The 115,343-nt window shown below is 59.6% G+C and carries 106 protein-coding genes and 1 tRNA gene (2 of these 107 cut by a window edge); 53 read left to right on the top strand and 54 right to left on the bottom strand.

What is annotated here, in order from left to right; genetic code table 11:
• A protein-coding gene (gene cmoB / locus B3I26_RS08045; protein WP_296256803.1) for a tRNA 5-methoxyuridine(34)/uridine 5-oxyacetic acid(34) synthase CmoB crosses the window boundary here: on the top strand, positions 1-645 show its 3' portion. The gene continues 315 nt to the left of window position 1, outside the view; only the last 645 of its 960 coding nucleotides appear in the window; its start codon lies beyond the left edge, outside the window; the stop codon is at positions 643-645.
• A gap of 139 nt (positions 646-784) precedes the next feature.
• On the opposite strand, the gene pdxJ is transcribed toward cmoB, so the two are convergent.
• The 11 genes from pdxJ to rpoE all read right to left on the bottom strand — a co-directional run bounded on the left by pdxJ (position 785) and on the right by rpoE (position 11,266).
• A complete protein-coding gene (pdxJ, locus tag B3I26_RS08040) occupies positions 785-1,531 on the bottom strand; it encodes a pyridoxine 5'-phosphate synthase (protein ID WP_296256801.1) in 747 nt (248 codons plus the stop codon).
• A gap of 69 nt (positions 1,532-1,600) precedes the next feature.
• Complete coding sequence (gene recO, locus B3I26_RS08035) at positions 1,601-2,290, bottom strand: DNA repair protein RecO (protein WP_296256799.1); 690 nt, start codon at positions 2,288-2,290, stop codon at positions 1,601-1,603.
• Between the two features lie 123 nt (positions 2,291-2,413).
• Positions 2,414-3,316 carry a GTPase Era gene (gene era, locus B3I26_RS08030; RefSeq protein WP_296256797.1) on the bottom strand — a complete coding sequence of 301 codons (903 nt, stop codon included), beginning with the start codon at positions 3,314-3,316 and terminating at the stop codon, positions 2,414-2,416.
• Positions 3,309-3,998 carry a ribonuclease III gene (rnc, locus tag B3I26_RS08025; protein ID WP_296256795.1) on the bottom strand — a complete coding sequence of 230 codons (690 nt, stop codon included), beginning with the start codon at positions 3,996-3,998 and terminating at the stop codon, positions 3,309-3,311. The genes era and rnc overlap by 8 nt, the downstream gene beginning before the upstream one ends.
• Positions 3,995-4,372, bottom strand: a complete 378-nt coding sequence (locus B3I26_RS08020) for a DUF4845 domain-containing protein (RefSeq protein ID WP_296256793.1) — start codon at positions 4,370-4,372, stop codon at positions 3,995-3,997. Before B3I26_RS08020 ends, rnc begins: the two co-directional genes overlap by 4 nt.
• Positions 4,373-4,477: 105 nt before the next feature.
• Complete coding sequence (lepB, locus tag B3I26_RS08015) at positions 4,478-5,332, bottom strand: signal peptidase I (protein WP_296256791.1); 855 nt, start codon at positions 5,330-5,332, stop codon at positions 4,478-4,480.
• Between the two features lie 9 nt (positions 5,333-5,341).
• The gene (gene lepA, locus B3I26_RS08010; RefSeq protein WP_296256790.1) at positions 5,342-7,138 is read right to left on the bottom strand and encodes a translation elongation factor 4; all 1,797 of its coding nucleotides are present in this window, start codon (positions 7,136-7,138) and stop codon (positions 5,342-5,344) included.
• Positions 7,139-7,307: 169 nt separating this feature from the next.
• The gene (locus B3I26_RS08005; protein ID WP_296256829.1) at positions 7,308-8,744 is read right to left on the bottom strand and encodes a DegQ family serine endoprotease; all 1,437 of its coding nucleotides are present in this window, start codon (positions 8,742-8,744) and stop codon (positions 7,308-7,310) included.
• Between the two features lie 315 nt (positions 8,745-9,059).
• Positions 9,060-10,052: a MucB/RseB C-terminal domain-containing protein gene (locus tag B3I26_RS08000; RefSeq protein WP_296256789.1), complete on the bottom strand. Its 993-nt coding sequence runs from the start codon at positions 10,050-10,052 to the stop codon at positions 9,060-9,062.
• 8 nt (positions 10,053-10,060) lie between these two features.
• Complete coding sequence (locus B3I26_RS07995) at positions 10,061-10,651, bottom strand: sigma-E factor negative regulatory protein (RefSeq protein WP_296256788.1); 591 nt, start codon at positions 10,649-10,651, stop codon at positions 10,061-10,063.
• Positions 10,652-10,684: 33 nt separating this feature from the next.
• Positions 10,685-11,266: an RNA polymerase sigma factor RpoE gene (gene rpoE, locus B3I26_RS07990; RefSeq protein ID WP_037014368.1), complete on the bottom strand. Its 582-nt coding sequence runs from the start codon at positions 11,264-11,266 to the stop codon at positions 10,685-10,687.
• A 494-nt stretch (positions 11,267-11,760) separates the two neighbouring features.
• Here rpoE and nadB point away from each other — a divergent pair, with 494 nt between their 5' ends.
• Positions 11,761-13,377 carry an L-aspartate oxidase gene (nadB, locus tag B3I26_RS07985; RefSeq protein WP_296256787.1) on the top strand — a complete coding sequence of 539 codons (1,617 nt, stop codon included), beginning with the start codon at positions 11,761-11,763 and terminating at the stop codon, positions 13,375-13,377.
• Here nadB and B3I26_RS07980 read toward each other — a convergent pair.
• Positions 13,346-13,813, bottom strand: a complete 468-nt coding sequence (locus B3I26_RS07980; RefSeq protein ID WP_296256785.1) for a protein YgfX — start codon at positions 13,811-13,813, stop codon at positions 13,346-13,348. The genes nadB and B3I26_RS07980 overlap by 32 nt on opposite strands.
• Positions 13,797-14,051, bottom strand: a complete 255-nt coding sequence (locus tag B3I26_RS07975; RefSeq protein WP_296256783.1) for a succinate dehydrogenase assembly factor 2 — start codon at positions 14,049-14,051, stop codon at positions 13,797-13,799. The genes B3I26_RS07980 and B3I26_RS07975 overlap by 17 nt, the downstream gene beginning before the upstream one ends.
• A 166-nt stretch (positions 14,052-14,217) precedes the next feature.
• Between B3I26_RS07975 and B3I26_RS07970 the strand changes: the two genes are divergently transcribed.
• Positions 14,218-15,159: a YgfZ/GcvT domain-containing protein gene (locus B3I26_RS07970; protein ID WP_296256780.1), complete on the top strand. Its 942-nt coding sequence runs from the start codon at positions 14,218-14,220 to the stop codon at positions 15,157-15,159.
• Between the two features lie 67 nt (positions 15,160-15,226).
• A complete protein-coding gene (locus B3I26_RS07965) occupies positions 15,227-16,048 on the top strand; it encodes an HDOD domain-containing protein (protein WP_296256777.1) in 822 nt (273 codons plus the stop codon).
• Between the two features lie 45 nt (positions 16,049-16,093).
• Here B3I26_RS07965 and B3I26_RS07960 read toward each other — a convergent pair whose 3' ends face one another.
• Both B3I26_RS07960 and B3I26_RS07955 read right to left on the bottom strand, forming a co-directional pair.
• Positions 16,094-17,509 carry a sensor histidine kinase gene (locus B3I26_RS07960; RefSeq protein WP_296256775.1) on the bottom strand — a complete coding sequence of 472 codons (1,416 nt, stop codon included), beginning with the start codon at positions 17,507-17,509 and terminating at the stop codon, positions 16,094-16,096.
• Entirely contained in the window at positions 17,502-18,173 is a 672-nt protein-coding gene (locus tag B3I26_RS07955) for a response regulator (RefSeq protein ID WP_296256769.1), read from the bottom strand. The genes B3I26_RS07960 and B3I26_RS07955 overlap by 8 nt, the downstream gene beginning before the upstream one ends.
• A 473-nt stretch (positions 18,174-18,646) precedes the next feature.
• Between B3I26_RS07955 and B3I26_RS07950 the strand changes: the two genes are divergently transcribed.
• The 4 genes from B3I26_RS07950 to B3I26_RS07935 all read left to right on the top strand — a co-directional run bounded on the left by B3I26_RS07950 (position 18,647) and on the right by B3I26_RS07935 (position 22,721).
• Positions 18,647-19,630: a Bug family tripartite tricarboxylate transporter substrate binding protein gene (locus tag B3I26_RS07950; RefSeq protein ID WP_296256828.1), complete on the top strand. Its 984-nt coding sequence runs from the start codon at positions 18,647-18,649 to the stop codon at positions 19,628-19,630.
• A gap of 77 nt (positions 19,631-19,707) precedes the next feature.
• Entirely contained in the window at positions 19,708-20,166 is a 459-nt protein-coding gene (locus tag B3I26_RS07945) for a tripartite tricarboxylate transporter TctB family protein (RefSeq protein WP_296256766.1), read from the top strand.
• 1 nt (position 20,167) lies between these two features.
• A complete protein-coding gene (locus tag B3I26_RS07940) occupies positions 20,168-21,682 on the top strand; it encodes a tripartite tricarboxylate transporter permease (RefSeq protein WP_296256764.1) in 1,515 nt (504 codons plus the stop codon).
• Positions 21,675-22,721 (top strand): AbrB family transcriptional regulator, encoded by a 1,047-nt coding sequence (locus B3I26_RS07935; RefSeq protein WP_296256762.1) that lies wholly within the window; start codon positions 21,675-21,677, stop codon positions 22,719-22,721. Before B3I26_RS07940 ends, B3I26_RS07935 begins: the two co-directional genes overlap by 8 nt.
• Before the next feature lie 20 nt (positions 22,722-22,741).
• Here B3I26_RS07935 and ung read toward each other — a convergent pair whose 3' ends face one another.
• A complete protein-coding gene (gene ung / locus B3I26_RS07930) occupies positions 22,742-23,437 on the bottom strand; it encodes a uracil-DNA glycosylase (protein ID WP_296256760.1) in 696 nt (231 codons plus the stop codon).
• Between the two features lie 164 nt (positions 23,438-23,601).
• On the opposite strand from ung, the gene B3I26_RS07925 reads away from it, so the two are divergent.
• Entirely contained in the window at positions 23,602-24,714 is a 1,113-nt protein-coding gene (locus tag B3I26_RS07925) for an enoyl-CoA hydratase/isomerase family protein (RefSeq protein WP_296256759.1), read from the top strand.
• 101 nt (positions 24,715-24,815) lie between these two features.
• On the opposite strand, the gene B3I26_RS07920 is transcribed toward B3I26_RS07925, so the two are convergent.
• Complete coding sequence (locus tag B3I26_RS07920) at positions 24,816-25,367, bottom strand: hypothetical protein (protein WP_296256756.1); 552 nt, start codon at positions 25,365-25,367, stop codon at positions 24,816-24,818.
• Between the two features lie 439 nt (positions 25,368-25,806).
• Here B3I26_RS07920 and B3I26_RS07915 point away from each other — a divergent pair, with 439 nt between their 5' ends.
• The 6 genes from B3I26_RS07915 (at position 25,807) to B3I26_RS07890 (ending at position 31,019) form a co-directional block, all read left to right on the top strand.
• Positions 25,807-27,288, top strand: a complete 1,482-nt coding sequence (locus B3I26_RS07915) for a sensor domain-containing diguanylate cyclase (protein WP_296256753.1) — start codon at positions 25,807-25,809, stop codon at positions 27,286-27,288.
• A complete protein-coding gene (locus B3I26_RS07910) occupies positions 27,285-27,515 on the top strand; it encodes a cysteine-rich CWC family protein (protein WP_296256750.1) in 231 nt (76 codons plus the stop codon). The genes B3I26_RS07915 and B3I26_RS07910 overlap by 4 nt, the downstream gene beginning before the upstream one ends.
• 41 nt (positions 27,516-27,556) lie before the next feature.
• Positions 27,557-28,249 (top strand): pseudouridine synthase, encoded by a 693-nt coding sequence (locus tag B3I26_RS07905; RefSeq protein WP_296256748.1) that lies wholly within the window; start codon positions 27,557-27,559, stop codon positions 28,247-28,249.
• Positions 28,250-28,550: 301 nt separating this feature from the next.
• The gene (locus B3I26_RS07900) at positions 28,551-29,435 is read left to right on the top strand and encodes an alpha/beta fold hydrolase (protein WP_296256746.1); all 885 of its coding nucleotides are present in this window, start codon (positions 28,551-28,553) and stop codon (positions 29,433-29,435) included.
• A 153-nt stretch (positions 29,436-29,588) separates the two neighbouring features.
• Positions 29,589-29,662, top strand: a tRNA-Gly gene (locus tag B3I26_RS07895).
• Between the two features lie 316 nt (positions 29,663-29,978).
• Positions 29,979-31,019 carry a DMT family transporter gene (locus tag B3I26_RS07890; RefSeq protein WP_296256744.1) on the top strand — a complete coding sequence of 347 codons (1,041 nt, stop codon included), beginning with the start codon at positions 29,979-29,981 and terminating at the stop codon, positions 31,017-31,019.
• A gap of 134 nt (positions 31,020-31,153) precedes the next feature.
• Here B3I26_RS07890 and B3I26_RS07885 read toward each other — a convergent pair whose 3' ends face one another.
• The 4 genes from B3I26_RS07885 to B3I26_RS07870 form a co-directional block, all read right to left on the bottom strand.
• On the bottom strand, positions 31,154-31,711 hold the full coding sequence (locus B3I26_RS07885) for a BRO-N domain-containing protein (protein WP_296256743.1): 558 nt from the start codon (positions 31,709-31,711) through the stop codon (positions 31,154-31,156).
• A 735-nt stretch (positions 31,712-32,446) separates the two neighbouring features.
• Positions 32,447-33,493 (bottom strand): YncE family protein, encoded by a 1,047-nt coding sequence (locus tag B3I26_RS07880; protein ID WP_296256741.1) that lies wholly within the window; start codon positions 33,491-33,493, stop codon positions 32,447-32,449.
• Positions 33,494-33,665: 172 nt separating this feature from the next.
• Positions 33,666-33,863: a DUF2188 domain-containing protein gene (locus B3I26_RS07875; RefSeq protein WP_296256739.1), complete on the bottom strand. Its 198-nt coding sequence runs from the start codon at positions 33,861-33,863 to the stop codon at positions 33,666-33,668.
• 90 nt (positions 33,864-33,953) lie between these two features.
• Positions 33,954-34,181, bottom strand: a complete 228-nt coding sequence (locus B3I26_RS07870) for a hypothetical protein (RefSeq protein ID WP_296256831.1) — start codon at positions 34,179-34,181, stop codon at positions 33,954-33,956.
• A gap of 185 nt (positions 34,182-34,366) precedes the next feature.
• Here B3I26_RS07870 and B3I26_RS07865 point away from each other — a divergent pair, with 185 nt between their 5' ends.
• The gene (locus tag B3I26_RS07865; RefSeq protein ID WP_296256737.1) at positions 34,367-35,380 is read left to right on the top strand and encodes a DUF4917 family protein; all 1,014 of its coding nucleotides are present in this window, start codon (positions 34,367-34,369) and stop codon (positions 35,378-35,380) included.
• 329 nt (positions 35,381-35,709) lie between these two features.
• On the opposite strand, the gene B3I26_RS07860 is transcribed toward B3I26_RS07865, so the two are convergent.
• The gene (locus B3I26_RS07860; RefSeq protein ID WP_296256735.1) at positions 35,710-35,940 is read right to left on the bottom strand and encodes a hypothetical protein; all 231 of its coding nucleotides are present in this window, start codon (positions 35,938-35,940) and stop codon (positions 35,710-35,712) included.
• Between the two features lie 249 nt (positions 35,941-36,189).
• On the opposite strand from B3I26_RS07860, the gene B3I26_RS07855 reads away from it, so the two are divergent.
• The gene (locus B3I26_RS07855; RefSeq protein ID WP_296256733.1) at positions 36,190-37,089 is read left to right on the top strand and encodes a DMT family transporter; all 900 of its coding nucleotides are present in this window, start codon (positions 36,190-36,192) and stop codon (positions 37,087-37,089) included.
• Here B3I26_RS07855 and B3I26_RS07850 read toward each other — a convergent pair.
• The 4 genes from B3I26_RS07850 to B3I26_RS07835 form a co-directional block, all read right to left on the bottom strand.
• A complete protein-coding gene (locus B3I26_RS07850) occupies positions 37,086-38,303 on the bottom strand; it encodes a class I SAM-dependent methyltransferase (protein WP_296256731.1) in 1,218 nt (405 codons plus the stop codon). The two genes, B3I26_RS07855 and B3I26_RS07850, sit on opposite strands and share 4 nt — an antisense overlap.
• 106 nt (positions 38,304-38,409) lie before the next feature.
• Positions 38,410-39,027 (bottom strand): TPM domain-containing protein, encoded by a 618-nt coding sequence (locus B3I26_RS07845; RefSeq protein WP_296256729.1) that lies wholly within the window; start codon positions 39,025-39,027, stop codon positions 38,410-38,412.
• Between the two features lie 26 nt (positions 39,028-39,053).
• On the bottom strand, positions 39,054-39,806 hold the full coding sequence (locus B3I26_RS07840; protein WP_296256726.1) for a TPM domain-containing protein: 753 nt from the start codon (positions 39,804-39,806) through the stop codon (positions 39,054-39,056).
• Complete coding sequence (locus B3I26_RS07835) at positions 39,806-40,429, bottom strand: LemA family protein (protein WP_296256723.1); 624 nt, start codon at positions 40,427-40,429, stop codon at positions 39,806-39,808. The genes B3I26_RS07840 and B3I26_RS07835 overlap by 1 nt, the downstream gene beginning before the upstream one ends.
• A 281-nt stretch (positions 40,430-40,710) precedes the next feature.
• Between B3I26_RS07835 and bglX the strand changes: the two genes are divergently transcribed.
• The 5 genes from bglX (at position 40,711) to B3I26_RS07810 (ending at position 48,413) form a co-directional block, all read left to right on the top strand.
• Complete coding sequence (gene bglX, locus B3I26_RS07830) at positions 40,711-43,011, top strand: beta-glucosidase BglX (protein WP_296256721.1); 2,301 nt, start codon at positions 40,711-40,713, stop codon at positions 43,009-43,011.
• A 194-nt stretch (positions 43,012-43,205) separates the two neighbouring features.
• On the top strand, positions 43,206-44,951 hold the full coding sequence (locus B3I26_RS07825; RefSeq protein WP_296256719.1) for a sensor histidine kinase: 1,746 nt from the start codon (positions 43,206-43,208) through the stop codon (positions 44,949-44,951).
• 3 nt (positions 44,952-44,954) lie between these two features.
• Positions 44,955-46,295 (top strand): sigma-54-dependent transcriptional regulator, encoded by a 1,341-nt coding sequence (locus B3I26_RS07820; RefSeq protein ID WP_296256717.1) that lies wholly within the window; start codon positions 44,955-44,957, stop codon positions 46,293-46,295.
• A 245-nt stretch (positions 46,296-46,540) separates the two neighbouring features.
• Positions 46,541-47,863: an MFS transporter gene (locus tag B3I26_RS07815; protein ID WP_296256715.1), complete on the top strand. Its 1,323-nt coding sequence runs from the start codon at positions 46,541-46,543 to the stop codon at positions 47,861-47,863.
• A 241-nt stretch (positions 47,864-48,104) separates the two neighbouring features.
• Positions 48,105-48,413: a hypothetical protein gene (locus tag B3I26_RS07810; protein WP_313482289.1), complete on the top strand. Its 309-nt coding sequence runs from the start codon at positions 48,105-48,107 to the stop codon at positions 48,411-48,413.
• A gap of 197 nt (positions 48,414-48,610) precedes the next feature.
• Here the strand turns inward: B3I26_RS07810 and B3I26_RS07805 are convergent, their stop codons facing one another.
• On the bottom strand, positions 48,611-48,835 hold the full coding sequence (locus B3I26_RS07805) for a hypothetical protein (protein WP_296256710.1): 225 nt from the start codon (positions 48,833-48,835) through the stop codon (positions 48,611-48,613).
• Between B3I26_RS07805 and B3I26_RS07800 the strand changes: the two genes are divergently transcribed.
• On the top strand, positions 48,834-49,157 hold the full coding sequence (locus B3I26_RS07800; RefSeq protein ID WP_296256708.1) for a hypothetical protein: 324 nt from the start codon (positions 48,834-48,836) through the stop codon (positions 49,155-49,157). The two genes, B3I26_RS07805 and B3I26_RS07800, sit on opposite strands and share 2 nt — an antisense overlap.
• Before the next feature lie 263 nt (positions 49,158-49,420).
• On the top strand, positions 49,421-50,044 hold the full coding sequence (locus B3I26_RS07795; RefSeq protein WP_296256706.1) for a flavin reductase family protein: 624 nt from the start codon (positions 49,421-49,423) through the stop codon (positions 50,042-50,044).
• Here the strand turns inward: B3I26_RS07795 and B3I26_RS07790 are convergent, their stop codons facing one another.
• Positions 50,045-50,284, bottom strand: coding sequence for a hypothetical protein (locus tag B3I26_RS07790; protein WP_296256705.1), 240 nt, complete (start codon positions 50,282-50,284; stop codon positions 50,045-50,047).
• Between the two features lie 104 nt (positions 50,285-50,388).
• Positions 50,389-50,715, bottom strand: coding sequence for an antibiotic biosynthesis monooxygenase family protein (locus tag B3I26_RS07785; protein WP_296256703.1), 327 nt, complete (start codon positions 50,713-50,715; stop codon positions 50,389-50,391).
• A gap of 371 nt (positions 50,716-51,086) precedes the next feature.
• Between B3I26_RS07785 and B3I26_RS07780 the strand changes: the two genes are divergently transcribed.
• Positions 51,087-52,025: an AraC family transcriptional regulator gene (locus tag B3I26_RS07780; RefSeq protein WP_296256826.1), complete on the top strand. Its 939-nt coding sequence runs from the start codon at positions 51,087-51,089 to the stop codon at positions 52,023-52,025.
• On the opposite strand, the gene B3I26_RS07775 is transcribed toward B3I26_RS07780, so the two are convergent.
• On the bottom strand, positions 52,026-53,486 hold the full coding sequence (locus B3I26_RS07775; protein WP_296256702.1) for an aldehyde dehydrogenase family protein: 1,461 nt from the start codon (positions 53,484-53,486) through the stop codon (positions 52,026-52,028).
• On the bottom strand, positions 53,483-55,120 hold the full coding sequence (locus tag B3I26_RS07770) for a 5-guanidino-2-oxopentanoate decarboxylase (protein WP_296256700.1): 1,638 nt from the start codon (positions 55,118-55,120) through the stop codon (positions 53,483-53,485). Before B3I26_RS07770 ends, B3I26_RS07775 begins: the two co-directional genes overlap by 4 nt.
• 180 nt (positions 55,121-55,300) lie before the next feature.
• Here B3I26_RS07770 and B3I26_RS07765 point away from each other — a divergent pair, with 180 nt between their 5' ends.
• The gene (locus B3I26_RS07765) at positions 55,301-56,188 is read left to right on the top strand and encodes a LysR substrate-binding domain-containing protein (protein WP_296256699.1); all 888 of its coding nucleotides are present in this window, start codon (positions 55,301-55,303) and stop codon (positions 56,186-56,188) included.
• Between the two features lie 453 nt (positions 56,189-56,641).
• A complete protein-coding gene (locus B3I26_RS07760; RefSeq protein ID WP_296256697.1) occupies positions 56,642-58,150 on the top strand; it encodes an MDR family MFS transporter in 1,509 nt (502 codons plus the stop codon).
• A 98-nt stretch (positions 58,151-58,248) separates the two neighbouring features.
• On the opposite strand, the gene B3I26_RS07755 is transcribed toward B3I26_RS07760, so the two are convergent.
• Together B3I26_RS07755 and B3I26_RS07750 are read right to left on the bottom strand one after the other, a co-directional pair.
• Positions 58,249-59,109 carry a cache domain-containing protein gene (locus B3I26_RS07755; protein WP_296256696.1) on the bottom strand — a complete coding sequence of 287 codons (861 nt, stop codon included), beginning with the start codon at positions 59,107-59,109 and terminating at the stop codon, positions 58,249-58,251.
• 276 nt (positions 59,110-59,385) lie between these two features.
• Entirely contained in the window at positions 59,386-60,048 is a 663-nt protein-coding gene (locus B3I26_RS07750) for a TetR family transcriptional regulator (protein ID WP_296256694.1), read from the bottom strand.
• 254 nt (positions 60,049-60,302) lie between these two features.
• Between B3I26_RS07750 and B3I26_RS07745 the strand changes: the two genes are divergently transcribed.
• Genes B3I26_RS07745 through B3I26_RS07735 form a run of 3 tightly spaced genes read left to right on the top strand, consistent with a single transcriptional unit; the run spans position 60,303 to position 66,064 of the window.
• Positions 60,303-61,463 carry an efflux RND transporter periplasmic adaptor subunit gene (locus B3I26_RS07745; protein WP_296256692.1) on the top strand — a complete coding sequence of 387 codons (1,161 nt, stop codon included), beginning with the start codon at positions 60,303-60,305 and terminating at the stop codon, positions 61,461-61,463.
• Between the two features lie 3 nt (positions 61,464-61,466).
• Positions 61,467-64,601 carry an efflux RND transporter permease subunit gene (locus B3I26_RS07740; RefSeq protein WP_296256691.1) on the top strand — a complete coding sequence of 1,045 codons (3,135 nt, stop codon included), beginning with the start codon at positions 61,467-61,469 and terminating at the stop codon, positions 64,599-64,601.
• Positions 64,598-66,064, top strand: coding sequence for an AdeC/AdeK/OprM family multidrug efflux complex outer membrane factor (locus B3I26_RS07735; protein ID WP_296256689.1), 1,467 nt, complete (start codon positions 64,598-64,600; stop codon positions 66,062-66,064). Before B3I26_RS07740 ends, B3I26_RS07735 begins: the two co-directional genes overlap by 4 nt.
• A 156-nt stretch (positions 66,065-66,220) precedes the next feature.
• Here B3I26_RS07735 and pcaD read toward each other — a convergent pair whose 3' ends face one another.
• From pcaD to B3I26_RS07700, 7 genes are all read right to left on the bottom strand, one after another.
• The gene (gene pcaD, locus B3I26_RS07730) at positions 66,221-67,009 is read right to left on the bottom strand and encodes a 3-oxoadipate enol-lactonase (protein WP_296256688.1); all 789 of its coding nucleotides are present in this window, start codon (positions 67,007-67,009) and stop codon (positions 66,221-66,223) included.
• An 81-nt stretch (positions 67,010-67,090) separates the two neighbouring features.
• Entirely contained in the window at positions 67,091-68,380 is a 1,290-nt protein-coding gene (locus tag B3I26_RS07725) for an MFS family transporter (RefSeq protein WP_296256686.1), read from the bottom strand.
• Between the two features lie 176 nt (positions 68,381-68,556).
• A complete protein-coding gene (gene pcaF, locus B3I26_RS07720) occupies positions 68,557-69,759 on the bottom strand; it encodes a 3-oxoadipyl-CoA thiolase (RefSeq protein ID WP_296256685.1) in 1,203 nt (400 codons plus the stop codon).
• The gene (locus B3I26_RS07715) at positions 69,756-70,535 is read right to left on the bottom strand and encodes a CoA-transferase subunit beta (protein WP_409521957.1); all 780 of its coding nucleotides are present in this window, start codon (positions 70,533-70,535) and stop codon (positions 69,756-69,758) included. The genes pcaF and B3I26_RS07715 overlap by 4 nt, the downstream gene beginning before the upstream one ends.
• Complete coding sequence (locus B3I26_RS07710; RefSeq protein ID WP_296256684.1) at positions 70,535-71,392, bottom strand: CoA transferase subunit A; 858 nt, start codon at positions 71,390-71,392, stop codon at positions 70,535-70,537. Before B3I26_RS07710 ends, B3I26_RS07715 begins: the two co-directional genes overlap by 1 nt.
• A 148-nt stretch (positions 71,393-71,540) precedes the next feature.
• Positions 71,541-72,383 carry a pca regulon transcriptional regulator PcaR gene (gene pcaR / locus B3I26_RS07705; RefSeq protein WP_296256683.1) on the bottom strand — a complete coding sequence of 281 codons (843 nt, stop codon included), beginning with the start codon at positions 72,381-72,383 and terminating at the stop codon, positions 71,541-71,543.
• A gap of 31 nt (positions 72,384-72,414) precedes the next feature.
• Positions 72,415-72,786 (bottom strand): hypothetical protein, encoded by a 372-nt coding sequence (locus B3I26_RS07700; protein ID WP_296256682.1) that lies wholly within the window; start codon positions 72,784-72,786, stop codon positions 72,415-72,417.
• Positions 72,787-73,202: 416 nt separating this feature from the next.
• Between B3I26_RS07700 and B3I26_RS07695 the strand changes: the two genes are divergently transcribed.
• On the top strand, positions 73,203-73,400 hold the full coding sequence (locus B3I26_RS07695) for a hypothetical protein (RefSeq protein WP_296256681.1): 198 nt from the start codon (positions 73,203-73,205) through the stop codon (positions 73,398-73,400).
• Between the two features lie 230 nt (positions 73,401-73,630).
• Positions 73,631-75,103 (top strand): inorganic phosphate transporter, encoded by a 1,473-nt coding sequence (locus B3I26_RS07690; RefSeq protein WP_296256680.1) that lies wholly within the window; start codon positions 73,631-73,633, stop codon positions 75,101-75,103.
• A 129-nt stretch (positions 75,104-75,232) separates the two neighbouring features.
• Here the strand turns inward: B3I26_RS07690 and B3I26_RS07685 are convergent, their stop codons facing one another.
• Entirely contained in the window at positions 75,233-76,723 is a 1,491-nt protein-coding gene (locus tag B3I26_RS07685; RefSeq protein ID WP_296256679.1) for a helicase HerA-like domain-containing protein, read from the bottom strand.
• Between the two features lie 289 nt (positions 76,724-77,012).
• On the opposite strand from B3I26_RS07685, the gene B3I26_RS07680 reads away from it, so the two are divergent.
• Complete coding sequence (locus B3I26_RS07680) at positions 77,013-78,008, top strand: lysylphosphatidylglycerol synthase transmembrane domain-containing protein (RefSeq protein WP_296256678.1); 996 nt, start codon at positions 77,013-77,015, stop codon at positions 78,006-78,008.
• Here B3I26_RS07680 and B3I26_RS07675 read toward each other — a convergent pair.
• Positions 77,985-78,170, bottom strand: a complete 186-nt coding sequence (locus B3I26_RS07675; protein ID WP_296256677.1) for a hypothetical protein — start codon at positions 78,168-78,170, stop codon at positions 77,985-77,987. The genes B3I26_RS07680 and B3I26_RS07675 overlap by 24 nt on opposite strands.
• 130 nt (positions 78,171-78,300) lie before the next feature.
• Positions 78,301-79,152: a formyltetrahydrofolate deformylase gene (gene purU / locus B3I26_RS07670; RefSeq protein WP_296256676.1), complete on the bottom strand. Its 852-nt coding sequence runs from the start codon at positions 79,150-79,152 to the stop codon at positions 78,301-78,303.
• A gap of 348 nt (positions 79,153-79,500) precedes the next feature.
• On the opposite strand from purU, the gene mvaT reads away from it, so the two are divergent.
• Entirely contained in the window at positions 79,501-79,881 is a 381-nt protein-coding gene (gene mvaT, locus B3I26_RS07665; protein ID WP_296256675.1) for a histone-like nucleoid-structuring protein MvaT, read from the top strand.
• Between the two features lie 103 nt (positions 79,882-79,984).
• Here the strand turns inward: mvaT and sbcB are convergent, their stop codons facing one another.
• A complete protein-coding gene (sbcB, locus tag B3I26_RS07660; RefSeq protein WP_296256674.1) occupies positions 79,985-81,415 on the bottom strand; it encodes an exodeoxyribonuclease I in 1,431 nt (476 codons plus the stop codon).
• Between the two features lie 183 nt (positions 81,416-81,598).
• On the opposite strand from sbcB, the gene B3I26_RS07655 reads away from it, so the two are divergent.
• The 6 genes from B3I26_RS07655 to B3I26_RS07630 all read left to right on the top strand — a co-directional run bounded on the left by B3I26_RS07655 (position 81,599) and on the right by B3I26_RS07630 (position 88,889).
• The gene (locus tag B3I26_RS07655) at positions 81,599-82,336 is read left to right on the top strand and encodes an RDD family protein (RefSeq protein WP_296256671.1); all 738 of its coding nucleotides are present in this window, start codon (positions 81,599-81,601) and stop codon (positions 82,334-82,336) included.
• A 13-nt stretch (positions 82,337-82,349) separates the two neighbouring features.
• The gene (locus B3I26_RS07650; protein WP_296256669.1) at positions 82,350-83,330 is read left to right on the top strand and encodes a stage II sporulation protein M; all 981 of its coding nucleotides are present in this window, start codon (positions 82,350-82,352) and stop codon (positions 83,328-83,330) included.
• Positions 83,317-84,909: a DUF4129 domain-containing protein gene (locus tag B3I26_RS07645; RefSeq protein WP_296256668.1), complete on the top strand. Its 1,593-nt coding sequence runs from the start codon at positions 83,317-83,319 to the stop codon at positions 84,907-84,909. The genes B3I26_RS07650 and B3I26_RS07645 overlap by 14 nt, the downstream gene beginning before the upstream one ends.
• On the top strand, positions 84,906-86,123 hold the full coding sequence (locus B3I26_RS07640) for a DUF4350 domain-containing protein (protein WP_296256664.1): 1,218 nt from the start codon (positions 84,906-84,908) through the stop codon (positions 86,121-86,123). Before B3I26_RS07645 ends, B3I26_RS07640 begins: the two co-directional genes overlap by 4 nt.
• A 322-nt stretch (positions 86,124-86,445) precedes the next feature.
• Positions 86,446-87,537: an AAA family ATPase gene (locus B3I26_RS07635; RefSeq protein WP_409521956.1), complete on the top strand. Its 1,092-nt coding sequence runs from the start codon at positions 86,446-86,448 to the stop codon at positions 87,535-87,537.
• Positions 87,534-88,889 carry a DUF58 domain-containing protein gene (locus tag B3I26_RS07630; protein ID WP_296256659.1) on the top strand — a complete coding sequence of 452 codons (1,356 nt, stop codon included), beginning with the start codon at positions 87,534-87,536 and terminating at the stop codon, positions 88,887-88,889. Before B3I26_RS07635 ends, B3I26_RS07630 begins: the two co-directional genes overlap by 4 nt.
• A gap of 14 nt (positions 88,890-88,903) precedes the next feature.
• Here the strand turns inward: B3I26_RS07630 and B3I26_RS07625 are convergent, their stop codons facing one another.
• Together B3I26_RS07625 and B3I26_RS07620 are read right to left on the bottom strand one after the other, a co-directional pair.
• On the bottom strand, positions 88,904-89,263 hold the full coding sequence (locus B3I26_RS07625; RefSeq protein WP_296256657.1) for a PilZ domain-containing protein: 360 nt from the start codon (positions 89,261-89,263) through the stop codon (positions 88,904-88,906).
• A gap of 338 nt (positions 89,264-89,601) precedes the next feature.
• Positions 89,602-89,976, bottom strand: a complete 375-nt coding sequence (locus B3I26_RS07620) for a tetratricopeptide repeat protein (protein WP_296256654.1) — start codon at positions 89,974-89,976, stop codon at positions 89,602-89,604.
• Positions 89,977-90,163: 187 nt separating this feature from the next.
• Here B3I26_RS07620 and pyk point away from each other — a divergent pair, with 187 nt between their 5' ends.
• The gene (pyk, locus tag B3I26_RS07615; RefSeq protein ID WP_133749690.1) at positions 90,164-91,615 is read left to right on the top strand and encodes a pyruvate kinase; all 1,452 of its coding nucleotides are present in this window, start codon (positions 90,164-90,166) and stop codon (positions 91,613-91,615) included.
• Between the two features lie 69 nt (positions 91,616-91,684).
• Here pyk and B3I26_RS07610 read toward each other — a convergent pair whose 3' ends face one another.
• Positions 91,685-92,614, bottom strand: coding sequence for an iron-sulfur-binding ferredoxin reductase (locus B3I26_RS07610; RefSeq protein ID WP_296256650.1), 930 nt, complete (start codon positions 92,612-92,614; stop codon positions 91,685-91,687).
• Positions 92,607-93,728 (bottom strand): GGDEF domain-containing protein, encoded by a 1,122-nt coding sequence (locus tag B3I26_RS07605; protein WP_296256822.1) that lies wholly within the window; start codon positions 93,726-93,728, stop codon positions 92,607-92,609. The genes B3I26_RS07610 and B3I26_RS07605 overlap by 8 nt, the downstream gene beginning before the upstream one ends.
• A gap of 671 nt (positions 93,729-94,399) precedes the next feature.
• Here B3I26_RS07605 and B3I26_RS07600 point away from each other — a divergent pair.
• From B3I26_RS07600 to B3I26_RS07585, 4 genes are all read left to right on the top strand, one after another.
• Positions 94,400-95,314 (top strand): hypothetical protein, encoded by a 915-nt coding sequence (locus tag B3I26_RS07600; protein ID WP_296256648.1) that lies wholly within the window; start codon positions 94,400-94,402, stop codon positions 95,312-95,314.
• Between the two features lie 97 nt (positions 95,315-95,411).
• Complete coding sequence (locus tag B3I26_RS07595; RefSeq protein ID WP_296256646.1) at positions 95,412-98,027, top strand: hypothetical protein; 2,616 nt, start codon at positions 95,412-95,414, stop codon at positions 98,025-98,027.
• 89 nt (positions 98,028-98,116) lie between these two features.
• Positions 98,117-100,576, top strand: a complete 2,460-nt coding sequence (locus B3I26_RS07590) for an RHS repeat-associated core domain-containing protein (RefSeq protein ID WP_296256644.1) — start codon at positions 98,117-98,119, stop codon at positions 100,574-100,576.
• 247 nt (positions 100,577-100,823) lie between these two features.
• Positions 100,824-102,347 (top strand): fumarate hydratase, encoded by a 1,524-nt coding sequence (locus B3I26_RS07585; protein WP_296256643.1) that lies wholly within the window; start codon positions 100,824-100,826, stop codon positions 102,345-102,347.
• A 147-nt stretch (positions 102,348-102,494) separates the two neighbouring features.
• Here the strand turns inward: B3I26_RS07585 and B3I26_RS07580 are convergent, their stop codons facing one another.
• Positions 102,495-103,652, bottom strand: coding sequence for a phospholipase D-like domain-containing protein (locus tag B3I26_RS07580; protein ID WP_296256641.1), 1,158 nt, complete (start codon positions 103,650-103,652; stop codon positions 102,495-102,497).
• Between the two features lies 1 nt (position 103,653).
• Complete coding sequence (locus B3I26_RS07575; RefSeq protein WP_296256639.1) at positions 103,654-104,235, bottom strand: YceI family protein; 582 nt, start codon at positions 104,233-104,235, stop codon at positions 103,654-103,656.
• 211 nt (positions 104,236-104,446) lie between these two features.
• On the opposite strand from B3I26_RS07575, the gene olsB reads away from it, so the two are divergent.
• Both olsB and B3I26_RS07565 read left to right on the top strand, forming a co-directional pair.
• Positions 104,447-105,202, top strand: a complete 756-nt coding sequence (gene olsB / locus B3I26_RS07570; RefSeq protein ID WP_296256637.1) for an L-ornithine N(alpha)-acyltransferase — start codon at positions 104,447-104,449, stop codon at positions 105,200-105,202.
• Positions 105,202-105,990 carry a lysophospholipid acyltransferase family protein gene (locus B3I26_RS07565; RefSeq protein ID WP_296256820.1) on the top strand — a complete coding sequence of 263 codons (789 nt, stop codon included), beginning with the start codon at positions 105,202-105,204 and terminating at the stop codon, positions 105,988-105,990. The genes olsB and B3I26_RS07565 overlap by 1 nt, the downstream gene beginning before the upstream one ends.
• On the opposite strand, the gene B3I26_RS07560 is transcribed toward B3I26_RS07565, so the two are convergent.
• Positions 105,951-106,547: an ACP phosphodiesterase gene (locus B3I26_RS07560; RefSeq protein ID WP_296256634.1), complete on the bottom strand. Its 597-nt coding sequence runs from the start codon at positions 106,545-106,547 to the stop codon at positions 105,951-105,953. The two genes, B3I26_RS07565 and B3I26_RS07560, sit on opposite strands and share 40 nt — an antisense overlap.
• Positions 106,548-106,810: 263 nt before the next feature.
• Between B3I26_RS07560 and B3I26_RS07555 the strand changes: the two genes are divergently transcribed.
• From B3I26_RS07555 to B3I26_RS07545, 3 genes are all read left to right on the top strand, one after another.
• Positions 106,811-107,113 carry an ArsR/SmtB family transcription factor gene (locus B3I26_RS07555; RefSeq protein ID WP_296256632.1) on the top strand — a complete coding sequence of 101 codons (303 nt, stop codon included), beginning with the start codon at positions 106,811-106,813 and terminating at the stop codon, positions 107,111-107,113.
• 22 nt (positions 107,114-107,135) lie between these two features.
• Positions 107,136-108,302: an MFS transporter gene (locus tag B3I26_RS07550; protein WP_296256631.1), complete on the top strand. Its 1,167-nt coding sequence runs from the start codon at positions 107,136-107,138 to the stop codon at positions 108,300-108,302.
• A gap of 79 nt (positions 108,303-108,381) precedes the next feature.
• Positions 108,382-109,434, top strand: a complete 1,053-nt coding sequence (locus B3I26_RS07545) for an alkene reductase (RefSeq protein WP_296256629.1) — start codon at positions 108,382-108,384, stop codon at positions 109,432-109,434.
• A 147-nt stretch (positions 109,435-109,581) separates the two neighbouring features.
• On the opposite strand, the gene B3I26_RS07540 is transcribed toward B3I26_RS07545, so the two are convergent.
• The 3 genes from B3I26_RS07540 to B3I26_RS07530 all read right to left on the bottom strand — a co-directional run bounded on the left by B3I26_RS07540 (position 109,582) and on the right by B3I26_RS07530 (position 112,600).
• Positions 109,582-110,439 (bottom strand): ATPase, encoded by an 858-nt coding sequence (locus tag B3I26_RS07540; protein ID WP_296256627.1) that lies wholly within the window; start codon positions 110,437-110,439, stop codon positions 109,582-109,584.
• Positions 110,440-110,520: 81 nt separating this feature from the next.
• Positions 110,521-111,519: an NAD-dependent epimerase/dehydratase family protein gene (locus tag B3I26_RS07535; RefSeq protein WP_296256623.1), complete on the bottom strand. Its 999-nt coding sequence runs from the start codon at positions 111,517-111,519 to the stop codon at positions 110,521-110,523.
• A gap of 181 nt (positions 111,520-111,700) precedes the next feature.
• Positions 111,701-112,600 carry a LysR family transcriptional regulator ArgP gene (locus B3I26_RS07530; RefSeq protein WP_296256621.1) on the bottom strand — a complete coding sequence of 300 codons (900 nt, stop codon included), beginning with the start codon at positions 112,598-112,600 and terminating at the stop codon, positions 111,701-111,703.
• Positions 112,601-112,707: 107 nt separating this feature from the next.
• Here B3I26_RS07530 and B3I26_RS07525 point away from each other — a divergent pair, with 107 nt between their 5' ends.
• From B3I26_RS07525 to B3I26_RS07515, 3 genes are all read left to right on the top strand, one after another.
• Positions 112,708-113,310: a LysE/ArgO family amino acid transporter gene (locus B3I26_RS07525; RefSeq protein WP_296256619.1), complete on the top strand. Its 603-nt coding sequence runs from the start codon at positions 112,708-112,710 to the stop codon at positions 113,308-113,310.
• A 333-nt stretch (positions 113,311-113,643) separates the two neighbouring features.
• Positions 113,644-114,240 (top strand): superoxide dismutase, encoded by a 597-nt coding sequence (locus tag B3I26_RS07520; RefSeq protein WP_296256617.1) that lies wholly within the window; start codon positions 113,644-113,646, stop codon positions 114,238-114,240.
• A gap of 297 nt (positions 114,241-114,537) precedes the next feature.
• Positions 114,538-115,343 carry the 5' portion of a putative bifunctional diguanylate cyclase/phosphodiesterase gene (locus B3I26_RS07515; RefSeq protein WP_296256615.1) on the top strand. It continues 1,246 nt past the right edge of the window, so 806 of the gene's 2,052 nt are visible here — the first part of the coding sequence; the start codon lies at positions 114,538-114,540; its stop codon lies off the right edge, out of view.

Below are 115,343 nucleotides of genomic sequence, written 5' to 3'. Positions count from 1 at the left end.
TGGAAATGGTCGCGGGTGTCACCGCATCTGGACCTGGCGGGCAAGCGGGTGCTGGATGTGGGATGCGGTAACGGTTATTACCAATGGCGCATGCTCGGTGCCGGGGCCGACAGCGTAATCGGCGTGGACCCGAACTGGCTGTTCTTCTGCCAGTTCCAGGCGATGCAGCGTTATCTGCCTGATCTGCCTGCGTGGCATCTGCCGTTCGCCCTGGAGGACCTGCCTGCGCGGCTTGAAGGTTTCGACACGGTGTTCTCCATGGGCGTGCTGTATCACCGCAAGTCACCCATCGATCACTTGCTGGCGCTCAAGGACTGTCTGGTCAGAGGCGGGGAATTGGTCCTGGAGACGATGGTGGTCGAGGGCGATGTGCATCAGGTGCTGGTCCCTGAAGATCGTTATTCACAGATGCGCAATGTCTGGTTCCTGCCGTCGGTACCTGCGCTGGAACGGTGGCTGCGCCGCGCCGGGTTTGTCGACGTGCGCTGCGTGGATGTCAGTACCACCACGGTTGAAGAACAACGCGGGACTGAGTGGATGAAGTATCAGTCGCTGAGCGACTTCCTCGATCCGAGTGATCACAGTAAAACCGTGGAAGGCCTGCCTGCGCCAAGGCGTGCGGTCATTGTGGGACGCAAGCCTTAAACACGCGCAACCCGTGCAGCCGTCCGGCTTGCGGCGACGTCTTTATCACGGCCGCCGCCGGCGAGCCGGATGGCTAAAAGGACATAGAGGGCATAAGAAGCCATGCGTTTATGCGATGGCCTCACAGCAATGACGTCGCTCAGGCGTTGGCAGCAGCGGCCAGAATCAACGCCTTCATTTGCGCAACGGCCGACTTGAACCCCACAAACAAGGCATGTGCCACCAGCGCATGGCCGATGTTCAGCTCGTTGATGCCCTTGATCGCCGCGACCGCCTCAACGTTATGGTAATGCAGGCCATGACCGGCGTTGACGATCAGGCCCTGGCCCAGACCGAACGCCACACCATCGGCAATCCGCTTGAGTTCTTGCGCCACGTCGGTCGGGGTTTGGGCATCGGCATAACGGCCTGTGTGCAGCTCGATGGTAGGAGCACCCACGCGTGCCGACGCCTCGATCTGACGCTCGTCGGCATCGATAAACAGCGACACCTCACTGCCGATAGCCGATAGCCGCTCGACCGCTGCCTTGATCCGCGCTTGCTGGCCGGCTACGTCGAGGCCGCCTTCGGTGGTCAGCTCCTGTCGGGTTTCAGGGACCAGGCAGATGTGCGCCGGACGAATGCGCTCGGCAAAGGTCATCATCTCTTCAGTGACGCCCATTTCGAAGTTCATGCGCGTTTGCAGCACATCCTTGAGCAACAGGACGTCACGCTCCTGAATGTGCCGGCGATCTTCACGCAGGTGCACGGTAATCCCGTCGGCACCGGCTTCTTCAGCATCCAGAGCGGCCTTTACCGGGTCGGGATAACGGGTGCCACGGGCCTGGCGCAACGTCGCCACATGGTCAATGTTCACACCGAGCAGAATGCGGGGGCTGTGGGTCACGTTGTTCTCCTGAAAAATTTGATCTGAACAGACGGTGTACGTCTGCGCTGACTGACAACCAGGCCTTCATCAAGGCTTGCGAAACAATTCCCGACTCACCAACGGACGGCCGCCCAAATGCACGGCCAGCGCCTGACGCATCAGACGCTTGGCTGCCGACAAGGCGCCCGGCGCGCTCCAGTCCGCCTCAGACATCGCCAACAGCTCGGCACCCTGAAACAGACCGGGCTGCAACAAATACACACGCTCAAGCCCGGCATCTACTTGCAGGCGATACATGCCATCTGCGGCCAGGGGGTCGCCGTTAACGTCTGCTTCGAGGGCAAAACCGTAACCCAGGTCATCCAGCAGACGCCACTCGAAAGAACGCAACAGCGGTTCCAGCGCGCGCCCTTCAGCCAGCGCCATCAAGGTCGCGGCGTAATGCTCGAACACGCCGGGATGCGGATCTTCGGCGGGCAACAGGCGAATCAACAACTCATTGAGGTACAGGCCGCTGAACAGCGCCTCGCCTTCGAGCCAGGCCGCCAGACCTGCGCTCTCCATCCGCCCAACGTTCTTCAACTCGCTCTTGCCGCGAAATTCGACTTCCAGTGGCACAAACGGCCGCGCCAGCGAGCCCGCTTTGCCCCGGGCACTGCGCAGCACCGCTCGCAAGCGGCCCTGGGGCGTAATGAAGTCGACCAGCGCGCTGTTCTCGCGGTATGCCCGGGAGTGCAGGACATAGGCAAGTTGGCCAAGTGGAGGGGTTGGGGACATGGGTTTCTCGATAACCGACGTGACGTGAACACGGCCCCAGACTATGCCCTGTAACAGCACGGTCGCCGTACTGCTACAGGGGGTCGGCACGGCATCATGGGAGTGATGCGCGGCCCCTGCGTCTTACAAGTCGCCGTAACCCAACGAGCGCAGGGCACGCTCATCGTCGGACCAGCCGCCTTTGACCTTGACCCACAGATTGAGCATTACTTTGGAATCGAACAGCACTTCCATGTCACGACGGGCATCGGAACCGATACGCTTGATGCGCTCGCCCTTGTCGCCAATGATGATTTTCTTCTGGCCATCACGCTCGACCAGGATCAGCGCGTGAATGTGCAGGGTCTTGCCCTGCTGCTTGAATTCTTCGATTTCTACCGTGATCTGGTACGGCAGCTCGGCGCCCAACTGACGCATGATCTTCTCACGCACCAGTTCAGCGGCCAGGAAGCGACTGCTACGGTCGGTGATCTGGTCTTCCGGGAAGAAGTGGTCATTTTCTGGCAGGTGCTCGGCGATCACTTTTTCCAGCGCCTCGAGGTTATGGCCCTGCTGCGCGGAAATCGGAATGATCTGCGCGTTCGGCAGCTGCTCCTGCAACCAGGACAAATGCGGCATCAGCTCAGCCTTGTCTTCGATACGGTCGGTCTTGTTGAGCGCGACGATCAAGGGGCCGGTCACATACTGAACGCGCTCCAGCACCATCTGGTCCTCGTCGGTCCACTTGGTGCGGTCCACGACAAAGATCACCACATCGACGTCCTTCAATGCCGCTGAAGCAGTCTTGTTCATGTAGCGGTTCAGTGCTTTGTCACTGTTCTTGTGCATGCCGGGGGTATCAACATAAATCGCCTGCACGTCGCCCTCGGTCTTGATACCCAGCATGTTGTGCCGCGTGGTCTGGGGTTTGCGCGAGGTAATCGCCAGCTTTTGCCCAAGGATGTGGTTCAACAGCGTTGACTTGCCCACGTTTGGCCGGCCAACGATGGCGACATAGCCACAGCGTGTTGCAGTTGAATCAGTCATTGCCATTCTCCACACCCAGGGCGATGAGGGCTGCGGCCGCGGCTACCTGTTCGGCAATGCGACGGCTAACACCTTGTCCCCGGCTTTTCTCGTTCAATAAGGTGATCTCGCATTCGACGAAAAACGTTCGGCAATGCGGTTCGCCCTGGATGTCCACCACTTCGTAACGCGGCAACTCACAGGCGCGAGACTGGAGGAATTCCTGCAGTCGGGTCTTCGGGTCCTTGTTGGTGTCGACCAGCGTCAGGCTATCGAACTCGGTGGTCAGCCAAGCCAGGACACGATCACGCGCAGCCTCCATGCCGGCATCCAGGTAAATCGCCCCGATCAACGCTTCCAGAGCATCGGCCAGAATCGACTCGCGACGGAAACCGCCGCTCTTCAACTCGCCAGAGCCCAGGCGCAGGTATTCACCCAGATCGAAACCACGGGCCAGCAGGGCCAGGGTCTCGCCTTTCACCAGCCGTGCGCGCAAGCGCGACAACTGACCTTCGCGCGCCTGAGGAAAGCGTTCGAACAGCGCCTCACCGGCGACGAAATTAAGAATGGCATCACCGAGGAATTCCAGACGCTCGTTGTTGCGCCCGGCGAAACTGCGGTGGGTCAACGCCAGGACCATCAGTTCCTGGTCCTTGAAGGTATAGCCGAGCTGACGCTCCAGGCGACTCAATGACACGCTCACGGTTTACCTACGCTGAATTCGCGGTCGAACTTGACCACCAGATCGAGGTTCTGAATCAGGGATTCACGCTGTTCATATTTCAAATGGGCGAGGAACCTGTTGTTCTCCGTCGTCACACTTAACGCCTTGTTCAAATCCACATCCCGGATGTTATTGACCTGCATGCCTTTAGCTACATAGTCATGGAACTCGCTACTGTTGCTGATATCGGCGGTCCGGTCGGTACCGGCGGCCTCGATGATCTTCTTCAGCGACATGTAGTCGAGGTAATGCGGCACCACTTTGGCTGCGGTACTCGCCACAAATGCAACGACAGCCAGTGCTACCAGCCATCCAATGAGCGACAAGCCCTTTTGCGAACCGGCAGATGTCATGTGTGCCCTCAAGAATAGTCGTTCCCTGCTGCGTGCAAGGTCAGGCTTGCAGCTTAGTGCGCCGAAATGACATACGGCGCTGTGTCAGACAGCGCCGCATCGGCGTTACTTGATCAATCCAACTCGCGAGAAGTTGGGCAGATGGCTCAGCTTCGGCTCCGGCCAGCTCATCCAAACGGCGAAGGCCTTACCGACGATGTTTCTGTCGGGGACCATGCCCAGCTCGTCCTTGGGAATATTGGGGTCGTCCCAGTAACGGCTGTCGTTGGAATTGTCGCGGTTGTCACCCATCATGAAGTAATGAGCGGCCGGGACTGTCCACTCGTGATCGGGCGGCGCGCGATAGCGGCTCATTTCCTGGCGAATCTGGTGCTCGACTTCTCCCAGCTTCTCGTCGTACAGCTGGGCGCTGCCCAATGTACCTGGCTCAGAACCGATCAGTTGCTTGGCAACCAATTGTCCGTTGACGAACAGCTGCTTATCGTTGGTGTAGCGAATCACGTCGCCTGGCAGACCAATGACGCGCTTGATGTAGTTGACGCTGGGATCGCTTGGGTAGCGGAACACCATCACATCGCCGCGTTGCGGATCGCTCACCGGGATGACCTTGTAATCCAGCACCGGCAGGCGAATGCCGTAGGAGAACTTGTTGACCAGGATGAAATCGCCCACATCCAGCGTCGGTTTCATGGAACCCGATGGAATCTGGAACGGCTCGACCAGAAACGAGCGCAGCACCAGCACAATGAACAGTACCGGAAAGAACGATTTGCCGTACTCAACCAGCAACGGCTCCTTGTTCAGTTGCTCTACGACAGCGACATCCGGCTGGCTCACGCTGCCCTGATAGTTCGCTATCGCGGTCCGCCGACGGGGCGCCAGTATGATCAGATCGAACAGGGCCAGCAGACCGCAAACAAATACGGCAATGACCAACAACAGCGGGAAATTTAGTGACATAGGGCCTGACTATTCCAACCTGAGCACTGCAAGGAAGGCTTCCTGTGGAATTTCCACGTTGCCGACCTGCTTCATGCGTTTCTTACCGGCCTTCTGCTTTTCAAGCAGCTTGCGTTTACGGCTGACGTCGCCACCGTAACACTTGGCCAGTACGTTCTTTCTAAGGGCCTTGACGGTTGTACGCGCGATAATCTGACCGCCGATGGCAGCCTGGATTGCCACGTCGAACATCTGACGAGGAATCAGTTCTTTCATCTTTTCAGTCAACGCGCGGCCTTTATAAGCCGCGTTGTCTCGGTGCACGATCAGCGCCAGGGCATCGACCTTGTCCCCGTTGATCAGCACGTCCAGCTTCACCAGATTCGCCGACTGGTAACGGTCGAAGTGATAGTCCAGCGACGCATAACCGCGACTCGTGGACTTCAGACGATCGAAGAAGTCCAGGACCACTTCGTTCATCGGCAAATCGTAGGTCACCTGGACCTGAGTACCGAGGAACAGCATGTCGTGCTGGATACCGCGTTTCTCGATGCACAGTGTAATGACGTTGCCCAGGTGCTCCTGAGGCACAAGGATGTTTGCCCGAACGATCGGTTCGCGCATGTCCTCGATGGTCGAGAGGTCTGGCAGCTTCGACGGGTTGTCGACGTAAATGGTTTCACCGGTCTTGAGCAGCAGCTCGAAGATTACGGTTGGCGCAGTGGTGATCAGGTCAAGATCATACTCGCGCTCGAGGCGCTCCTGAATGATCTCCATGTGCAGCATGCCGAGAAAGCCACAACGGAAGCCGAAGCCCAATGCATCGGAGCTCTCCGGGGTGTACTGCAGCGATGAGTCATTAAGGGTGAGTTTCTGCAACGCCTCGCGGAAATCCTCGAAGTCGTCCGAGCTTACCGGGAACAGACCGGCGTAGACCTGCGGCTGAATGCGCTTGAAGCCGGGCAGCACTTCCACGTCCGGCGTCGAGCTCAGGGTCAGGGTGTCACCGACCGGCGCACCGTGAATATCCTTGATGCCGGCGATGATAAAGCCCACTTCGCCCGCTTTCAGATCCGCTGTCGCGCTGTGCTTGGGGTTGAAGACGCCCACGCTGTCCACCAGGTGGATCTTGCCTGTGGACTTGACGAGAATCTTGTCACCCTTCTTCACTCGACCATGACGTACGCGCACCAGGGAAACAACGCCCAGGTAGTTGTCGAACCAGGAATCGATGATGAGCGCTTGCAGCGGGTCTTCGATATTGCCGGTCGGCGCAGGAATGGTCTGAACGAGACGCTCCAGCACCTCATCAACGCCCATGCCGCTCTTGGCGCTGCAGGCCACGGCGTCGGTGGCGTCAATACCGATAATCTTCTCGATCTCCTCCTTGACGCGATCCGGGTCGGCTTGCGGCAAGTCCATCTTGTTCAGGACCGGCATGACTTCCAGCCCCTGCTCAATAGCGGTGTAGCAGTTGGCGACGGACTGCGCCTCCACGCCCTGACCGGCATCGACCACCAGCAATGCACCTTCACAGGCGGCCAGCGAACGGCTGACCTCATAGGTGAAGTCAACATGCCCTGGGGTATCGATGAAGTTGAGCTGGTAGGTGATACCGTCCTTCGCCTTGTAATAAAGGGTGACGCTGTGGGCCTTGATCGTGATCCCGCGCTCGCGCTCCAGGTCCATGGAGTCAAGCACCTGAGCTTCCATTTCACGTTCGGTCAACCCGCCGCACATTTGAATGAAACGGTCGGCCAGCGTCGACTTGCCATGGTCAATGTGGGCGATGATGGAGAAATTGCGGATATGACTCAAATCACTCACGGATCAACACTCGAAAAAGGTTGCAGGCAGAGTGCCCGCCAAAAAATAGCCGGGAATTGTACCTGAAGGAAGGCTGACGCGTCACGTTCGCACGCGCGCACGAATCGCCAGCCGTCCTGCGGATATAAAAAAGGAGCGGCCTGGCCGCTCCTTTTTCCCGTCTGGCTGATTATTCCGCCAGCTTGAAGGTAATGAACGTCGCGCGTCCCTGACGCAGAACCCGCATCGACACCGAGCGATCCTTCGGCAAGGCCTTGGCCACGTCCGTGAACATCTTGGCCGACGTGATCGGCTGGTTGTTCAGGTGAGTGATGACATCGCCGCTTTGCAAGCCGATCAATGATGCAGGACCTTCCTGCACATCCTTGATAATCACGCCACCCTTGAGATCCAGCGACTTCATCTGCTCGGCGGTCAGGTCAGCGACCGAAACACCCAGTCGATTAATGTTGCGCTCGACACCGGTATCGGCCGCGCCCATTTCCTCGCCTTCAGCGGGCAACGCGCCAACCGTCACGGTCAACTTCTGACGCTTGCCATCGCGGATCACTTCCAGCTCTGCCTTGCTGCCATCCTTGAGGTTGCCGATCAAGTGCGGCAGATCAGCGGACATGATGATAGGCGTGCCGTTAGCGCTCAGAATCACATCACCCACCTGCAAACCGCCCTTGGCCGCCGGACCATCGTCCAGTACCTGCGCCACCAGGGCACCGGCCGGCTTGTCCAGACCGAACGACTCGGCCAGGTCCTTGTTCACTTCCTGGATCACCACGCCCAGCCAACCACGATTGACCTTGCCATTCGCCTTGAGCTGATTGGCAACATCCATCGCTACATCGATCGGGATAGCGAACGAGAGCCCCATAAAACCGCCGGAGCGGGTGAAGATCTGCGAGTTGATACCCACGACTTCGCCGGCCATGTTGAACAACGGCCCACCTGAGTTGCCCGGATTAATGGCAACGTCGGTCTGAATGAAGGGTACATAGGTATCGTTGGGCAAGCTGCGCCCCTTGGCACTGACAATGCCTTTGGTCACCGAGTGATCGAAGCCAAAAGGCGACCCGATGGCCAGCACCCACTCACCGACTTTAAGTTTGTCGGAGTTGCCGAGTTTGACGGTAGGCAGGTCCTTGCCGTCGATTTTCAGCACGGCCACGTCAGTGCGAGGATCGGTGCCGATCAACTTGGCCTTCATTTCACTGCGATCGGAAAGTCGCACGAGAATCTCGTCCGCGCCGTCGATCACGTGATTATTGGTCAGGATAAAACCGTCAGCAGAAATGATGAAACCCGAACCCAGCGATTGAGCTTCACGCTGACGATCCCCCTTGCCCGCACCCGATCCCGGAGCACGAGAACCCGGCGGCATGCTGCGCTCCAGGAATTCGCGCAGCATCGGAGGCAGACCTTCAAGGTCGGGCATCTGCCCTTGAGCTACCGAGCGATTCGGCAGCTTCTGGCGCGTACTGATGTTGACCACAGCGGGCGACGCCTGCTCCACCAGTGACGTAAAGTCTGGCAAGGCTTCGGCCTGCGTGGTCAGGACTTGACCGAGCATCAGCACGGCGGCCATCCAGGACAGATAAGTTTTCAAGCGTGGTATCGACATACGGCTCCCGTTCACAACGAGCATGGTTAAGCGGTACGAACCCATGGGTTCGAAGAGCATCTACACCTCGCAGTCGCTCAGTGCAGCGCTCTGGGCCTGTTTTACGCTTTCTCAGCTTTTTTGAAGCTGAAACAACAAAAGGCCAGAGCTACGAAGCTGTGACCTATAGAAAAAAAAGAGGGTATTTGCAACCTGCAAAGCTGACCAAACATTTCAGCGTCTCGATCAAAGCCTGTATTTACTAGGCCGGCGGGTTGAAATATCCACCATGAAACCTTTTTCACAGTGGACATTCACCAGTGCATCAGATCATTTACTGCCTGTCGTCGCAGATGCCTTGTCAGCGGCCGCGGGTACCGTCGCGTCGTCGCGCATAGACAGTGCAATACGCTCGGCAGTCCCGATCGGGATTTCCCCAACGACAGTTACCATGGCGTCGCCCTTCGGAGTCGTCAGACGACGGGAAACGGCCACCGTTGGACCTAACTGAGTACGAATATCGGTCACTGCTGCGCCGCTCACAGGCTCAATGAACACCGAGAAGCGGGCCAGGCCATCGTCATACATGAGGCTGGTCACCAGACTCTTGGAATCCGGGTCCTTGCGAGCGGCCGCACTGCTAAGTTCAAAACCTGCAGGCAACCAGTCCGAACGCCAGGCCACGTGTTGCTTGGCAGGTTCCGTCTTGCCTTTGACCACCTGCACCGGTTTGCAGTCGGCGCTGGGCTGCAGCATCTGATCAGTCAGCGGATTGGCAGTGTTGAGGTCCGTAAACTGGAAACGCTCAAGCAATTGCCCCTTGTCGCTCAACAGCAGCGATTTCAGAGGTAGGCCGGTTTGTTTATCCAGATGCAGCTCAATCCCGTAACGGTGCTGATCGCGTGGCGTGAGGGTGACCACTGTCGCCGGACGACCTGCGACGCGGGAATTGCCCGCAACCTTCATGTCATACCAGGCAGAGAGTCTGGCAGCGTCGAAGGCATGTGTAGGAGAATCGGGGATGTTCGACACGCCCGCCTCAAGAGTGCCACTGACGCATTGGGTTGCCCCATCGACACGCAGCACTTCCTGAGCGGAGCCATCAAGTTGAAGCAAGTACTCACGAACCTTGCCATCAATAACGCGATGCGAGATTCGATGAGTAGAAAAACTTCCATTGCGCTCGTATACGAACGTGCCTTGGAAACTTTGCTGCTGCTCTGCCTGCGCAAGACGTTTCAACTGGTCTTGCGCATCATCGGCATGAGCTGGGAGAGCCAGCCATCCACCAAGCAGAAGCGGCACTAGAGGGATGGCGCGCATGGTCCTCCTTAACGGTTTTCCAGGCTGGCAGCGCGGGCATAAGGCAGTGCACTTTCAGTCCCTTTCAACGCGGCTTGCTGAGCGTGTTGACGCAGATAACCTGGCAGACGCTGATCGTGCCACCCAGCCTGGTTCTGTAGCACGCCGCTAGCCATTGGGCCCGGTGCTTGCTCGCCTTCGGTGTAGCCTGCCAGCACCGCAGGACCTTTAACCTGAGGCATTGCCACGTTGGCGGGTTGGGCGGTTTGCTGAGCCAGCTCGGCACCGGCGATCTCGTCCTGGTTATACAGACGAACACCAGCCAGGACTGCAACAGTCACCGAGGCAGCTACGGCTAGACGCCCCAGCGTGCGCCAAGGACCACGACCGGCCTTTAGCGGACTGACTTCATCGGCGATCGCAGCAGCCACAGCGGCCGAGATATCCAGATGGGGCATCAGCAATTCTTTATGCATTGCAGCACGCGCGATTTGATAGCGCGACCATGTGGCACGTGTATCCGCATCGTCGATGGCGCTGAGCACACGACGTAATTCCAATTCGTCCGCTTCGTTATCCATCACCGCGGACAGCGATTCCTGCAGGGCTTCACGACTCATGGCGGTTCCTCTCATATGGCTATCGCCGCTGTCTCAGGTTTCCTGCAACAAGGGTTGCAAGGCTTTATCGATGGCTTCCCGAGCGCGAAAAATGCGAGAGCGCACGGTACCAACCGGACATTGCATAACGCTCGCAATGTCTTCGTAACTCAGACCGTCAAACTCACGCAAAGTTAGAGCTGTACGCAAATCTTCCGGCAGTAGCTGGATGGTCCGATGGACGGTGCCTTCGATCTCATCCCTTAACAATGCACGTTCCGGCGACTCGATGTCCTTGAGGCCATGATCGCCGTCGTAGAACTCCGCGTCTTCAGACCTGACATCGCTGTCCGGCGGCCGCCGACCTCGCGACACCAGATAGTTTTTCGCCGTGTTGATGGCGATGCGGTACAGCCACGTATAAAACGCACTGTCGCCGCGGAAGTTCCCCAGCGCACGGTAAGCCTTGATAAAAGCCTCTTGCGCAACATCTTGGGCTTCGTGGGTGTCGTGGACAAATCTCACGATCAACCCAAGAATCTTGTGCTGATATTTCACCACTAGCAGATCAAAGGCTCGCTTGTCGCCGCGCTGTACGCGTTCGACCAGTTGCTGATCCTCTTCCTGGGTTAGCATGAACACTCCTCATAGAGCTCAAGGGAGTGCCGCAGAGGCTGCTTCACAGGCTTGCAAACATAGACTCGGGCTTTTCGCAAAAGTTCTCCCCCCTTCAAGCAAGTTTCCGGCGAACATCGGTAAGCCCGCACGAAAAACGCAGCTCGAACCAGGTCGGCTGCGTGAATAATCTTGTCGTCGAAAGCGCTTGCATGGATGGTAAACCCGCGCATAACGCCGACGCTGTCCCTTTATCGGCAACCCTCTATTGAACGTGTGGGTTTATGAAAAGTTCCCACATTTCGCTGGAGAGCGTAAGACACACACCGCACGGTTTGTAGGATCCAACTCAACATCTCTTCGACACTGAATTGGCCAGCCAAACGGTATGCACGATGTCGCGAGGTAGCGCACAATCCGCTCCCGCTGTGATTCACAATTGCCATAAATCCCGGCCATTGTGCCGTTACCACTCCTTACATACTAGTGGCCATATGGAAGCCGAGATAACAAGAATGAGCCGACACATCCAGCACGACGTTTTAGTAATCGGCAGCGGCGCGGCCGGATTGAGCCTGGCGCTGACGTTACCCGGTCATTTGCGCATCGCGGTTCTGAGCAAGGGCGACCTGTCCAACGGTTCGACCTTCTGGGCACAAGGCGGAGTTGCAGCGGTGCTGGACGACGCTGATACCGTTCAATCCCACGTCGAAGACACGCTCAACGCCGGTGGTGGCCTGTGCAATGAAGCAGCGGTGCGTTTCACCGTCGAGCACAGCCGGGAAGCGATTAAATGGCTGATTGACCTGGGCGTGCCGTTCACTCGCGATGACCGCTCGACCACCGAAGACGGCGGTTTTGAGTTTCACCTGACCCGCGAAGGCGGTCACAGTCACCGCCGCATCATCCATGCAGCCGATGCGACCGGCGCCGCGATTTTCCGCACGCTGCTCACCCAGGCCACGGCTCGGGCCAATATAGAACTGTTCGAACAACGGGTAGCAGTCGACCTGATCACCGAACGCCGGCTGGGCCTTGACGGCGAGCGCTGCCTCGGCGCCTACGTGCTGGATCGCACCACGGGTACAGTCGACACCCACAGCGCGCGCTTCACCATCCTGGCTTCAGGCGGCGCGGCCAAGGTGTACCTCTACACCAGCAACCCTGACGGTGCGTGCGGCGACGGCATCGCCATGGCGTGGCGCTCGGGCTGTCGGGTCGCAAATCTGGAATTCAACCAGTTTCACCCCACCTGCCTCTATCACCCGCAGGCCAAGAGCTTTCTGGTCACCGAAGCACTGCGTGGTGAAGGCGCTTACTTGAAGCTGCCTAATGGCGAACGTTTCATGCAGCACTTCGATGAGCGTGCCGAACTCGCTCCACGGGACATCGTAGCGCGGGCGATCGATCATGAAATGAAACGCCTGGGCATCGATTGCGTTTATCTGGACATCAGCCATAAGCCGGAAGATTTCGTCAAACACCACTTTCCAACGGTGTATGAACGCTGCCTTGAGTTCGGCATCGACATCACCCGCCAGCCGATCCCGGTAGTGCCTGCCGCGCATTACACCTGTGGCGGCATCGTCGTCGATCATCACGGACGCAGCGACGTGCCGGGGCTGTACGCCATTGGCGAGACCAGCTTCACCGGCCTGCATGGCGCGAACCGCATGGCCAGCAATTCGCTGCTCGAATGCTTCGTTTATGCACGCTCGGCGGCCGCCGATATCGTCGCGCAGCTGCCGCAGATCACTCAACCCACAGACCTGCCGTTCTGGGACGCCAGCCAGGTGACCGACTCGGACGAAGACGTGATCATCGCGCATAACTGGGACGAACTGCGGCGCTTCATGTGGGATTATGTCGGGATCGTGCGCACCAACAAACGGCTGCAACGCGCGCAGCATCGCGTACGGCTGTTGCTGGACGAGATCGACGAGTTCTACAGCAACTACAAGGTCAGCCGCGATCTGATCGAGCTGCGCAACCTGGCCCAGGTGGCCGAGCTGATGATCGCCTCGGCCATGGCGCGCAAGGAAAGCCGGGGGCTGCATTACACCCTGGATTATCCGGATATGCTGCCTGAGGCCGTTGACACTATTCTGGTGCCGCCCACCTACGTCGACTGAATTTCAGACGCAACCGCAAACGCCGGTGCAAATCGGGGGTCATGGCATCGCTCGGGATGCAAATGCTCCTGGCCCAATACCGATTAAACCAAGTGCCGCCAGCCGGCCGGAATCTGAGCACCACGACGCGCGGTAAGGCGATGCTGTCGGGGCTCAGTCGTACCGGCTGCCAGCCTTCGTGTGGGTTCCACAATGCCCAGCCCTGGCCGTCTCGTCGCAGGCCGGTGTAAGCCCGATCGTCGCTCAACAGGATCGAGCGCGGCAGATTGCGCAAGCCATGAAGCAGGCACGCAAAGGCGCCGGCCGACTTGGCCCATAGGGGTATTTCAAGGAGAACAAGCGATATCAGAGCCAGCGCCTGCGCGCCGACGTATGCCGCCAGCAGGCCTCGGGAGGGCTGCCAGCGGCATTCGAAACGATCATTTCGGCTGGACACGGTCCAGAATCATGCGAACCATGCGTTGGAGCTCGGGATCTTCCGATTCTCCGCGCTGCATGAACCAGACGAACATGTCCTGGTCTTCGCAGGTCAGCAGGCGAACGTAGAGCGCGCGGTCAACGTCGTTGAGCGAGGGGTAGACCTCTTTGACAAACGGCACCAGCAAGACATCCAGCTCGAGCATGCCGCGACGGCTGTGCCAAAAGAGGCGGTTGAGTTCAATTTCTTCGACCATGGAGCGCTCCTCGAATTTGGCGGCGAGTATACAGGGGCAGCGTCATCGGGCGAACCCGCACTTAGTCGCAGGCTTTTGCACACGCTCATTATCGAGACTTGGATATACCCATAAACCAGGCTGGGCACTATGATGGTGCCCCAGACTTTTACCCCTGCGATGACTCATGGCCGATTCAGCTTTCTTTTGCCCCCTCTCCCACGAAGGTGTGCTCGCCGTTCGCGGCGCAGACGCCAGCAAATTCCTGCAAGGCCAACTGACCTGCCATATGGATTATCTGAGCGAGGCCAAAGCCACGCTCGGTGCCCGTTGCACACAGAAAGGCCGCATGCAGTCCAGCTTCCGCATTCTCCTGGAAGGTGACGGCGCGGTGCTGGCGATGGCCCACGAGCTGATCGAGCCGCAGCTGCTGGACCTGAAAAAGTACGCCGTCTTCTCCAAGTCCAAACTGACCGACGAAAGCGCTACCTGGGCCCGCTTTGGACTGAACGATGCCGACAGCGCCCTGGCGAACCTGGGTCTGGACCTTGCTCAGGATACCGATGCAGTCGTGCGCGCCAACGATCTGATCGCCATCCGCATCTCTCCCGCTCGCGCCGAGCTGTGGGTTCGTGCCGATCAGGCCGCAGATGTGCAAAGCCGTCTGGCCGCGCAGTTGCCTCAGGGCTCACTGAACGACTGGCTGCTGGGGCAGATTCGCGCCGGGATCGGTCAGGTATTCGCCCAGACACGCGAAGAATTCATTCCACAGATGATCAATTTGCAGGCCGTAGGTGGCGTCAGCTTCAAAAAAGGCTGCTACACCGGTCAGGAAATCGTTGCGCGGATGCAGTATCTGGGCAAACTCAAGCGCCGCCAGTATCGCCTGTCGCTGGAAGGCAGCGAAGTGCCGGAGCCAGGCGCGGCCCTGTTCTCTGCGGTCCACGCCAGCGCAGTGGGCAACGTCGTGGTGGCAGCGCGTGGCGACTCCGGTATCGAGTTACTGGCAGTGCTGCAAGCCGATGCGGTCGAGAACGGCAACATCCATTTGGGCACAGCCGATGGCCCGGCCTTGAAAGTGCTCGAACTGCCCTACACTTTGGATGCCAAACTCGAGACACAGCGTTGAGTCGCAGCTGTCTGCGTCCTGCCCCCGTATCGCCGGGGTGTCGCAATGCACTATCCAGAGATTCGATATGAGCAGCATGGCTGATGAGGTGCAGAGGGACCTGATCAAGGCGATCGACAAGGACGCCCTGTTTCTGCCTACGCTCCCCGAAGTAGCGATGAAAATTCGTCTGGCTGCCGAAGACTCTGAAATCAGTATCCTTGCGCTGAGCAAGGTCATTGGCAGTGATACCGCACTGTCCGCACGCTTGATCAAGGTGGTCAACAGCCCGCTGTTGCGACCTAATTTCGAGGTCAGCGACGTCCTGACCGCGGTGCGTCGCCTCGGCGTGAATTACACCTGCAACCTCGCGATAGGGCTGGTGGTGGAGCAGATGTTCCACGCCAAATCCTATGTGATCGAAAACAAGATGCGCGATATCTGGAAGCTCAGCCTGCAAGTGGCCGGCGTGAGCAACCTACTGAGCTACCGACGCAGCCACCTCAAGGCTGACAAGGCAACGCTGGCGGGGTTGATTCATCTCATTGGGGTGCTGCCGATCCTGACCTACGCCGAGGACAACTTCGAATTGCTGGCTGACGCCGTGAGCCTTAATCATGTGATCGAGCGCATTCACCCGATCATTGGCGAACGCTTGCTGCGTTCATGGGATTTCCCGGACGCCCTGGCAATCGTGCCACGTCAGTTTCAGGATTTCAGCCGGGTTTCCCAGCAAGCCGATTACGTGGATCTGGTCCAGGTCGCGACCGTGCACGTGCATGAAGTCACGGGCCGGCCTTACCCAAACCTCGACGTACTGGGCATGCCCGCCGCGGCACAATTGGGATTGAACATGGCCAGCGGCGAGCTGATCGGGCAGATGAATGATGCGATGACGCTGTTGTACTGAGCGCCTCATACCCAATGACGTGCTGTGTGATCGATAGGAGTGTGTCTACCGCACCTCGCCCTCCGGCGCTGCAAACGTTACCCTCACCTTCAAGCCCCGCTGCGCACCATCGTGCAAAGTGATCTGCGCCAGATGCGCACGGCAGATTTCGCCGACGATGGCCAACCCCAGCCCCGCCCCCGCACCTTGCTGATGGCGCCGGTAAAACCGCTCGAATACGCGGTCGCGCTCATGCAGCGGGATGCCTGGGCCATCATCCTCGACCTCCAGTACACAGGGTGAGTGCACCCGCAGTACAACATTGCCGCCCGGCGGTGTATGCGCCAAGGCATTATCCACAAGGTTGCTGAGCAGTTCATTGAGCAGTGTCGGCTCGCCGCGCATCCACACCGGCGCGTCCGCTTCCAGCGCCAACGCAACGCCCCGCGCATGCGCCAACGGCGCCATGGCCATGCCCAGCTCCCGGGCCAGCTGACTCAGATCCAGCGACTGCGCACCGCCCTCGGCAATCGCCCGGGCGCCGTTTTCGATGCGCGCCAGCGAAAGCAGCTGGTTGGCCAGATGGGTTAGCTTGTCGGTGCCCGATGCCGCGCTTTCCAGGGTGCTGCGCCATCCGGCCGGGTCCTGGCTGCGCAGCCCCAGCTCGACCCGAGCCTTCAACGCCGCAAGAGGGGTGCGCAGTTCGTGGGCCGCATCGGCGATGAACTGGGCCTGTCGCTCGAACTGCATGCGCAACCGTCCCGTAAAATGGTTCAGCGAACTCACCAGAGGACGCAACTCGTGCTGCACCTCTACCAGGGGTAACGAACGCAGGTCATCGGGCTGACGCTCTTCCACCGCCGTGCGCAGACGATCCAGCGGGCGCAGCGCGGCGCTGACGGTGAACCACACCAGCAATAATGCACCACTGCCAAGCATCCCCAACCGCAGCAGGGTATCGGCCATCAGGCTGCGGGCCATGTTCACCCGTTGCTCTTCGGTTTCGGCCACGCGAATTTCGGCAACGCCGTTCATGTTCGGCTCACTGACGGCTTTGAGCAGACTCACCACGCGCACATCCTGGCCCTGATAACGGGCGCTGTAGAATTTGGCCAGTGCCGGGTAGTCATCGGTGCGCGGGGTTCCCAGCGGCGGCGCGGGCAGGTTTTCGTAGCCGGAGATCAGCTTCTGATGGATATCGTTGACCTGGTAGTAAATCCGTCCGGCGCTGTCGTAAGCAAAGGTATCCAGGGCGACGTAGGGCACATCGGCGCTAAGCGTGCCGTCACGCTCGGACAGCCCCGCGGCGATGGTCCGGGCCGAGGCCAGCAGGGTGCGATCGTAAGCGATATCTGCGGCTTCCCGACCGTTCCAGTAAGCACTCATGCCGCTGGCGATCATCAACACCACCAGCAGCAAGCCCAGGTTCCACAGCAGCCGCCAGCGCAGGCTGTTTTCCGCTGACGGGAACGGGTTAAGCATCCCGGCTTTCCAGCAGGTAACCCAGCCCCCGGAATGTCACGATGGCGATGGGGTGCCCATCGAGCTTTTTGCGCAGGCGATGCACGTAGATTTCGATGGCGTCGGCGCTGGCCTCCTCGTCCAGACCGAAAACCTGCGCGGCCAGTTGTTCCTTGCTCATCACCCGGCCCGGGCGGGCGATGAGGGCTTCGAGCACCGACTGCTCGCGAGACGTCAGGGTCAGTGCCTCGTCCCCCAGGGTGAAGCGTCGCGTGTCCAGATCGTAGATCAACACCCCGCATCGTTGCTGACGTTCGCCGCCCAGCACACTGCGACGCAACAGCGCCTTGACCCGCGCCTCCAGCTCGGACAATTCGAAAGGCTTTGCCAGGTAGTCGTCGGCCCCCAGGTTCAGGCCGTGCACGCGATCCTTGACGTCGCTGCGCGCAGTGAGCATCAACACTGGCGTGTTCTTGCCCCGAGCGCGCAGCCTGGCCAACACATCGAAACCGTCCATCCGCGGCAGACCGACATCGAGAATCGCCACGGCATATTCTTCGCTGCCCAGCGCCAGGTCAGCGGCCACACCATCATGCAGAACATCCACGGTCAACCCGCTGCCCTTGAGCGCAAGCGCGACACTTTCAGCCAGCTGCAGGTGATCTTCGACAAGCAGGACACGCATCGGCTTCTCCCGACTGGAGCATTTGGTGGAGGCGGAGTTTACAGGCGCAACGTTGGCTGTGAAGGCTCAAACCGTCGAAAATCCGGCATCGGCGTTCGAAAGTCTTCACCTGAAAGCTTCATGAAAGGTCGTTGAAAGGTTAATGAAAGCTTCGCTGATTAGGATCCTGCCACGACTCGTTACAAATGCGCCCTGTGCGCATGCGTATCGTCCAAGGTCGTGACGAAAAACGCCTCGATGCGTTTTCAACAATAAAAACAATATCGGAGTCACCGGTGATGCCATCACTGCATATCCCGGCCATAGCGCCGTCTGAACCCCGTCCTGTTTTGAGTACACTTCGCCACGCCGCGCTGTGCATCGTCACGTCCCGTTTTCCCGTGATTGACATGATCGCCCCAGGCTCGCAATGCCGTGGAACGACAGTCTGATCGCTAACCCGAACGCATCCAGAACAACAACTCCTTCGGAGACTGACCATGAACCTATCGTTGCGCCGTATCTGCGTCGCTGCCAGCTGCATGCTGGTAGCCACTCAATTGTGGGCCGAGCCCAACCGCCCTGAATGCATCGCGCCAGCCTCGCCGGGTGGTGGCTTCGACCTGACCTGCAAACTGGCGCAAAGCGCGCTGGTTAACGAAAAGCTGCTGAGCAAACCGATGCGTGTGACGTACATGCCGGGCGGCGTGGGCGCGGTGGCGTACAACGCAGTGGTGGCGCAACGTCCTGCCGATGCGGGCACGCTGGTTGCCTGGTCCAGCGGTTCGCTGCTCAACCTGGCCCAAGGCAAGTTCGGTCGTTTCGACGAAAACGCCGTGCGTTGGCTGGCCGCAGTAGGCACCAGCTACGGCGCCATCGCGGTCAAGGCCGACTCGCCCTACAAGAACCTCGATGACCTGGTCAAAGCGCTGAAAGCCGACCCGAGCAAAGTCGTCATCGGCTCAGGCGGCACCGTCGGCAGCCAGGACTGGATGCAGACCGCGCTGATCGCCAAGGCCGCCGGTATCAATCCGCGCGACCTGCGTTACGTAGCCCTCGAAGGCGGCGGTGAAATCGCTACGGCCCTGCTCGGTGGCCACATTCAGGTGGGCTCTACCGATATTTCCGACTCCATGCCACACATCCTCAGCGGCGACATGCGCTTGCTGGCGGTGTTCTCCGACGAGCGTCTGGACGAGCCGGAAATGAAACACATCCCGACGGCCAAGGAACAAGGCTACGACATCGTCTGGCCGGTGGTGCGCGGCTTCTACCTGGGGCCGAAGGTCAGCGACGACGATTACAACTGGTGGAAAGCCTCGTTCGACAAGCTGCTGGCGTCCGATGACTTCGCCAAGCTGCGAGACCAGCGCGAGTTGTTCCCGTTCGCGATGACCGGCCCGGAGCTGGACGCCTACGTGAAGAAACAGGTCGCCGATTACAAGATGCTGGCCAAGGAATTCGGCCTGATTCAGTAAATGCCTGGTTTGACTGGCTCTCACTGACCGACTAGGGCTTACGCCGCCTTCTTCGCGGCGTAACCCAGGAGCTTTCCATGGTCTTGCAACGACTTTTCGCTTTTGTGCTGCTGTTGGCCTGCATCGGTCTTGCGCTGATGGCGTGGCCTTATCAGGCGCCGTTTTCCTACGAACCTGTTGGCCCACGTGCCTTTCCGCTGCTGATGCTGGCGCTCATGGGTATTTCTCTGCTGTACATGATGTTTCGGCCGACGCCGATCAAACATTCCGAAGACGAACCGCCGCTGGACCGTCCAACGCTGATCAAGATTGGCATCTGCACCCTGTTGTTGCTGGTGTTCGCCGGCCTCTTCGAGCCGCTAGGCTTCGTGCTCAGCAGCATCCTGATCGGCATCCCCATGGCCCGGCTGTATGGCGGCCGGTGGCTGCCGAGCATCGTCATTACCCTCGTGATGAGCATCCTGCTGTACGTGCTCTTCGACAAAGTGATGGATGTGCCCCTGCCCCTTGGCCTGCTCGACGTTCTGGAGAACTGATATGGACACTCTCGGCTATCTCGGCCAGGGCTTCGGCGTCGCACTGACCCCGTACAACCTGGTCACCGCCCTTTCCGGTACCTTGATCGGCACCATCGTCGGCCTGCTGCCGGGGCTGGGCCCGATCAACGGCGTGGCCCTGCTGATCCCGATCGCGTTCGCCCTCGGCCTGCCGCCGGAATCGGCGCTTATCCTGTTGGCGGCGGTGTATCTGGGCTGCGAATACGGCGGACGCATCAGCTCGATCCTGCTCAACATCCCTGGCGAGGCGTCCACCGTGATGACCGCGCTGGACGGCTACCCGATGGCCCGTCAGGGCTTGGCAGGCGTGGCGTTGTCACTGTCGGCATGGAGCTCGTTCATCGGCGCGTTCATCGCCACCTGCGGCATGGTGATGTTTGCCCCGCTGCTGGCCAAGTGGGCGATTGCCTTCGGGCCGGCGGAATATTTCGTGCTGATGGTTTTCGCGATTGTGTGCCTGGGCGGCATGGCCGGCGATCGACCGCTCAAGACGTTCGTCGCGGCACTCATTGGCCTGTTCCTGTCCAGCATCGGTATCGATGCCAACAGCGGCGTGTATCGCTTCACCGGCGACAACATTCATCTGGCCGACGGCATTCAGTTCGTCGTGCTGGTACTGGGCCTGTTCTCCATCAGCGAGATCCTGCTGTTGCTGGAGAAGACCCATCGCGGCCAGGAAGCGGTCAAGGCCACCGGGCGCATGATGTTCAACTTCAAGGAAGCCAGTTCGGTGTTCCTGCTCAACATCCGCTGCGGCCTGATGGGTTTCATCATGGGCGTGTTGCCTGGTGCGGGTGCGACGCTGGCCAGCGCCGTGACCTACATGACCGAGAAACGTATCGCCGGTGCCAGCGGCAAATTCGGACAGGGCGACATGCGCGGCCTGGCGGCCCCGGAAACCGCTATCGGCGCGACTGCCTGCGGGGCTCTGGTGCCAATGCTGACGCTGGGCGTACCGGGCTCAGGCACCACGGCGGTGATGATCGGCGCGTTGTCGCTGTACAACATCACCCCCGGCCCGCTGCTATTTCAGCAGCAGCCGGATATCGTCTGGGGCCTGATTGCCTCATTGTTCATCGCCAACATCATGCTGGTGATCCTCAATATCCCGATGATCCGCATCTTCACCCGCATTCTGGCCGTGCCGAACTGGGCACTGGTGCCGGTGATCGCAATCATCACCGGGATCGGCGTCTACGCAGTTCACGCCACCACCTTCGACCTGTTCCTGATGGTGGGCATTGGCATCTTCGGCTACATCCTGCGCAAGCTGGACTTTCCGCTGTCGCCCATCCTGCTGGGCTTCATCCTTGGCGGACTGATGGAGCAAAACCTGCGCCGCGCGCTGTCGATTTCCAACGGCTCGATGGACATTCTCTGGTCCAGCCCGATCACCCTCGGCGTTTGGGTGGTGACCGCGTGCATGTTGGTGCTGCCGCTGATTCGTATCTGGCGCAAACGTTCGGTTCAGCGTCGCGCACTGGCCGATGTCTGATCGGCCCTTCAAGACATGGTGGGGAACACCGCTGGTCGGCCTGTCGGGGGGTTACCTCGCCAGCCAGGTCGGCTGGCCCCTGCCCTGGATGGTCGGCTCGTTGCTGGCGATCATCCTGGTCCGCTGCCTGACCCCATGGCAACTGGCTGAAATCCCCGGCGGTCGCAAATGCGGCCAATGGGTGGTCGGCATCGGGATCGGCCTGCACTTCACCCCCATCGTCATCGAGCAAGTGCTTTCGCATTTCGGTCTGATTTTCTTCGGTGCACTGGTGACCAGCGTCTCCAGCGTGGTCGGGGTGTGGCTGATGCTGCGCACCGGGGAAGACCGCGCAACGGCGTTCTTTTCCAGCATGCCGGGTGGGTCAGGCGAAATGGTCAACCTTGGCGCGCGCAATGGCGCCATTCTCAGCAACGTCGCGGCGGGCCAGAGCCTGCGCGTGCTGGCGGTGGTGCTGTGCGTTCCGGCGATTTTCAAATATCTGATGGGCAGTGGCGGCCCGCCCGTGAATGACGCGGTCGTCAATGGGTCGTGGTTGATGCTGCTCTTTCCACTCGGCGCTGGGGTCGCGTGGGGCTGGCAACGACTCAAGCAACCCAACCCCTGGCTGTTCGGCCCTTTGCTGGTCAGCGCCGTGGTCAGCATCGGTTTCGACTTGCACATCGGTTTGCCTGACGGCGGCAGCCAGATGGGGCAATGGCTGATCGGCAGCGGGCTGGGGTGTCATTTCAACCGCACCTTCTTCCGCCGCGCGCCTTCCTTTATAGGGCGTACCCTGCTGGGCACGGTGTTGACCATGAGCATCGCCGCGCTCTGCGCATTGGCTCTGAGCGCGGCGACCCACCTGGACCTGCGCTCCCTAACGCTGGGCATGATGCCCGGCGGCATCGCCGAGATGAGCCTCACCGCAGAAGTGCTGCAACTGTCGGTACCGCTGGTCACGGCGATGCAGGTCATGAGGCTGCTGTTTGTATTGTTCCTGGCCGAGCCGTTGTTTCGCTACTGGAATCGGCAGCCTTGCGGGAGTTCAAATCTTTAGCAGCAGTCGCCAGGCGCGTTTCACACCTGCGCAGGCAACCGCCAATCAATAGGCGTCAAACCGTTTTGCTGCAGATACTTGTTGGCCAGGCTGAAATGCCCGCAACCCAGAAAGCCTTTATAGGCCGACAGCGGTGAGGGGTGCACGGAGGTCAGGATCAGGTGTTTGGAGGCGTCGATCAGCTTTTTCTTGCTCTGGGCGTGGGAGCCCCACAGCAGGAACACCAGGTGCGGCTGATGCGCGCTGACGATTTCGATGATCCTGTCGGTGAAGTGCTGCCAACCCTTACCTGCGTGAGAGGCCGCATTGGCCCGTTCGACGGTCAGGGTGGTGTTGAGCATCAGCACGCCCTGATCGGCCCACGACTGCAGGTAGCCATGATTCGGGATATCAATATTCAGGTCGCGCTTGAGCTCTTTATAAATGTTGACCAGCGACGGCGGCGCCGGGATGCCTGGCTGCACCGAAAAGCATAGGCCGTGGGCCTGGTTCGGGCCGTGGTAAGGGTCCTGGCCGAGGATGACCACTTTCACGTTGTCCAGTGGCGTCGAATTCAGCGCATTGAAGATCAGCGGGCCCGGCGGATAGATCTGCTTGCCTGCGGCGTGCTGCTGGCGCAGGAACTCACGCAGTTCACCCATGTAGGGCTTTTCAAACTCCTCGCGAAGGGCCTGTTTCCAACTGGGCTCAAGTTTGATGCGGTCGTCGTCAGTCATGGTCATATCCGAGAAAACAATGCGCGGACTTTAGGGGCTGTGGCCGATTATTTCCAGCGCAGCGCCACATGGGTTTCCTACACTGCTGGGCACAGCCGATTGCAACTTCCCGGCATCCAGGGCACTCACAGCCCTGATGCATGCCTGTCCTACGCGAGGTAACGATGAACCTGCAATTCGAAGAACTCACAGGAACCGACGGCGCTCGCCTGGGGATTGCCACGCTGGACGCGGAAAAATCCTTGAATGCGTTATCCCTGCCGATGGTCGTGGCGCTACAGGATCGCCTCGAGGCTTGGGCCAGTGATCCTCAGGTCGTTTGCGTGCTGCTGCGTGGCAATGGCGAGAAAGCCTTCTGCGCAGGTGGCGACGTGCGCGCGCTGGTAGAAGCCGGGCGAGACAAGCCTGGGACGGTGCCGCCGCTGGCCGCGCAGTTCTTCGCCGCCGAATACCGCCTGGACTACACCCTGCACACATTCCCCAAGCCGCTGATCTGCTGGGGCCACGGTTACGTGTTCGGCGGAGGCATGGGGCTATTGCAGGCAGCCAGCACTCGCGTGGTCACACCGAGCAGTCGGCTAGCGATGCCTGAAATCAGTATCGGCCTGTACCCGGACGTCGGCGCCAGTTGGTTTCTTTCGCGCCTGCCGGGCAAACTGGGGCTGTTCCTGGGGTTGACCGGGTCGCACGTCAACGGCCGGGACGCGCTGGATCTGGGCCTGGCCGATCAATTCCTGCGCGACGACCAGCAGGAAGAGCTGATCGACCGTCTGCTGCAACTCAACTGGCAGGAACAGACCGCCGCTCAGCTCATAAGCCTGTTCAAGGCGTTGCAACAGGAAGCGCTTGAGCACCTGCCTCAAGCCCAATGGTTGCCCCGTCGGCAGCAGATCGATGAACTGCTGGACGTTGCAGATGGGGCCTGTGCGTGGAATGCCCTCAAACACCAGCTTCATTCGCAGGACCCATTGCTGGCCAAGGCGGCAAAAACCCTGACTGAAGGTTGCCCGATGACCGCGTTGTTGGTCTGGGAGCAACTCGCGCGGGCGCGGCGCATGTCATTGGCCCAAGCGTTGCAGATGGAATACAGCATGAGCCTAAACTGCTGCCGGCATCCTGAGTTCAGCGAAGGCGTGCGGGCGCGGCTCATCGATAAGGATCACACCCCGCATTGGCACTGGCCGGACATCGCGGCAATCCCACTCGCTGTGGTGGATGCGCACTTCGAGAAGGCGTGGGAAGGACGGCACCCGTTGGCGGATTTATCCGAATACTGAAATGAACAGCGCCAGGCTCGAGATTCAAGCTGCAAGGCGGGCAGCACGAGATTCCTATCGAGCCTGGCGCAGGCTACTCCCTCCCGGTCTACCCTGGCGCCTTAGCGATTCCCGCCGCCCGGCCCACCATGACCGCCCCGACCGAAGTTGCCGTCCTCGCGGTGGTTGCCACCTGACGGCCTTCCCGGTATCGGACCACCACCCCCACCTCCATGGTTGCCATTCCAGCCGGCACCAGGGCCGCCCCCGCCTCCGCCGCCGGGACGAGGCCCTTGGCCTGGGGGAGGTGGCCGATAGCCCGAACCGCCCCCACTGTGGTAGCCGCCCCCTCCACCATTCCACTGGCCACCACCATAACCGGGGCGGCCGCCGTAGCCTGGGCCCGGGCCGTAGTTACGAGGCGGTGGCGCGTAATACCGGGGCGGTGAGTAGTAACGCGGCGCCGGGTAGTAGCCCGGCGAGGAGTAATAACGTGGCGAGGAGTAATAAACCGAGGATCCGTAGACCGCCGCCGGGGCGTAGGGGCGGTAGCCGTCATCCACGTAGCCGCCACTGTAAACAGGCTGCGTATAGGTCTCTTGCTCGTAGTAGCCTCCATAGCAACCCGCTAGGGACAACGTCATCAGAACGGAAAGCAAGCTTCGTCGATACATGGCGGCCTCCTGGACCGCGATAGAGCTCGAACCAGCGGCGCTGGTCGGCGTTCCCGCAACTGCCGAGAACATGACATCAGACTGCAGGATCCCCACTCAGTGCCCTAACTTACGCCTAAGCCGCCGGACGGCACGCTTGATCGGTGGACGCTACCGGCATTGGTAAACCTCAGCATTGACGCCGGCGGCGCAGCACAACACCCCGCCATCGATGCCTTCAAGGGGCGTCGTTCGCTGCAACAAACACCCCATCGCTGATCAGCGGAGCTAGGCAAGGTAGCGCCCATCAGGCGCACGTTTGTCAATGAGACCTTCGGCGCAGACGCTCGCGGTCATGTGTTGACCGGTCAGCCGCAAACTGAAGACGCCGATAGCGCAATCGGGTGGCCTCAGGCTAGCATGTCCCGCTTAATGGATTATCTATTCAAGCGGACTGGTCATGCCCCCTCGTTCCACGCTCCACTCACAACGCTCCTTGCTGTTGACGTTGGTGATTCTCCTCGGGAGCGGCTTTCTTGCGACATCCATGCTCAGCTACTTCGCCTCGCGCGATGCCATTCGCGACAGCATCGTCAACACCGAACTGCCGCTAACATCCGATACGGTGTATTCGGAGATCCAGAAAGACCTGGTTCGCCCTGTGCTGATTTCCTCGATGATGGCCCGCGACACCTTCGTGCGCGACTGGGTGGTGGCTGGCGAGAGCGATCCGCAGCAGATGACCCGCTACCTCAACGAGGTAATGAATCACTACGAGACCTACACCTCGTTTTTCGTTTCCGACCGCAGCCTCACCTATTACCAGGCCAAAGGCGTGCTGAAGCACATCCGGCCCGACGAGGCCCGCGACACTTGGTATTACCGCGTGCGCGACATGGCCGCTCCGTACGAAATCAACGTCGACGTTGACCTGGCGAACAAAGACAGCCTGACGTTCTTCATCAACTACAAGGTCTTCGATTACAACGACAACTTCATCGGCGCCACAGGCGTCGGGCTGACCGTGGACGCGGTGATCAAACTGATCGACCGCTATCAGGAACGCTACCAACGCAGCGTGTATTTCGTCGACGCATCCGGTCGACTGGTACTGACCGGTGCCAACGGCGGCCCACAAGGCGCGAAGATTGGCCAGGTGTTGCGTGAGCTGCCCGAGTTGAAGAACCTGCAGGCGCAAATGCCAAAACCGCAAAGTGGCAGCTATCAATATGAGGTGTTAAGCGACGCGCACTTTCTTAACGTGCGCTACATCCCGGAATTGAACTGGTACCTGTTCGTCGACAAGCGCGAAGACGGTGCCCTGAGCGAGATTCGTCAGTCGCTGTACGTCAATCTGTCGATCTGCCTGGCGGTAATGGTGTTGGTATTGGTGCTGCTTAATCGGGTGGTCCGTCGCTTCCAGCTGCGCATCGAAACCCAGGCGATGGTCGACAGCCTGACTGGCCTGCCTAACCGCCGCGGCTTTGACCGGATCGCGATAAATGCCATTGCCGAGTCTCGTCGCGACCACAAGGCGTTGTCGGCGATACTCCTGGACCTGGATCACTTCAAGCGACTCAACGATACCCACGGCCATCTCGCGGGCGATGAAGTGCTCACCGGCTTTGCAGAAGACGTCAGGCGGTGCCTGCGCGACAGCGACATCATTTGCCGGTGGGGCGGCGAGGAGTTCATCATCGTGCTTCAGGACACCAATAGCAGCGGTGCCCGACGCGTCGCCGAGAAAATTCGCCTGCTGGCCGAGCAACACACCTACGTGTTTACCGGTGTTGCCTTGCAGGTCACCGTCAGCCTGGGGCTGACTCAGCTGCACTCCGGCGATACCCTTCAAAGCATGATCGCTCGCGCCGACCGGGCGCTTTACAGCGCCAAGCAGAGCGGCCGCAATCGAGTGTGTATGGAAATGGCAGAACTGGCATGACCTCCTCAGCGAACCTCGACATCTGCCCTGTCTGCGGCCAGGGCAACCGCTGCACCCTGGCCGATCCACGGACGGTCGACCGGCCGTGCTGGTGCTTCAGTCAAACCGTTGATCCGGCGATACTCGCCGGGTTGCCCGAAGCGTTGCGCAACAAGGCCTGTCTGTGCCCACGATGTGCGGGGTTAGCCGAGAAGGACGAACCGACTCAACATGCGCCTGCGCCGTAACCTGGCGCTGCGCTGCCTATTCACTCACACGCCGACCCGTCATGCGCCTCGACCGCTTTCTCAGCAACCTGCCCCGCTTCAGCCGCAAGGAGGTGCGTCTCGTACTGCTCGCAGGCCGCGTGCGCGTTGATGGGCAGACGATCAAGGACCCGCTGCATGACGTCCGCGAATTCAGTCATATCACGCTTGACGACCAAACCCTGCAAACCGCTAAACCGGCCCGTTATCTCATGCTGCACAAACCGCCCGGCTGCGTCAGCGCCACCACCGACCCGCAACATCCCACGGTCCTCGACCTGCTCGACGAACCCGATAAGCACGAACTGCATATCGCCGGACGCCTGGACTTCAACACCTCGGGCCTGATGATCATCACCAACGACGGCCAATGGTCGCGACGCTTGACCCAGCCGACGACCAAGCTGGCGAAGGTCTACTACGTCGAAACCGAGCAGGAAATCGGCGCGCACTACCTCGAGAAGTTCGCCCAGGGCTTCTACTTCGCCTTCGAAGACCTCACCACCCTGCCAGCCCAGTTGACCCTGCTCGACAGCCATCACGCGCGCCTGAGCATCGTCGAAGGCCGTTACCATCAGGTCAAACGCATGTTCGGTTTCTTCAACAATAAAGTGCTTGGCCTGCACCGCGAACACATGGGCCCGTTGGCGCTGGATCCCGCGCTTGAGCCGGGTCAGTACCGCCCACTGACGCCTGAGGAAATCGGGCTCATCTGACATCGCCAGACCGCTCGGCAGATCTGTTCCGGGATGCACCAGCAACAATTGCGAGTTTACCCGTCACCTGCTTGAATCCACACAGCGATCCGCAATAGCCCGAGCAGTCACCGCAACTCAACGAATCCCTGACCACCTCTTCGGGGCGTGAAGCACACACTGGGTGAGCCGTCCGCCATAACAATACCGGTCAGCCAGAATGTCCGGGACCGACACGAATCCTCTTCAAGGCATTGCCTACCTGTCACGAAACATGTGCAACGTGAGTACGCACACCTGTTTAACGTCAGGAGACATGGGTATGAGGCCAGAAATTGCGGTGCTTGATATACAGGGTCAATTTCGCGTTTACACGGAGTTCTATCGCGCAGAGGCCGCGGCCAAGACCATCATTATGGTCAACGGCTCAATGGCCACCACTGCATCTTTCGCCCAGACCCTTCGCAACCTGCATCCGCGCTTTAACGTGGTGCTCTACGATCAGCCCTATGCGGGTAAATCCAAGCCCCACAACCCCCATCGAACACCGCTGAGCAAGGACGTCGAAGGCCAGATCCTGCTGGAGCTGGTCGACCACTTCCACGCCGAACACCTGCTGTCGTTTTCCTGGGGTGGCGCCGCTGCCCTGGTCGCACTGGCGCACCGCCCGAAACGGATCGAAAAAGCCGTGATCAGCTCGTTCTCCCCGGTCATCAATGAACACATGCATGATTACCTCATCCGCGGTCAGCAACATTTCGGGGCTTTTGATCGCAACGAAGTGGGGACGCTGGTCAACACCACCCTCGGTAAACACCTGCCTTCGCTGTTCAAGCGTTTCAATTACAAACACCTCAGCTCCCTGGCGCCCCACGAATATGCGCAAATGCACCACCACATCACTCACGTGCTGGACGCTGACACACAAAACCAGCTCAAAGCCGCCAAACGCATCAACGTGCCCGTGCTGTTCATCAACGGCGAGTGGGACGACTACACCGCCGCGCACGACGCCCGGCTGTTCAGCAACCACATCCGCGACTGCCACTTCACCACCATCAAAAGCGCCGGGCACTTTCTGGACATGGAACACAGGAACGCCTGCCTGGACTCCCGCAACGCCTTAAGAAACTTCCTCTCCCCAGTGCCAGAACCCGACCGAACGAGCCACCTGCAGGTACAAACGCAACCTGCATTTGCAACATGATTGGGGGATTCTGGGCAGCGGATTCATTCGGCGGTGGCATTCGACAAATGAAATCCGGGTCTGCCTATCACGCACGGATTGGCTTGCTCCACATTTAAAGCTTCAATTCGCCGTGCGCTTCTGGTACAAAGTCAGCCGCTGAAAGCGTCAAAAGCGGGTGTCGTATAATGGCATTACTCCAGCTTCCCAAGCTGATAACGAGGGTTCGATTCCCTTCACCCGCTCCAGTTTTTTCAATGCCTTCAAGTGGCACCTCTTGTTAGAGGTAGCTGTTTCTCGCTGCCCCCCCCCCTCTTTTTACTTCCTTAACCGCTCAGCTCAGCTCAGCTCAGCTCAGCTCCCAGACCCGCGCGCTCGTGCAGTCAATGCACGTCTGTCCATAACCGCTGAAAGAGCCTAATAATGCAATGCGAGCGCGTGGAAGCGCTTTGTCAGCCCCATGCCGGAAGACGTAAGCGTGCGGCCGATCCACTTTGGCAAGCAAAGCAGGTCGTGCGCCTCAGGGTATGATGGCCCCTCACGATACCTGGATCGGAGTCAGTGATGAACCTGAGCATTTTGTATGCATTGGCCGCCGCTGCGTTATTCGGTGCCAGCACACCGCTTGCCAAGCTGCTCGGGGTCGACGTTTCGCCTGTGTTACTAGCAGGCCTTCTCTACCTTGGCAGCGGTCTGGGTCTGACAATCGTTCGTCTTGTTCGTGACCGTGGCTGGAAACAGGTCGGTCTGGCGCCATCCGAATGGCCTTGGCTGCTCGGTGCAATCGCGTTCGGGGGAGTGCTCGGGCCCGTTGCGCTGATGTTCGGATTAACCAGAACGTCCGGCGCAACGGCGTCTTTGATGCTCAACCTAGAAGCAGTGCTGACTGCGTTATTGGCTTGGGTTGTGTTCAAGGAAAACGCTGATCGGCGTATCGTCTGCGGCATGGTGGCGATTATCGCGGGCGGCGTGGTTTTAGCCTGGCCTGTGGAAAGCATGCAGATTGATGACTGGTTAGGGCCATTAGCGGTCTGCGCGGCGTGTCTGTGCTGGGCCATAGATAACAATCTGACACGCAAGGTTTCTGCCACGGACGCGCTCTTTTTGGCAGGGTTCAAAGGTTTGGTAGCCGGGCTGGTGAATTGTTCGTTAGCCCTGTTGCTGGGATCTCGGTTGTCTGATTTATCAGTGCTCGCCCCGACGCTAACGCTTGGTTTTCTAGGGTATGGCGTCAGTCTGGTGCTCTTTGTCCTGGCCCTGCGTAGCCTTGGTTCAGCGCGCACCGGGGCGTACTTTTCGACTGCGCCGTTCTTGGGTGCAGCCATCGCAATCTTAGCGATGGGCGAGGCTGTGACAGTTTCTTTTTGGGCAGCCGCCGTCTTGATGGGAGTGGGAGTATGGCTTCACCTTACCGAGAGCCACGCGCATGAGCATCAGCACGTAACTTTAAAGCATGACCATCGCCACGTTCACGACGAGCATCATCAGCACGAACATTCTTTCGAATGGAGCGGGACAGGTGCACACAGCCATGTTCATGAGCACGCGCAGATCCGACATAGTCATCCCCACTTTCCGGATATCCACCACAGGCATACCCATTAGGGTAAGCGTTCGCTGCACACGCATCGCCTAGTCAGGTCTGTTTATGTCGAGCGGGCGCCCTCTCTTATATAGGAAGGCTTATTAGCTGGACGGCCACCTTTCAGCAAAGCCGTAACCAATAACGGTCAACCCCTTTACCCGCTCCAGTTACCTCTCTCATGACGGCCTCGCCCCGTTCCAAAAAGCTCGCGCCAGTCTCCCTTTAGTAACATCACGAATCGGCAATACAACCCGTCGATCCGACGAGCTTGAGGCTCCATCAGCAGCTCAGGCATGTCGTTGAGCCGGACCCAATAGTTACTTTGCCATTCCAGCAGGCTGACCGCGCTGCCCGCCCAGTTCATCGTTCTAAGGTTTGGCAGGTGGGGTTCGGACGTGTTGTGCAACGTCGGTATTACGACATGCGTGATCCAGTGTCGCAGCGCTCGATTTTCAGGGACGTAGTGGTGGACCAGCAGAGTGAAGAGCCCGGACTCGCTGATGAGCAGCTGTTTGCTGCACTGGCCGTTGGCGTCGAGCCAGGCTGTGCGGCGCTGGTCTGCGTCGAGTTTCCAGGTGGCGCGTTCGTCGAGGGGTTTGCCCATGAGGCGGGCGATGTCCTGGAGGCAGAACCAGGCTTGGTTCTCCAGCAGGAGGGCGCGTAGCTGGCGTTGGTGGCGGGTGAAGATGATCGGTTCGAAGCAGTCTGTCATCGCCTTATTGCCCCTTGCTCGGGTAGGCGATGGCTGTGGGTCTTTTGAGGAACACAATGCCTGCATCAGTGCAGCTCCTTACGTTGGAGCTACCATCCTGCGTCTCTGAAGAGTTTAGGGTGGCAGCTGTGCGAAGGTTAGCGAACCGGCCATACCACCCGGCAGACCCGTAGGTCTCCGACGCACAGCTGCCATTGAACCTGCTTCAAATGGTAGGTTTGAAACAAGTTGTCTGCAGTGCGGCATGGGTCGGATCGCTAAATCCGGTCGCTGATATCAGCGACGGTGCGAAGCCTAGCGTCGGTTTTTTATGCAGACAACCCGGAACCGGACTGTCGAGAACGATCAAGACCGATCCTATTTAAAGCCACGAACAGTCCTACGCCCCTCACAGCCGCTGCGCCAAAACAGCTGCTATTTACGCGGGTCTCACGGGCATCCCGGCTGGTTCGGGGGGTCCAATGTGCAGTTGATGTCCGGCCCGATTCGCTCAGGCCGGTAAGGGCCGGGCTGCGAATAAGCGCTGCAGCCGGCAAGGCATAGCAGAGGTGCGATGACGATGGTTTTCAAGTCCGTTCTTCTCCCTGGCTGGACATCCGGCGAGGCACACCATGACTGAAAGAGAGCATTTTGACCGGCCAGGCAGGGTCCTGTGAATCTGAACCGGACCATGGCCATCTCCTCACACGCGTTATTGCCGGTCACCCGCATGACCGGCAAATGCCATACCCACGCTCAACGTTGAAAGTACGCCAGGATTTCGCAGCCCTGCCCAACCGGTACATGGCCAAGAGTTTTTCGGTTGAGGATGTCGATCACGCTGATGGTGGCGTCATTTTCGTTGGCAACCAGCAAATAATCCTGGGCGGGGCTGAAGCAACCGTCTAACGGCTTGTCACCCAGTTCGGCGTTGAACAGCCATTTCAGGTTTTCATCGTAAAAGCTCACCACCGGCTCGAAATCGCCGAGCACCGCCAGTAATCGGCCATCGGGGCTGAAGCGCACAACCTGCCCCTGGCGTCGGTGTCCGGGAAGTTCGACGGTGCGCAGCACGCGGCGCTGCTCGGTGTCCACTGCGTAGATCACCGGGCGGTCTGCGGCCGAGGCGATGACCCAAGGGTGCAGCGGCGAAGCGTCGATGCCATTCACAGGGCCGGGCATCGTTAAAGTGGCCGCCAACTGGCCGGTTCCGTTATGCACATCAATGGCGTAGAGCTGGCCATCTTCCTCGCTTTCGGCCCACAACTGGTCGGCATGCGGGAGCGGAGTGAGCCTGTGGATATTCGACGACGGCACCTCAATATGGCCGACCACCTTATCCTGATCAGGATCGATGACGAGGATGGTCGAGCTGTCTTCACAGCATAGGTAGACGCGGCCATCGCGGCCCAGACGTCCGGTGTGCGGAGACACATAGGGCAGCGTGTCGATAAATCCAGTCAGCGTGCGGGTGTCGAGGTCGATCACCGCGACCTGGTGATTCGGATTGGGGTTGTCGCCGTGGATGCCGTCGCCATAAATCGGTACGTATGCCTTGCGCTGTTTTTCAAGCACCAGCAGTTCGTGCGGGCGGGTTGGCAAACCGGTGATTGCCGCACGCACGGACAGGTCACCTGGGTCCAGGAACAGCACTTGCTGACCTTGCTTGTCGACTGCAATGATTTCCTGCGTAGCGGTGTGTTGGAGATTCATTGAGGTGATCCTTTTCAAGGTCGTAAAAGGGCTGAATGTATTGATAGAGAGCCTTCGCAGGGCAGAGTTCCTATGGATTTCCCGGGGCAAAAACCGGCTCCAGGCGCAAGGCCCAGCAGTGAGCAGCTGAATTTGGGGGGGGTGTTGCACAGAAGGATTTTCAGGGTCTGCGTGCTTTCGGACCTTGCGAAAGCCCGGATGCAATCCAGGCCTTCGCTGCTGCAAAGGTCAGGCGCTGCAGGCGCGCCATTGAGTCAGGTACTCAGTTGGCAGCCTGTTGGCCCTTGATCGGCGCACGTTCTTTATAGGCTGGCAGCGAAGCGGCGAACGCCATCGCCTCCTCCCTTGTACGAAATGATGCGAGCCGGTCCCGCGGGTTGCAAACCCGCCATGGACCGTTGTTGACGTTGATGACGTCATAACCGTTGAGATGGGTTTTACTGAGCGTCGCAGTGTGCATGGGATACCTCCCCTCTCTTTCAGAGAGTGTGTGGGATTTCCTCTGGTGACCTTGTCCCCGACAAAGGTCGGGTCACTATCCATTGAACAGTCAGGGTTTCAGAGGCAGCTCTTCGTCTGCCGGGTACAGACTCTTTCCGTCATCCGGGTGTTTCCAGGTTTGTGGCGGCGGGGTTTCGCTTTCAACGTGGGCCGTGTGTTCGACCCGTTCAAACTCATGGGCCTGGCGCTCTGCTTCGCTGCCGCGCGTGGTTTCCATAGGGTTTGGCTTTGGGCCGGGGCTGTGCGCGGCGGGGGTATTCACTGGATCGGTTGTCATATTCACCTCTCAGCGAACCGGGTTGTGGGTTCATAAATCAGAGGTGGGGCTGTCCCACGGGTTCGAACCATCTGCCGGACGGTGGATCAAGGCATGTGTCGTTGACAAGCCAGGCCTGTGTTCCTATAAGTCCACTCCGTTCTGGCCGTGGTCAGTACCTGCTCACCTGAAAGCGAAGCGAGACGATGGAATTCACCGATTTTGATGCCGAACTTGCCGACTGGAACCAGTTGCAGACAACTCACCCATGCTCCGGGTTGCTGTTGGGTAATGGCGCGAGTCTCGCTGTCTGGAAGAACTTTGCCTATGACTCGCTGTTCGAACTGGCGCAAACCACTCGCAACAAGCCGCTAAGCCCAACCGAGCTTGCGCTGTTTAAGTCGATGGAAACCGAAAACTTCGAACCGGTGCTCACTGGCCTGAAGATCGCGATGCGCGTCAATGCGGCGCTGACCATCAGCTCGTCATCGCCACGCAATCGCTATTTCGCGATCAAGGAAGCGTTGATTCACGGCATTCGCTCGGCGCACATTCCCTGGCGCTTGATGGAGGCGTCGAGCATTGCCCATATCAGCAAAGCACTGAGTCAATATGCAACGGTCTACTCGACCAACTATGACCTGCTTGCCTACTGGGCGGTGATGCACGGCGCCCAGCCTTTCGACGACCTGTTTGACGAAGACGCTGAGTTCAATCTGCACCGGACCGACAGTCATGCAACCCGCATTCTGTATCTGCACGGCGGCATGCATCTGGTGAAGAATTTCGACGGCACGGCGCGCAAGCTGCAGTCATCGGAGAGCACCCTGCTGGGCAGCTTTGCCGTCAATGCGCTGGATGATGTGCCGCTGTTCGTCTGCGAAGGACGCAGCGAGGACAAGATGAAGATTATCCGCGGCTCGGACTACCTGTCGTTCTGCCACGCTCAACTGGCGCAACACCAGGGCGCCCTGTGTGTCTTCGGCCACGGGCTGGGTAAACAGGACCGGCATATCTTGGACGCCGTGCTTCAGGCCCGGCCCAAAACCCTGACGATCTCGGTGCTGCCGCGTAGCGAAGCCTTCATTCAGCACAGGAAGCGCCATTACAGCGCGCTGTTCGAGGGGCAAAACATTGAGCTTAAGTTCTTCGACGCCACGACCCATCCGCTGGGAAGTCGTGAATTGTCGGTGCCAGTGGCGCGGTTGAAGGAGGTTTAGCACAAGAAAGGTTGGGATACAGAGCACGTTTTCAGCGGCGCTCGTATTCCCCGCCTCTGCATGCCAGCGCAACGTGCTTGGGTACCAGCGCCGCTCCGCTGCTGCCCGCGGTAATGGTTCGGCGCGTGAATCCAAGCTCGGCAGCAGCACTCGACAATGACAGGTTGTTTTTCGCCATCCAGTGCTTGAATCCCGGGTCGGCGTCACTTCACCCGATTGCTCCAGTGCCAACCGATGCAGCGTCGATGCGGCCACCTCCAGCTATGCACAGCTGGCCCTGCAAGGCCGGTAACTGGAAGGCCTACAACTGCCAGTCTTATATCGCCCTCTCACTCGTTACTTTGCGCCAAACTACCCGCCGCAACTGTATTGCCATGTGCATGTTTGTTGACGCTGGTTGCGGGCGAATCAGGCGATAGCGGCATGCTGCTCAGAGAGGCCAGCCGCTCGTTGCCAGTGGCGCTGATGACGCTCGCTGACCATTGACCGACCAGGATCGCCATCCAGGCGACGAAGAACACCACGACACCCTGCAACGCCCATTTTTCGATGACCGACACGACAGTTCTCCTGGCTGGATTCGATGGCAGCAATTTGACCTTCAAACTGTTGCAGGAAGATGGCATTCAATTTCTGCATCAGCATCCATTGCCAAAAGGCCAGCCGCGGATGAGCCTTCAGAAATGTAGTTTTCCCCCTGAAAACAAAGTGTATGGCTGATTCCGTCGGCAGCTGTTAAGGGGAATGTCCAGCAATCTGTGGCTGAATGAACACCCTCTCCTCCCTATGACCACAAGGCAAGACTCAGTATGTCCTCCCGCGAAAACACTGGCATGGCCCTGGGATTGCTCGGGGTCGTGATCTTCAGTCTGACCCTGCCCATGACCCGCATCGTCGTTCAGGAAATCCACCCACTGCTCAACGGCTTGGGCCGGGCATTGTTCGCGGCGATTCCAGCGGCAGCGCTGTTACTGTGGCGTCGCGAGAAATGGCCGACCCGCGCGCAATTCAAGGCGCTGATGGTGGTGGCATTGGGCGTGATCGTCGGTTTTCCGGTGCTCTCTGCGTGGGCGATGAAAACCTTGCCTGCGTCCCACGGTGCTCTGGTCAACGGCCTGCAACCTTTGCTCGTAGCGATTTACGCCGCATGGCTGTCCCACGAGCGGCCGTCCAGAGCGTTCTGGATATGCGCGGCGATGGGCAGCGTTTTGGTGCTGAGCTACGCACTGATCAGCGGCGCCGGCAATTTGCAGGCCGGTGATCTGTTGATGGTCGGCGCCGTGGCCGTGGGTGGGCTGGGCTATGCCGAAGGCGGCAGACTGGCGAAACAGATGGGCGGCTGGCAGGTGATCTGCTGGGCGTTGGTGATTTCGGTGCCGGTGCTGATCCTTCCAGTCGTTTATCTGGCCTCTGAGCATCAGGGGCCGATCTCGGCGGGCGCCTGGTGGGCATTCGGATACGTGTCGCTGTTTTCGCAGTTTCTCGGCTTTTTCGCCTGGTACGCAGGGCTGGCCATGGGCGGCATCGCGCGGGTCAGTCAGATCCAGCTGGTGCAGCTGTTCTTCACCATGGCCTTTTCGGCAGTGTTCTTTGGCGAGCACATCGACCCGATCACCTGGATCTTTGCCGCAGGCGTCGTGGTGACGCTGGCCATCGGACGCAAGACCGCAGTACTCGCACCCACGCCGGGCGCGGCGACTCGGGTTTAGCCGAGAAGACCATCCGCCCGGAGCAACGTTTCCAGACAGTGCTCCTGGACGTTGTAGAAGGTTTTGAGCTCCTGAATCCTTGCCAACAGCTCGGCAGGGTCGACTGGCGTTGCTCGCTTCACTGCCAGAATCATTTTGTTCTTGTTGGTGTGTTCCAGCGAGATGAACTCGAACACCTTGGTCTCGTAGCCGCAGGCTTCCAGCAATAGGGCACGCAGGGCATCGGTGACCATTTCCGCCTGCTGGCCCATGTGCAAACCGTATTGCAGCATCGGCTTGAGCAGCGTCGGGCTCTGGATCTGCAAACGAATCTGTTTGTGGCAGCAGGGCGAACACATGATGATCGACGCACCGGAGCGAATGCCGGTGTGGATGGCGTAGTCGGTGGCGATATCACAGGCGTGAAGCGCGATCATCACGTCCAGCTCGCTGGGCGCCACCGAGCGCACATCGCCGCATTTGAACACCAGCCCCGGATGCTCCAGGCGGCCCGCTGCGTTGTTGCAAAGGGTGACCATGTCCTCGCGCAATTCAACGCCGGTGACATTGCCTTCGGCCTGCAAGGTATTGCGCAGGTAGTCGTGAATGGCGAAAGTCAAATAGCCCTTGCCTGAGCCAAAGTCAGCCACCGTGACCGGCTTGTCGAGCTTGATCGGCGACGTCGCCAGGGCGTGGGAAAACACTTCGATGAATTTATTGATCTGCTTCCACTTGCGCGACATGGCCGGGATCAACTCGTGCTGCTTGGTGGTTACGCCCAGATCAGTGAGAAACGGCCGGCTCAGCTCCAGATAGCGCTTCTTCTCACGGTCATGTCCGGTCGACGGTGCTTCACGGTTCTGCTGGGGTTTATTGCTAAACAGCGTGCTTTTGCCCTTCTTGCTGAACTCCAGTTGCACCTCGTCGGTGAGCGACAGCAGGTGGGCATTCTTGAAGGCGTCGGGGAGCAAGGTGCCGATCAACTCATGCGCCTGGGCGACGGGATGATTCTTGGTGATGTCGCGGGTTTTGTAACGGTAAACGAAGGACAGGCACGGCTGACCCTTGATCGTCGCGAGCTTGATGATGACCCGCTGCAGGTCCGCTTCGCTGCCAGCGTACTTGGCCAGCACCAACTTGATCAGCGAGTTCTGCGTCAGGCAGGTGTCGAGCAGGCTCAGGAACCGGGCGCGGTGATCTTGCGCTGACAGGGCAGTGGGTGCGGTGACGGACATCGGGTGAAGCCTCGGAAGCAGAAAATGCGAGGCGGTATTTTAGGCGGGTTTCAGGCAACGTGGTGGACATAATGATGCCCACCACTGGGCCGCGGATCGGATTGCTCTATTCCAGCACCACCAAACGATTGGGCAATTCATTGCGCGCCTGGGTCACAGGCACTTGATCGCTCAATACTTCGCCGCAAGACTGGATACAGCCCAAAAACCCTTCCAAAATCTTGCCTTCGCTGACGCGTTGGGTGAACACATCGACCATTGATCGCCACACCATGTCGTCCACCCGGCGAGCGATGCCATCGTCGACGATGATTTCGACGTAACGCTCAGCCTCGCTGACAAAGATCAACACCCCGATGCCATTGACCGTCGAATGCAGGTTCTGCTCCAGAAACTGCCGTCGCGCCAGGCTTCCCGCCCGCCAATGTCGCACCGATGCTGGCACCATACGGCTGCCGATGCCTGGCAACCGACACAACAACGCCACCACGATGAAGGTCGCGATCTGGGTCAGCAGCAGTTCGTTGGCATTAAGCCAGCCAGGATAGAAATTGATCAGCCCTGGCAGCAACAGCGCCACCAGCCCGGCCCAGATCAGCGGCGCGTAAGTGTAATCGTCGGCGCTGGCCGCCAGCACGGTCACAAGCTCGGCGTCGGTGTTGCGCTCGACGTTTTCAATGGCCTGAGCGACCTGCTGCTGTTCGTCATCGGTGAGTAATGCCATGCGTTACATCCTTATTAAGCTATCGACTACCAACCGCCGGAAGCACCGCCGCCGCCAAAACTGCCACCACCCCCGCTCATGCCGCCCGAACGGGAACCGCCAGAGCCAAAACCACCTGAGCCTCCGAAGCCCCCGAAACCGCCAGGCCCCATGGGACCAATGCCTCCACCTCGGCGCACGCTGATGTAGGCGGCGATCACGAATAGCACAAAAAACAGCAGGCTCATTCGCCAGTCAGTTACATCGTCGCCTCCCGACGCCCCGACCACGGGCTCGGCCAACGGGTCACCGCCGAGCACTTGCACGATGGCTTCGGTGCCTTTGTTGATGCCACCTGCGAAATCGCCCTGTTTGAAGGCCGGAATGATGATCTGGTTGACGATCACCGAGGACTGCGCGTCAGTGAGGCGATCTTCCAGGCCGTAACCGACTTCGATACGCACCTTGCGCTCGTCCTTGGCGACGATCAGCAATGCGCCGTTATCCTTGCCCTTCTGACCGATCGCCCAAAAGCGACCCAACTGGTAGCCATAGTCCTCGATGGTGCTGCCTTGCAGATCAGGCACCGTGACCACCACCACCTGCTCGGTGGTCAACTCCTCATGAGCCCGGAGCATCTGCGACAGACGCTCCCGGCTCGGGTTGTCGAGCATGCCGGCGGTGTCCACCACCCGTCCATTCAACGCCGGGAAATCCAGCTGCGCCAAGGCCATTTGCGCAAACGCAGCCACCCACATCGCGACAAACGCGACCAGCAGACCCCGCCGCGCGCCGGCCATCAGAATTTCACTTCCGGCGCCTTATCGGCGCCTGGGGCGGTGGCTTCGAAGTTAGGGCGAATCGGCAGATCGCTGTACATCACCGTATGCCACAGGCGGCCGGGGAAGGTACGGATCTCGGTGTTGTATTTCTCCACCGCGGCGATGAAGTCACGCCGAGCGACCGCAATCCGGTTTTCGGTGCCCTCGAGCTGCGACTGCAATGAAAGGAAATTCTGGTTGGACTTCAAGTCGGGGTAGCGCTCCGACACCACCATCAAACGGCTCAAGGCGCCAGTAAGCTGACCTTGCGCGTCCTGGAACTGCTTGAGCTTTGCAGCATCGTTCAAGGTGCTGGCATCGACCTGGATCGATGTTGCCTTGGCCCGCGCCTCAATGACTGCGGTCAGGGTTGCCTGCTCCTGCTTGGCGTAGCCCTTGACGGTTTCTACCAGGTTGGGAATCAGGTCAGCCCGACGCTGATACTGGTTCTGCACCTGGGCCCACGCCGCCTTGACCTGCTCGTCGTAGGTGGGAATGTTGTTGATGCCGCAGCCGGACAGCAACATGCTTACCAGCATTAGCAGCGTCAGTGACAACTTGTAACCACTGCCCCGAATGTGCCCGTATCGCTCTATTTGCATCGCCTGCGCACTCCTTTGTGTTGTTTATCGGTCTTCTCGTCAGACATGACTTTAGCCAAATCCGACGATCCCCGGCATAATCTCGGCCCATTACGTCGCCAGGCTCTGGATTGCCCAGCCGCAATCGGATAAAACTCGCTGCGCTACTGATGCCTGGATGCGTCGGGAGTTCAGCGACTTCCTCGTCCTGATGACAATAAAAACCAAAGGTCCACACCAAAAACAAAGGCCGCCCGGCATTTTCGTGCGAGTTGCCGGCCAACGCCTTGAGAAAATCATTCATGAATAAGTTGTGTTTGCTGAGTCTCGTCATCGGTCTGGCCAGCCAGTCCGCCTGGGCTGAAACCGTTACCAGCCCTGCCAGTAATGCCACCACGCTGCACGCCAAGAATGCATTCATCTCCAACCTGATGGAGCAAATGACCCTCGATGAAAAGATCGGCCAACTGCGCCTGATCAGCATCGGGCCGGAAATGCCAAAGTCGCAAATCGTCAAGGAAATCGCCGCAGGCAGAATCGGCGGTACCTTCAACTCCGTCCTGCTGCCTGACAACCGCGCCATGCAGGACGCCGCTGTCGCCCACAGCCGCACGAAGATCCCGATGTTCTTCGCCTACGACGTGGTCCACGGCCAACGCACCATTTTTCCGATAAGCCTGGGGCTGGCATCGACCTGGGACATGGACGCCGTTACCCGCGCGGGCCGGGTCTCGGCGATCGAAGCCGCGGCCGATGGTGTGGACATGACCTTTGCGCCGATGGTCGACATCACCCGTGACGCCCGCTGGGGACGTAGCTCGGAAGGTTTCGGCGAAGACACCTATCTGGTCTCGCAGCTGTCGGCCACCATGACGCGCGCGTTCCAGGGCACCAGCACCCAGGCACCAAACAGCATCATGGCTGCGGTCAAACACTTTGCGCTGTACGGGGCCGTCGAAGGCGGCCGGGACTACAACACCGTCGACATGAGCCCGGTACGCATGCAGCAGGACTATCTGCCGCCGTACCGTGCCGCCGTCGATGCCGGCGCCGGTGGCGTGATGGTGGCGCTGAATTCGATCAACGGCGTGCCTTCGACTTCCAACGCCTGGCTGCTGCAGGACGTGCTGCGCAAGGACTGGGGCTTCAAGGGCGTCACGGTCAGCGACCATGGCGCGATAAAGGAGTTGATCGACCACGGCGTCGCCAAGGATTTCCGCGAAGCGGCGAAGCTGGCGATCAAGGCCGGCATCGACCTGAGCATGAATGACAAAGCGTACGGCGAAGAACTCCCCGCGCTGGTCAAAAGCGGCGAAGTCTCCGTCAAGGAAGTCGACAATGCCGTACGTGAAGTGCTCGGCGCCAAGTGGGACATGGGCCTGTTCGCTAACCCTTACCTGCGCATCGGTGCGGCCGTGGACGATCCTGCCGACCGCGATGCCGAAAATCGCCTGCACCGTACCGAGGCCCGGGATGTTGCACGACGCAGCATGGTGCTGCTGAAGAACGACAACGGCACTCTGCCGCTGAAAAAGCAGGGCACCATCGCGGTGATCGGTCCATTGGCGAAGAGCTCTCTGGACATGCTTGGCAGTTGGTCCGGGGCTGGTCTGGCGCGTCAGACCGTCAGCGCCTACGACGGGCTGGCGAACGCGGTCGGCGACAAAGCGAAAATCCTGTACGCCCCTGGCTCCAACATCACCGATAACCAGCAAGCCATCGCTTATCTGGACAAGATGGATGACCAACTGCACATCGATGGTCGTCCTGAACAGGAAATGATCGACGAAGCGGTCAAGGTCGCCCAACAGTCGGACGTCGTCGTTGCGGTTGTCGGTGAATCGCGCAACATGTCCCATGAAGCGGCAAGCCGGGTTGATCTGGTGCTGCCAGGCCGCCAACGCGACTTGATCAAGGCGCTCAAGGCCACCGGCAAGCCCTTGGTCATCGTACTGATGAATGGCCGCCCCCTGGCGCTGGGCGAGGAAAACAAACAGGCCGATGCCATGCTTGAAAGCTGGTTCCTGGGCACCGAGGGCGGCAACGCACTGGCTGACGTGCTGTTCGGTGACTACAACCCGTCGGGCAAGCTGCCGATGACCTTTCCACGTTCGGTGGGTCAGGTGCCTGCGTACTACAACCACCTGAATACCGGCCGCCCGTATCGTCCTAACGATTCGAACTACACCTCGAACTACTTCGAAGAGCCGACCAGCCCCTTGTTTCCTTTCGGCTATGGCCTGAGCTACACGCAATTCAGCGTCTCGGACATCGTGCTATCAATCAACAAGATGACCCGCAAGGACAAGCTAACCGCCACCGTTCAGGTCAAGAACACCGGCGACGTCGCTGGGGAAACCGTGGTTCAGCTGTATCTACGTGACGTCGCGGCTTCGCTGAGCCGCCCGGTAAAAGAACTGAAGAACTTCCAGAAAATCATGTTGAAACCGGGCGAAGAAAAGGCCGTGAGCTTTACCGTGACCGAAGAAGACTTGAAGTTTTTCAACCCGTCGCTCAAGTACGCCGCAGAAGACGGTGAATTCAAGCTGATGATTGGCCTGGATTCCGAGGACGTGAAAGAGACGACGTTCACACTTTTATAAAGACCGCTGCAGCGGTCCGGCATGCGGTGGCGGTGGCGGTGGCATGAACATCGCCACCGTCAGCCGGCCGGGCTGCTACAGTTCGTGTGCGACGCAACCGTTCATGGATAACAACAATATTGTGAGCACCCGCCCGGTCCTGGGTGACTCGCGAACGCGCCGATAACGTCGCCGCAACATCACAGGCCTACCGCATGCCCCGCTCTGCCCGTCTTCCTTTATATGTTCTGCTGATCCTTGCCGGGGCGATCATCGCCGCAATGCTGGCAATCCATCAGGCTCAACGCCATTCGCTGGAAGACGATGCTGCGCGGGCGCAGGACCAACTGTCGCTATACGCAAACACCCTGCAGACCCTCATTGAGCGCTATCGCGCCCTGCCCGCCGTGCTCGCGCTGGACCCACAACTGCGCGAGGCACTCAAGGGTCCGGTCAGTTCGCAGATCACGCAGGTCCTCAACCTGAAACTGGAGCAGATCAACGGCGCCGCACAGTCCTCGACCCTGGAGCTGCTTGATCGCAACGGGCTGGCGATCGGCGCGAGCAACTGGCGCCTGCCGAGCAGCTATGTCGGGCACAATTACGGCTTTCGCCCTTACTTCACCCAAACCAAAGCCAATGGCGTCGGGCGTTTCTATGCCGTTGGCGTGACCAGCGGCATTCCCGGTTACTTCCTGTCAAATGCTGTGCACGACGACGCCGGGCAATTCATGGGTGCGATGGTGGTCAAGCTGGAGTTTCCCGAGCTTGAACATACCTGGGCGCAAGGGGACGACCTGCTGCTGGTCAGCGACGCCAAAGGCATCGTGTTTATTGCCAATCAACCAGGCTGGCGATATCGCGCGCTGCGGCCCCTCAGCGAACAGGACCTTGCGGAGTTGAGCAGCACCCGCCAATACGACAAACAGTCGCTGACGCCCTTGACGCAACAGCCCCTGCGCGCCTTCAACGACAACAGCCATTTGAGTCAGGTGAATGCGCCCGACGGTACCGATGAATACCTCTGGCAGTCGTTGCCCCTGCCAGCGGAAGACTGGACGTTACATTTGTTGCGCAAACCCCAGCCCGCCAGGGAAGACCTGCGCAATGCCGCCCTGGCCGCGGCAGGCATCTGGCTGACGTTAGTGTTTCTCGGCCTGTTTCTCTATCAACGCTGGCGTCTGGCGCGTCTGCGCCAGCGCAGCCGCGAGGAGCTGGAGCAACTGGTGGAAGCGCGCACTCGTGATCTGCAGACCGCCCAGGAAGGCCTGGTGCAATCCACCAAACTGGCGGCGCTGGGTCAAATGTCGGCCGCGCTGGCGCATGAAATCAATCAGCCGCTGACCGCGCAACGCACGCAACTGGCGACGCTGCGCCTGTTGCTCGATCACGGCCGAGTCGATGATGCGCACCAGGCCCTGGCCCTGCTCGACCAGCAACTGACCCGCATGGCCGCGCTCACCGGCCACCTGAAGACCTTCGCCCGCAAAAGCCCCAGCGGCCTGCGCGAACGCCTGGATCTGGCCTGTGTCGTCGATCAGGCGTTATTGCTGCTGGACGCCCGGCTACGCGTAGAGCGGGTCAGTTGCGTACTCGACCTGACCCGACCGGCATGGGTGCGCGGTGATGCCATTCGCCTGGAACAGGTGCTGATCAACCTGCTGCGCAATGCCCTGGATGCCATGAGCGATAAACCGCTCAAGCGCCTGGAAATCCGCATCGAAGAACACGCAGGCCTTTGGCGTCTGTCGGTCACGGACAGCGGCGGCGGGATTGCGCAGACGCATTTGGCAAATGTCTTCGATCCGTTCTTTACGACCAAACCGGTAGGCGACGGCCTGGGGTTGGGCCTGGCAGTGTCCTACGCCATCATTCACGAACTGGGCGGTCGCCTGAGCGCGGACAATCTCGACAACGGCGCACAGTTCTTCTTTTCCCTGCCCCAGGCTACGGAGGCCTGATCCATGTTGAATTCGGTGATCGTGGTCGATGACGAAGCCCCCATCCGCGAGGCCGTGGAGCAGTGGCTGTCATTGTCTGGCTTTGTCGTGCAACTGCACAGCCGCGCCGAGGATTGCCTGTCGACACTGCCGGCGCATTTTGCAGGGGTGGTTCTCACCGATGTGCGCATGCCCGGAATGAGCGGCCTGGAGCTGCTCGCCGAGCTGCACACCCGCGATGCCGATCTGCCGGTCATTCTGCTCACTGGCCATGGCGATGTGCCAATGGCAGTCGAAGCCATGCGTGACGGTGCCTACGATTTTCTGGAAAAACCCTTCACCCCGGAAACGCTGCTCGGCAGCCTGCGCCGCGCGCTGGAAAAGCGTGCGCTGGTTCTGGAGAATCGCCGCCTGCACCAACAGACCGATGCCCGCGCTCGTCTCGACGCCACGCTGCTGGGCCTGTCGCCTGCAATGCAAACCCTGCGGCGGCAGGTGCTGGATCTGGCGCAGTTGCCGGTCAATGTATTGATTCGCGGCGAAACCGGCAGTGGTAAGGAAATGGTCGCCCGCTGCCTGCATGACTTCGGTCCCCGCGCGACGAAGCCATTTGTGGCAGTCAATTGCGCAGCGATTCCCGAACAATTGTTCGAGGCCGAGCTTTTCGGTCATGAAAGTGGCGCATTCACTGGCGCGCAGGGCAAACGCATCGGCAAACTGGAGTTCGCCGACGGCGGCACGCTGTTTCTCGACGAGATCGAAAGCATGCCGCTGGCCCAGCAAGTGAAGCTGCTGCGCGTGATACAGGAACGGCGCCTGGAGCGGTTGGGGTCAAACCAGAGCATCGAGGTCGACTTACGGATCATCGCCGCTACCAAACCGGACCTGCTGGACGAAGCGCGCGCCGGGCGCTTTCGGGAGGACCTGGCGTATCGCCTGAATATCGCCGAATTGCGCCTTGCGCCGTTACGAGAGCGCCGCGAAGACATCCCGTTATTGTTTACGCACTTCTCGCGCCAGGCTGCAGAGCGCCTGGGCCGTGCTGCGCCGAGGCTCAGTGGCGGGCAGTTGGGCCTACTGCTGAGCCAGGACTGGCCGGGCAACGTGCGCGAGCTGGCCAATGCGGCAGAACGTCAGGTGCTGGGGCTGGTGAATCCTGTCTCGGTCGAGGCACCCGCGGGCCAGTCGCTGGTGGCGCAGCAGGAAGCGTTCGAGGCCCATTGCCTGCGTTCGGCGTTGAGTCGGCATAAAGGCGACATCAAGTCAGTGCTTGAGGAACTGCAGCTGCCACGTCGCACCCTCAACGAGAAAATGCAGCGTCATGGGTTGATGCGGGAGGATTTCCTCGCAGACCACGACGTGTAGCCTCCCGACTTGCCCGCGGTTGGGACAGGCAGGCCCTTATTGCCTGGCAAGCCGGCCGGTTACAGCCGCGTGCAATAGGCGGATTTCCGCTGATGGCCTGTGACTTGTAAGCGGTTTTTCGCTCACCCAATAACGCGAAACCCCTCTAAACCGGGCATCTCAAGGCTTGGCACAGCTCCTGCTATCACTGTCGGCAGACCGCATCGCATCGGTCCCTCTAACAACAACGACTTGCAGGAAAACCAATGGCTATCCCCAACTCTGTGTCAAACGGATCGGCTGCCGCGCCCGTCGCCGAAAAAACCACCGGAAGTCGCCTGAAATCCATTTTCAGCGGATCGGTCGGCAACATGGTCGAGTGGTATGACTGGTACGTCTACGCCGCCTTCTCCCTCTACTTCGCCAAAGTCTTCTTCCCCAAGGGCGACACCACCGCCCAACTGCTCAACACTGCTGCGATCTTCGCTGTGGGCTTTCTGATGCGCCCGATCGGCGGCTGGCTGATGGGCTTGTACGCAGACCGCAAAGGCCGCAAGGCTGCACTGATGGCCTCCGTGCTGTTGATGTGCTTTGGCTCACTGATCATCGCTTTGACTCCGGGCTATGAAACCATCGGTGTCGGCGCGCCGATCATGCTGGTGCTGGCGCGCCTGCTGCAAGGTTTGTCGGTCGGTGGCGAATACGGTACCTCCGCTACCTACCTCAGCGAAATGGCGACCAAAAAAAGTCGCGGCTTTTACTCCAGCTTTCAGTACGTGACCCTGATTTCCGGCCAGCTCATTGCACTGGGCGTGCTGATCGTGCTGCAACAAACGCTCACCACCGAGCAATTGAATGAATGGGGCTGGCGCATCCCGTTCGCCATCGGCGCGCTGTGCGCGGTGGTCGCGCTGTTCCTGCGTCGAGGTATGGAAGAAACCGAATCCTTCACCAAAAAGAAGGAAGCGCCCAAAGAAAGCCTGATGCGTACCTTGATGCGTCATCCCAAGGAGCTGATGACGGTAGTGGGCCTGACCATGGGCGGCACCCTGGCCTTCTACACCTACACCACCTACATGCAGAAATACCTGGTGAACACCGTAGGTATGAGCATCACCGACTCCACCACCATTTCTGCGGCCACGCTGTTCCTGTTCATGGTGCTGCAGCCCGTGGTCGGCGCACTGTCGGACAAGGTAGGGCGACGTCCAATCCTGATTGCCTTCGGGGTGCTGGGTACGCTGTGCACCGTGCCGATCCTGACCACGCTGCACACCATCCAGAGTTGGTGGGGCGCGTTTTTCCTGATCATGGCCGCGCTCATCATCGTCAGTGGCTACACCTCGATCAACGCCGTGGTAAAGGCCGAACTGTTCCCGACTGAAATCCGCGCCCTGGGCGTCGGCCTTCCTTACGCCCTGACCGTTTCGATCTTCGGTGGCACCGCCGAATACATTGCGCTGTGGTTTAAGAGCATTGGCATGGAGACCGGTTACTACTGGTACGTCACGGCCTGCATTGCCTGTTCACTGCTGGTGTATGTGTTCATGAAGGACACGAGCAAGCATTCACGGATCGAAACCGACTGATCATTCGCCTGCGGACCGGCGCTCCAGTGGAAACAAGGGCAATCATGCGAGTGGTTGCCCTTTTTTCGCCGGGATGGCAGCTAAGTGGCTTAATCAGCGCAGGCTGTTCTCACTATCAATTTCAGCGATGATCGCTACTAATGCGATTAACTTTTTAATAAGCAAGCGCCGAGTAAAGTTAACTCCATATCGAGTCACCCACACATTAAATTGATCTGGAGTCACTGTCATGAAAGCCAATATCCACACTAACAAACTCATTTTCGGCCTTGCTTTCTCTATCCTGGCAACTAGCGCTTTCGCGCTTCCCGTCATGGATACGCACCACTATACCCATGCACCCGTAGTTGCCGAAAACGGTTCTTCGCACACCAACATCGGTCGCCTTGCCAGTGATGGTGCAAACCACGTAGGCGCCAACCGTGTTGCCGCCGATGGTTCTGATCACGTTGGTGCCAACCGCGTTGCCGCCGACGGTGCGGACCATGTTGGTGCAAATCGACTCGCCGCCGATGGCGCTGATCACGTAGGTGCAAATCGTCAGAGCTGATACCCTCACCGCTCTCTGTTCCCGCCCGGCTTATGCCGGGCTTAGTTTTTCCAGTTTCAACATAGCGCCACAAGGCCCGGTTGCAGTGGGCTCGCAGGTCACTGGCGGTCGCGCCCCATGGCGTCGTGAATCAGGCCATGCCTAACGAGGCAACCTTCTTAAGCACTTCATAGGTCGCAAACCAGAAACTTCGATCATTAAATATAAAAATTGTCAAGGGGAAAATCTGTCCGTTTTGCCATAAATCGCCCCATTGCAGAACAAAAACCGCTGGAGCGCTTTAAAACCGGGCGCTGCGGGCAACTATCATTTTTAGCGATGATCGTTAGTAATGCTGTTAACTTCTCCTTAATCCCTATACGCGTAGACTTAGCTTCATAGCCAAGCGAAAAACTATTGAACTTCTGTGGAGCTACCATCATGAAAACTTCGAATCTTGTATTTGCGTTTAGTCTGTCGATTCTGGCGTCGAGCGCATTTGCTCTGCCTGTTTCTGATACTCACTCGGTATTGACTGGCACCGTAATCGCCGAGGGTGGTTCTTCTCACACTAACGCCTCGCACACCGGTACTTACCGCCAGGCTTCCGATGGCGCCGACCACATCGGTGCCAACCGCCTTGCTGCCGACGGCGCTGATCGCGTAGGCAACAATCGCCAGGCTGCCGACGGTGCCGACCACATCGGTGCCAACCGCCTTGCTGCCGATGGTGCTGATCGCGTAGGCAACAACCGCGTTAGCTGATCACCGCTTTACACGTTCCACCTCCTGAACTCCCTTTGTAGCCCGACTGATGTCGGGCTTTTTTTTGCCTTTGTCCAGGAGCGGCCATTTTGCAAGCATGAACGCTGACCCTCCCCTGCTTCGCAGGCCCCTGAGCTGCCTTTTCAAAGCAACAACTGCGCAAGGTCTGGCATCCCGATTCAATGCCTAGCACTATGACGAGCTGCATTTCGACAGGCATGGTGTTCCTTGGCCCTGTCGACTCAACTGCTCAGGAAGCCGCCATGTCAGACGATATTCATTTCTACGAACCCTCCAAAGGCCACGGCCTGCCCCACGATCCGTTCAACGCTATCGTCGGCCCTCGCCCCATCGGCTGGATTTCATCCCACGATGCTCAAGGCAAACTTAACCTTGCCCCCTACAGCTTCTTTAACGCGTTCAATTACATTCCGCCGATCATTGGCTTCTGCAGCGTGGGGCGCAAAGACAGCCTGAACAACATCGAGCAGACTGGCGAGTTCGTCTGGAACCTCGCCACACGCCCCCTCGCCGAACAAATGAACCTGAGCTGCGCCGCAGTGGCGCCAGACGTCAATGAGTTCGAGCTGGCCAACCTCACCGCAGAACCTTCACGCATCGTCTCGGTGCCCAGAGTGAAAGAAACGCCCGTGGCATTCGAATGCAAAGTGACCCAGATCGTCCAATTGCAGCGTGCCGACAAGGAAGTCGTACCGAGTTGGTTGATTCTGGGAGAAGTGGTGGCGATTCATATCGCCAAGCGGCTGCTTAAAGAGGGCATCTACGACACCGCAGCCGGTGAGCCGATCCTGCGTGGTGGCGGCCCGGCTGATTATTTCCAGCTGAGCCCCGAATCGCTGTTCAAAATGTACCGGCCAAAAGCCTGATCAATCCTGAGCAAACATCAGTTCGCCTTCAGGGGTCACGTCCATCAGCCGCTCCAGTTCATCCACAGCGGCTTGATCCGCAGCCATCGCGGTCTTGAATGTCCGATCCTGCAGCACTCGATGAAACGCGGGCGCGCCAGTGGCGCCCAGGCCTTTGACCGCGATTGCCGCGCCATAACCTTCATCACCGCGCACGGCAGCGGAAACGGCTTCGTGGTGTTGGAATTCTTTGCGTGCCATGTAGAGAACGTCCTGCCTTGAAGGGAAAGGCGAGGATTTTAAACCCGAGAAAGCGATCAGGCGCTGGATTTTTTGGCCCGTCAGCCGCACACGCTAGACGACGTCTACTGGGCAGTCCGGGCCTGGGCCGTGGTCACATTGGCGAATGTTCGAAAATCCAGGCTGCTCACCAACCTTTCAGCCACCAACTCGGCAAAGATTCCAAGCTCCGGTGAGGTGAACCAGTCATTCATCGCCGACGCATCCACCCACATCCCGCTGACCAACCAAACGCTCTCCTCGGTCATGGACTTGTGCAAGGCAAAGTTCAGGCTTCCAGGGGCGTTGGAAGCCGTCTCGACCAGGGTGTTCAAGCGTGCACCCAGCAGGGCACTGTTTCCTGCACTGGCGCGAAGGGAAACCAGGTGGGTCACGACACAAGGGTTGTGCATGATAGGGGCTCCTTTTGATCGGCCGCCCACGAAAAGAGATTGCGGCCAGGCGTGCAGATTAGGGGCCAGGACGTTACGCCCGATAGCCGGATACTGCCCGGTTATTGCCTGATGCTGCGCGAGTACGGCGCGACGGCAACTTGGACCCGCCGGACCTTCGATCGCGCAAACGGGACTTTCGAGCAATCGGGCCCTTCACTGGACACGCTGGGTCGGCGCCGGAGTGATCCTGCGGCAGAATCAGGCAATCATTCGATAGGATTCGCCTAACGCTCGCACTTGCACAAAAATAAGCTATGTCGCACTCAAGCCATGTGCACCAACGCTCGCCAGAGGAGTTCCTCATGTTGCCACCCGCCTCGGCTGCCGCCATGCCGGACGCCTTGCCAGAGACGCTGCCGCCCCCCGCGCTCAGCGCGCACATGGAGCAACAGCGCGCGGAACTGGCGACGTTGATTCGCCGCCACGCCCCCAGCGATGGCACCTTCCAGACCGGGATCAAATCGTTGTTCATGGTGCGCCATGATCGCCCGCTGCAGTCGGTGCCGGGCCTGGTACAGCCTGCGCTGTGCATCATGGCCCAGGGCCGAAAGGATGTGACGCTGGGCGGCGAGCTGCTCACCTACGATCCACTGAATTATCTGGTGGTGTCGGTTGCGCTGCCGATCAGCGGCAAGGTCATCTATGCCACGCCCGAAGATCCACACCTGGCCATGCGCCTTGATATCGACCCAGCCGACATTAATGCCCTGATCGCACAAGCCGGTCCCATGAGCGTGCCTACGCATCCCAGTGGTCGTGGCATGTATGTCGAGCGAATCGAATCGCAGTTGCTGGATGCGGTGCTCCGACTCATCCGCCTGCTCGACAGCCCGAAAGACATCCCCATGCTCGCGCCACTGATCACACGTGAAATTCTCTACCGGCTGCTGCGCGGGAGCGAAGGTTATCGGCTATACGAAATTGCGATCGCCAACTGTCAGACGCATCGTGTGACACAAGCGATCAAGTGGCTGAACGAGCACTTCCAGCAACCGTTACGCATTGAAGACCTGGCCCGGCAAGCAAACCTGAGCGTGTCCACCTTGCACCACCGTTTCAAGGCCGTGACCGCCATGAGTCCGTTGCAATACCAGAAACAGCTCCGGTTGCAAGAGGCCCGTCGCCTGATGCTGGCGGACGGCCTGGAAGCGTCGGCAGCCGGTTACCGGGTGGGCTACGAGAGCCCGTCCCAGTTCAGCCGTGAATACAGTCGCCTGTTCGGCGCGCCACCGTTGCGTGACCTGGCGCGCCTGCGCAAAGCGCTCTGATCAAAGCGCGCGCACCACATGCTTTACTTCCTGAAACGCCTGCATGCCCCAAGGCCCCAGCTCGCGCCCAAGACTGCTCTGCTTGTAGCCACCCCAGGCGGTCTGCGGGAAGATCACCTGCGGGGCATTGATCCAGACCAACCCTGCCTGCAACCCATTGGCGACGCGATCGGCCGTTTCGCTGCTGCCGCTGACCACGCTGGCCACCAGCCCAAAGCGCGTGTCGTTGGCCAGGGCCACGGCCTCGGCTTCGCTGCCGAATGCGCGCACACATAGCACCGGGCCGAAGATCTCCTCCTGCCATAGCGCGCTGTCCAAAGGCACTTCAGTGAATACCGCAGGCTCAAGAAAATAGCCACGAGCCTGCGCCGCCGGGCGTACACCCCCGCAAAGCAGCCGCGCACCGGCCCTCTTCCCGGCCTCGATATGCTCGATCACCCGCTGATAGTGCGCCTGATTGACCAACGGCCCCATCTCGGCGCCCTCCTGCAAAGGCCCGCCCACCCTGATCGACTGCGCCTTGACCACAAGGCGTTGCAGGAAACGCTCCAACAACTCCTGCGCCACCAGCACGCGACTGGTGGCCGAACACATCTGCCCGGCGTTGAAGTAGCCGCCGCCAATGGCCAGTTCTACCGCCAGGTCCAGGTCGGCATCGGCCATCACCAGCAACGAAGACTTGCCGCCCAGCTCAAGGCTCACGCCTTTCACGGTTTGTGCTGCACGCTGCATGACCTGCACACCCACCGCGTTGCTGCCGGTGAAGGACACCTTGGCAATACCGGGGTGCGCCGACATTGGCGCGCCGACGGCCAGGCCGGTACCACAGACCACGTTGAAAACGCCCCTTGGCAGGCCGCTGTCGGCAATGACCTGCGCTAACTCAAGCTCGGCCAAGGGCGTGACTTCCGAGGGTTTGAGCAGCACGCAGCACCCTGCAGCCAGCGCTGGCGCGACTTTCCACGCGGTGGTGACCATCGGGAAGTTCCACGGCACGATCAGCCCGACAATCCCGCAAGGCTCACGGCGCAGGTGGGCACTGAACGCCTCGCTCGGCACCACGACCGCCTGGTTTTGTTGGCCGTCCGACGTTTCAGCCAGATCGGCGTAGTAGTTGAAAGTGGCGATCACATCGTCAACATCGATGGCCGCCTCGAATCCGGGTTTGCCATTGTTGTTCGACTGCAGCGTCATTAGCCGTTCGCGACGCGCCGCCACCCCGTTGGCGATCCTGCGCAGCATTATGGCCCGTGCCGCACCGGTGGCTTTCGACCAGGCACCAAACGCAGACTGCGCAGCGTGTACCGCTTGGTCCACTGCGAGAGCATCGCCGCCCGTGATGACCGCCAACCGTTCTTCGGTGGACGGATTGATCACTGTCAACGGCTCACCACCGGCGCGCCATTGTCCGTCGATGTACAGACCCGCCAAAACCGGACTCACCCCAGTCGTTTCACTCATGATGCTTTCAACCCTTTCATCCAGCCACGCTGGTCGATTTCAATGACACTTGGCCCTTGCCGTCCCTTTGTCGCATTCAGGGCCGTTTTCAATGCCTCGATGCCGCTGACCGCTTCAGCCGCACAGCCCAGCGCCTTGGCGACACCGATGAAGTCCGGGGTATGAATGTCCACGCCGACGGGCTCGATCGCGCGGTTGACCATGTATTTTTTTATCTCTTCATATCCTTGGTTGTTCCACAGCAGGACAACGATCGGCGTGCGTGCTTCCACGCCGCTGGCCAGTTCCGAGAGGGTGAACTGCAGTCCGCCATCACCGATCAGACACGCCACGGGAAGACCCTGACCGGCATCCTGACTGCCTAGCCAGGCGCCAACTGCGGCCGGCAAGGCATACCCAAGAGTGCCGTAGCCGGTGGAAGAGTTGAACCAGCGCCGCGGCTGGTCCCTATTCAGCGTCAGGTTGCCGGTGTAAACCGGCTGGGTCGAGTCGCCGACGATGACAAGCTCGGGAAGCACGTCCAACACCGTCTGCAGGAAAAGCGTCTGTGCGCGTGTAGGCTCATCCCATGAGGCATCCAGTGTGGCTTTCAGCGCAGCAACGCGTTTGTGCCCCCAATCGCTCCCACGTTGAGCCAACGGGTGCTCGCTCAATGCGGCCAGCAGGGCTTGCGCCGCCATCTGCGCGTCAGACACCAGCGCCACTTTCGGCGGAAAATTGCGCACCGTCTGGTCCGGGTCGATGTCGATGCGCAGCAGCGTACCGGGGATCTTGAAGTGGCCCTGGAAGGTGATGTCGTAATCGGTTTCCGCCAGTTCGGTGCCGATCGCCAGGACGACATCGGCGCTTTCGATGATCTCCCGCGTCGGGTCAAGGGACTGCGTCGAGCCGATCAAGAGCGGGTGGCTGGAGGGCAGCATGCCTTTGGCGTTGATGGTCAGCGCGACCGGCGCGTCGAGTTTTGCAGCCAGTTGCGTCAGCGCCGCAGCGGCATCGATGGCGCCGCCTCCGGCAAGTATCAACGGACGCCTGGCATTGGCGAGCAGGCTGGCCATGTGTTCGATCGCAGCCGGGGCAGGACCGGCGCGGGTCACCGACACGGGCTCACTGGCGAGCAGTTCGTCGGCGTTTTCAATCAGTACGTCCAGCGGGATTTCGATGTGTACCGGGCGCGGACGGCCGGCCCGGAACAATGCGAAGGCGCGCGCCAACACCGCCGGTAGCTCGGCCGCCGACATCAAGGTATGGGAAAACGCGGCAACGCCTGCGACCAATGCCCCTTGCGCCGGTAATTCGTGCAACTTGCCGCGACCGCCGCCCAGCTGGCTGCGCGACTGAACGCTGGAAATCACCAGCATCGGAATCGAGTCGGCGTAAGCCTGGCCCATCGCAGTGGTGATGTTGGTCATGCCGGGGCCGGTAATGATGAAGCACACTCCAGGCTTGCCGCTGGTGCGTGCGTAGCCATCGGCCATGAACCCGGCGCCCTGTTCGTGGCGAGGGGTCACGTGCTGGATCGAGGAGCCGGCAAGCCCGCGGTACAGTTCAACCGTATGCACACCGGGAATGCCGAACACCCTCTGGACCTCATACCCCTCAAGTAACTTGACCAATACTTCGCCGCACGTTGCCATGTCTGGACCTTATTCACGCTTGAAATGGTTTTCCAGGCGCCTGCACCCGTTATGCCAGGCGCCTGCACCCGTTATGCCAGGCGCGCTGTATGGCAATCATTGAAACCGTCGGGAGATATCGGTGACAACGCAAAAAATGTCATGCTTAGCCATGTCCTCTGCTCATGCCTGCGACCCTTTATGAAACGTCTGCCCCCTCTGTCGGCGCTGCACACTTTCCTGATCACGGCGCGCTGCTGCAACTTCACACGGGCGGCGCAGACGCTTCACATTACCCAAGGCGCGGTCAGCCGACAGATTTCAGGGCTGGAAAGCCATCTGGGTCACCGCCTGTTCTACCGAGAGGCCCGGGGGTTGAGCCTGACGCCTCAAGGGCGCGAACTCTTTCCGCGTATCGAGCAGGTCTTTGGCTTGATCGAGGAAGCGGTGGAGCAGCTTGAAACCGGGCAACAGACCTTGCAGCTCAAGGCTCCGACCTGTATCACGCGCTGGCTGCTGCCGCGTCTGCTGCAATGGCAGAAAGAACGCCCCGACGTCCCCGTGGAATTGACCACCACCATCGCTCACGAGGTGGATTTTCGTCGCGAGCGATTCGACGCCGCAGTCGTCTACGGAGGCCACCCCGAAGGCTCTCATGAAGTTCATCGCCTGTTCGATGAACAGCTGACACCCGTGTGCGCACCCTCGCTGCTGGGCGGCTCGCAGACACTGGAGCGGCCGAGCGATCTGGAGCAGCACATGCTGCTGCACCCCACCCTGGATGAGCAGGATTGGGCTCACTGGCTCAGAGCGGCCGGCACGCGGCTGAGTAACATGGGCAAGGGACAGCACTTCGACACCATGGATCTGGCGATGACCGTTGCCTCCCAAGGCTCTGGCATGGCTATGGGCGACTGGTCGCTGATCGGCGAGGACCTGAGCGCCGGGCGTCTGATTACGCCCTTCGATCTTAGGGTGAAGACAGGCGCCGCGTATTACTTCGTCTATCCAGATCGTGCGACATCGACGCCACAGGTGCGCGAACTGCTCGATTGGCTGCTGGCACAGGCGGCCACGCGCAACCTGTAGCTGCTGCCGACTCGACCATCGGTGAATTGTCGCCACATCCCGCTTATCGATAAAAACATTCAATCTCGATTGATAGGGCGCTACCGGAATACCGACCTACACTCACTCTGTCCGTCAGAAAAAGCATTTCTTACCCGGATCGAGGTACGTGTCATGAAAACCACAATAAAAAGACAATGCGTTTATGCAGTCGCTGTCCTCGCTGTTCTTAGCATTTACGCAATGGGCGCTTACAGAATCGAAGAACTTCGCCAGTCTCCGCAAATGGCGGTGGTCTGCACCTTCGGCCATTGCTTGCCGACGGGCGCCAGTTTCAGCGCGTTACGATGACTGTTAATGGGTCGGAGTGAATCGATTAAGCTTGCTATCGGTTAGCGTGCTAACGGAATAGACTGCACACCTTATCCCCAGCAACGGCTGGTCGGATCATTCTGTCAGTTCGAGTCCTTGTTCGTGACCAGCCTTAATCAGCCCCGCCCGGACATCCGCAGCATTCTTTTTGCGCTGATGATGGCCGTGTTCCTAAGTGCCCTGGACCAGACCATCGTCGCGGTCTCGATGCCTGCTATCTCCGCCCAGTTCCAGGATTTCGACCTGCTGGCATGGATCATTTCTGCTTACATGGTGGCCTTGACCGTCGCCGTCCCGATCTACGGCAAGCTGGGCGATCTCTATGGCCGCCGACGCCTGATGCTGTTCGGACTGGGCTTGTTCACCTTGGCCTCGTTGTTCTGCGCCATGGCACAAAGCATGGAGCAACTGGTGCTGGCGCGACTGCTTCAGGGCATCGGGGCTGGCGGTATGGTGTCGGTCAGTCAGGCAATCATCGGCGATATCGTGCCCCCGCGTGAACGCGGGCGCTACCAGGGTTATTTCAGCGGCATGTATGCAGCCGCCAGCGTGGCCGGGCCGGTCCTCGGCGGCTTCATGACCGAGTACCTGTCGTGGCGCTGGGTCTTCATCATCAACCTGCCCTTGGGCCTGGTGGCCTGGTGGGTCGCCCGCCAAACGCTGATCGGCCTGCCGGTGCCGCAGCGCAAACCGATCATCGATTACCTGGGCACACTGCTGATGATCGTTGGCCTCACCGCTTTGTTGCTGGGCGTTACCGAAGTCGGTCAGGGCCACAGCTGGCGGGACGGACACGTGCTGGCTCAATTGGGCGTGGCGTTGCTATCGCTGGTGATTTTCGTGCTTTACGAGCGCCGCGCTCGCGAACCGCTGCTGCCCATGCACCTGTTCGCCAACCGCAGCGCGGTGTTGTGCTGGTGCACGATTTTCTTCACCAGCTTTCAGGCGATCTCACTGATCGTGCTGCTGCCACTGCGCTTCCAGACCGTGACCGGCGGCGGCGCAGACAGCGCGGCGCTGCATCTAATGCCTTTAGCGATCGGCATGCCCATAGGCGCGTACTTCGGCGGCCGACGCACCTCCCTCACAGGTCGCTACAAACCGATCATCCTGGCCGGCGCACTGTTGATGCCACTGGCCATTCTCGGGCTTGCCTTAACCCCACCACAGTCGTTGGTCCTTACCGGACTGTTTATGGTGCTCACGGGCATCGCCAGCGGCCTGCAATTCCCGACTTCACTGGTGGGCACGCAGAACTCGGTCCAGATGAAAGACATGGGCGTGGCGACCAGCACCACCAACCTGTTCCGCTCGCTCGGCGGAGCGGTAGGCGTAGCCAGCATGTCGGCCCTGCTGCTAGCCATGCTCGCCGGTTCAGGAGTTGGCCAGTCCGATAGCAACCCGGTGAGTGCCGGCAGCAGCTCCGGAAACCTGCTAATGGACAGCCTGCACGCGGTGAGCGGCCCGGCGCTGGAGTTGCTGCGTGGCCAGTTGTCGATAACCTTCGAGCACTTATTGATGACCAGCGCCGCCGTTTCGCTGGTTGGTCTGGTTGCGGCGCTGGCGATGCCCAACCATCTGCTGCGTGGGCGCGATGACAAGGATCGGTGACCGGCCTCACCCTTTCCAGCCGTTCGGCTTGCGGGTGGGGACGAAACATCGACCGCCCCCGCGGTCAAGCCGGTCTACATCAGCGAGGCGGCAAGGCGTCAGCCGCTGTAATACCCCACTGCCACTAGAAAATGCCCGACTTTGCGCATGTACGCGTGCTTGTGCTCAACCTTGCCGGTCACCGGGTTGCGCCAGCGGTATTCATATTCGCCTTGCGGCTGCTTTTTGACCATCTCCAGCATCGGGATTCCCACCGGTTTGCCTTCGGGGTCCTTGACCTTGCTGAAATCGGTGTCAACCATGCGCAGGTTAGTGCCATGAGCGACGTAGCGTTGACTGCCGATATCGACGACGAATACATACAGATCATCCTGCAGGAATCCGCCTTTGAGGTTGTTGATCGCCTCGAGAGTGCCCTGCTCGTCCTGCTGCAGCGCATTCGCCGCCTTGTCCAGTAAAGCCCTTGCCTGGTCAGGCGTTGCTCGTGGCAGATAGTAGCCCACGGCGAGGATGCGATCGCCCACGCGCTGGAAATACACGCGCTTGCGCTCGATTTTGCCATCTTGCCAGTTCTGCCAGCGGTATTCGGCCTGTTGAATACCGGCGGTTTCCGGGGTCTGCAATGCGCTCTTGAAGGCTTGCTGCAGAGTCGGATCAAGTACCGCAGAGATATCGCGCCCTATCAGCGCTGCCGATGGTCCGCCACTGGCGAGCATCACCCCATGGGTGTCGGTGACAAAGACATAGCGCTCGCCATCGACGAACTCACCCTGACGGCTGAATTCAGCCAGCGCCTTGTCGCCCACTTGCCGGTAATGGTCGACGGCCTTTTCCAGGAGACCTTTGGCAGCTGCTGCTTCTTGAGCCTCGTCAGCGCCCAGTACCTGACCTGCACAGACGCAGGCAAGGACCGCGAACAGCAGGTGTTTCCACGTTCCACACTTCGAAACGACCGGCATCGTACATACCTCTTCTTGTTGGTTTGCGAGCAAGCTTAGTCGGGAGATAGCAAAGGGGAAGTTTTCGGGCGCCAAATGGGAGATATGGACGGAAGGATGGGCATCAGCCTGCCGCGTTCCTGAAAACGCAAAAGGATTTGAGTAAAGGCTAAGTAAACCACCTGTTCAAGCGGTAATAACAAATGTATAGATGCAGGCCAAGCGCCGCACGGTTATAGTGGCGCGCTTAAAGCGCAAACAGATATAGCCTACGTTGGATACGGCATTGTCCGACGATCAATGGCAATCGGCGGTCAGCGTGGGGGCTGGATCGCGCAAAGCGGGGCTGTAGCGCAGCATGTCCAGAACGGTATCAACCAGGCGCCCGGCGTCACTGGACAGCTGAAAGCTCTCCGGCACCAGCAGCCACTGACCAAGAATGCCATGCACATAAGCATGTAGACACACGGCGCCCCGCCGTGGGTTGAGATCGGCGGGTAGTTGTCCTTGGCGCACCGCGTTGCTCAGGCCCAGAGCTATGCGTTCATTGGCATCGAGCCAGACGAATTGACGCTGACGGCGCATGTCACACATTTCATCGGTGAATTCGAATTTATGGAAAAGAATTTCATTGATGCGGCGGGTTTTCGGGTCCGTGGCAACTCGCTGAAACAAATGGATCAGAAGCTTTCGGATCCATCCCAAAGGGTCTGTTTCCTCGGCGCTTTCACTGGCGCGAGCCATTTCTTCCAGCGGCTCGTGCAGGCTGTCGAGCATCGCCTGCACCAGATCGGCCTTATTGCAGAAGTGCCAATAAATGGCTCCGCGTGTCACTCCTGCCAGCGCCGCGATGTCCGCCAGCGTCGTGCGCGATACGCCGCGATCGTAGAATGCTTGCTCGGCGGCTTCGAGAATCTGCCTGCGTGTTTCCTGAGCTTCTTCTTTGGTGCGACGAACCATGGCAGTAAAACCTCAATGAAAATGCGTCAGGCTTGCCAGTCGACTGGCCCTGAACAGCATGCCGGGCGGCCTTTGTATTGCCTTGTCCCGGACCTGCAATCGATGCCCTCGGTGCGTTCGCGTGTCGCAGCCGTGGGTGTTTACAAACAACCGTGAACGTAAGTATATTCATTAGCTTGCTACTTATCCAGCCGGAAACCGTTTAAGCCCTTTTACAACTTCTCATGAGCTCAGCTCCTGACCCGAGGATCTTCATGCAATTCAAGCCAGCTGTTACCGTACTGGTCACTGCCGTCGCCCTGGCATCGCTGCTCAGCGGATGCAGTAAAAAGGAAGAAGCGGCCGCTGCACCACCGCCCCCTCAGGTCGGCGTCGTTACTCTGAAAACCCAGGCCTATACCTTGACCTCCGAACTTCCGGGCCGAACCACTGCATTCCGCATCGCCGAAGTGCGTCCACAAGTCAACGGCATCATTCTCAAGCGTCTGTTCACCGAAGGTGCCGACGTCAAAGCTGGTCAGCAGCTGTATCAGATCGACCCGTCGCTGTATCAAGCCACCCTGGACAGCGCCAAGGCGACCTTCCAGTCGTCCAACTCGCTGGCAGGGCGCTATAAGCAACTGATCAACGAACAGGCGGTCAGCCGTCAGGAATACGACACCGCAGTGGGCAGCGCCCGTGAGGCACAGGCCGCGGTGCAGACTGCCGAAATCAACCTGCGCTACACCAAGGTGTATGCACCGATTTCCGGTCGTATTGGCCGCTCTTCGGTCACGGAAGGCGCACTGGTCAGCAGCGCCCAGGCCGATGCGATGGCGACGATCCAGCAACTCGACCCAATCTACGTTGACGTGACCCAGTCGTCGTCAGACCTGCTTAAGTTGCGTCGCGAACTGGAAAGCGGCCAGTTGCAGAAGGCCGGCGAGAATGCTGCCAAGGTTCAGTTGGTGCTTGAAGACGGCAGTGTCTACGGGAATGACGGCAAGCTGGAGTTCTCCGAAGTGTCGGTCGATCAGACCACAGGCTCGGTGACCCTGCGCGCAGTGTTCCAGAACCCTGATCACACGCTGCTGCCGGGCATGTTCGTCCACGCTCGCCTACAGACCGGCGTTGCCGCCAATGCGATCCTGGTGCCACAACAGGGTGTTACCCGCGACCTGAAAGGTATCCCTAGCGCGCTCGTGGTGAACAAGGACAACAAGGTCGAGACCCGTACGCTGGTGGCCAATCGCACTATCGGCAGCGACTGGCTGGTCGAGAAAGGCCTCAGTGCTGGCGATCGCGTGATCACCGAAGGCCTGCAGTATGTGAAACCAGGTGCAGAGGTGAAAGTCACCGAAGCGACCAACGTCAAGGCAGCTAACCCGGCCCCTGCCCCGGCAACTGATGAAGCCGCAGGCAGCAAAGGGGAGTAATTCATGTCGAAATTTTTTATCGACCGGCCTATTTTCGCGTGGGTAATCGCCCTCGTGATCATGCTGGTGGGGACGCTCTCGATCCTCAAACTGCCGATCAACCAATACCCGGCGATCGCGCCACCGGCCATCGCGATTCAGGTCACCTACCCAGGTGCGAACGCGCAGACCGTGCAGGACACCGTGGTTCAGGTGATCGAGCAGCAACTCAACGGTATCGATAACCTGCGTTATGTCGCCTCTGAGAGTAACTCCGACGGCAGCATGACCATCACCGCGACATTCAACCAGGGTACCAACCCGGACATCGCACAGGTTCAGGTCCAGAACAAGCTGAACCTGGCGACCCCGCTGCTGCCGCAAGAAGTGCAGCAACAGGGTATTCGGGTAACCAAGGCGGTGAAGAACTTCCTGATGGTGGTCGGCCTGGTGTCCGAAGATGGCAGCATGGGCAAGGAAGACTTGTCTAACTACATCGTGTCGAACATGCAGGATCCGATCTCGCGTACGGCAGGTGTAGGTGACTTTCAGGTGTTCGGTGCTCAGTACGCGATGCGTATCTGGCTGGACCCGGCCAAGCTGAACAACTTCCAGCTGACGCCAGTCGACGTCAAATCTGCGATCACCGCGCAGAACGTTCAAGTCTCGTCCGGCCAGATCGGCGGCCTGCCCGCGCTCAAGGGCCAGCAGTTGAACGCCACCATCATCGGCAAGACCCGTCTGCAGACCGCCGAGCAGTTCGGCAATATTTTGCTGAAGGTCAACCAGGACGGCTCGCAGGTCCGGCTCAAGGATGTTGCAGAGGTCGGTCTGGGCGGTGAGAACTACAGCATTGACGCCCAGTTCAACGGCAAGCCTGCTTCGGGCCTGGCGATCAAACTGGCCACCGGCGCCAACGCCCTGGACACGGCCAAAGCGATCCGCGCCACCATCTCGCAGTTGGAACCCTTCTTTCCGCCTGGCATGAAAGTGGTGTTCCCGTACGACACCACACCAGTGGTTCAAGAGTCGATCTCAGGTGTTGTTCATACCCTGGGCGAAGCGATTGTGCTGGTGTTCCTGGTCATGTACCTGTTCCTGCAGAACTTCCGCGCCACCATCATCACCACGATGACGGTACCGGTTGTATTGCTGGGCACGTTCGGCATCCTCGCCGCAGCCGGCTTCACCATCAACACGCTGACCATGTTCGGCATGATTCTGGCCATCGGCCTGCTGGTGGACGATGCCATCGTAGTGGTGGAAAACGTCGAGCGGGTGATGGCCGAGGAGAAACTCTCGCCTCGGGAAGCTACGATCAAGTCCATGGAGCAGATCCAGGGAGCGCTGGTCGGCATCGCCTTGGTGCTGTCGGCGGTTCTCTTGCCGATGGCCTTCTTCGGCGGTTCTACCGGGGTGATCTACCGGCAGTTCTCCATCACCATCGTTTCGGCCATGGCGCTTTCGGTACTGGTCGCCCTGATCTTTACTCCTGCACTGTGCTCTACCCTGCTCAAGCCTATTGACGATGAGAAGCACGGGCAGCCTAAACGCGGATTCTTTGGCTGGTTCAACCGCACCTTCGACCGTAGCGTAGTCAGCTACGAGCGCGGAGTCGGCAACATGATCAAGCACAAGATCCCGGCCTATCTGGTCTACCTGCTGATCATCTGCGGCACGATCTGGATGTTCACCCGGATTCCGAGTGCGTTCCTGCCTGAAGAAGACCAGGGCGTGATCTTCGCGCAGGTTCAAACCCCTCCCGGCTCCTCGGCCGAACGTACGCAGACTGTGATCGACAACATGCGTAAATACCTGCTGGAGGAGGAATCCAGCGCAGTGAACTCGGTATTTACCGTCAACGGCTTCAACTTCGCTGGCCGCGGGCAGAGTTCCGGTCTTGCGTTCATCATGCTCAAGCCGTGGGAGGATCGCGATTCGTCCAATAGCGTGTTCGGACTGGCCAGTCGCGCCCAGAAGCATTTCTTTGGCTTCCGCGACGCGATGACCTTCGCGGTCGTGCCGCCAGCGGTACTGGAACTGGGTAACGCCACCGGCTTCGACGTCTACCTGCAGGATCAGGGCGGCGTGGGTCACGCCAAACTGATGGAAGCCCGTAACCAGCTGCTTGGCATGGCGGCACAAAGCAAAATCCTGGCGGGCGTGCGCCCTAACGGCCTGAGCGATGAACCGCAGTACCAACTGGTCATCGACGATGAACGTGCGCAAGCATTGGGCGTCAGCCTGTCGGACATCAACACCACCCTGTCCATCGCGATGGGCGGCAATTACGTCAACGACTTCATCGATCGCGGCCGGGTCAAGAAGGTTTACGTGCAGGGCGAAGCCAATGCGCGGATGCAACCGGAAGACCTGAAGAAGTGGTACGTGCGTAACACCGCAGGCGAGATGGTGCCATTTGCATCCTTCGCCAGTGGAGAATGGGTGTTCGGCTCGCCGAAGCTTTCGCGTTACAACGGTGTGCCGGCCGAAGAAGTATTGGGTACGCCAGCGCCGGGCTACAGTACCGGTCAGGCCATGGCCGAGATCGAGCAACTGGCCAAGAAACTGCCAGCGGGCATCGGTATTTCCTGGACCGGCCTGTCGTACGAGGAACGCTTGTCCGGCTCGCAGGCACCGGCACTGTATGCATTGTCGGTGTTGGTAGTATTCCTTTGCCTCGCCGCGCTGTATGAGAGCTGGTCCATTCCAATCGCAGTCTTGCTGGTCATCCCGTTGGGTGTGATCGGCGCGTTGATGGCGACGAGTCTGCGCGGTCTGTCCAACGACGTGTTCTTCCAGGTGGGCCTCTTGGTGACGGTGGGCCTGGCGGCGAAAAACGCCATTCTGATCGTCGAGTTTGCCAAGGAGCTGCACGAACAAGGCAAGGGTTTGGTCGAGGCGACGATCGAGGCGTGCCGCATGCGTCTTCGTCCGATCGTGATGACTTCCATGGCGTTCATCCTCGGTGTGGTCCCGTTGGCCATCTCGTCGGGCGCCGGTGCAGGTAGTCAGCATTCGATCGGTACCGGCGTGATCGGCGGTATGATCACTGCGGTGATCCTGGCAATCTTCTGGGTACCGCTGTTCTTCGTTTCGATATCCGCGCTGTTCAAGAGCAAACAGAAACACATCCCACACGATGAGGCTGGCCAATGAGCAAGTCCCTGATCTCTCTGGCAGTTACCGCGTTCGTCCTTAGCGGCTGCTCGTTGATCCCTGATTACAAGCAGCCCGCCGCACCGGTAGCGGCCCAGTATCCGCAAGGGCCGGCGTATTCGCCGGCCGATGCGCCGAACCAGGCTGCCGTCGAACAAGGCTGGCGTCAGTTCTTCCGTGACCCGGCGCTGCAGCAGTTGATCCAGACGTCGCTGAGCAATAACCGCGACCTGCGGGTCGCGGCGCTGAACATCGATGCGTACCGGGCCCAGTACCGTATTCAGCGGGCAGACCTGTTCCCGGCCGTTGCTGCCGATGCTACCGGTACCCGTCAACGGGTGCCGGGCGACCTGTCGCAGACCGGTCAGGCAAACATCACCAGCCAGTACTCGGTGGGTCTGGGTGTCAGCGCCTATGAGCTGGACCTGTTCGGCCGCGTGCGCAGCCTGAGCGAGCAAGCGCTGGAAACCTACTTCGCCGGCGAAGAGGCCCGTCGCAGCACGCAGATCAGCCTGGTGGCCAACGTCGCCAACGCTTATTTGACGTGGGAGGCGGACAAGGAGCTGCTCAAGCTGACTCAGGACACCCTCGGTGCTTTCGAGGAAAGCTTGCGCCTGACCTCACGCAGTAACGAAGTCGGTGTCGCCTCGGCGCTGGATCTGGCGCAGTCACGCACGTCGGTAGAAAGCGCCCGCGTCAAGCTGGCGCAATACCAGCGTCTGGTCGCGCAGGATGAAAACAACCTGGTCCTGCTGTTGGGCACCGGGCTGCCAGCCAATCTGCCGGCCTCGCAACCGTTGAGCGCTGACCTGCTCAACGAGATGCCTGCCGGTCTGCCGTCCGAGCTGCTGCAACGTCGTCCGGATATCCTCCAGGCCGAGCACAATCTGAAGGCAGCCAATGCCAACATTGGTGCCGCGCGCGCGGCATTCTTCCCGAGCATCAGGCTGACCGCCAGTGCCGGCACGGCCAGTGGTGACTTGAGCGGCCTGTTCAAGGGCGGTTCAGGCACCTGGTTGTTCGAGCCGCAAATCAGCTTGCCAATCTTCAACGCCGGCAGTCTGCGTGCGAGCCTGGACTATTCGAAAATCCAGAAGGACATCGGCGTCGCCAACTACGAGAAGGCGATTCAGACGGGCTTCCAGGAAGTCTCCGACGGTCTGGCTTCACGCAAGACCTTCACCGATCAGCTCAAGGCACAGAACGATTTCGTTAACGCCAACCAGGATTACTACCGCCTGGCCGAGCGTCGCTATCGTATCGGTATCGACAGCAACCTGACCTTCCTCGACGCGCAGCGTCAGTTGTTCAGCGCACAGCAGTCGTTGATTAACGACCGTCTTTCGCAGTTGAGCAGTGAGGTGAATCTGTATCGGGCGCTGGGTGGCGGCTGGTACGAGCAAACTCCTCAGGGTCAGAAAACGCCGACTTCAGGGGATGTGCCGCCGATGCGGATGTTCTGATTTAGCGTTGCAAAAAAACCCACCATACGGTGGGTTTTTTTTGGGGCGTCAGTTGAGGCACTTGTCTACCCGTTGTTTGCGTTGGCGCTTCCACGCCATCCGACATAACCGATCGTTACCCCATTTCAACGCCACCACGCTCAGCAATCCAGCATCTCAGCTTAACAAGAACTCCCTGACCCGCAGGGCAAACGTTTCACCCAATTCAACGGCGGACAAATGCGCGGCGTAATACTCAGAAAGCTCCGGACCATGAATATGATTCTGCAGATAGTGGGCATCCTCAACGGTCGTAACCAAGTCGCGGCTGCCACAGATGATCAAGGTATTCACCGCAATCGAACTCACCTGCTTGCTGAAATCCGCGTCACGCACGGCAGCGCAGCACGCCGTATAGCCCACCGGTGAAGTCGCGGCCAATACATCGGTAACCGCCTTGACCTTATCGGCATGATCCCGAGCAAACTCTGGCGTAAACCAACGCCCTACGGCGCCAGCCTGCAACTCGCGCATGGCCTGCTCACCGCCCCGCTCCACCGCTTCGATCCGCGGTCCCCACATCTCAGCGTCGCCAATCTTCGCTGCGGTATTGCACAACACCAGCTTATGCAAACGCTCGCTGGCGTGAATGCCCAGCCACTGGCCGATCAGGCCGCCCATCGACAGCCCGCAGAAATGCGCCCGCTCAACCTTTAATGCATCGAGCAACGCCAACACATCACGCCCCAACCGCTCAATCGTGTAAGGGCCCTGAGTGACCAGCGACTTGCCGTGACCACGGGTGTCGTAACGCACGACACGGAACGAGTTGCTCAACAAAGCGATCTGCGGGTCCCACATATGCAGATCAGTACCCAGGGAATTGGACAGAACGAGGACCTTGTTATCTTCAGAGCCCTCGATCTCGTAATGCAGTTCACCGTCTTCAAGTTGTACGAATGGCATGGCAGCTCCTTTATCGAGCATGTGCGGGAAGGTCATCGAAGAACATGGAGGATGCGCGCCAGGTACTGGCGCGCGCGCAGATCAATGATCTTCGTGCAGGTATTCCGGCTTCTTCGGCAGGCGCAGGCTGAAGAGAAAGGCGATGGCCATCATACCCGTCACGTACCAGTAGAAGATGTTCTCCGAGCCCATGTTCTTGAAACTCAGGGCGACGAATTCTGCCGAGCCGCCGAAGATGGCGTTGGCCACGGCATATGCCAGCCCCACGCCCAGTGCACGGACATGCACCGGAAACATCTCGGCCTTCACCAAACCACTGATCGAGGTGTAGAAGCTGACGATTGCCAGCGCCAGGGTGATGAGAATAAAGGCAACGACCGGGCTGGTCGTGGTTTTAAGGGTCATCAGCAATGGCACGGTGCAGAGGGTCCCCAGGGCACCGAACCACAGCATCAAGGCGCGGCGTCCGATCTTGTCTGCCAGCATGCCGAAAATGGGCTGCATGCACATATAAAGGAACAGTGCCCCGGTCATGATGTAGCTGGCGACCTTGGCGTCCATGTGCACGGTGTTCACCAGGTATTTCTGCATGTACGTGGTGAAGGTGTAGAAAATCAGCGAGCCACCGGCGGTGTAGCCCAGCACGGTGATGAACGCGCCTTTGTGGTCACGAAACAACGCGGCCATGCTGCCGGCGTCCTTGTCCTGACGGACCTCGGCAGTGGTGGTTTCCTTGAGCGAGCGACGCAGTAGCAGCGAGATCACCGCGGCGATGGCGCCCACCACGAACGGGATGCGCCAACCGTAGGCTTTCAGCTCATCGGCATTTAGGAATTGCTGCAGGATGACCACGGTCAGCACCGCCAGCAATTGACCACCGATCAGTGTTACGTACTGAAAGGACGCAAAGAAACCACGTTGCCCCCGCAACGCGACTTCGCTCATGTAAGTGGCCGTGGTGCCGTATTCGCCGCCCACCGACAGGCCCTGGAAAAGACGCGCGATCAACAACAGGAATGGCGCCCAGGCCCCAATGGCCGCATAAGTCGGCAAGCAGGCAATGACCAGCGAGCCGCCGCACATCATCAGCACCGAGATCATCATCGAATTTTTGCGACCGTGCTTGTCAGCCACCCGGCCAAACAGCCAGCCCCCGATCGGGCGCATGAGAAAGCCCGCAGCGAATACGCCGGCGGTGTTGAGCAGTTGCACGGTAGGGTCATCGGATGGGAAGAAAGCCGGTGCGAAGTAGATCGCGCAGAAGGCATAGACGTAGAAGTCGAACCATTCCACGAGGTTGCCGGAAGAGGCACCCACAATCGCAAAGATCCGCTTGCTTCTTTCTTCTCCGGTGTAGTGAGTCGTTGTCATTATTTTTCCCCATTTTTTATAAAGACCAGCCACCAAGGGTGAAGTCTACGACATAACCTGAAACAGTTACCAAGCAGTAACACTGAGCCATCGCAAGCACAACCACCCAAGCCGTCAGTTGCCCGTTGTGTAAAGGCAAGCGATGACTCGGGGGGGTTGGTTCAGGCGTATGTCGTCTACCGTTCCATTGCCAGGGCAAGGCCCTGCCCTACCCCGACGCACATGCTTACCAACCCTTTGCTACCGCCGGTTTTTTCCAGGTGATGCAGGGCGGTCAGCACCAACCGCGCCCCACTCATGCCCAACGGGTGGCCAAGGGAAATAGCGCCGCCGTTCGGGTTGACCTTGGGTGAGTCATCGGCAATACCCAGCTCGCGCATGACGGCAAGACCTTGGCTGGCGAAGGCTTCGTTGAGCTCGATGACATCGAAGTCCGATACCGCCATGCCTAGACGCTTGACCAGTTTGCGCACGGCCGGCACGGGGCCGATGCCCATCACACGCGGCTCAACACCGGCACTGGCCATGCCCAGAACTCGCGCCCGAGGGGTCAGTCCATGCCGGGCGACCGCTTCGGCCGAGGCCAGAATCAATGCCACGGCACCGTCGTTCAGACCCGCCGCATTGCCAGCTGTGACCGTTTTGCCAGGGCCATTTACAGGCTTGAGTTTACTCAGCGCTTCAAGAGTCGTGTCGGCGCGAGGATGCTCGTCCTTATCGACGATGATGTCCCCCTTGCTGTGAGCGATGCGCACCGGCACGATTTCTTGCGCAAAAAAGCCGCTGGCCTGGGCCGCGGCAGTGCGCTGCTGACTGCGCAGGGCGAAGGCGTCTTGATCCGCGCGGGAGACCTTGAAGTCTTCAGCGACGTTGTCGCCGGTTTGCGGCATGGTTTCCACGCCGTACCGGTCTTCCATTTGCGGATTGACGAAGCGCCAGCCCAGCGTGGTGTCTTCAAGCCTCTGACCGCGCCCGAACGCCGTGTCAGCCTTGCCCATGACGAAGGGCGCGCGGGACATGGACTCAACGCCGCCGGCAATCGCCAACTCCATCTCACCCGAAGCAATGGCCCTGAAGGCGGTGCCCACGGCATCAAGCCCTGATGCGCAAAGGCGATTCAACGTCACCCCCGGCACGGTTTCCGGCAACCCGGCCAACAATGCAGCCATGCGCGCCACATTACGATTGTCTTCCCCGGCCTGGTTGGCGCAACCGAGGAACACCTCGTCGACCTCCTGCCAGCTCACCGACGGGTTGCGCGCCATAAGCGCCTTGATCGGCAGTGCCGCCAGATCATCGGCGCGAACCGTCGCCAGCGCGCCGCCGAAACGACCAATAGGGGTGCGGATCGCGTCGCAGATAAATACGTCACGCATCATGCTTCTCCCGGCGCCTGACCGTGAGCGGCAGCGGTACGCGCTTCCAGATCACGCAAGGCAGACAGTTCGTAGTCGCTGGGCTTCTCTGATACGACCACGTTATCGGCAAAGCGCAGCGCCCAGCCGGTGGCGGCGATCACATGTTCACGGGTGACGCCTGGGTGCAGTGCGGTCACGATGAATTCGTGAGTGCCCGCCTCCGGCTCCATGATGCACAGGTCGGTGATGATGCCCACGGGGCCGGCCCCGGGCAGGCCCAAGCGTTTGCGCGAATCTCCACCTTCGCCGTGTCCGACCGAGGTGACGAAATCCAGCTTATTGACGAAGGCGCGGGAAGACTGTTTCAGAATGATCAGGACTTGCTTGGCCGACCCTGCAATCTCTGGCGCCCCTCCTGCACCCGGCAGGCGCACCTTGGGGTGGTGATAATCACCCACCACGGTGGTGTTGATATTGCCGAAGCGGTCGACCTGGGCCGCACCGAGAAAGCCGACATCGACTCGGCCGCCCTGCAGCCAGTAACGAAAGATCTCGCTGGTGGACACCACCGTGTCAGCCGTTTCCGCCAGTTCGCCGTCGCCGATGGACAACGGCAGAACGTCCGGTTTGGCGCCGATCGGCCCGGACTCGTAGATCAGCACGACGTCAGGTGATGAGGTCAGGCGAGCGAGATTCGCGGCCTTGGACGGCAAGCCGATACCGACGAAGCACACCGACCCGTTCTTCAAGCGGCGGGCAGCGGCCACGGTCATCATTTCACTGGTGGTGTACGTCATTATTTTGCCTCCGAAGCGCGGGCCAGCTTGCTCTGGAACTCACCGAAATCACGGGTGCCGTGGATGTATTCATCGATCCAGGCGGTAAACGCCTCACGATCACGGCCGATGGGGTCCCACGCCTGATAGAAACGGTTGTCACGTTCGTAGTAGCCATGGGCGTAGGACGGATGCGCGCCCCCCGGTACGACACAGACTGCGCTCAACGCCCAGGTTGGCAGGACGCAGGCATTCATCGGCGCACTGAGGTCGTCGACGACTTCTTCAACGGTCACGATGCAGCGTTTGGCAGACAGCGCTGCCTCTTTCTGCACCCCGAGAATGCCCCATAGCAGCACGTTGCCCTTGCGGTCGGCTTTCTGCGCATGGATCACCGTTACATCCGGGCGCACCGCAGGCACCGCCGCTAACACCTCGCCGGTGAATGGACAGGTAACGGATTTGATCAACGGATTGACCTTGGGCAAATCGGAACCGGCGTAAGCACGCAACACCGCAAATGGCAGGCCCGAAGCGCCAGCGACATAAGCGTTGGCCAAGTCTGCGTGGCTGTGCTCTTCGATTTCAATCGGCTGGGGCCATTGTTTTTCGACGGCATCACGCAGGCGATGCAAAGAGCCGACACCAGGATTACCGCCCCACGAGAAAATCAGTTTTTTTGCACAGCCCGCACCGATCAGTTGGTCGTACACCAGGTCCGGTGTCATGCGCACAAGCGTGAGGTCCTTCTTTCTCTGTCGGATGATCTCGTGACCAGCCGCTGTCGGAATCAGGTGGGTGAAGCCTTCAAGAGCAACGACGTCGCCATCGTTGACCCATTGCTTCACGGCGTCGTGCAGGGTAAGAATTTCAGCCATTGGGGTGCTCCAGGTTCCACGTCTCGATCAGTGAGCGGCACGTAGATCTGCGCCGAATTGAAAACGAGGTTATGCCTGAGCGTGGATCGGGACAATCCGATAATCGACTATGTGTTCGATAATCGAACGAAGAGTTTAGGCGGGAAAATCAAGTAAACAGCTGCGTACTTAAATCCCGGCTGGCGTCGAGCATGATGGGCAAAAATTTCTGTTCAAGTTCATTGCGGGTCACACGCGCTGCGCTGGTGCTGACATTCAACGCCGCCAACACCTGCCCCGATGCGTCGTAGACGGGCACGGCAATCGAGCGAAGCCCCTGCTCCAACTCCTGATCGACGACGCACCAACCCTGCTGCCGGACCTGCTGGACACACTCATGCAGCGCTTCGACGGTGCGCAATGTGCGGCTGGTCTTGGGCTGCAGGTCCACGTGATCCAGGTATTCCTGCAACGAAACGTCGTCCAGCGCCGCGAGAAGAATCCGCCCCATCGACGTGCAATACGCTGGCAGCCGACCACCCACCGCCAGGTCCACGGAAATCAGCCGCTGAGTGGTGGCTGAGCGAGCGATATAAAGGATGTCGTCGCCTTCCAGGGTGGCCATGTTGCAGGCCTCGTGCAACTGATTGCTCATGCGGTCCAGGTAAGGCTGGGAGGAGACCGCCAGGGGAGTTGAAGACAGATACGCGTGGCCAAGCGTGAGCACTTTGGGGAGCAATGAATAGGTCCGGCCGTCTGTGGTGGCATAACCGAGTTTGATCAAGGTATGCAGACACCGCCGAACAGCGGCACGCGGTATCTCGGTACGGTGGCTGATTTGCGCGATGGTCAGATGACGCTTGCGCTCCTGAAAGGCCTGGATCACTGCCAGACCGCGTGCCAGCGATGTCATGAAGTCCGGGTCGCCAGTCAGCGCCTGAATCCGCTTGGCTGGGGAGGCCACGATGGGAGGAGCCAGGGAAGCGAATGAATTGCGCAGTTGGTCGTTCATGGTGACACCGTTCGTCGTGGCCATGCGGGCCTTATGGAACGCCACTCTCGCCTCTTTTAAATACATCGGCAAGGACGTTTTGGGCGATTATCGAACCGATGGCCGATAATCGCAATTGACCCACCGCCTCGTTACTTATACCTTTCACACGCCACCATGTGGCTTCTTGGAAATACTGGTCAGGTACCCACTGAGAAGTCCCAGGCACGGCCTTGCTACCCGCAAGGCCGTTTTTATCTTTGCCCTCTTCTGCTTGTTGTAAGAATCTGGATACGTAATCGGTATAGCTCCCCTCGATATGAGCAGAAAATACGCCGCCAGAATTTTGGCCTTGCGGATGCACCTTTGATAAACAAAGTATCGACATAATTTTGCCCGTACAAACTTCGGAACCTTCGTACAAGAAAACAGTATTCCTCCTGACTTATTCAATTGCTTCTCTTTCACAGTTGACTCTGATCATCTTCTTGGAGATAGTACCGGGCAATTGACGCGCTATAACGCCAAGGCGTTGGTGATGTCCCGGCTCGGTCGAGCAGGGATCCATCCAAAACGCCGCTTGCACTACCCGAGTGCATCACCCGGCGCCAGGCAGGCCAGAAGCCCGGTCAATTCGCCAACAACCTGACAACCAGAAAATAGAATGTTGCTACGACAGCTTTGTCGTTCTGGTGCGCGTAGCCGCAAGTGGCACGAGTGTTCAGTAGTTCGTCGAAGACTCCTCGCAAACGTTTTGCGTAGCAGATCAGTCAATGACGCCCGACACTTTCAGACACTGCGTTATCGCCAGAACCAAACTTGACACCTTTAGGTAATAACGTGACCAAAGATGAACTGCGCGCCGAACTAGAGCGCCAGGAACAACGTTACAAGGAAGTATACGGCGGCGAAGTGACGACCTACGCCGCTCAACCGGAGCCGGAACGAAAGCCTTGGCGAAAACGCGCCAGCCTGCTCGATCAGGCGTTCAAGCAAGAACTGCAGAAAATGGAAGACGAACTTAAAGAGGAACCTTGAATCAGCTTCTGGGCCCGGAGTCTGTAGCGCGGCCTGCAGCAGATTCGCCTTGATCGGTTTAAGCTATCGTTGAAGTGAAAGGCCTGTGCATCTTGCTTCCTGACAGGAAGTCAACGGGGCAGTTCGACAGAATTTTCGTTGCAGGTTGCTACCAATTAGCGGCTTGCCTATCGATTAGTTTTTTTTCTGTCATAATCCCGCCCCCTTAATACCGGGTCAGAAAACCTTCCATGATCGATTTATTCAGCGGACTGGATGCTTGGGTGATTGTGAGCTTGCTGCTCGCCCTGGCTTTTGTCCTCACCTTCGAGTTCATCAACGGCTTTCATGACACCGCCAATGCGGTGGCGACAGTCATTTATACCAAGGCCATGCCGCCACATTTGGCCGTGTTCTTCTCGGGTATTTTCAATTTCCTCGGGGTGCTGCTCGGTGGCGTCGGGGTGGCTTACGCCATCGTTCACCTGCTGCCGGTCGAATTACTGATCAACGTCAACACCGGCCACGGTCTGGCCATGGTGTTCTCGTTGCTGGCGGCCGCGATCACCTGGAACCTGGGAACGTGGTATTTCGGGATCCCGGCCTCAAGCTCACACACCCTGATCGGCTCGATCCTGGGCGTGGGTCTGGCCAATTCCGTGATCAACCATATTCCGCTGGCTGAAGGCGTCAACTGGCAGAAAGCGATCGATATCGGCGCCTCGCTGGTGTTTTCTCCGCTGATGGGTTTCGTTGTCGCAGGACTCGGTTTGTGGGCCCTGAAGACCTGGCGCCCATTGTCGAAGATGCACAATACCCCTGAGCAGCGCCGCAACCTGAAAGACAAGAAGCACCCGCCGTTCTGGAATCGTCTGGTGCTGGTGATCTCGGCCATGGCAGTCAGCTTCGTGCATGGCTCCAACGACGGCCAGAAAGGCATTGGCCTGATCATGCTGGTGCTGATCGGCATCGTGCCGGCGCAATTCGTCCTGGACCTGAGCACCACGACGTATCAGATAGAACGCACCCGCGACGCGACCTTGCACCTGAGCCAGTTCTATCAGCGCAACAGCGCCACGCTGGGCGAATACCTGGCCCTGGGCAAATCCACCACCGGTGATCTGCCTGAGCGCTTGCGCTGCGACCCTGAACAGACCGAGCCGACCATTGACGCCCTGCTCAACAACCTCAAGGGTGTGACCGATTACCGCAGCCTCGCCCCTGAACACCGCATTGAAGTGCGCCGTTACCTGCTGTGCCTGGACGACACGGCGCGCAAGGTCGGCAAACTCCCGGCGCTCGACGTTCGCGAGAAGTCCGATCTGGAAAAACTACGCAAGGACCTGACGACTACCACTGAATACGCTCCGTTCTGGGTGATCTTCGCGGTGGCGCTGGCACTGGGTGTCGGTACCATGGTGGGCTGGAAACGCGTGGTTCTGACCATCGGCGAGAAGATCGGCAAGCAAGGCATGACCTACGCTCAGGGAATGTCCGCACAAATCACCACCGCGAGCGCCATCGCGCTGGCTAACGTGTTCAGCCTGCCGGTTTCAACCACCCACATTCTGTCTTCGGGCGTGGCCGGGACCATGGTGGCGAACAAAAGCGGCCTGCAAGGCGGCACGGTGCGTAATATATTGCTGGCCTGGGTGCTGACCCTGCCAGCCACGGTCGCGCTGTCGGCAGCTCTGTTCTGGCTGGCGTCAAAAGCACTGGCCTGATTGCGTCAGCGACGCTGACCTGAAAAAGCCCATTCACTGAATGGGCTTTTTTTCATACCAAATACCAGTGGCGGCGGCGCGAGGTAGTGGCAGCGGCTTTCTGTTGGTTATTAGCGCAGGCGCGGCACCTCAACGCCGCTTCTTGTTCTTGCCCAACAACGATCCCATCAACCCGCGCACCAGCTCACGTCCGAGCTGATTTGCCGCCTGACGCACCGCACTTTTGACCGCCTGCCCGGCAAGGCCGCCCAGCAATCCGCCGGCCATATCCGCGAAACCGCCCTGCGGTCTGTCTTCGGCAGCACCAGCTGGCGCAGCATCAAGGGCTGCGCCCTTGCGCGCGAGGAGCATTTCGTAGGCTGACTCACGATCAATCGGTTTGTCATAGCGCCCGGCCAATGGCGACTGAGCAATCAATGTTGCTCGCTCGGCTTCGGTCAATGGTCCGATCCTCGACTGCGCAGGCGCCACCAACACCCGCTTGACCCTCTCAGGCGTGCCTTTGTCCTGCAAGGTGCCGACTAACGCCTCGCCGATGCCCAACCCGGTCAATGCAGCCAGTGCATCGAATTCGGGATTGGGTCTAAAACCATCCGCCACAGCTTTCAGTGATTTCTGCTCCGTGCTGGTGAATGCTCGCAAACCATGCTGAATTCGCAGCCCTAACTGGGCCAGGATGCTGTCTGGCAGGTCCCCAGGCGACTGCGTGACGAAATACACGCCCACACCCTTTGAACGGATCAGCCGCACGACTTGTTCAAGACGATCGCGCAACGCCTTGGGCGTATCCGAGAAAAGCAGGTGCGCCTCGTCAAAAAACAGCGCGAGTAGCGGCTTATCGGCGTCCCCGCGCTCCGGCAGGTGTTCGAACAACTCCGCCAGTAGCCACAGCAGGAATGTCGCATAGACCTTCGGCGCCTCATGCACCAAGCGACTGGCATCGAGCAAATGAACACGTCCACGCCCATCATTTGCCGGCTGCAGAATATCCTCCAATTGCAACGCAGGCTCGCCAAACAAGGCTTCGGCGCCCTGCTGTTCCAGCACGGCCAGGCGCCGAAGCAGGGCCTGACTGGAACCGGTGGTCATGAGCGCACTGTCCTCGCCCAGCACCTGCGGGTTTTCGCGCAGGTAGTTGAGCAGCGCCTTGAGGTCCTTGATATCCAGCAGCAGTAGCCCCTCCCGGTCAGCGACCTTGAACGCGGCATACAGCGCCGACTGTTGGCTGTCAGTCAGCTCAAGCAGACTTCCCAGCAACAGCGGCCCCATTTCCGACAAGGTCGTGCGCAGCGGATGTCCCGTCCTCCCATTCACGTCCCACAACGTGACCGGATAAGCCTTTGGTTTGTAATTCAACCAAGGCATGCCGGCAATGCGTTCGGCGATCTTGCCTTGGGGATTGCCGGCCGCGCCGAGACCGCAGAGATCGCCCTTGACGTCCGCCGCGAACACCGCGACGCCGGCATCACTGAACATCTCCGCCAGGTGCTGCAGGGTCACGGTCTTGCCGGTACCCGTCGCGCCTGCAATCAGGCCGTGCCGATTGGTCATCCGCAATGCCTGACCAACCGGTTCGCCCTCGAGGCCCGCACCTATAAGAATTTGTTGAGAATCCGACATGTGTTCACCTACAGATCGCATGGGTTGTTCGCAGGAAGACCAAGGCGATAAACCCATCACTGCCTGCATCGAATATTGCCAACCCGGGTCGGCCCCTTCACTCTACCCCATGCCATGGCTACGTTGGCCCGCTGATCACTGTTCGAGATCGAACATCCCTTGTTGAGGGTGGTCAATCGAGGACGAAAAAATTGAAGGACCCAACCAAGGTGCCTATCGTCTCCGTTTACACACTTATTCGCACCACTCGCACGCCCGGTCGCTACCTGCTGATCACAAAGGCTGATGTGTGAAGCGACTCGTATGGCTGGCAATTGTGCTGCTGCTCGCCCTGTTGATCCCGCTGTTCATGGGCGGCATGGATATGTTGCATCGCCTGCGCAATTTCCCGCTGCCGCTGTTTCTGGCCATGTTCGGCATGGTGCTGGTGGGCTGGTGCGCAAACACCATGCGCCTGCGCTTGCTCTTGGGGGAAAGCGCCAGCGGGCTAGGCATGTGCAAGAGTCTGGGAGTGGTCATGGCGACCGAGTTTGCCTACAGCGCAACGCCCGGTGGCGGCGGCGCACCTTTGACCCTGGTGGCTCTGTTGTCCCGTTGCGGCATTGGACCGGCGAAAAGCACTGCGGCCTTCGCTACCGACCAGCTCAATGACCTGATGTTTTTTTTACTCGCGTTGATCGGCATCCTGATTTATGCAGTGTTTCATAAACTCAGTGAAAATCTGGAGTGGATGCTTATCGCCAGCGCCCTGCTCATCGGCGCCGGGCTATGCAGTTGCGCAGGATTCGCGCGCTATCACCGCCGAATCATCCTGTTCAATGGCAGGCTGCTCAAACGCTTGAACCGCAAGCACAGCACGCAAATCCGTTGGGCACGCAAGCTGTTGCACTTTCGCGATGCCCTGGCTGAAACCTGGAAAATGCCCCATCGAACCCTGCTCAAGGTGTTTGCGCTGACCTGCGTCCATTGGAGTCTGCGCTACAGCGTGCTGTACCTGGCGCTGCTGGGGCTGGGCGTGGACATTGACTGGGCCTGGACGTTTTTGGTGCAGATGCTGTCGCTGAGCGCCGGACAGTTCAGTCTGTCGCCCGGTGGCGCGGGCGCAGCCGAACTGACGTCGGCGGCCCTGCTGGCGCCGATGGTGGGTAAATCGACCGCAGCTGCGGCGATTCTGATCTGGCGAATCGTGACGTACTACTTCTACCTGGTGGCCGGCGGCCCGGTGTTTCTGCTGATGGTGGGCAAGCCGCTGCTGATCAAGCTACTGCGAATCAAGACCGCTTGACGCATCTTCATCGACGGGCTTGACCTGCTCCCACAACTGCGACGCACCCTCAAACTCGGTGCCATCGTCGGGCGACAAGGCGTCGGGATCGTAGCGACTCAGGCACCCCTCGCCGAGGGTCGGCGGGGCTTTGGAAGTGGCCTTGTCCAATGGATTGCTCATGATCAAAACCTCGGTGCCTGCAGGCAGGTTCTACTTCCAGTGACCTGGGGCATCCCGGCTGGCGATGGCTTCTTTCAAATCGCTACCGCCGACCAGCCGGATTGCTACGAGCAGTGCCCAGGCTCGACGCTTAGTCAAACACTACCGTCTTGTTATCGTGCACCAGCACCCGATCTTCCAGGTGCGCACGCAAACCGCGGGCCAGGACCATCTTCTCGACGTCACGGCCGAAGCGCACCATGTTCTCGATGCTGTCGCGATGACTGACGCGCACCACGTCCTGCTCGATGATCGGACCGGCATCCAGCTCTTCGGTCACGTAGTGACACGTTGCACCGATCAGTTTGACACCGCGCAACGATGCCTGGTGATACGGCTTGGCGCCAACGAAAGATGGCAGGAAGCTGTGGTGGATGTTGATGACCTGATGCGCATATTCGCGGCACAACTGCGGCGGCAGAATCTGCATGTAGCGCGCCAGCACCACGACGTCGGCTTCATGCTGTTTGACCAGACGCGACACCTCGGCAAATGCCGGCTCCTTGTTAGAAGGGTCCACCGGAACATGATAGTAAGGAATGTTGTGCCACTCGACCATGTTGCGCAGGTCCTGGTGATTGGAAATCACGCAGGCGATCTCGCAATCCAGCTCATCGCTGTGCCAGCGATGCAATAGATCCGCCAGGCAATGCGACTCACGACTGGCCATGAGCACGACGCGCTTCTTTTGATCGGAATCAGTTATGCGCCAATCCATCGAGAACTCTTCGGCAATGGGCGCGAACGCTGCGCGAAAACCGTCCAGATCAAAAGGCAAGGTGTCGGCGCGCATTTCATGGCGCATGAAAAACCAGCCGCTGAGGTTGTCAGAGTGATGACTCGCTTCGGTAATCCAGCCGTTGTAAGACGCCAGAAAGTTACTGACTTTGGCAACGATGCCGACACGGTCCGGGCAAGCAATCACCAGACGAAAAGTGCGCATGGGGGGAACTCCAGAACTTCGCAAAGGCGGCTATTCTAGCGATTACCCGGCAACTGTGCAGTACCCGGCGCACACTGATTTCAGGGACGGGGGAAAATGCCGCTCCGATGACGGCATCGCCTAACGGCGCCGCGCTGCTCAGCCTGGTGAAACAGGCCGCCAATAAACGTACTAAATAGACGCGATATTTGTATGCGCCGCTGATAAGAAACTTGTTTGAGGGACTGCGCATGTCCGTCGCTATTTCAAAATGAGACGCATAAAACACTGCTTAAATGTTTACTTGGGCGGACACTCTGACTATTATTGCGGCACTACGCCCTGCCCATTACGACACAGGTATCCCTCATGTCCCTGATCAACGAATACCGCGCTACAGAAGAAGCCATCAAAGAACTGCAAGCCCGTCTGCAAAACCTGCAACAAGACGACAAACTGCAAAAGGAACTTGAGTTTGAAGGCAAACTGCGCACGCTGATGGGTGAATACCAGAAATCCCTGCGCGACATCATCGCGCTGCTGGATCCAGATTCCAAACTGAAGGCTCCACGCGGTGGTGCTGCAGTCAAAACTACCGGTACCAAGCGCGCGCGCAAGGTCAAGCAGTACAAGAACCCGCATAACGGTGAAATCATCGAAACCAAAGGTGGCAACCACAAGACGTTGAAAGAGTGGAAAGCCAAGTGGGGCGGTGACGACGTGGAAAGCTGGGCGACCCTGCTGGGCTAATAGCTCAGGTATTGCTACAGCCGTTGTACAGTGATGTGCGACTCAGAAAAACGCCAGCAACCGCTGGCGTTTTTTATTGATTCCAGATGCTGGACTATCGCTCTTATAATCCTAGCCGTTGCTGCAATTGCAGAGAATAATCCTGCCATTGGGAGAGCACTTTGAGCTGCTCAGGGGTTGCAGTCAGCGACAGCGCTATCAACGCCTTGGTAAAGGCGCTGAGGGTGTTCGGCGCCCCTGCGTGCGGGTCTGTCAGGCGCTGTTGGCAGAAACTCAACCAGCGCTGTTGTTCGGTCACACTCAGGGTTTCGGCAAAGTTACGCGCGCGATAACGAAACAACAGTTCAGGAAGACGTGGGTCATCGAATGGCCACACCTGGCTGGCTAACTGTCGCGGCTCGGCCATTCGCACCTGTTCACAAAGACGGCGATCGCGATCGTTGATAAATCCATCATACAACTGCTGTTCAGGGTCTTTGCTGGCGGCGAATTCATCCTGGGTATAAACCTCTTTCAACTTTTGCTGCCAGATCGCCTGCCCTTCATTCATACGCATCACGCGCTCTTTGTAGACCGGCAGATCCAACTGCAGGCGCTGAAGATCTTGCTCGCGCAACACGCTCAACGGCGCGACTACCGGACATTTATTTATGTGCAGTAGTTTGAGTGGAACCGGCAATTGCCCGTCCAGCAAATCCTCGCGCCGGGTATATAAACGTTGGCGTAACGTCTGGGCGTCGTCGTCCAGCAAAGGGCTGTGGTCATGAAACAGGTCACACACAATCAGCGCATTGCGGTTGGTCGGATGCCAGGCCAGCGGTAATACCACACTCAAATAACGACGCGCTGCAGAAAAGCGTCCAGATATATGCACCAGCGGCTGCAGTAGACGAATCTGCTCCTGGACCTTGTGTTTATTGCGCAGCTGAAAAAGATAGTCGTAGAGCTTGGGTTGTTTATCGCGCACCAGCCGACCCAGTGCAATGGTTGCACGAACATCGGAAAGCGCATCGTGCGCCTGGCCATGCTCAATGCCATTGGCTGCTGTCAGCCGTTCGAGCTTGAGCGTCACGCGGCCATCTTCTTCAGGCCAGACGATGCCTTCAGGGCGCAGCGCGTAGGCGGTACGTACGACATCGATCAGATCCCAGCGACTGTTGCCGCCCTGCCACTCTCGTCCGTAGGGGTCGAAAAAGTTGCGGTAAAGGCTGTAGCGGGTCATTTCGTCATCGAATCGCAGCGTGTTGTAGCCAGCGCCACAGGTGCCGGGCGTTGACAGCTCGGAGTGCACGCGGGTCATGAAATCTGCTTCGCACAGGCCTTTTTCCGCCAGCCGCGCAGGGGTGATGCCGGTCACCAGACACGCCGCGGGATGCGGCAGGATGTCATCGCTGGGTTGGCAATACAGATTGACGGGATCGGCGATCTCGTTGAGCTGATCGTCGGTGCGAATCCCGGCCACCTGCAGCGGCCGATCGTTTCGCGGATTGATCCCGGTGGTTTCGTAGTCGTACCAGAAGATGCTGGAAGTCACAGGCTGATCCTGAACAAAAGACCGGCGCAGTCTACCAGATGGGGCGCTGCGCCCCGCGCGCCGGGGTCTGGTCTGAAACTGTTTAAAGACGTTTCCTGCATCACCCTTGCCCATCATCCGGTTGCTTAGCACTGCTGCGCTGGCTAGCATCAGGCTTTATTTTCTGGCGTACCCCTCCCGACAATGTCCTTCTCGCAAGCTTGGCCAAGGAACACTGCGCAGCCTGCCCCGCTGGACACCCGTATCCGCATGGAAACCCCGGAAGGTATCGATCTGGTGTTGCGCCCGGCAGGGCTGTTATCGCGGTCGCTGGCATTTACCATTGATCTGCTGATTCGCGGCGCCATGCTGATCGCGCTGTTTTTCCTGCTCAAGGCCTTGGGCGAGTTCGGCACCGGGCTTTTTGTGCTGGCACTGTTTCTCGTCAACTGGTGGTACATGGTGTTGTTCGAAGTGCTGCACCAGGGCCGCACGCCCGGCAAGCAGATCCTGGGGTTGCGCGTGGTCCATGACGACGGTACGCCGGTGGGCTGGTCAGCGTCGTTGCTGCGCAATCTGCTGCGTTTCGTCGACATGCTGCCTTTTGGCTATACCGTGGGCGCGTTCGCGTGTTTACAGCATCCATTATTCAAGCGCCTGGGAGATCTGGCCGCTGGCACGCTAGTGATCTATCGCGATACCCCCATGCCGCGTCCCGTGCTGCCGCAGGTGCCTGGCGTCGTCGCGCCTCTGGTGCTGACAATCGAAGAGCAGCGCGCCGTGTTGTCATTCGCCGAGCGCCAGGAAGCGCTTGCTCCGGCGCGGGCCCAGGAACTGGCGGGGATCCTCATCGCCCCACTACAGATGCCAACGCACATGCCCGCCGAACACGCAGTGGACCATTTGAACGGGATCGCCCGTGGGCTGGCAGGTTCAGCATGAAGCGGCGAACGATATGAAGCAGAGCCAGTTCGAGCAGCGGCATCAAGAGTCATGGCAACGATTCGCCGAGCGCTTGGAGGCACTGGAGCGTAGTCGACGCAAGACCGAGGCGGGCGCCGGTTTTGCCGAGCACTATCGACAGATCTGTCAGCACCTGGCGTTGGCCCAGGAGCGAGGTTACAGCAGCTATCTGGTCGAGCCACTGCAGCAACTGGCAATGCGCGGTCATCAACAGCTGTATCGCCATCGCAGCCAGTTCGTAGCGCAGCTGCTGGGCTTCGTGCTGGCGGATTTTCCTCGGCTGGTGCGCGCCGAATGGCGACTGGTGGCGCTTGCTGGCGCGTTGTTCTTCGGCAGCCTGATCGTCATGGGGCTATTGGTCTACGGCTATCCAGACCTGATCTACAGCATTGTCAGCCCCGCTCAGGTGGCTGAGATGGAAAGCATGTACGACCCCGCCGCCAGGCGCATCGGTCAGGCGGCGGAGCGGGCGTCGAGCACCGACTGGCTCATGTTCGGCTATTACATCATGCACAACGTCGGCATCGCCTTTCAGACCTTCGCCAGCGGGCTGCTGCTGGGGCTGGGCAGCCTGTTTTTTCTGTTGTTCAACGGTCTGATGATCGGCGCGGTAGCAGGCCATCTGAGCGACGTTGGCTTTGGCGAAACCTTCTGGCCTTTCGTGGTCGGCCACGGCGCCTTCGAGCTGACTGCCATTGCCCTGGCTGGGGCCGCCGGCCTGAAGCTTGGCTGGGCATTGCTGGCCCCTGGCTCGCTACGTCGCGGCGAGGCGTTGCGGGTCGCGGCCAAGACCAGCGTGCGGTTGATGGGTGGGGTGATGCTGTTGCTACTGATCGCGGCCTTTATAGAGGCCTATTGGTCATCCATGACCTGGCCCCACGCCACTACCAAATATCTGGTAGGCGCCGCTTTGTGGGCATCGGTCGCCGCTTACCTGATCTTCGCCGGACGCACCGCCCATGCGCCTGACTGAAGCCTGCGTGGCGATCCGCCCGCGCAATCCCTGGGAGGCGGTTGACCTCGGCGTTTTGCTCGCGCGCCAGCACCGAGGCCTGTTGATGACCAGTTGGGCGATCGTCACGCTGCCTATCTTCGCGCTGCTTACTACGGCGCTTTGGGATCATCCCTCCGTGGTCGTGCTTGTATTCTGGTGGCTAAAACCGGCCTACGAAAGACTGTCTTTGCTGATTCTGTCCAAGGCGCTGTTCGGCGCGCCTCCTTCGCTCGGCCAGGCGCTGAAGGCCTGGCCCGGCGCGCTAAGGCCGCAATTGCTCGCCAGCCTGACCTGGCGCCGGTTCAGCCTCAGTCGCAGCTTCAACCTGCCTGTTCAGCAACTGGAAGGCCTGGACGGCATACCGCAAGCGCAACGCATCGCCTTGCTGGGTCAAAAGAACCCATGGGTAGCGCGCGGCCTGACCTCGATGGGGAGCACATTGGAGATGTGTTTCTGGATCGGCCTGGTGCTGCTGTTTTACGCGTTCATTCCACAGCAGGTCGAGCTGGACTGGTCATGGCGCAGCCTGCTGGAGATCGAAGGCGGCTGGAAATGGCTCGAGCATCTGACCAACGCTTTCTATGCGCTGATCCTGATCGTATGGGGGCCGATCTACGTGTCCTGCGGGTTCGCGCTGTACCTTAACCGCCGTACGACTTTGGAAGGCTGGGACATCGAGCTGGCGTTCCGCCGCTTGCGGCAGCGGGTGGTCGGCAGTGCTTACGCCCTGTTACTGGCCGCCTGCATTGGCTTTGGTTTTCTGCCGTCCAGCACGATGGCGCAGGACACCGTCGACGAGCCAAGTTACAGCTGCCCCCTGCCGCCGCTGGACCTGCCGCAAACCGAGGATCAACTCGCAGCTCCCGATACGCCCAGGCTGCTGAGTCAGCCCCTGACCAGCGAGGCCTCGCAAAACGCAATCAAGGCAGTGTTGAACAGTCCGCCGTTCAAAAATCCGAAGTCGGTATCCGGATGGCGTCTGCCTGATCGCAAGCACGGCGCAGGGACCGGCGATACACCTCACTGGCTCGCCAGACTGGTCACGGGCTTGCTCTATGCCGGCAATACGTTGTCTACCGTTTTCCAAGCGCTGCTCTGGACCTGCATTGCCCTGGCCGCAGCGTGGATCCTTTGGCGCTACCGGGCCTGGTTCGGCACGTTCGTCAATCAGGGCAAGCCTGAATCAAGCGTCCGGCTGACTGCTCCCCGGCAACTGTTCGGCCTGCAGGTGGATACCGAGAGCCTGCCGGACGATGTCGCCAGCGCCGCAGAAACGCTCTGGGCGCAATCGCCACGAGAGGCGCTAAGCCTGCTGTACCGCGCCTTGCTCAATCGCTTGCTCACCGATTACCAACTGCCGCTGAAAAACGCCGATACCGAAGGTCAGGTACTGGCGCGCGTTGCAGCACTCGATCAACCGTCTTTGCACGACTACAGCCAGGAACTCACCGGCCACTGGCTGAACCTGGCTTACGGTCATCAAATGCCTACTCGCGATGTGCAGAAAACCCTGTGTGAACGCTGGCGGCAACTGTTCACCAACGGACGCACGACATGAGCCGCCGCCTATGGGTCATGCTGGTGGCGCTGGTACTCATCGGGATAGGGGGCGCCAGCGTACCCTGGCTCAAGCGCCTGGAGCATTATCAGGAGGTGGTTGACCAAGGGCCTTCGCCAGCGGTGCGCGCCGATCCCTATCTGGCGGCCGAAACGTTCCTTCGCCAACGCGGCGTATCGGTCGAGGTCACTCAAGCACTCGGCACGCTGCCCGATACCCGACAGCAAGCGCAGACCCTGATGCTGCTGGATAACCGAGAAAAGATGACCCCAGCCGAGGTGAAGCGCCTGCTGAACTGGGCCCATGGTGGGGGCCGGCTGCTGTTCGTCGCCGAACGATTATGGGATGAGGACAAAGGACGCAGCGGCGATCTGTTGCTCGATCAGTTGCAGCTACGTCAGTTCATGACCGGCGACTTGCGCGAACAGGACCGACGCCGTGAACGCGCGCAGATCAAGCCAGTGATTCCCTTGAGCACGCCGGATATCGACGCACCCCAGCCTCCTTGGCCGGAACTGACCCGACTGTACGTGCAGAACGAGACCGATCCGGCGTACATAAGCTTCGACCCGGACTTTCACCTGGATGATCCGCAGGATCATGCGCAGTCATGGGCCAACAGCGCCGATGCCACGCACATGTTGCAGATGGTCTATGGAAATGGACTGATCACGGTGATTACCGACGCCGATTTGTGGAAAACCCGCGCTATCGGCAAGTACGACAACGCCTGGCTGCTGTGGTACCTAAGTCAGGACAGCGCGGTGACGCTTGTGCTGCGTACGAACCACGACGACTTGCTCAGCCTGCTGTGGAAGTATTTTCCCCAGGCCTTGCTGGCGCTGGCACTGTGTATCGCTGCCGGGCTTTGGCACCACGGCGTGCGAAACGGGCCGCTGCAACCGGAACCGTCCCTTGCTCGCCGCCAGCTAGCCGAGCACCTGCGCGCCAGTGCGGACTTCATGCTCCGCCGCGGTGGTCAACACGCCTTGCTGCGCTTGCTGCAACGGGACATTTTGCGGCGAGCCCGACAGCGTCACCCCGGGTTTGAAGCGCTACCGGTCACCGAACAGTGGCAAATACTGGCGCGCATCACCCGCGAACCGACCAGCCGCATCGGGCAGGCGTTGCGACCGCGTCTTGAAAAGCGTCTCTCCAGTACCGAATTCACCCGTCAGGTTGCCTACCTGCAAACGATCAGGAATGCCCTATGATCTGGACGCTTTGATAGCGCAGTATCGCGATGAAGCTTCCCATCGACTTTCGCCCTGATGGCCACTTCCTCTGTCGGGAAACCACCTATCATCCGCTCCATGAGATGCTTGGACGATCATATCGCCCATACCTGGGATGAACGACCGCAAGCTGCTCGAACTGGCCCTGGCAAGGTGTCTGGACAGCTGGATTTCTCGCGGCACCGCAACTTTCTAACCGCGCGCTTAGCACGCTGACAAAATCAAGAAACAGTTAAATTAGGCAAGCCATTGACTTATGGATGATAAAACGAATTTAACCGCTAGCGAGGCTTCGCAACGCATGAGCGATCACCCACCCCCGCAGCCGAACCGTGCAGACCATGATCTGCAGCACCCTGCACAGCCCGACCCTGGGGATCAGGCCGAGTCCAAAGGCGGCGAAGCCCAAACAGCGCCCGCCAGCCATCCGGCTCAGCAACGCCAGCGCGCCATCCATCTTGTCCAGGCAGTGCGTCACGAGCTGCAAAAGGCAGTGATCGGCCAGGACGCGGTAATCGACGATGTGTTGACAGCGTTGATCGGTGGCGGACATGTGCTGCTTGAAGGGGTGCCCGGACTCGGCAAAACGTTGCTGGTGCGCGCCCTGGCTCGGTGCTTCGGCGGTGATTTCGCGCGCATCCAGTTCACTCCCGACCTGATGCCGAGCGATGTCACCGGTCATGCCGTCTACGACCTGCAAAGCGAGCAGTTCAAGTTGCGCAAGGGCCCGCTGTTCACCCATCTGCTGCTGGCCGACGAGATCAACCGCGCGCCGGCCAAGACCCAAGCCGCCTTGCTGGAAGCGATGCAGGAGCGCCAGGTCACACTCGAAGGCCGCGCCCTGCCAGTCCCACAACCGTTCATGGTGCTGGCGACCCAGAACCCGATCGAGCAGGAAGGCACCTACCCCCTGCCCGAGGCTGAGCTGGACCGCTTCATGCTCAAACTGCGCATGGATTACCCCCAGGCTGAGCAAGAGCTGGAGATGGTGCGTCAGGTCACCCGTTCCACTCGTTCGGATATGCTCGACGTGCAACCACTGCGCACGCTGATGCAAGCCAAGGATGTTCAGGCGTTGCAGCGCATCGCCAGCGACCTGTCGGTGGATGAACAGGTGCTCGATTACGCCGTGCGCCTGGCACGCGCTACTCGCACCTGGCCAGGACTCACGTTGGGCGCCGGCCCTCGTGCCTCGATCGCCCTGGTGCGCGGCGGGCGTGCCCGGGCGCTGCTGCGCGGTGGCGGGTTCGTGATTCCCGACGACATCAAAGGTTGCGCACTGGCGGTGTTACGCCATCGGGTCAGGCTCTCGCCGGAACTGGATATCGAAGGTCTGTCGGTTGACCAGGTGCTTAGGCAGTTGCTCGATCAGGTTCCGGCGCCGCGCCAATGACGCAACTGCTCAAGCCTTCGACGCGGCTGCTCTGGTGGCTGGCCGCACTGGCAGGCGTCGCCTTGCTGGTGGGGGTGCTTCAGGCATTGGAGCGCGGGCCGGTCGACAAACTCGACGACCTCTTCTGGGCGCTGCTCTGCGCGATCGGCGCCTTGAGCCTGCTGGACGCATTCTGGCTGTGGCGCCTGCCCTCGCCTCGCGTGCAACGCCACGTACCCGGCAGTCTGGCACTGGGACGCTGGAGCGAGGTGCGCATCGAGCTTGAGCACCACGTCCGGCGCAGCGTATCGCTGACGCTGTTCGACCACGGTCCCCAAGGTGCGGGCAATCGTTGCGAGATCGAACACCTGCCGCAACCTATGACCCTGCGACCCCATCGCAAGGCGCGACTGACCTATCGCCTGCGTCCCACCAGCCGCGGGCATTTCATTTTCGAGCGCATCGAAATCCAGATACGCAGCCCGCTGCGATTATGGCTGTCGCGGCGCTACTTGCAGGTACCTGATTCGGCGAGGGTGTACCCGGACTTCGCCAGACTGCACAACGGGCAATTACTGGTCGTTGATAGCTGGCTGCGTCAGATCGGCGTTCGTCAACACCCGCGACGCGGCCTGGGTCTGGAATTCAACCAGCTGCGTGAATTCCGCGAAGGCGACAGCTTGCGACAGATCGACTGGAAAGCCACCGCTCGGCAGCGCACACCGATTGCCAGGGAGTATCAGGACGAACAAGACCAGCAGATCGTCTTCGTCCTCGATTGCGGGCGAAGGATGCGCAGTCAGGATGGTGAGCTGACCCACTTTGATCACGCGCTCAATGCCTGCTTGCTGCTCGGTTACGTGGCACTGCGACAAGGCGATGCGGTCGGGATATCGACATTTGCTGCCGAACAGGATCGTCACCTTGCGCCCGTCAAAGGCGCCGGCCAGCTTAATGTGCTGCTTAACCGGGTGTACGACCTCAATAGCTCGCAACGGCCGGCCGACTACAGTGCAGCGATCCGTCAGGTACTGAACAGGCAGAAGCGCAGGGCCCTGGTGGTGTTGGTTACCAACCTTCGCGATGAAGACGATGAAGACCTGCTCGGCGCCGTTAAACAGCTGAGCCGTCGCCATAGAGTGCTGGTCGCCAGCTTGCGCGAGGACGTGCTGGACAAGATGCGCCAAGGGCCGGTGCAGACCTGGCAACAGGCGCTGGACTATTGTGGAACCGTAGCGTTTCTCAACGCGCGCGCAAGCTTGCATGAGCGGTTGATTGCCCACGGCATACCCGTGCTGGATGTGCGACCTGCTGACCTGGGACCTCAACTGGTCAGCCGATACCTGAGTTGGAAGAAAGCAGGCACCTTGTGATCAAGGTGCCAGCGTCAGGCCGAGGCTTCCAACGAGTAAAAGCTGAAATAACGCTGTAGCGCCTGGATCAGGTGGAAATACTCAGGAGGCGCCGCTTGCAGCTTGAAGCCGGAGTCGTAAACGGCTGGCGTTTCATCTTCCTGACACCACAGGCAACTGGCATTGATGTCGATGTTGTAGAGTTCACCCTTCTCATCCGGGACCTTTAACCGCAGCTGAAAGTCAGCGCCGACCAGTATCGGCAGATCGCTGATCAGCATCAGGCCCTGTTCGGAAACGTTCCCCAAACACCCTAAGGGTTTGTCGGTATACCGGTTGAATACCTGCAAATAATAGGGGAGCTGATGGCGCTCGATTCGTCTTTCGTTGAGCATTGGACAAAGGTCCTCGAGTGACCATTGAGCATGGCCTTGCTAATGCAAAGGGATTCGGTCGCGTATGGAACGGCACAGACGACGAACGCGATCAAACCCACCCGTTCATTACAAATGGGACGTCATCTGACTCACCAGCCATAACCGAAGTCACGTATCCGATTATTCGATTTAGCGATAACCATCAACTCATGATGATGATCTCGATCGAGAACCTGCGTGCCCTTCGTCACTCCTGTGATGAAATCTTTAGGTCCCTACCGATTGCAGATTAGCTCAAGCTTGTGCGAAGACCACTCGAAAAAAGACCGTCCATCCAATCGGGGGTAGCCGGATGACTATAAGGGAGCAGGCCTTGGTGCGGCAGGCGGCGCGGCGTTGCCATGACCCAATTGACGGAGCGTGTCCAGGCGCGCCTGCGCCCTGAATGCGTATTCGCTGTAGGGGTATTGGCTAATGATGAACTCGTACGTCTGCGCGGCATCAAGGTACAGCTTCTGGCGTTCCAGACATTGTCCGCGCAACATTGACACTTCAGGTTGTACATAGCGGCGCGCGCGGCTTTCGCGATCCACTTTCGATAGGTTGTACATCACCGCATCGCAATCGCCCTGGGCGTATGCGCGGTTGGCGTTGTTCAGGTGGCTGTTCATGGCCCACCGGGTGCAACCACTTAATGCCGCTAGCGCCACTAATATCATCACGATTCGCATGAGGGTCTCCTTCGCTCTGCATTGTATCGGCGTGCGGCGGGATTTCTTCAAGGCTGATTTGCAACCCGTCCCCTGCCCGGACTGGGCCAATTGCCCACATGGCAGGCAACACGTAGTGCAAAGGAACAATGACTACAGCGTAATACAGTAGTAGCCTCTCGCTGCGCTTCATTTAAGGAGTTTGTGCATGTCCGTTCGCCGCACCAAAATCGTAGCCACACTAGGCCCTGCAAGTAATTCGCCAGAAGTCATCGAGAAATTGATTCTTGCCGGCCTGGACGTTGCCCGCCTTAATTTCTCCCACGGCACGCCCGACGAGCACAAGGCTCGCGCGAAGCTGATCCGCGACATCGCTGCCCGTAACGGCCGCTTTGTGGCATTGCTGGGTGACCTGCAGGGCCCGAAAATTCGTATTGCCAAATTCGTCAACAAGAAGATCGAGCTGAAGGTCGGAGACAAATTCACCTTCTCCACCAGCCATCCTCTGACTGAAGGCACCCAGGAAATCGTCGGTATCGACTATCCCGATCTGGTCAAGGATTGCGGCGTAGGCGACGAACTGCTGCTCGACGACGGACGTGTGGTCATGCGTGTGGACACGCAGACGGCCGATGCGCTGCACTGTACCGTCACCATCGGCGGGCCGCTGTCGGACCACAAAGGCATCAACCGTCGCGGTGGCGGCCTGACTGCGCCGGCGTTGACCGAAAAAGACAAGCAAGACATCAAGCTTGCCGCCGAAATGGACCTGGACTACCTGGCCGTTTCCTTCCCGCGCGACGCTGCCGATATGGAATACGCACGCCAACTGCGCGACGAAGCAGGCAGCACCGCCTGGCTGGTGGCGAAGATCGAACGTGCCGAAGCCGTCGCCAACGATGAAACCCTGGACGCCCTGATTCGCGCCAGTGACGCAGTCATGGTTGCCCGTGGTGACTTGGGTGTGGAAATCGGCGATGCGGAGCTGGTAGGCATCCAGAAGAAGATCATCCTGCACGCCCGTCGCCACAACAAAGCGGTGATCGTGGCCACGCAGATGATGGAATCGATGATTTCCAGCCCGATGCCGACTCGCGCAGAAGTGTCCGACGTGGCCAACGCTGTGTTGGACTACACCGACGCCGTGATGTTGTCCGCTGAAAGTGCTGCCGGTTCCTACCCTGTCGAAGCCGTCGAAGCCATGGCGCGCATCTGCGTCGGCGCCGAACGTCATCCGACCGGCAAGACGTCCAGCCATCGCATCGGTCACTCGTTTACTCGTTGCGACGAGAGCATTGCGCTGGCGGCGATGTACACCGCCAACCACTTCCCCGGCGTGAAAGCGATCATCGCACTGACCGAAAGCGGCTACACCCCGCTGATCATGTCGCGTATCCGTTCCTCGGTGCCGATCTACGCATTCTCCCCGCACCGTGGTACCCAGGCGCGTGCCGCCATGTTTCGTGGCGTGTACACCATTCCGTTCGACCCGGCGTCGCTGCCAGCGGGTCAGGTCAGCCAGTCGGCTGTGGACGAATTGGTCAAGCGTGGCCTGGTCGAGCAAGGCGACTGGGTCATCCTGACCAAGGGCGACAGCTACCACACCATCGGTGGCACCAACGGCATGAAGATCCTGCACGTCGGCGACCCGATCGTTTAAGACGCAGCAGCGATGAAAAAGCCCCGGCTCGTAAGAGTGCGGGGCTTTTTTGTATTGCGTGTCTCGGTGTCAGGTTTTTTCCAGGAACACATCTGCAAATAGCTGGCCACGGGGCAGCCCAGCGAGGAACAGGCGTCTGGAGATACCCTCAACGGCGGCCGGTGAACCGCACACCAGCGCGACTGTCTGGCGAGAAGTAACACGCAGACCGGACAGCGCGACTTGAAAGTCTTCAGGATTCACCCACTCGACCTCCAGCTGTGAATGCTCGGCAGCCAGCGTCTGCAGTGCTTCAGCCAGGTAGGGCTCACGGGCCACGTGCAGGACGCGGATCGGCCCCATGTGCCCCTGCCGCAACGCCTCTCGTAACAAGGCCCACAAAGGTCCAAGGCCGGTGCCGCCTGCGAGCAGCCAGAGCGGTCGATCCTGCCAGTCATGATCGTAATGCAGTGCCCCGCCGCGCAGCTCTCCCAGGCGGATTGGGTCACCGGAACGGAACGTACGGGCCAGGTCTGCGAAGGCGCCCGGCTTATGACAGTCGATATGAAACTCCAGCGCCCCGTCTTCGCCCGGCAGACTCGCCAGTGAATACGGGCGCGCCACACCGCTCGGCGTCCATAGCACCACATGCTGCCCGGCGCGATAACGCAGCGCGCGATCGGGGGCCAGGCGAAGACGCAGCACCGAGGGGCTGAGCCAGGTGCAATCACTGATCCGGGCGGGCAGGCCGTCGGACATTGGATCGAAGACTTCCACGTTCAGATCGTCCACCACCTGGCACTGACACGCCAGGCGCCAGCCCTGCGCCCGCCGGGCGACATCCAGTGCCTCGGGCAGCGCGTCCAGAGGCTCGCCTCGCAGGCAGCGCACCAGGCAGGTGTGGCAACTGCCCGCGCGACAACTGTAGGGGACCGACACACCTGCACTATTCAAGGCATCGAGCAGGTTGCAGCCAGCGGTGACCGACCAGTGCCGGTCGCCCGCGTGGATCTCAGGCATCAGCGTAATCCCAAGCGCCGTGACAGCAATTGCGACCGTGATGCTTGGCGCGATACAGCGCCTGGTCAGCACGTTGCAGCGCACGATCCATGTCATCACCGCGCTCGATCAGGGTCATTCCCACCGAAAGACTCAGCTCCAGGCCCGGAAGCTCGGGGATCACAACCTGCTCAAAGGCACGCCGCACGCGCTCGCAGCAGTCAACCAGTTGGCCGCGGGTGCAACGGGGGATTAACAGGACGAACTCCTCACCGCCGTAGCGGGCAAGAATATCGTCCGCGCGCAGGCACTCGGTCGCCGCCACGGCAAACGCCTGCAGCACTCGGTCACCGGCGGCATGGCCTAACAGATCGTTGACCCGTTTGAAGTGGTCCATGTCGATCAGCGCCAGTCCTCCGGTGCAGGAACCGTCCATGGTTTCCAGCTCGCGCGTCGCTCGCCGCAGAAAATGACGCCGGTTGTAGAGATTGGTCAGCTCATCGGTGGACGCCAGTTCTTCGAGTTGGAACATCATCCCGCGCAGGGTTTCCTGGTGCGCCTGCAAAGTAATGCGGTGCTGATGCATGCGCTGGCGGGAGCTTTGCACGAAGCGCGCGTACAGGCACAGCCAGCCCAGCACGATAAAAAGGGCACAGGTTTGCAGGGCAGCAAGGCCTGGATCGACAAGCCGGTTATGGAACACGTCCCACACGTTCAGCCCGGTGAAGCCCAGCAACGCGAGAATGGCGCACCGGGTGAACACTCTGGGCGGAAGATGAAACAGGCCGAACAGTAAGACCAGTACGTAGAGCACCATGAACGTGCCCTTGGCGGCATCCAGGTGAGCCAGCACAAAGGTTTGCCAACCCAGCCCCATCAGGACCTGGAACTCGGTGAGGCTGGGGTCCTTGAATCGTTTGTTGTATTCGCCGAAGAACACCAGGCTCAGCACGCCCTGCGAGAGGAGCACCAGTACGGTGGTCAGCCACAGGCCAAAGAAATTCGCGTAATAGTAGCCGGCGCAATATGCCACCCATACAAGGGCGATCAGCAGTATGTACGTTCCCGCTGCCAGCGCAAACCGCTTGAACCGCAGGCGCTGGATAGATCCGTCTATATGAGGTTGGTTCATCATCGGGGCAAGGTCGTCCTGTCCGGCGGGGTGGATCTTTGTCGCATCGCTGGCCGGTCGTGCCTGTCGCCACGCGGCGAGAAACACTTCAATCATCTGGCAAGGTGCCCAATGTAGAGGAAACGGGACCGTTCGCCAACGCATCCGACATCACGAACCGGCGCGAGTTTTACGCAGACGCAGGAATCACTGAGTCGCACGACAATCCATGCCATAGGCCGCTCCGCGATAGAAGACATGTCGTGAAAAACTTCGTGCCGACGGTATACATATATACCGCAGATCGTGGGTAGACAGTGGTTACGCTTTAACCACATTTAGCAGTTATGCAGCGGGAAAGGCATGAGCCTGCGCAACGATAAAACAGGATTGGCCGCTGGAGCGCGGGTTTCGCGAGCAGCTCGCTCAACATTCATCCAACGCTGATATTGAATGGACCGATGTAGAGCCGCCTAGGGCGCTTTAGATGACCAATCGACGTTTGTCATCATGATTAACCGTAAAGGATTACGCCAACGTGCGCTTTTGTTATTCGAATAACACTAGAGCGTACGTGTTGCCCAGTGACGCATCTGCTCGGGGTTAGCCTGTTCAGAGCGTTTGGATGGCTCGGTATCAATATTACCCGCCGGGTGAGTACCGTAGCGCAATTAAATGACCAAGGATGGTAAGAAATGAACATAGCAAACGATACACGATGGCTGACAGCATTCAATGTCAACCTGACCTCCAACTCGAGAAAACTATATGCCAATGGTCGCCAACAGGTGGAGATTTCCGTCAGCGTTACGTTCAGGTCACGAGCGATTTTCACTAAAGAGCAACTGGACAACATTCGGTTGGTCATTTTGGACGACAACGGGGCTTATCAGGAATTGAGCGGCGAGCTCAACGTGTCGACCGAACGCGACACGCGATTCCACTATTACGCCGACACCGGTGCGCCCCCCGCCCCATTGCTTCAACCGTATTCGATACGCCGCAGATTCTACGTTTCATCGACCCGCCCCGGTGGTTCACTGGATAGAATCTACGCCGCGATCAACAAGGACAGGGACACGCTATATGTCAGTCATACCAGTGTCTTCAACTCTTCCGTGGAAGTCGAATCGCTGACCCCTCTGCGCCTGACACGCGATGACATTGAGTTTTCGAGGGAAGATAACCACCACCAGGTAGTCAACGCGACGGATTGGGACTACGACGTCTATCAACTGTCTTTCAAGGGCCGTAACTTGAAAATGGTTCAGTCGGTTAGTTATGGCACTGGATCGGGGTACCTTTATTATTCGAATGTCATAGAGGATTACGGATATTTCGCTGACGGCGAACCGCGCAGCAACATGCACATAGCCTACGCAGTGGGCCCCCAGACAAAGTTCAGGCTTCCGAGAAGCATCCTTTCAGTGAGACGGCGCCCCGCAAGCATGGTCTTCATTCGCATAGCAACACACGGCCCTGTCACAGTGTCCGGCGACTCAAGAAGCCTAAGCCAATGGGGGTTGATCGATCAATACGGCAATGAGCACATGATCGAAATGACTCAGGAAGATAACGGAAACCTGATCGACTTTGTGATGAAGCAATAATCGTCTGACGCGTTGAGCCGTGCGTGCTTTCGGATTGGCTGACAGCCGCGAGCACGCACATCTTGAACTTTTACCAAGTTATTAGAGCGAAACGATCATGTCCGTAGAAACCCTTCATTCGCAAGCCACAAACTTCATGGACTTTATCAAGACAGGTGTGGATTCGCGCACGGGTCAGTTCACTATCGCGCTTCAGCTTCCGATTATCCCTGCCAATAACCTCGCTGGCCCTTCCCTGTCGCCGACGTTGTCCTTCAGCGTATTGGCCTCCACGCGTAATCGCGGTTTCGGTTTGGGCTGGTCCCTGGATCTGAGCGAACTCGATCTGCATCAGGATGCGCCGTCGTTGCGGTTATCTTCCGGGGAGTCGTTCGCGGTGGACGTCGATCGATCCTCGTTCGAGGTCGGCAGCAACATCGTGCTGCTCGATGCGAAGCTCGAATCGATGATCATCACTTGCGTGAGCGACGACGTCGTGCGGATTGACCACAAGGCCGGACAAACCGAACTTCTGACACGTCAGCAAGACAGTGCCCGCTACCTGGTGACCGAGATCCGCAGCCCTGAAGGTCGTCGTCTCTTCGTGGAATGGTCCGCCTTCGCCAACGGGGATTTTATCCTCGAGAACATCCGTGATGAGTCCCGACTGTTAATGAATGTGGAAGGCGACGAAGGCGAAGTGCGCTTCGTCGTACCAGCACTCAAGACCCACTTACTGCGTCTGCAACTGACCAATGCCATGCTCAGCGACGTATTTTTGCCCGGCATCGAGGAGCCGTTGAGCATCGGATACGATCATCATGAACTGGACGAAGCCAGTCACCTTCTGCTCCCTACGGCGTTGGTCAGTGTGCTCGGCGCCTCGGATACGGTGACTTGGGGCACAGGCGAATATGGCCACCAGCTCCCTCCGGGTGCCCCCTTCGAGGTGATGCCCCGCGTCATTGAATGGAAACATGCTAGCGGCGATAGCACGGAACTCACGAGGACCTACGAATGGTCCGGCGCCCACAACTTCCTGGGCTATGGCAGCGATCAGGCGTTCGACTGGCAACGGGGGCGTGACAACCTCTATCAGGTCGAGCAGGACTACGAATACGAAGTCGTTGAAACACAAACCGACCATCTCGGCACAACGCTGGCGACCATCACGCGGACCTGGAACCGTTTCCACTTGCTCACCAGCGAATCCATTAAGCGCGGCCACTGCGAAGTGCGCACCGAAACCACCTATGGGATCGAACCGGATACCGATTGGGAAGACCAGCCGGCCTGGTGCCAGTTACCTCACGAACAGAAAGTGACCTGGACCGATCACAGCGTGCAAGGGCTGCAGCGCAGCGAATCCACCGTGCACCGCTACGATCGATCCGGCAATATCGTGTTCACCCGCTCCCCTGCCGGTGTCGAGGAACACAGCCATTACTATCCGGCTGAAGGCGCCCAAGGCTGCCCAGCCAACGCCTTGGGCCTGGTCAGGTACCTGAAAACCAGGACCGTGAAGCCGGCCAGTCTCGAGGATGGGACCTATGGCGGCGCGTCCGAGATTTCCACCTCTTACACCTACACTTCACTTGATTCGTTGATCAAAGGCGAACCTGCCATCGTCCTGGTGCAGCAGGAGTGCGTGCACGATGACACCCGGTCGCGCAAGCTGGAAACCACCACGCAGACTTACAGTGAAGCCAGGGCCAGCTATGCCCGCCCGCAAAGCACTGTCACCGACCTTAACGACAAGCCCACCACGACCCAGTATCGCTATGAGTACACGGCCGGTGAGTTGATCACCCATGTCACGGTTACGGGTTTCGAGGCGACCAGCAAGGTCAGCCAGACGCAAAGCACCGGGCGCCACCTGATCACCGGTCAGGCGACCCGAAGTCGCAATTACGCCGGCGTTGTGTCGCGATATGAATACGATCCCCTTGGCCGCGTCACCTTGATCGTGACGGGCGACGACAGCCCTTACCAAGCCCGACAGACCGTCTCGTATCACCTGGGTGACGCCAAGGCGCGGGCGTTGAGAGCGGATGGGCAAACCCCGGTCATGATCGAGAACACCCATGCTACCGGGCAGCGTCGTCGGTACTGGCTCGACGCAGAGGGCCGGACCGTACGCGTCGAACTGGAAGACATCGATCACGCCCCTGGCCAGTTCCGCGAGGTAGCCCGTACGGTGTTCGATGCGCAAGGCAGGACGATCAGCGAAACCACGATCGACTGGCTGCATGATGCGCAAAGCGCTGCAAAGACCGCTGAACTTGCCCTGACAACCACCACCGAGTACGACGAGTGGGGCCAGGCCCGCTGCGTCACGACGCCCGATGGCGTGCGAACGTATAGCTTGCACAGGCCGATTTCCTTGACCGTGGAGCAGTGGCAGGCCAACGGTGACGCAGCAGGGCCAAAACGCATCACGCGGCACAACGTCGCCGGCAGCGCGGTTCAGGAACGGTTATACACAACGGCAGGCGCCCTCAGCCGCACCACCGAGTGGACCCGCGATGGCCTGGACCGGATCATTGCCACGCGGATCAAGGTGCCCGGCCACCCCGACCGGGTAACCGTCAACCGCCTTGATGCCTACGGACGGATCATCGAACAGCAGCTGCCCGACCACACCGTGGTCAATTGGACCTATGCGCCACACAGCGATGACCATCATCCAGAATCCATCGCCGTGACGCCGCCTCCCGAAATCCGGGCGCTGTGACCCCCGGCTCATCCAAAGACCCAGCACCAAGCCAAACGCGGTGAAATTCGCCGCGACACGCTGGCCTCCTACATCCAAGGATCGGAATCATGAACACGCCATTAATCATCGGTCGGCAGACGTTCGACGGTTTAGGCCGGCAACTCTCGGTCGAGGCCGGGGGACGAACAACCCGGTTTCATTACATCGACGGACAGCTTCCCCCCTCCGCCAACACCCTCGCTGATGGCAAGCAGGTCAGGTTCAGCTATGAACAGCACCTGAATCACCGGTTGTCGAGCATTCAGGGCGAGGGTGAAAAAGCTACCCGAATGACCTATCAGCCCGGCCTCGGCCAGCTCTCTACCGCCACCGGGGACCAGGGCACCCAACGGTTCTCCTACACACAATCAGGCCAGGCAGCGCGGGATGAATGGGTCATCGATGACTCGACCCATACCACCGAATGGCACTATTCATTTGGTGGCTGGCTGCAAGGCTTCAAGGATGCACAAGGTGCAACCCATGAACGCGAGTTCGACGCCGCTGGGCGTGTGAAGAGTTCGCGCGTCGACAATGTCGAGACCCGATTCGGTTACGACCCGCTGTCCCGCCCGATCCGCATCGATGTCGCCGATGGCGAGAGTGGGCGCACGTTGACGACCTCGATCACCTACGATTCGCTCGGCCGTGAGCACACCCGCACGTTTACCCTCACGCAGCCACTTGAAGATGACGAACAAGGCATCGCCGCCCCTAACGTGTTCACCCTCACACAGACGCTGGATTATTCCGCGCTGGATCAGATCACTGCACGTACCTGGACTGACGGCGAGCAGCGAGGAGAAGAGACCTTCGGGTACGATGCTCGCCAGCGTTTGGTGCGTTACACCGCGAACGAAGCGTCAGCACCTCAAGACCCTTACGGCAACAGAATCGTCGAGCAGCTCTTCACGTTCAATGCGCTCAATGGTTACAAGCGGGTAGTCAGCACCTTCAGCGATGGCAGCCGGGATGAGGCTGTTTTCAGCTACGCTGAAAATGATCCCGCCAAAGTCGTGAACATCACCCACACGCACCCATCCTGGCCGTCGTCGATTGACCTGACGTATGACGCCTGTGGTCGGGTCATCAGCGACAGTCTGGGTCGAACCATGCGTTGGGACACGCAGGGGAGACTGACCGAGGTTGCCTACCAGTCCCGCACCTGCAGCTACAGTTACGATCCCTGCGGTCATCTGACCGACAGAACAATCGACGGCGCGCTGAGCCGCAGCTTCTACAGTGCCGACCAGCTGACTCATGAACAAACCGGCAGTGACAGCCTGCAAAGGGTTGCAGACGGTGACGCATTGTTTGCCCTGAATCAGGTAACCAAAGGTCTGCGCCAGACTTCCCTCGTCGGCACCGACGCCCAGGGCAGCGTGCGACTGCAAGCAAACAGCGTCATTCGAACGCCCGCCTACACCGCACATGGGGCGACTGTTGCGACGACCGAGCACGTACCCTTCGGCTTCACGGGTGAGCGGCGAGAGCCACTGACCGGCTGGTACGTCCCCGGCGGCCATCGCCCCTATGACCCGGTATTGATGTGCTTTCTGGCACCTGACAGCGATAGCCCCTTTGGACGCGGTGGCCTGAACCCTTACGCGTACTGCGCTGGCGATCCGATCAACCGGGTCGATCCCGATGGGCACAGTTGGGTGAACTATGCCATTGCCGGCATTGGCATTGCGCTGTCGGCGATCGCCCTCATTCCCGGGCTGCAGGCTGCCTTGCCCGCCGCAGGCGCATTGTTCAGCTCCACCGCAGCCCTGTCGAGCGCACAAATTGCGACGCTGGCTGCAGCAACCCTGGACATCGTGTCTCTGGCCACTGGCGTTGCGAGCCTGGCCCTGGAGGTGAGCGGACATGAGAGTGCGGCCACCGGCATCCTGGGCGCGATGTCTCTGGTGACGGGTTTCGCCGGGGCAGGGGTCAGCCTTAAATTGGGCGCGATGAGGCGAGCAGGTTCGCAGCAGAGAGCGCTGGACCACAAACGCGGCTGGACATCCCCCAAGCCACATCGCCTGGGCCGCAGTGAAGTGGTGTTTCAGGGTACGTCGAGAGCGGTGGATGTGGGTTTTATCGAAACCTATCGCGGCACAAACCAGGCTGCCCTGCTTACTCATGGAGATCCGGTACGTGCGCTGTTGATGGGGCCGGACGGCAAGGTCTCCCGCGCGGCCGACATTGCCCGGGATTTTATCGCGCCCCGGCTGCAAGCTCTGAATTATCCAGCCGATGAGACCTTCGTGCTGCTGTCCTGCTGGGGAGGCAAGAATGGCGCGGCGCTGGAAATCGCCAGGGAATTGGGGCGTCCCGTTCAGGGTTTCACCAAGAAAACCTTTGTCAGCGGCTTTGCCAATCTGCAAATCGCCGGAGGAAAATCCAACACCCCGCTGCAAGTCATTCCCTATCTCGAGCGTCTGCGAGCGACGGGCAACCCGGTCAAGGCATGGAAAACCACCTACCGCGAGGCCTCGTCAAAAATCTTCCATCCGGACGGCACAATAACCACGCTGACTTAGGAACATTGCAGCGCAGCAAATGCAATGCCTGGCTTGCTGGTAAGTTACCACTGGCGCACCCTGCCTCTTAAGACCAATGTTTACCCTGCGGCAGGGTGTCGCGCCGGCGACCACGCGGTATACTGCCGCGCCTTTTTCCTGCCGCTGCGCCCGGGCGCTAGCCGAGCCAATGGCCGTTTGCGCGCAAGACCGATGCGTTTCGCGCAGTCGCCTTATAAATGTTCCCGCCTGATAGAGGAGAACGTCCATGACCGTGATCAAGCAGGATGACCTGATACAGAGCGTCGCCGACGCCCTGCAGTTCATCTCCTATTACCACCCCGTCGATTTCATTCAGGCGATGCACGAGGCCTACCTGCGCGAACAATCGCCTGCCGCGCGCGACTCCATGGCTCAGATCCTCATCAACTCGCGCATGTGCGCCACCGGCCATCGTCCGATCTGCCAGGACACCGGCATCGTTACGGTTTTCGTTCGCGTGGGCATGGACGTGCGCTGGGATGGCGCCACTATGGGCCTGGACGACATGATCAACGAAGGTGTACGACGCGCCTACAATCTGCCAGAAAACGTCCTGCGCGCCTCGATCCTCGCCGACCCGGCCGGCGCCCGCAAAAACACCAAGGACAATACCCCGGCGGTCATTCACTACTCCATCGTCCCGGGCAACACCGTGGAAGTGGACGTCGCGGCCAAAGGCGGCGGCTCGGAAAACAAATCGAAGATGGCGATGCTCAACCCTTCCGACTCGATCGTCGACTGGGTGCTGAAAACCGTTCCGACCATGGGCGCTGGATGGTGCCCGCCGGGGATGCTCGGCATCGGTATCGGTGGTACCGCCGAGAAGGCTGCGGTGATGGCCAAGGAAGTCCTGATGGAGTCCATCGACATCCACGAGCTCAAGGCGCGTGGCCCGTCGAACCGTCTGGAAGAAATGCGTCTGGAGCTGTTCGAGAAGGTCAACCAGTTGGGCATCGGTGCTCAGGGCCTGGGCGGCCTGACCACTGTGCTCGATGTGAAGATCATGGATTACCCGACCCACGCCGCCTCGCTGCCGGTGTGCATGATCCCCAACTGCGCCGCGACCCGTCACGCGCATTTCGTGCTCGACGGCACAGGCCCGGCTTCGCTGGAAGCGCCGCCGCTGGACGCCTACCCGGAGATCGTCTGGGAAGCAGGTCCGTCGGCTCGCCGTGTCAACCTCGACACCCTGACCCCGGAAGACGTGCAAAGCTGGAAGCCGGGCGAAACCGTCCTGCTCAACGGCAAGATGCTGACCGGCCGCGACGCCGCGCACAAGCGCATGGTCGAGATGCTGAACAGGGGCGAAACCCTGCCGGTGGATCTCAAGGGTCGCTTCATTTATTACGTCGGCCCGGTCGATCCGGTCGGTGACGAAGTGGTAGGCCCCGCCGGTCCGACCACCGCCACGCGCATGGACAAGTTCACCCGCCAGATCCTCGAGCAGACCGGCCTGCTGGGCATGATCGGCAAATCCGAGCGCGGCCCGACCGCCATCGAGGCGATCAAGGACAGCAAAGCTGTTTACCTGATGGCCGTCGGCGGCGCCGCTTACCTCGTGGCGCAAGCGATCAAGAAATCGCAGGTCCTGGCATTCCCTGAATTGGGCATGGAAGCGATCTACGAGTTCGAAGTCAAAGACATGCCGGTCACTGTCGCCGTCGACAGTAAAGGCGAGTCGGTCCACATCACAGGTCCTGCCATCTGGCAGAAGAAGATCAGTGAAAGCCTGGCGGTGGAAGTGCAGTAAGCGCTGACGTACCCGTAACGAAAAAGCCCGGCCTGCGTGCCGGGTTTTTTATTGTCTTTGCTCGCTGGCGGCTGACCAGCGCGCAGCCATCAGGACTGGAAAACGCAGCGGGCGGAGTGCTCGGCGTTGCCAGCAGCAGCGCCAGGATCAACCCCGACGATCCAGCACATTGACCACCAGCCGATCCACCCACCCCCACAGACGTTGCTTGATTCGCCGCCACAGTGGACGTGACTGCCAGTCCTGCAGGCTGACTTCACTGCTAAGCAGAAAATCCCGCTTGAAGCTTTCGCTCACGGCCAGGGTCAACGCCGGGTCCATCGCTTCAAGATTCGCTTCCAGATTGAAACGCAGGTTCCAGTGATCGAAGTTGCACGAACCGATGCTGACCCAATCGTCCACCAGCACCATTTTCAGATGCAGGAAGCACGGCTGGTATTCGAAAATTTTCACCCCGGCCTTGAGCAGACGCGGGTAATAGCGATGGCCCGCATAGCGCACTGACGGGTGATCGGTGCGTGGTCCGGTCAGCAACAGGCGCACCTCGACCCCGCGCGAAGCTGCCCGTCGCAAGGCACGACGGACTCTCCAGGTTGGCAGAAAATAAGGCGTCGCCAGCCAGATGCGTGTGCTGCTGGTGTTCAGAGAGCGCACCAGCGACTGCAGGATGTCGCGATGCTGGCGGGCGTCGGCGTATGCCACCCGACCCAGGCCCTGACCACTCACCGGCGCCCTGGGCAGACGTGGCAGACCGAAATTTTGCGCAGGACGCCACGCCCGTCCCCTGGGATTGGCGTGAAACTGGCGGTCGAACAATGCCTGCCAGTCGAGCACCAACGGGCCGCGTATTTCCACCATGACTTCATGCCATTCGCTGCTGTCCAAATCCGGTCGCCAGAATTCGTCGGTTACGCCCGTTCCACCGACCACGGCCAACGCCTTGTCCACCAACAGCAGCTTGCGATGATCGCGGTAGAAATTGCGGATGCCGCGACGCCAGTGCATGCGGTTATAGAACCGCAGAATCACCCCCGCGTCAGTCAGGCGCGTGCGCAGGCTGTCGGAAAATGCCTGCGAGCCGAAGTCATCGAACAGGCAGCGCACGATAATCCCGCGCCTGGCCGCATCGACCAGCGCTTGCACGACGGCTTCAGCGCAGACACCGGCCTCCACCAGATACAGCTCAAGCTCCACCTGCTGCTGCGCGGCCTCGATGGCGGCGATCATGCGCGGGAAGAATGCCGGGCCGTCGATCAGCAGGTTGAAATGGTTGTTTTCACGCCACGCAAAGATCGCACCTCTCATCTCAGCGCGCCGTGAAGATCAATACGGCGCCGACGGGCACCGAAAAGCCGATCGCCGAAAGATCAGCCGCTTTGCGTAAACCCTCCAACCCCGCCAGCAGACCGAAATCCTCGGCGTGCAGCACCAGCGGCTCCAAGGTCACCACCTGGAAGCGTCGGTCATCCAGCCGCGTGGCCAGCAGCTGGGCGTTGTAGCTCTGTGTCTGGCCGTGCATCTGCACTTTCAGCGGCAGACGCAGTTCAAGCTGTGCCCCGGGAGCCAGCGCGTTGATCGGGCGCATGTCCAGTTGCGCCGTGATCCGCGCCTCGGGGAATTGCTTGACATCGAACAACTGCCTGCGCAAGCGCTCGTCACGCAGCGGGATGCCGGTGCTCACCGAATCCAGCTCGACCTGCAGCTCGGCCAACCCTTTGGGATCAACGTTGCCATGCAGATTGAGAAAGCGATGGACCTCCGAGGTGTCGGAGTTTTTGGTGGAGATGAACGACAGTCGCGAGGACTCGTTATCCAGATACCAATTCGCCTGCACGGGCAGCGACAGCACGGCAAGCGAGGCCAGCAACAGGCGGATGAAAAGGGGCATGGGAACTCCAGAGGCGCGAATGGGCAACCTTGTCCGGCTGTCAGACCGCAGACAACCGGGTCCGTTCGCCACGAGGCTTTGCACCCTGTCACGTAACCATCACCAAAGCTTAACGGTGATGCCATCGGCCCTCCCTAGCCTGCAGTCGTACCGCAACGTATCGGATTATCAGTCGACCGGCCTGGATCAAGGCTGGCTTACGGAGACGCTTATGACTCAGATCGCCAGTATTCGAGACACCCGCTCTGATCGCCGTCTACTGGCCGAACGCCTGATCGGGCCTCACGCCCTGCAGCAGGCTCAGGCCCTGCGCTTCAGCGTTTTCAGCGGCGAACTCAACGCAAGGCTCAACGGCGCCGAACAAGGTCTGGACACTGACGACTACGACGTCCACTGCATGCATATCGGCGTGCGCGACCAACGCAGCGGACGCCTGGTCGCCACCACCCGCTTGCTGGATCACAAGGCGGCCAACACCCTGGGTCGTTTCTACAGCGAAGAAGAATTCAGCCTGCATGGCCTGGGCCACCTCCAAGGCCCGGTTCTGGAGCTTGGGCGCACCTGCGTCGACCCGGCCTATCGCAACGGCGGCACCATCGCCGTGCTGTGGAGCGAGCTGGCCGAGGTGCTCAACGAGGGTGGTTACAGCTACCTGATGGGCTGCGCCAGTATTCCGATGCAGGACGGTGGTATCCAGGCGCATGCGATCATGCAGCGTCTGCGAGAACGCTACCTGAGCACCGAATACGTGCGCGCTGAACCCAAAAAGCCGCTGCCCAGCCTGGATCTGCCGAACAACGTGATCTGCGAAATGCCACCACTGCTCAAAGCCTACATGCGCCTGGGCGCGAAGATCTGCGGCGAGCCGTGCTGGGACGAGGATTTCCAGGTGGCCGACGTGTTCATCCTGCTTAAGCGCGACGAGCTGTGCCCGCGCTATGCCCGCCACTTCAAGGCAGCGGTATGATGCGTACGCTGCGCACTCAGGTGCGCGTGGTCCGCCTAATAGCGGTCATCGCTCTGGGCTTGGTCATCGCCGGTACTTTCGCCCTGATGGAGCGCCTGCGTGTCGGCCATTCCATGGCCCGTCGTCAACGCTGGAGCCGCTGGTTCATGGTACGACTGACCAAGGCCCTGCCGTTTCGGATTACCCTCAGTGGCGAGCTGCCGGACCAGCCGATGCTATGGGTCAGCAACCATGTGTCATGGACCGATATCCCACTGCTGGGGATGCTCGCACCGCTGTCTTTCCTGTCTAAGGCGCAAGTACGCAACTGGCCATTGGCGGGTTGGTTGGCGTTGAAGGCTGGCACCCTGTTCATTTATCGCGGGTCGGGTGACAGCACGCAGGTTCAGAAGCAGATGGTTCAGCACTTGCTGGGCAACCATTCACTGCTGATCTTCCCGGAAGGCACCACAACCGATGGCCGCAGCCTGCGTACCTTTCATGGCCGCCTGCTCTCCAGCGCCATAGAGACCAGGACAGCGCTGCAGCCGGTGGCCATCAAGTACCTGCGCGATGGCAAGCCGGATCATATCGCGCCGTTCGTGGGTGAAGATGACCTGCTCTGGCACCTGTACCGATTGTTCGCCAATGAGGCGAGCGACGTACACATCCGCTTGCTGCCACCCATCACGTCTCGAGGCAAGCAGCGCACGGCGCTGGTGTGCGAAGCCCGGAACGCCGTGCAGGTGGCGCTGTTTGGCGACGACGCTCAGTGTGCCGGGGACCGTCCAGCTGCCAGAGCAGCCTGAGCGAACGCCTGAAGTTGTGGATAGAACTCGCGGAAGTCTTCGCTCAGCGGCCGATAAAGGCCCTGCAGTTCCTGCATGGCGCCGGCCAGCCCTTCAGGGCGCGACAGCCGTCGGGAGATCCCGGCCAGCGCCGTGCCCACCACCTCGAAATCCGCATACGAACCTAACCAATCCTGCGCAGCCATGCGCGGCGCGATCATCGCCAGGCGCTCAGGCAACTGCGGCTCGGCGGCCAGCACTCGATAGACCTTGTCGGTAAAGGCGTCCAGCGGCACCTGCGAATAGAGCAGCCAGTCCCGCGCCAGGCAGTGATCGAAAAACACGTCGAGCACGATTCCCGCGTAACGCCGACGCTCGGCGGGGAAACGTCCGACCGCCTGCTTGATCAGGGGATGAGCATCGGTGAACACGTCAATGCGCCGATGCAGTCGGATAGCGTCTTCAATGTCTGCAGGAAATCGCCCTGGTAACAGCCCTTTGACGAAATCACCGTACAGGCTGCCGAGCAGTTGTGCAGGCGTCTGACCGCCCAGATGGAGGTGTGCGAGGTAATTCATACGGGTTTCTTACCAGTCTGGTAGTGATCGCAATGTATCAGACCACGATATCCGCCTGTAGCAACGCTACTTGCCAGCGGTGGCGACCTGGGCAACGCATTCGTTGGCAAGCCGGAAGCTTAGAGGGGAGGCACGCCTATACCTAACAACCCGATATACCGATTTACCGTGTCGTAAGCACTTCTTGATATTTGTATATCGCGATTTATGGATATAAAGTTCGCTCCATCGCGATATACCGCTACGCGCTGATTGAGAACGACATGCCTATCGACCTCGACGACATAATAAAAGCCTTGGCCCACCCGCTTCGCCGCCAGATTCTTGCCTGGCTCAAAGACCCCGTCACCTGCTTCCCCGATCAACAGCACGCCTTCGATGGCGGCGTCTGCGCCGGTCAGATCGACCAACGTGCGGGCCTCTCGCAATCGACGGTGTCTGCCCATCTGGCGACGCTGCAACGCGCTGGGTTGATCACCAGCAAAAAGCACGGGCAATGGCATTTTTTCAAACGCAACGAAGACGTCATTCAGGCGTTTCTGCACGCGCTGACCCAACAGCTCTGACCCTATTCACAGGAGACGCCTCGTGCCCCTATCGCTACTTATCCTGGCCCTGAGCGCCTTCGCCATCGGCACCACCGAGTTCGTCATCATGGGGCTGCTGCCCGATGTGGCCAGTGACCTGGGCGTCAGCATTCCCGGCGCCGGCTGGCTGGTCACAGGCTATGCCTTGGGTGTCGCCATCGGCGCGCCCTTCATGGCCATGGCCACTGCCAGACTGCCGCGCAAGGGCGCACTGGTCACGCTGATGGGGATTTTCATCGTCGGCAACCTGCTCTGCGCAGTCGCAGCCGACTACAACGTCCTGATGTTCGCCCGCGTCGTCACCGCCCTGTGCCACGGTGCATTTTTTGGCATTGGCTCGGTGGTGGCAGCCGGTCTGGTTCCGGCCAACCGTCGCGCTTCGGCGGTGGCGCTGATGTTCACCGGCCTGACCTTGGCCAACGTACTGGGCGTGCCATTGGGCACCGCGCTGGGCCAACAGGCGGGCTGGCGCTCGACCTTTTATGCTGTCACGGTGATCGGAATCATCACGTTCATCGGTCTGATTCGCTTTTTGCCAGCCAAACGCGATGAGGAAAAACTCGACATGCGCGCAGAACTGAGCGCCCTCAAAGGCATCGGCATCTGGTTGTCGCTAAGCATGACCGCGCTGTTCGCCGCCTCGATGTTCGCCCTCTTCACCTACCTCGCCCCGTTGCTGGGCGAGGTCACCCGCGTATCGCCACTGGGCGTGACCTGGACCCTGCTGCTGATCGGCCTGGGGCTGACCCTCGGTAACATCATTGGCGGCAAACTGGCTGACCGGCGCCTGGCCGCCACGCTGATCGGCGTGTTCATCGCCATGGCCGTGATCTCTACCGTCCTGAGGTGGACCAGCGTCGCGTTGATCCCCGCCGAAGTAACGCTGTTCCTCTGGGCTACAGCTGCCTTTGCCGCCGTGCCTGCCTTGCAGATCAACGTTGTGACCTTTGGCAAGCAAGCGCCGAACCTGGTTTCGACGTTGAACATCGGCGCGTTCAACGTCGGAAACGCCCTCGGCGCCTGGGTAGGCGGCAGTGTCATCGCCCATGGTTTCGGCCTGACCAGCGTGCCGCTGGCTGCCGGTGGCCTGGCATTGCTGGCGCTGCTGGTGACCCTGATTAACTTCCATCAGCGCGGCAATGCCGAGCTGGCTGCCCTAGCGAACTGATCGTTCAGAATCAGCGCTTCAAACCTTGTGTCCACACTCTGCGAATTCACTGACTACCGATTGCATTGAGGATATCCCGATGACCACCCTTTTCGACCCGATCAAGGTCGGCGAACTCGACTTGACCAACCGCATCATCATGGCCCCGCTGACCCGCTGCCGCGCTGATGAAGGCCGCGTGCCCAACGCGATGATGGCCGAGTATTACGTGCAACGCGCCTCAGCCGGCCTGATCATCACAGAGGCCACTTCGGTCACCCCGATGGGCGTCGGTTACCCGGACACCCCCGGTATTTGGTCCAACGATCAGGTTCGTGGCTGGAGCAATGTGACCAAGGCCGTCCATGCCGCGGGCGGCAAGATTGTGCTGCAACTGTGGCACGTGGGCCGAATCTCGCATTCGAGCTACCTCAACGGTGAAGCGCCGGTCGCACCGAGCGCCGTTGCGCCCAAAGGTCATGTCAGCCTGCTGCGTCCGTTGTCCGACTACCCAACGCCGCGCGCGCTGGAGCTGGCTGAGATCGATGACGTCATCGATGCGTTCCGGGTAGGCGCCGAAAACGCCAAGGCCGCCGGTTTTGACGGTGTGGAGATTCATGGCGCCAACGGTTACCTGCTCGATCAGTTCCTGCAGAGCAGCACCAACCAGCGTACTGACGCGTATGGTGGCTCGCTGCAGAACCGCGCGCGCCTGTTGCTGGAGGTCACTGACGCGGTCGTTGAGGTCTGGGGCGCAGGCCGGGTTGGCGTGCATTTGGCACCCCGCGCCGATGCTCACGACATGGGTGACGATAACCTGGCAGAGACGTTTACCTACGTGGCTAGGGAACTGGGCAAGCGTGGCATCGCCTTCATCTGCGCCCGTGAGCGTGAATTGGACGACAGCCTGGCGCCGCGACTGAAAGAGGCATTTGGCGGGGTGTTCATCGCTAACGAGAAGTTCACCAGGGACAGCGCCAATGAGTGGCTGGCCAGCGGCAAGGCTGACGCCGTTGCATTTGGTGTGGCGTTCATTGCGAACCCCGACCTGCCTGCGCGGTTGGCGAACAATGCGCCGCTGAACGAGGCACATCCTGAGACGTTTTACGGCAACGGGCCGGTCGGGTATGTAGATTATCCGGCATTGCAATGAACGGATTGAATGTGCCGTTGTGAAGTGATCGTTCCCACGCGCCGCGTGGGAATACATCATTCGAAGCGGCGCCTCATGCAGCTATCGGACGCAGAGCAGCGGAACGATCAACAACCATTAACTGGCCAATTGCCGCACCTCGAAAGACTACTGCGCCCGGGAATTGATTTGCTGCGACAGCGTTTGAATCTGACTCTGCAACGTATTCAAACTCCGGGTCATCTGCCCACGAAACGCATCAAATTCCTGAATACTGGCCCCTGACGAAGACGCCGCCGGACGATTATCCTGCTCACTCTTGAGCACGATCATGTCCTGTTCAAGCCGCTCAATCGCCTGGCTGTTATTGCTTTTCTTCAAATTCGCCACATCCGCACTCAAACCCTTGATCTGCGAATCCAGCCGCTCCTGCTCCAACTGCGCCGACTTTCCATCGGGCAGCGCAGTCTTCAACGCTGCCAGCTCTGCAGTCACAGCCTTCAACTGATCCTGTAATTGCTGATTGGTCGTCTGCTGCTGGGTGGCCTGCACGGCAATCTGCTCAAGCCGTTTATCCAGCCCGCCCTGCACCCCGGCCGCGCCTTGCTGCTGTCTGCTCTGATCTTCCAGTTGATCCTGCAAGGCCTTGATCTGCGCTTTCAACGCTTCGCCGCCACTGTTGGCCACGGATTGCGTCGCCACGACTTTGCCGGAAATATCCTGCAGCCTTCCGGCTGCCTCCTCGCTGATACGCGCGAAGCTTTCCTGGGTCGCGACCAGTTGCTGCTCCATTAGGGACATCTGCTGGAAACTCCACCAGCCCAGGCCACAGAATGCGATGATCAGCGCACCGATCAATGCCCACAGTGCACCGGTTCCGGGTGCTTTGACCTTGACCACCGGCGTGGAGCGTGAATACACCGTGGTGCGCTCGCGGGCACTGCCAGTCGGGATGAAATCGTCGTCATCATCTTTAGCGCTGAGGCTTGGGACGTTATCGACGTCGTCATACGGATCTTTGCGCATGCGGGTACCTTTGAAATCCGTTGAATCTTGGGGGCGCAAGTATACCGCCGCAGGTTAAGGCCGTCTGAATCGCTGGCGGTTTCACACCGCAGTGCCATGCTGCGCTTTCCACCAACTGCAGAATTCGTCCAGCGCGGTCCAGACGTTCACCTTGGGCTGGTAGTCCAGATAATGCCGGGCGCGGCTGATATCAAGGGTGAAATCCCGACTCATGACCTGCATCCCGATTCTCGACAGCGCCGGTTCAGGTCGGCCGGGCCAGAGCATGCACGCCGCTTCGTTGAGCGCCGCAGCGCTGTACCCCAAGCCGTAGGAACGATAACGCGTGACCGGCGGCAGTTGCATCTGGCGCATCACATAATTGACCACATCCCAGATCGGCACCGGCGCGCCATTGCTGATGTTGTAGGCCTTGCCCAGCGCCGAGCCTGCTGCCAACAGACTGCTGAGCAACGCTTCGTTGAGGTTCTGGATGCTGGTGAAGTCGACCTTGTTAAGACCGTTGCCGATGATCGACAAGCGCCGTTTACGCTGCATCTGCAACAATCGGGGAAAGATGCTGGTATCGCCTGCCCCGGTGACGAAACGCGGACGCAGGGCAATGACCTCCAGACCGAACTCCTCGGCGCCGAACACCTTTTGTTCAGCCAGATACTTGGTGGCGGCGTAGTGATTGTAAAAGCGCTTGGGCACCTGCTCCTCGCGAACCGCCAGATGCGAGTGCCCATCGAAATAAATGGAAGGCGATGACAGATGCACCAATCGGCGCACCTGTTGCTTGAGACAAGCCTCCACAACGTTCTCGGTGACCTGAACATTGCTCTGGTGAAAGTCCTGACGCCGCCCCCAGGTGCCAACTGCGCCGGCACAGTGCACCACCGCTTCGACGTCGTCGCATAAGGCATACACCCGTTCCGGGTCGTTCAGATCGCCCTGGATGAATTCGGCGCCGCGTCGCACCAGGTGCTCGACGCCCTGCGCACGGCGGCCGTTGACCCGAACGCTCAAGCCCTGCTCCAGAGCAAAACGCGCAAAGCGTCCGCCGATGAAGCCGCTTGCGCCGGTGACCAGAATCTTCATTTACCGCTCCGTTTTTTACTTACTCTCATTTGGCCGCCTGAAAAAACTACCTCGGTCAAACATGCACTAAATCGAAATCAGACACCGCAGCCTCTGCAGCAGTCCAGCGTGTCGGCGCGCAGGATCGCTTCCGCTGGCCATAGGGATTGGCCATAGGCCCGACTGTTTCGAGCATTGACGCTCACTGCGCGTCCAGCGGCACCAGCCATTGCCCGGCTTTTTTTGCCAGATGATCGGTCAACTGCGTCAGCAACTGCCCGCCGCTGCGCCAATGATGCCAGTACAACGGCACATCGATGCAGCGATCGCTCAATAATTCCACCAGCTTGCCACTCGCCAACTGTTCGCGAACCTGCAGTTCAGGCACCAGTCCCCAGCCCATCCCGGCTTCGGTCATGCGGATGAAACCCTCTGACGACGGGCACAGATGATGCTGGAAACCACCCTCGATCCCCAGCGATTGCAGATACCGATGCTGCAGGAAATCATCCGGCCCAAACACCAGCGCAGGTGCCCGCGCCAGTGCTTTTGGGGTGCAGCCATCCGGGAAATGCCGGGCCATGAACGCCGGGCTGGCCAGCGCACGGTAGCGCATGGCGCCCAGCAGCAGGCTGCGAGCGCCGGCAACCGGCCTTTCGCTGCCGCACAGACAGGCCGCCACCTCTCCAGCACGCATGCGCTTAAGACCGACGTCCTGATCCTCCACCACCAGGTCGATCAATAAATGCTGCTCGGCACAGAAGTCGCCTACCGCCTGCGCCCACCATGTGGCCAGACTGTCGGCATTGAGAGCGATACGCAGGCGTTCCGGCATTCCGCCCTCGTCCAGCGCTGGCACCAGGCTTTGCAGGTCGCGCTCCAGCAGGCGCACCTGCTGCACGTGATTGAGCAGACGGCGGCCAATGTCGGTTGGACTGGGTGGCGTCGCTCGCACCAGCACCGGTTGGCCGATACGCGCCTCCAGCAATTTGATCCGCTGTGAGACCGCCGACTGCGACAGGCCCAACACCTGCGCTGCGCGCTCGAAGCCTGCTTGCTCGACCACTGCGGCGAGCGCGGAAAGCAGCTTGTAGTCAAACATCATTTTTCCTAATGAGTGATCAGGATTATTGGTTTTCCTTATACCGCTGACGCCCCGACAATCGCTACACCGTTTTCGCGCGTCATTGTTATTTCGGAGCAGACACCATGTGGCAGAGCTACCTCAACGGCCTGTTGGTCGCATTCGGCCTGATCATGGCCATCGGCACGCAGAACGCCTACGTTCTGGCGCAAAGCCTGCGCCGCGAACATCACCTGGCGGTGGCGCTGCTGTGTATCCTTTGCGACGCGGTGCTGGTCGCCGTCGGAGTGTTCGGTCTGGCCAACGTGCTGGCCCGAAATCCCACCCTGCTCGCGGTGGCGCGCTGGGGCGGCGTGGTATTTCTGCTGTGGTATGGCGCCAAGGCCATGCGTCGCGCGTTGTCGCCGCAGAGCCTGCAGGAAGGCGATATCAATGGTCGGCGCTCGCGGCGCGCAGTGTTGCTGACGGCACTTGCAGTGACGCTGCTCAATCCTCACGTTTATCTGGATACCGTGTTGTTGATCGGTTCGCTCGGCGCCCAGCAGACAGTGCCGGGGGCTTATGTCGCAGGGGCCGCCAGTGCCTCGTTAATGTGGTTCTCGACCCTGGCGATCGGTGCCGCTTCGCTCGCCCCCTGGCTGGCCCGCCCTGCTACCTGGCGTCTGCTGGACGTAATGGTCGCAGTGATGATGTTCAGTGTGGCGGCGCAGTTGGTGCGTTCTGCGTGATCGAACGTTCATCTATAACAGCTCGGGTTGCAGGCGCAGACCTTGCGAAACCGCCACCATCGCACACCGCACTGATCCAGGAGCATCAAGGGCAGCAAACGGCAGCGATGGCGACCGGTGAATCACAGACAGCCGTTCATCAACGTCCGACATTTACCCCGCACAGCTCTGGAACCTCTATCCCACACAGTTGTTGCGTGGTTATGGGCAGGACCCGGTGCTATGATCCAGCCCCTGCGTCGCAAAGAGTAAAAACTCGCCGGCGTATGTTATGTCTGGCCGCCCGTGATCGGCCTTGCGCTCACCGCAACTGACCTGATTAGGAGAATTACCATGGCTTTCGAATTGCCGCCGCTGCCGTATGCACACGATGCTCTGGCACCGCACATCTCCAAGGAAACACTGGAATATCACCACGACAAGCACCACAACACCTATGTCGTGAACCTGAACAACCTGGTGCCTGGCACCGAGTTCGAAGGCAAGACACTGGAAGAAATCGTTAAATCTTCCTCGGGCGGTATCTTCAACAACGCAGCCCAGGTCTGGAACCACACCTTCTATTGGAACTGCCTGGCGCCCAACGCTGGCGGTCAACCTACCGGTGCACTGGCTGATGCGATCAACACAGCATTCGGTTCGTTTGACAAGTTCAAGGAAGAGTTCAGCAAGACATCCATCGGCACCTTCGGCTCCGGCTGGGGCTGGTTGGTGAAGAAGGCCGACGGCTCCCTGGCTCTGGCTAGCACCATCGGCGCCGGCAACCCGTTGACGAGCGGCGACACCCCGCTGCTGACTTGCGATGTATGGGAACACGCCTACTACATCGACTACCGTAACCTGCGCCCAAAATACGTCGAGGCGTTCTGGAACCTGGTTAACTGGAAGTTCGTTGCCGAGCAGTTCGAAGGCAAGGCTTTCACCGCCTGATTAGCGCTTTAGCTGGCCGCTTGCGTAAAAAAACCCGGCCTTGCCGGGTTTTTTTTCGCCTTCTGTTCGTCTTTATGTATTGTCAGCAAACGCTAGCGGACTAATATCAGCCTCGGCTTGGGTTTACGAAGCAACGTCCAGGTCCGTCTCGCTGCTCACCGCCCCATAATCGATCGCCCTACTTGCCCGCGCGTGAATCGTTATCCAAATGAAACAAGTCAGGGGTGTTTCACGACCTTGACGCCACGGTTTGCATTGCCAATGCTAGCAAGCCAGCATGGATGAAGGAATGCCCATTTGAAGCTGGAACTCAAAAACAGCTTGTCGGTGAAGCTGCTGCGTGTGGTGCTGCTGTCGGCGCTGGTGGTGGGCGTCGTGCTTAGTTGCGCACAAATCGTCTACGACGCCTACAAGACCCGGCAGGCCGTCGCCACTGACGCGGAGCGGATTCTGGACATGTTCCGCGACCCGTCCACCCAGGCGGTCTACAGCCTGGACCGGGAAATGGGCATGCAGGTCATCGAAGGACTGTTCCAGGACAAGGCCGTGCGCGTGGCGTCCATCGGGCATCCCAATGAAACCCTGCTCGCGGAAAAATCTCGCGACCTTACGCCATCCCCTACTCGCTGGCTGACCGATCCGATTCTCGGCCAGGAACGCAGTTTCACCACCCAACTGGTGGGCCGCAGCCCGTACAGCGAGTATTACGGCGACCTGCGCATCACGTTGGACACCGCCACCTATGGCGAAGGGTTCCTGATCAACTCGATGATCATCTTCATCTCCGGCGTACTGCGTGCACTGGCGATGGGTCTGGTGTTGTATCTGGTCTATCACTGGCTGTTGACCAAACCGCTGTCGCGCATCCTTGAACACCTGACGAGTATCAACCCTGACCGCCCCAGTGAACATCTACTGCCGCTGCTTAAGGGTCACGAAAAAAACGAATTGGGCGTATGGGTCAGGACCGCCAACCAGTTGCTCGCCTCGATTGAACGCAATACCAACTTGCGTCACGAGGCCGAATCGAGCCTGTTGCGCATGGCGCAGTACGACTTCCTCACCGGCCTGCCCAATCGCCAGCAATTGCAGCAGCAACTGGA

Source organism: Pseudomonas sp. UBA5706 (assembly GCF_002419965.1).
In the GTDB taxonomy this organism is placed as follows: Bacteria; Pseudomonadota; Gammaproteobacteria; order Pseudomonadales; family Pseudomonadaceae; genus Aquipseudomonas.
The sequence above is the reverse complement of the archived record's forward strand: the minus strand, read 5'-3'. Positions and strand labels throughout refer to the sequence as shown.

Coding starts and splice junctions, on each gene's coding strand:
- recO (WP_296256799.1), bottom strand. CDS start 2,290: ATGTCCCCAACCCCTCCACTTGGCCAACTTGCCTATGTCCTGCACTCC.
- era (WP_296256797.1), bottom strand. CDS start 3,316: ATGACTGATTCAACTGCAACACGCTGTGGCTATGTCGCCATCGTTGGC.
- B3I26_RS08020 (WP_296256793.1), bottom strand. CDS start 4,372: ATGACATCTGCCGGTTCGCAAAAGGGCTTGTCGCTCATTGGATGGCTG.
- lepB (WP_296256791.1), bottom strand. CDS start 5,332: ATGTCACTAAATTTCCCGCTGTTGTTGGTCATTGCCGTATTTGTTTGC.
- B3I26_RS08000 (WP_296256789.1), bottom strand. CDS start 10,052: ATGCGCGCCATCCCTCTAGTGCCGCTTCTGCTTGGTGGATGGCTGGCT.
- B3I26_RS07995 (WP_296256788.1), bottom strand. CDS start 10,651: ATGAGTCGTGAAGCCCTGCAGGAATCGCTGTCCGCGGTGATGGATAAC.
- rpoE (WP_037014368.1), bottom strand. CDS start 11,266: ATGCTAACCCAGGAAGAGGATCAGCAACTGGTCGAACGCGTACAGCGC.
- nadB (WP_296256787.1), top strand. CDS start 11,761: ATGAGCCGACACATCCAGCACGACGTTTTAGTAATCGGCAGCGGCGCG.
- B3I26_RS07975 (WP_296256783.1), bottom strand. CDS start 14,051: ATGGTCGAAGAAATTGAACTCAACCGCCTCTTTTGGCACAGCCGTCGC.
- B3I26_RS07970 (WP_296256780.1), top strand. CDS start 14,218: ATGGCCGATTCAGCTTTCTTTTGCCCCCTCTCCCACGAAGGTGTGCTC.
- B3I26_RS07965 (WP_296256777.1), top strand. CDS start 15,227: ATGAGCAGCATGGCTGATGAGGTGCAGAGGGACCTGATCAAGGCGATC.
- B3I26_RS07960 (WP_296256775.1), bottom strand. CDS start 17,509: ATGCTTAACCCGTTCCCGTCAGCGGAAAACAGCCTGCGCTGGCGGCTG.
- B3I26_RS07955 (WP_296256769.1), bottom strand. CDS start 18,173: ATGCGTGTCCTGCTTGTCGAAGATCACCTGCAGCTGGCTGAAAGTGTC.
- B3I26_RS07945 (WP_296256766.1), top strand. CDS start 19,708: ATGGTCTTGCAACGACTTTTCGCTTTTGTGCTGCTGTTGGCCTGCATC.
- B3I26_RS07940 (WP_296256764.1), top strand. CDS start 20,168: ATGGACACTCTCGGCTATCTCGGCCAGGGCTTCGGCGTCGCACTGACC.
- B3I26_RS07935 (WP_296256762.1), top strand. CDS start 21,675: ATGTCTGATCGGCCCTTCAAGACATGGTGGGGAACACCGCTGGTCGGC.
- ung (WP_296256760.1), bottom strand. CDS start 23,437: ATGACTGACGACGACCGCATCAAACTTGAGCCCAGTTGGAAACAGGCC.
- B3I26_RS07925 (WP_296256759.1), top strand. CDS start 23,602: ATGAACCTGCAATTCGAAGAACTCACAGGAACCGACGGCGCTCGCCTG.
- B3I26_RS07920 (WP_296256756.1), bottom strand. CDS start 25,367: ATGTATCGACGAAGCTTGCTTTCCGTTCTGATGACGTTGTCCCTAGCG.
- B3I26_RS07915 (WP_296256753.1), top strand. CDS start 25,807: ATGCCCCCTCGTTCCACGCTCCACTCACAACGCTCCTTGCTGTTGACG.
- B3I26_RS07910 (WP_296256750.1), top strand. CDS start 27,285: ATGACCTCCTCAGCGAACCTCGACATCTGCCCTGTCTGCGGCCAGGGC.
- B3I26_RS07905 (WP_296256748.1), top strand. CDS start 27,557: ATGCGCCTCGACCGCTTTCTCAGCAACCTGCCCCGCTTCAGCCGCAAG.
- B3I26_RS07900 (WP_296256746.1), top strand. CDS start 28,551: ATGAGGCCAGAAATTGCGGTGCTTGATATACAGGGTCAATTTCGCGTT.
- B3I26_RS07890 (WP_296256744.1), top strand. CDS start 29,979: ATGAACCTGAGCATTTTGTATGCATTGGCCGCCGCTGCGTTATTCGGT.
- B3I26_RS07885 (WP_296256743.1), bottom strand. CDS start 31,711: ATGACAGACTGCTTCGAACCGATCATCTTCACCCGCCACCAACGCCAG.
- B3I26_RS07875 (WP_296256739.1), bottom strand. CDS start 33,863: ATGCACACTGCGACGCTCAGTAAAACCCATCTCAACGGTTATGACGTC.
- B3I26_RS07870 (WP_296256831.1), bottom strand. CDS start 34,181: ATGACAACCGATCCAGTGAATACCCCCGCCGCGCACAGCCCCGGCCCA.
- B3I26_RS07865 (WP_296256737.1), top strand. CDS start 34,367: ATGGAATTCACCGATTTTGATGCCGAACTTGCCGACTGGAACCAGTTG.
- B3I26_RS07855 (WP_296256733.1), top strand. CDS start 36,190: ATGTCCTCCCGCGAAAACACTGGCATGGCCCTGGGATTGCTCGGGGTC.
- B3I26_RS07850 (WP_296256731.1), bottom strand. CDS start 38,303: ATGTCCGTCACCGCACCCACTGCCCTGTCAGCGCAAGATCACCGCGCC.
- B3I26_RS07845 (WP_296256729.1), bottom strand. CDS start 39,027: ATGGCATTACTCACCGATGACGAACAGCAGCAGGTCGCTCAGGCCATT.
- B3I26_RS07840 (WP_296256726.1), bottom strand. CDS start 39,806: ATGGCCGGCGCGCGGCGGGGTCTGCTGGTCGCGTTTGTCGCGATGTGG.
- B3I26_RS07835 (WP_296256723.1), bottom strand. CDS start 40,429: ATGCAAATAGAGCGATACGGGCACATTCGGGGCAGTGGTTACAAGTTG.
- bglX (WP_296256721.1), top strand. CDS start 40,711: ATGAATAAGTTGTGTTTGCTGAGTCTCGTCATCGGTCTGGCCAGCCAG.
- B3I26_RS07825 (WP_296256719.1), top strand. CDS start 43,206: ATGCCCCGCTCTGCCCGTCTTCCTTTATATGTTCTGCTGATCCTTGCC.
- B3I26_RS07820 (WP_296256717.1), top strand. CDS start 44,955: ATGTTGAATTCGGTGATCGTGGTCGATGACGAAGCCCCCATCCGCGAG.
- B3I26_RS07815 (WP_296256715.1), top strand. CDS start 46,541: ATGGCTATCCCCAACTCTGTGTCAAACGGATCGGCTGCCGCGCCCGTC.
- B3I26_RS07800 (WP_296256708.1), top strand. CDS start 48,834: ATGAAAACTTCGAATCTTGTATTTGCGTTTAGTCTGTCGATTCTGGCG.
- B3I26_RS07805 (WP_296256710.1), bottom strand. CDS start 48,835: ATGATGGTAGCTCCACAGAAGTTCAATAGTTTTTCGCTTGGCTATGAA.
- B3I26_RS07795 (WP_296256706.1), top strand. CDS start 49,421: ATGTCAGACGATATTCATTTCTACGAACCCTCCAAAGGCCACGGCCTG.
- B3I26_RS07790 (WP_296256705.1), bottom strand. CDS start 50,284: ATGGCACGCAAAGAATTCCAACACCACGAAGCCGTTTCCGCTGCCGTG.
- B3I26_RS07785 (WP_296256703.1), bottom strand. CDS start 50,715: ATGCACAACCCTTGTGTCGTGACCCACCTGGTTTCCCTTCGCGCCAGT.
- B3I26_RS07780 (WP_296256826.1), top strand. CDS start 51,087: ATGCCGGACGCCTTGCCAGAGACGCTGCCGCCCCCCGCGCTCAGCGCG.
- B3I26_RS07775 (WP_296256702.1), bottom strand. CDS start 53,486: ATGAGTGAAACGACTGGGGTGAGTCCGGTTTTGGCGGGTCTGTACATC.
- B3I26_RS07770 (WP_296256700.1), bottom strand. CDS start 55,120: ATGGCAACGTGCGGCGAAGTATTGGTCAAGTTACTTGAGGGGTATGAG.
- B3I26_RS07765 (WP_296256699.1), top strand. CDS start 55,301: ATGAAACGTCTGCCCCCTCTGTCGGCGCTGCACACTTTCCTGATCACG.
- B3I26_RS07755 (WP_296256696.1), bottom strand. CDS start 59,109: ATGCCGGTCGTTTCGAAGTGTGGAACGTGGAAACACCTGCTGTTCGCG.
- B3I26_RS07750 (WP_296256694.1), bottom strand. CDS start 60,048: ATGGTTCGTCGCACCAAAGAAGAAGCTCAGGAAACACGCAGGCAGATT.
- B3I26_RS07745 (WP_296256692.1), top strand. CDS start 60,303: ATGCAATTCAAGCCAGCTGTTACCGTACTGGTCACTGCCGTCGCCCTG.
- B3I26_RS07740 (WP_296256691.1), top strand. CDS start 61,467: ATGTCGAAATTTTTTATCGACCGGCCTATTTTCGCGTGGGTAATCGCC.
- B3I26_RS07735 (WP_296256689.1), top strand. CDS start 64,598: ATGAGCAAGTCCCTGATCTCTCTGGCAGTTACCGCGTTCGTCCTTAGC.
- pcaD (WP_296256688.1), bottom strand. CDS start 67,009: ATGCCATTCGTACAACTTGAAGACGGTGAACTGCATTACGAGATCGAG.
- B3I26_RS07725 (WP_296256686.1), bottom strand. CDS start 68,380: ATGACAACGACTCACTACACCGGAGAAGAAAGAAGCAAGCGGATCTTT.
- pcaF (WP_296256685.1), bottom strand. CDS start 69,759: ATGATGCGTGACGTATTTATCTGCGACGCGATCCGCACCCCTATTGGT.
- B3I26_RS07715 (WP_409521957.1), bottom strand. CDS start 70,535: ATGACGTACACCACCAGTGAAATGATGACCGTGGCCGCTGCCCGCCGC.
- B3I26_RS07710 (WP_296256684.1), bottom strand. CDS start 71,392: ATGGCTGAAATTCTTACCCTGCACGACGCCGTGAAGCAATGGGTCAAC.
- pcaR (WP_296256683.1), bottom strand. CDS start 72,383: ATGAACGACCAACTGCGCAATTCATTCGCTTCCCTGGCTCCTCCCATC.
- B3I26_RS07690 (WP_296256680.1), top strand. CDS start 73,631: ATGATCGATTTATTCAGCGGACTGGATGCTTGGGTGATTGTGAGCTTG.
- B3I26_RS07685 (WP_296256679.1), bottom strand. CDS start 76,723: ATGTCGGATTCTCAACAAATTCTTATAGGTGCGGGCCTCGAGGGCGAA.
- B3I26_RS07675 (WP_296256677.1), bottom strand. CDS start 78,170: ATGAGCAATCCATTGGACAAGGCCACTTCCAAAGCCCCGCCGACCCTC.
- purU (WP_296256676.1), bottom strand. CDS start 79,152: ATGCGCACTTTTCGTCTGGTGATTGCTTGCCCGGACCGTGTCGGCATC.
- mvaT (WP_296256675.1), top strand. CDS start 79,501: ATGTCCCTGATCAACGAATACCGCGCTACAGAAGAAGCCATCAAAGAA.
- B3I26_RS07655 (WP_296256671.1), top strand. CDS start 81,599: ATGTCCTTCTCGCAAGCTTGGCCAAGGAACACTGCGCAGCCTGCCCCG.
- B3I26_RS07650 (WP_296256669.1), top strand. CDS start 82,350: ATGAAGCAGAGCCAGTTCGAGCAGCGGCATCAAGAGTCATGGCAACGA.
- B3I26_RS07645 (WP_296256668.1), top strand. CDS start 83,317: ATGCGCCTGACTGAAGCCTGCGTGGCGATCCGCCCGCGCAATCCCTGG.
- B3I26_RS07640 (WP_296256664.1), top strand. CDS start 84,906: ATGAGCCGCCGCCTATGGGTCATGCTGGTGGCGCTGGTACTCATCGGG.
- B3I26_RS07635 (WP_409521956.1), top strand. CDS start 86,446: ATGAGCGATCACCCACCCCCGCAGCCGAACCGTGCAGACCATGATCTG.
- B3I26_RS07630 (WP_296256659.1), top strand. CDS start 87,534: ATGACGCAACTGCTCAAGCCTTCGACGCGGCTGCTCTGGTGGCTGGCC.
- B3I26_RS07625 (WP_296256657.1), bottom strand. CDS start 89,263: ATGCTCAACGAAAGACGAATCGAGCGCCATCAGCTCCCCTATTATTTG.
- B3I26_RS07620 (WP_296256654.1), bottom strand. CDS start 89,976: ATGCGAATCGTGATGATATTAGTGGCGCTAGCGGCATTAAGTGGTTGC.
- pyk (WP_133749690.1), top strand. CDS start 90,164: ATGTCCGTTCGCCGCACCAAAATCGTAGCCACACTAGGCCCTGCAAGT.
- B3I26_RS07610 (WP_296256650.1), bottom strand. CDS start 92,614: ATGCCTGAGATCCACGCGGGCGACCGGCACTGGTCGGTCACCGCTGGC.
- B3I26_RS07605 (WP_296256822.1), bottom strand. CDS start 93,728: ATGATGAACCAACCTCATATAGACGGATCTATCCAGCGCCTGCGGTTC.
- B3I26_RS07600 (WP_296256648.1), top strand. CDS start 94,400: ATGAACATAGCAAACGATACACGATGGCTGACAGCATTCAATGTCAAC.
- B3I26_RS07595 (WP_296256646.1), top strand. CDS start 95,412: ATGTCCGTAGAAACCCTTCATTCGCAAGCCACAAACTTCATGGACTTT.
- B3I26_RS07590 (WP_296256644.1), top strand. CDS start 98,117: ATGAACACGCCATTAATCATCGGTCGGCAGACGTTCGACGGTTTAGGC.
- B3I26_RS07585 (WP_296256643.1), top strand. CDS start 100,824: ATGACCGTGATCAAGCAGGATGACCTGATACAGAGCGTCGCCGACGCC.
- B3I26_RS07580 (WP_296256641.1), bottom strand. CDS start 103,652: ATGAGAGGTGCGATCTTTGCGTGGCGTGAAAACAACCATTTCAACCTG.
- B3I26_RS07575 (WP_296256639.1), bottom strand. CDS start 104,235: ATGCCCCTTTTCATCCGCCTGTTGCTGGCCTCGCTTGCCGTGCTGTCG.
- olsB (WP_296256637.1), top strand. CDS start 104,447: ATGACTCAGATCGCCAGTATTCGAGACACCCGCTCTGATCGCCGTCTA.
- B3I26_RS07565 (WP_296256820.1), top strand. CDS start 105,202: ATGCGTACGCTGCGCACTCAGGTGCGCGTGGTCCGCCTAATAGCGGTC.
- B3I26_RS07560 (WP_296256634.1), bottom strand. CDS start 106,547: ATGAATTACCTCGCACACCTCCATCTGGGCGGTCAGACGCCTGCACAA.
- B3I26_RS07555 (WP_296256632.1), top strand. CDS start 106,811: ATGCCTATCGACCTCGACGACATAATAAAAGCCTTGGCCCACCCGCTT.
- B3I26_RS07545 (WP_296256629.1), top strand. CDS start 108,382: ATGACCACCCTTTTCGACCCGATCAAGGTCGGCGAACTCGACTTGACC.
- B3I26_RS07540 (WP_296256627.1), bottom strand. CDS start 110,439: ATGCGCAAAGATCCGTATGACGACGTCGATAACGTCCCAAGCCTCAGC.
- B3I26_RS07535 (WP_296256623.1), bottom strand. CDS start 111,519: ATGAAGATTCTGGTCACCGGCGCAAGCGGCTTCATCGGCGGACGCTTT.
- B3I26_RS07530 (WP_296256621.1), bottom strand. CDS start 112,600: ATGTTTGACTACAAGCTGCTTTCCGCGCTCGCCGCAGTGGTCGAGCAA.
- B3I26_RS07525 (WP_296256619.1), top strand. CDS start 112,708: ATGTGGCAGAGCTACCTCAACGGCCTGTTGGTCGCATTCGGCCTGATC.
- B3I26_RS07520 (WP_296256617.1), top strand. CDS start 113,644: ATGGCTTTCGAATTGCCGCCGCTGCCGTATGCACACGATGCTCTGGCA.